Origin of the sequence: Methylobacterium sp. GC_Met_3, from assembly GCF_026540775.1 — a bacterium.
Taxonomy (GTDB): domain Bacteria; phylum Pseudomonadota; class Alphaproteobacteria; order Rhizobiales; family Beijerinckiaceae; genus Methylobacterium.
Map to the genome: position 1 here is coordinate 1 of NZ_JALNUL010000001.1, position 110,859 is coordinate 110,859.

Here is a 110,859-nt window from a genome sequence, read left to right on the forward strand (position 1 = left end):
GCGCGGCAGGTCGGCGGCCGAGGCGGCGGCCGTCAGGGCGGTGAAGGCGGCGAGCGAGGCGAGAAGCTTGGTCATCACGTCAGGTCCAACATTCAATCTGGAGCTATGACTACCGGACGGTGAGCCAAATGGCTGTAGTTTTACGGACACACCGCTGCCTGACGAGTGCTTGTGTCGTCGTAAACCGCCTCTTAACGCGCCTTCGACCGCCGTAATACTTCGCGGTCTACATGCACGAGCGCGACAACATGCCAGAGGCGCTTTGGTTGCGGGCCGTCAGGATGTTGCCATTCAGCTATGGCCGCCATGCAACAGGGTCGAAGACCGCTTCGCTGCAAAACCGGTCGCGTTCCGCTTCCCCGGCATCGGCATGCCGACCCGGCCCGAGCACCGCTTCCTCGACCCGCCCGACTGGGCGCAGCGCTCGGCCGTGATCCGGTTCAAGCGCAGGGTCCAGCCACTCGGCGTCGCCCACCGTGTCAATGGAACATCGGTAGCCCCGCGCCGAGGAGGCCAAGGCCGGATACGATCAAGGAGCCTGCCAAACCTTCGAGGACGCCACGGGCGATCGGCCGCCGCATCGCTTCGATGGCCAACACGATACCGCTGCAGAAGGCGAACAGGCTCAGTCCGAACAGCATCGTGGCTCTCCCAGATATCGCCGGTCAGGCGCCGTTGTCGGTGGTGATGTCGTCCAATCTCATGGCGTCGTCCGGGGCGCCGGCTGGAGAAGCCCCCAGCAGGACGCGTGTGACGATCGCCATGGCGGCGCGCACACGGGGGATTGCAGCGGCGTGGATCACACCACAGCCAAGCGCGGAGGTGCGGACCTGTGCGGCCGGTGCGATCAAGCTGGTGGCCATTCCGAGACCCGCGCCCTCTCGACGATGGCGATTGGAGCCATGACCCGCTTTGATACCGAAGCGGATTCTCACGTGCGTCACCCAAACGAGGGATCGTCCACGCTTTCCGGTGCCGGTCACGCCGCGCGTGGCTTGCCGTTGCGGACTCGCGCGAACTTGGCCAGGGCCGCCTCTGTCGGCATCGTCCCGGTGCCTCAGTTCGAGGGCGAAAGCGGCACGCCGCGGCCGGCGACGCTGACCGTCTTGCAGCAGGCCCTCGAAGCCGCCGGCCCTGAGTTCATCCCTGAGACTGGAGGCGGGGCTGGGATCCGGTTTCGAGATCGGAAGGGATAAAATTCGCGCTTCGTTTGTTAGGACCTCCGCCAATCGCTCCGGTTAAGGACCAAGAATGCGCAGCCTCATCCTCGCCGTCAGCCTCATCGCTGTCGCCGCCCCTGCCTCGGCGCAGTCGCCCAACCGCGGCAATGCTGACCTACAGACCAATTGTGCCGGTGACGCCCTCGCGTTCTGCGCCGGCATCGATCCGAACAGCCGGCAGATGGATACCTGCTTCGAGAAGAATTTGAGCAAGATGTCCCCGAACTGCCGTCGCGCCATCGATGCCTACAAGAGCGCCGGCGGGAAGTAGCAACGCTGCCATTCGGTGACAGCTCCAACGCCGCGGAGGGGTCGAACCTCGTGCCCGCAGGCGGAAGGGATAGATCGCCGAGCCAAGCCGTTAGTGCATCGACGAATCCATCAGCCAGGTATCCCATATGCGCAGCAGCATCCTCGCGCTCGGCCTCATCGCCGTAGCGGCTCCCGCCTTCGCGGCGCCTGAGGCGTCTGCCTCGGAGCGCGGCAACAAAGACCTGAAAACCTATTGCTCCGGCGATGCGGTCACCTTCTGCAGCGGCAATGATCCGGACAGTCCGGAGATGGATGCCTGCTTCAAGAAGAACATGGACAAGATCTCGGAGAACTGCCGGCGCGCGATCACCGCCTACAAGGCCGGTGGGGGCAAGTAAGACCTCCGCCCGACCTAGGGCCGTTCCCGATCGCGTTGGAGTCGTGAACAGCGCTAGGTCTTTGTTATGGGGCGCGCTCTTGCGCCGGACCGGTATCCAAATCGTCGGAGAGCGCTCGAGGGACAACGACAGCGCAGATCGGCCGTGCATTCGTGAACGGGATCGGTCTGTCGCTGCTGCGTGTTCAACCCTTGCCGCATCTGCAGCGGTGCGGAGTATGCCGTGTACAATCCCTTCTTCTCATCGCTGATGCTCGCAATCGAGGCTCAGCGCGTCGTCGAGCTGCGCTTGGTTCGTCTGGCCTGGGGCGGCAGCGAGGGACTGGCCGAGGCGCAGTCCATGGTGATCGAGAAGGTTCACGCGGCCGGCGAGGCTGTGACGACGTTGATGTTCGGCGGCTCACCCGAGACGGTCATCGCCCGCTACCGCGAGCATGTGGCGGCCAACACGAAGCGCCTGTTGGCCGTCTGAGCACAGCCCCCAGAGCGCGCTTCGCAGGGCGCTGGAGACACCCCAGCGAAGCTCGCAACGGCACCCACTGGAGCGCTCGCCGCCGAAGTGGAAACCGGTTCGGCGCAACAGGGCGCGTCACATCAAGGACTGAGAGCCGCGCGCGATCGCAACGCGGTCGGGCACGGCTCTAGAGAGCCTTCGTCGGCGGCAACGAGCTGTTAACCATAAGCGCCCAGGGAACTGTCAGCGATCGGCTGGGGCTGAGCGCCGGACGAGCAGCACCGGACCCGCGGTGCGGCCGCGTCGGCGTCGTCGCAACAAGCCCGCACCTGGAACACCAGGGCGGGCTTTTCTCATCGGATTGCGTGGCGGGGTGCCAGCCAAGGAGAGGCGCATCTTCGCGCGCTATCGCCGCAAGGCTGCGATCCACGCGGCATGGGGCGGACTGCCTGGCGGGGGACGCGCTCCGCATCCTGGGCAGCTCAATTTGACCGCGATCGACCGAAGCGTCCGCTATTCCAAATCAGGTAACCGAGGCCAACCGCTACCCCGGCGAGCGTGGCGACGAGGGTGACCTCGCTCGACATGATCCCGGTCGCGCGGCCCCGCCTGCGGCTCCGAAGGGCGTTCGTCTTCGCGCGCACGAACGCCCGTGTGGCGGCAGCGACCTCCTCGGGGGAGAAGAGTGCCTGAGCTGCTGGGATCAGTTCGTGAACGTGCCGGTGCAGGTGTTGGTCCACGAGGAAGGTCGCATCCTCGAAGGTGTCGAGCCAGCCGGCCGAGCCCTTTGTGCGGTCCTGGGCGAGCCGTTGGAGTTGGCGCCTGAACTCTGCGTGGCCGTGGTGCAGTTCTTCGATCAGCGCCCGTGTCCGGCTCTCGCGGCTGAGGGGAGCATAGAGGCTTGCATCAACGGCGATCGCATGCAGCTTCAATTCGTCCATGAGATCGGCCAGCATCTGCTCCCGGCCGCCGACGGCACGGGGGTCGTTGAGCGCAAGCGGGATATCGCGGATCAGCCCCCCGATGTTTTTGTGATCGCGCTCGATGAGCTGCCAGAGTGTCACGCGCTTCTCCCTTGTCTGTGTCATATCGACGGCTGTAAGAGTCTGAATAGGTTGGAAGGGGCTATGATTTCATTGTGGTCAGTTCCTGCAGGCGAAGATCGATTGCGCGGACGAGCTCTTCGGCAGCTCTAGCAAGGGTAGCATTGCGCGAGATCGCAAGTGCGGCTTGCTGCAGCGTGCGAAACTCCTGAAGGCGCGCGACTGGATCGCCCCCTTTGGCGATCGCCGACTGTACGAGGCCTTGGACCAACTCTTGCGCCAGGTGCGCGTCAGGGCCCGGTGCGACCCAGCCCGACGACGGCGGAAGGGCCGTGTTCATGCCCGGTTCGGATGTCGAGCGGATCAGCCTTCGCCACTTCGGATAATTTCGGCCACCCACGCGCTCGATCAGGCCTTCACCCTCCAGGACGTCGCAGGCCAGTTTGACGACCTCAGCCCGCCGCCGCGCCGTGATGCTGGCCCGCTCGGCAAGCTGCAGAGTGCTGATCGGCTCGTCGGTCAGAGCGATCAGGATGCGGGCGCGAATCGAGAGATGTCGGCTTGCAGTCACACGAACTCAATTTGCCACGAAAGCGACCGTTCACTGTTCAACGTCGCTGGTCCCGCACGGGTTTAGCGGTCCGACTATTGAGGGATCCGTCGAAAGTCCGCGCCAACCCATGTTGGGCAACCGCGCTTCCGGCCGCATCGTCACCGTACCGGCCGTGTCGGAGCGCGGCGGCATGGCCGCCGAATTTGCTCCGACCATGCGCCCCGACGCCGCCGTGTCGCGCAGCGCCCTTGAAGACCCGTCTCCGCACGCCTCGCCCTGCCGGTATCATCCCGACCCGGATCGGTTTTGATCGTGGCCCGGGTCTCGTGGCCAGACGGCCCGCAACACCTGCACCGAAACAGGCATCTCACCGACATCATCCACAAGCCAGCGGACGTGCCCCCATTGGAACCGAAAACGATTCGTTAATTTAACCTACGTGTAAATTGCGGTGGAGCGTCCGGGTGAGCTTTACGGTTGTGGGTCCCAGGGACGATCACGAACTGGAGGACGCTGTACGTCGCGGTGTCGCTGACGGGTTGGCCCGGATGCTCGGCGTGCCGAAGCACCCGGTCGGCGTTCAGGCGTTCCTCGATAAGAATGCCCACGAATCCGATGAAGGTAGCGAGGGTCGGAGCGAACCAACGCGCCACCTCTCAAAGGCCGCAGCCGAAGTCTGAACCGCTCATCCCTGGACCGGGAAGCCCATGATTGTGGCGGTCTTCGCCATCGTGCGGCGCAGGCCCGGACTGATCGCTGCGTCGGCCAAGAGCTTCTTGGCCTGCGGATGCATCTCGATCGCTTTGGCCAGGCATGCTTCCTCTACAGCCTGTGACGCTCGTCCAGGCGCCACACCCGGATCAGGTTTCTCGACGAGCGTTCCAAAACACGAACTGATCCTGGACGATGTCGCGGATCTCGCGCCGGTAGGCGGTCCGGTAGAAATACTGACCGGTCGGCAGGTATGGGACGTGAGTCATCGCCGCTACCTGTAGGTCGCGGGCGATTGCCTGCCGAGCAGTGTTGTCAGGCGCCTCAATCCAGGCCTCGCGCAGGGTCTCGATCTCCGGGATGTCTGGCCAGCCGAAGAAACCCCTCTGGCCGCCGCAACGCAGGACTTGCTCGGCGACCGGGTTGGTCATGTCGAGGCCGGTCCAGGTGGTGTTGAAGATGCTCCAGCCGCCCTGGTCCGGCGCGGCCTTGCTGGCGCGGCGGCTCACCACACTGCCCCAGTCGGTGACGACGTATTGTACGTTCATCCCGAGCCGCCTCAGCAGGTCGTTCATGACTTCACCGAGCGCGCCGAGCACCGGATTGTCGCTCGCCGCCATCAGCACGACGCGCTCGCCCTTGTAGCCGGCGGCGATCAGGTCTCGCTTGGCGCGCTCCAAATCCCGCTTGCGCGTGAGCACGTCGAGGCCAGACTCGTTGGCCATAGGCGTGTCCGGGGTAAAGATCCCGACGCCGGTGCGCCAAAGCTTCCGATCGTCGCCACCCGCCGCGGCCATGAAGTCCTCCTGCGACAGGGCTTCGAGCACGACCCGCCGGACCGCCGGCTTATCGAAGGGCGGGTGAAGGTGGTTCATCACCGCGGTGCCGAGATTGCCCAGGCGGCCAGCGAGCTGCGTGACGATCTGCGGATTGCTCTGGAGGCTCGGCAACAGGTCGTTGATCGGGTTCTCCCACCAGTCGACTTCGCCGTTCTGGAGCGCGGCGGAGGCGGTCCCGGGATCGGGCATGATCTGCCACTCGACCCGCTCGAAATGGACGCGCTTCGGTCCGGCCGCCCACGAGACGTCACCGCTCGCGCGGGGTCGATAGTCAGGATTACGGTCGTAGACGACCCGGGCGCCGACCAGCCGCTCCTTGGTGTTGAAGCGGAACGGGCCGGAGCCGATCACCTCCGGGATTTGCTGCGCCGGGTCGATGCTGGCGAGGCGCTCGGGCATGATCATCAGCGCGGGCGGGCCGAGCTTGGCAAGGGTGTCAAGCATCAGCCCGTAGGGCCGCTTCAGGCGGATCATGAAACTGCGGTCGTCCAGCTCGCGCATGGTGTCCGTTCGAGCCATCAGCGCTTGGCCAAGGCTGTCGCGCTGGGCCCAGCGCCTGATCGACGCGATGCAGTCGCGGCCGCGCACGGCCTCGCCGTCGTGGAACCTCAGCCCCTCCCGGAGGCGGAAGGTCCAGATCAAACCGTCAGCCTCGACGTTATGGCCCTCGACCATCTGAGGCTGCGGCCTCAACTGCGCGTCGAGGCCGTAGAGCTGGTCGAAGACCATGAGCGCGTGATGGCGGGTGATGTAGGCGGTGGTCGTCACCGGATCGACGATGGTCAGGTCGGATTGCGGGACGAAGCGCAGTACGCTGGCGCGGCTACCCTGAGCGATCGCCGGGCGCGCCGGCAGGAAAGGCACGGCGCTGGCCGCCGCCGCACCGCCGAGGAAGGTTCGTCGCAGCATGGTTTCGAACTCCGGACGTCGCGTGCGAGGAGGGCGCCGGATCGAACTGCAAGACACGTTCCCGGTCCGCGCAGACGCAGTCCATGCCCTTCCTCAACCGCGTGGAGCGCAGGCCTCCGCAGGCTGCTGGCCGGGCGGCCGTATCATCGCCGCTCGCCCCGCTTCGTGCGCATCCCGACCGCGTCCGCAACTGGTCGCAAAACGCCGGGCCTCTTTGGCTATCAGAGCGCCGCGTAGCCCGATCGTGACGTGGCGGGGCCGCCCGGCTGACCGATACGGCACGAGGTAGCTGCGCCGCCCGGAGGTGAAGACGCGCAGGCCAAAGCCCGGGATCTCATCGCACCACAGGAAATAGTCGCGACCCTGGGGTTCGGCCGCCTCCACGGTGCGCTTCGTGATATTCGTCCTGGCTGCCATCCGGCATTGCTGAAGCAAGATGACCCGAAACAAAGCTTGGTCTTGAGGGCCTGGTTCGCGCGCTCAGGCGGTTGGCTAAGGCCTTTGGCCGTCGGCTCGATGCCGGGCTGCCAGTTTCTCGAGACGCTCGATGATGACGTCATGCAATCGGCTTGCAAGATCGTTCATCTTATCGATCACAGTATTGAGTTCGTTCAAATTGATTTCACGCTTGCTGAACACGCTGCTCGACGATGGGTTGGGCGATTCAAGGAAGATCCGCCCCGTTTCGTGGGTCCACCAGATCCCCTGCACGTATTCGCTGCGGCTTTCGCTGATGGCCGCGAAATCATCGATGATGAAATCCCAAGTCGCGCCCCGGCCCTGGTTGACCTGCGCCTCTTCCAACAAGGAGCGCATGACATTGATGCGAGCCTGCTGATCGGTGATGCTATAGAAGATCTGCCGCACAGGCGCGTCATAGCCGCCGATAAGCTCGGACATGACCTCGCTCATGCTGCGCTCGAGCAGCGGGAAAAACGTGACGATCCGGCCGATCGCCAGGACGAAATCGTCGTTCGCGAGCCCCGATTCGAAGCGCCCGTCCGGCGTGTGGCCGACCTGCTTCGGCAGCCGGCCGAACCGCGTGGGGAGCTTGCTGCGGGGTGTGTTCATCGGCGGGAGACTAGAGCCGGGCCCGATCGCGTTGCAATCGGTCACGGCTCTAGGGTGTCGATGACCCGCGAAGGATGAAGCCCTTGGCCCGGTCGGTCCGGGGCACGGTGAAGACGTCGTGCGGGGTCGCGACCTCCCGGATGCAGCCCCCCTCCATGAACACGATCGTGTCGGCCACGTCGCGGGCGAAGCTCATCGCGTGGGTCACCATCACCATGGTCAGTCCCTCCCGCGCGAGGCCCCGGATGACGCCGAGCACCTCCCCGACCATCTCGGGCTCGAGGGCGCTGGTTGGTTCGTCGAACAGGATGACGCGCGGCCGCATCGCGAGGGCGCGGCTGATCGCGACGCGCTGCTTCTGGCCGCCGGACAACGTGTGCGGGTACAGGTCGGCCTTCTCGGCCAGGCCCGCCCGCGCCAGGATGCGCCGGCCCTCCGCCTCGGACGTCCCAGGACGTGGACGGGCGCCGCGGTCACGTTGCCGAGCACCGTCAGGTGCGGCCACAGGGCGAAGTGCTGGAATACCATGCGATGCGGGTTCGCGCCGCGGCCAGCGCGCGGCTCAGTCCTTTCGCGGGTTCGATGCGGGAGCCGGTGCGGTGCCACGACGGGCGATCAGGTCGATCTCCACCAGGGCGTCGTAGGCGAGACCTGTCGTGCCCACGCAGGTTCGCGCCGGCAGCCGATCGGGCGGGAAGAAGGACTTGTAGGTCTCGTTGAACGTCGCGTAGTCCCGCTTGAACTCCGTCAGGAAGGCCCGGGCGACGACGACGTCCGCGAGGCCGAGGCCGAGGCCGGCCAGGACCGTCTCGAGATTGGCCATCACGTTGCGGGTCTGCGCGTCGATCCCGTCGGGCAGGATGCCGGGGCTGGCCGGCGTATCGGGCATCTGTCCCGTCACGAACACGAAGCCGTCGGCCTCGACCGCGTGGCTGAAGGGAGCGACCGGCCGTGGCCCGCCCGGGATCATGTGAAACACCGTCGCCGAGGCCGATGGGGGCTGCTGCACCGCGATCTCCGTTCCGCGGGCCTCGCCCGCACCCTGTCGTTGGCCCCGCGCCTAAGCAGGTTTCGCAGAAGTGGCCGCCGGTTTTACGATGAAAACCTGCGACCGGCCAAGGATCTAAGCGGAGGATGCGTCGGCGTGCCGACGCAACTCTGCTCAGGCCACATCGTCATGGTCTTGCTAGGCGGTCTTGTCCCGATCGGCGCGCCGCCGGAGGTCGGCCTGCCGCCGCGTCGCGCGCGCTAACCTCTGGCCGGAGCAGCCTCCTCCCATTCACGATCCTGCTTCGCGAGCAGCGCGGCGCGATGGGCCGCGGTTGCCTCCGGTTCCGTCGGCGGTGCGTCCATGGCCGCCTGTGCGGACCGGGACGCATCCGTCCTGTCCCCGCCCAGGACGCGGGCGAGCGTCGTGACGATGCGATCCACATCGCGGGACGTCACGGCGCCCGTCGCGAGAAGGGCGAGGCGTGAACGGCCGGCCATCTCCGCGCAGGACCCTCCGGCAAAGCCCAGCGCCGCGATGGCGTCGGCATCCAGAGGCAGATGTTCGACCGGCATGTCGGCCAATCGTCCGAGCCTGCGCGCGCCCGTGGCCCCGGGCGCATGCACCGCGCGGGCGCCCGGCAGCCACCGCGCGATCGCGTTGAGGAGGAACGTCCGGACGCGTTCGAGGCGGATCGGGCCGAACTTCCGGATGCTGGCGATCGCATCCGGGGACGTCTGAGCCAGATGGCCGAGATCCCGGTACCCGGCCTTGCGCAGGCGCGCCCGCAGGGAGGCCGTCAGGAAACCACGGCCGAAGCCAGACGCCGTGAGATGCTCAATCACGTCCTTGGGCAGGTCGTCGAACAGCGGGAGCCGACCGCTGATCTCGTCGAACAGGCTGTCGGACGTGACGGTGCGGGGGGATCGGCCGGGCATCGCCGCCGATAGGGCGATTTCCGGATTCCCGCAACGGTCAGCCGGCGCAGGCCTTCGCGCTGTCGGCTCGGCCCGCCATCCGACCCGCGACGAACGCGCGAGGCCGGCCGAAAGCCGCCGGTCCGCTTCGGAGCCGGTGCGCCGAGGGCCATCACCGGGACACCGGATCGGTCTCGCGGCGCGGGACCAGAGGTCATCCGGCCGTCATACCATCCGCCTAGGGCACGCCCCACGCCCCACGCCGGCGCGACCGGCCTGCCGCAGGCTCCGATGTTCACGCATAACTGCCTGGATCCGCACGATCCCTTCGCGGAGCGCGAGGTGCTGGTCGCGTTCACCATCGACGCGTCCGGCATCCGTCTCCTCGCCGCCAAGGATGCGGAGGGCCACGACATCCTGCCCGATCTGGTCGACGCCCAGCGCGACGACCTGCGGTGCGAACTCGCGGCGCAGCATTGGTGCCTGGGTGTGGACGGCGCGACCCCGGGCAGGCCCGAACGTGCGGCCCAGGCGGGTCCTGGCCGATAGGCCGGGATGCGGTCCGGAGGGCGGCGCCGACGCTGAGCTTGTCCCGGCGAGCGGCGATCCCGTCCGGGGACGAGCCGCGCAGCGAGCCTTCAAGCGCGCCCTGGAGCGAGACCCGGGAGGCGTTCGCGACGGCTTTCCGCGCGCCCGGGTTGCACGGCGGGACCGGGCTCGACCGGGACGGGCGGCCCCGCGTCCCGGACCGAAGCAACCCGTTCCCCGCAGCCGTGTTGCGTCAGCCGGAGGGTTTGAGTCCCGCATGGCCCGTCGCATCCTGATCACCGGCGCGAGCATCGCCGGCAACACCGCCGCGTGGTGGCTCGGCCGGCACGGCTTCGACGTCACCGTGGTCGAGCGTGCCCCCGCGTTCCGGGACGGGGGGCAGAACGTCGATGTCCGCGGCGTCGGGCGCGAGGCGCTGCGCCGCATGGGCCTGGAGCGGGCCGCCCTCGAGGCCGGGACCGGCGAGGAGGGCACCGCCTGGGTCGATGGGCGCGGCCGCGCCGTCGCACGGTTCGGCCTCGACCGGGCCACGGGCGACGGCCCGACCGCCGAGATGGAGATCCTGCGTGGCGACCTCGCGCGCCTCCTCTACGCGCCGGCCCGGGAGCGGGCGCAGTATCGCTTCGGCGACCACTTGGTGCGCCTCGACGAGGAGGGCGACGGCGTGCGCGTCGGCTTCGCCAGCGGCGCCGTCGCGCGCTACGACGCGGTGATCGTCGCCGAGGGGGTGGGCTCGGCCACCCGCGAACGGGTCTTCCCGGGGGAGAACGTGCCGCGGTGGATGGGCCTGACCATCGCGTATTTCACGATTCCGAGGACGCCCGACGACGACCGGGACTGGCGCTGGTTCAACGCCACGGGCGGACGCGGCATCTCGCTGAGGCCGGACCGGCACGGCACCACCCGCGCGATGCTGATGCTCCGCCAGCCGCCGGGCGGGGAGCAGGATTGGGACGCCGCCCGGCAGAAGGCCTACCTGCGCGACCGGTTCGCGGATGCCGGATGGCAGGCCAAGCGCGTCCTCGCCGGCCTGGAGACGACGGACGACTTCTACGTCGACGTCCTGCGGCAGGTGCGGATGAAGCGCTGGTCGTCCGGGCGCGTCGTGCTGACCGGCGATGCCGCGTGGTGCGCGACGCCGCTCGCCGGCATCGGCACGACGCTGGCGGTCACCGGCGCCACGGTTCTGGCCGGCGCGCTGGCGCGGACGGACGACGTCGCGGCTGCCTTCGCGGACTACGAGCACGCCCTGCGTCCGTTCGTCGAGAAGGGGCAGGGCGTCCCGAAGATCGCACCGAAGCTGATGAACCCGCGCACCCGGCTCGGCATCGGCCTGCTGCACGGCGCGCTGAGGCTCGCGAGCCAGCCCGCTTTGCGTCGGCTGGGCGCCAAGCTCTCCGGCGGGCGCACCGGGGAGCCCGATCTGGCCCGGTACACGACCGCCGTCACACAGCCCCCGCCGAACCGACCCTGATCGCGTTTCCCCCTCCCCCACGGCCCAACGCTGTTCACATCCGGGTTTTTGCGCGGCGGGTCGATCCCCCTCTCCCCGCCAGCGGAACGAGTGGGGAAACCGCGGCCGGTCTCGGCGCAGCCGGCACGGTGCGTCTCCGGTCGTCTGCCCGGGAGGTGGGCGCGGCGCGCGCGATCATCCGATCCGGAGCGGAGCGGTTGCTGGCGCTGGTCGGCCTGCCGCCGCGGCCGGACGGCGCCCGCCCGGTCATGCCCTGGCCGATCCCGGGGCGCGGGGCGCATAACGGCATCCCGTCCGATCGATGGTCCGACCGAGGCATCCATGACCGACGCATCCCTGCACGAGACCTACGCCACCCTGACGACCGAACGGCCCCACGCCGACGTGCTCCTCGTGACCCTGGCCCGGCCCGGGGCCGCGAACGCCATGAACACCCAGATGGGCCGCGACCTGTTCACGCTGTTCGACGGGCTCATCGCCGAGCCCGGCCGGTGTCGCGCGATCGTGCTGACCGGGGCCGGTGAGACGGCCTTCTGCGCCGGCGGCGACCTCAAGGAGCGCAACGGCATGACCGACGCGGCCTGGCAGGACCAGCACCGCGTGTTCGAGCGCGGCATCCGCGCCCTCGTCGAGTGCCCGATCCCGGTCATCGCGGCGGTGAACGGGGCCGCCTATGGCGGCGGCTGCGAGATCGCGCTCGCCTGCGACTTCATCTACGCGGCCCGGCACGCCCGGTTCGCGCTGCCGGAGGTGACGCTCGGCATCATGCCGGGGGTGGGCGGCACGCAGACCCTGCCGCGCGCGGTGGGGGAGCGGCGGGCCAAGGAACTCCTCCTGTCCGGCCGCCCCTGGTCGGCCGAGGAGGCGGCGGCCTGGGGCATGGTCAACCGGGTCTGCGACGGCGGGCGGCTCCGCGCCGAGGCCCTCGACACGGCCGCCACCATCGCGGCGAACGCGCCGATCGCCATCCGCCAGGCCAAGCATGCCCTGCACCATGGCCTGTCCCTGTCGCTCGCCGACGGCATGCTGTTCGAGATCGAAGCCTACAACCGCATGGTCCCGACCGAAGACCGGCGGGAGGGCATCCGCGCCTTCAACGAGAAGAGAAAGCCGGTCTTCACCGGCCGCTGAGCGCCTGTTCGACCGGGCTCACCACATCGTGTGGTGGTCCGTCCCGACCCCCGCCCGCGCAGTGCGCCGGGAGCCCAATCCTCTCCCCGGCCCGCCGCAGCCGCGCCGGCGGCGGATCGGAACCCTCGATCTGTGTGCGAAATGTCGCATTCATCCGGCAGTCAGGACGATAGTGTTGATATTGGCTGACGCTGCCGGAAACACTTTGTTACGTCAGCGCTGCCTTCGAGTTTGCGCCAATGATCGACAGAGCGTGGCATAGTCCAATATCGAGATTGTTTCGCCGGGTCCGGAACTGGTACGAGAGTTTGCCCGTGCAGGCCGCTTTCTCGTTCCGGACGTGTTTTCTGCTTGTCTGGACCATGATTATCACTGCGGTCACGTACAGCCTGGTTGACCTGATGCCGTCATGATGCTGCGGCGCAATATTGTGAAAGCTTGCTAAGCTTTAACAGATCGGTCTACGTAAGCGCACCGTATCGGCAATCCGGTGGCCGCATGCTCTACATTCTGGTCGCGGCTTTGGGCGTTGCCGTCGCCCGTCAGTTCTCTTGGTTCGGCGTCTTCGCCATCAGCACGATCCTGGCGGTCGCCATGGGCGTCGAAGGCGCGCTCCACGATCGGACCCTGGCGAAGGTGCTGCATCGCGACTGGGAGGTGATCGTCACCTTCCAGGCCGCCTATGTCGCCCACATCGTCTGGGACGTGTACGGCCCGCGCCTGATGGCCCGGCTCGGCCGCTGACGGGCCCCCTCCTCCCGCACGATCCCGCCCCCGTTCAGGCGCGTCCGACCAGCTGCAGGCTGCTCCGCTGGGGCGCGGGGGCCTGCGCGGCGGCGATGCGGGTCTGGTTGCGGCCGCCCTCCTTGGCCGCGTAGAGGGCTTCGTCGGCCCGGCGATACAGGTCCGGCAGGTCCGCGCCGCCCCCCGGCCCCGCCCAGGCGAGCCCGATGCTGACCGTGACGGACCCCGCCCCGATCCCCGCGGACGGAACCGTCAGCGCGGCGACCTCGGCATGGACCTTGTCGGCGATGCGCGCGGCGCCCGCGCCGTCGGTCTCCGGCAGCAGGAAGGCGAATTCCTCGCCGCCGATGCGGCTGACGAGATCCTCCGGCCGGTGCACGCTCGCGGCGAGGCGGCGGGCGAGCGCCTTCAGGATCGCGTCCCCCACCGGGTGCCCGTAGCGGTCGTTGTAGCGCTTGAAGTGATCCGCATCGACGATCAGCAGCGACAGCGGCCGGCCGTCGCGGCGGGCGGTCTCGATCGCCTGGGCGAACCGGTCTTCGAACCAGCGGCGGTTCGGCAGGCCGGTCAGGGCGTCGGTGCGCGACAGGGCGGCCAGTTCCTCCTGCATCGCCTCCCGGCGGCGCAGCTCGCGCCCGAACAGCAGCGAGAGCACGATCGTGAGGCCGCACAGGACCAGCGTGATGCCGCCGATGGTGACGGCCTTCGTGAGCCACGCCGCCTCCACGTCCCGGCTCGACAGGGCGACGTTCAGGATCAGCGGAAGCGTCCCGATCGGCGCGAAGGTGTAGAACCGCTCGACCCCGTCGCGCGCGGAGGTGCCGACGAAGCTGCCCTGGCGCTCGCGCACGAAGCGCCGGAAGGTCGGGGCCTGCGCGATGTTCGCCCCGATGTCGGCCTCCCTGAACGGGTAGCGCATGATGCGGGTGCCGTCCGCGCCGTACAGGTTGATCGCGCCGCCGGGGCCGAGGTCGATCTCGCGGAACAGGTGCTCGAAGTAGGACAGCTTCACGGTGCCCAGGACCACGCCGCCGAAACGCCCGTCGGGCCGGTTGATGCGCCGGCTGAACGGCAGCATCCGCTCGCCGGTCAGGCGCGAGACGATCGGGCGGCCGACCTGGAGGCCCAGCCCGTCATGCGCCTGATGGTTCTTGAAGTATTCGCGGTCCGCGTAGTTGCCCGCCCGCGGCGGCACCGCCCCGATGTCGTCGGTGACGTTGCCCTGCGCGTCGATCACCAGCATCACGCCCAGGTCGCGGGCGGTCGCGGCGCGGTCGAACAGGATGAGCTGGCGCATCTGGGGATCGGCCTGCGCGAGGCCGGGCGCCGCGAGGTTCTCCACGGTCGCCTGGAGCGAGAGGTCGTAGAGCTCGGCGTTGCGCGCGATGTCGCGCTCCAGGACCTGGAGGAGGTTCCGGGAGGTCTGCTCGGTCCGGTCCCAGGCGTCCCGGCGCAGGTCGGCCAGCATCAGCCCGGTGACCGCGACCATGCCGACCGGGGCCAGCACGCCCAGCGTGCTCCACGTCCGGGCCGACCGAAGCCACGCATGGAGGTGGCCCAACCGAACCATCTGTAAATCCACGCCAACGTGTCGATTAAGACCAGTAGATCAGAACATATGACTGAATCGTTACCTGAACCCCGCGGGTTTCGGCAGATCTGACCTGAAACGCGGCACCGCGGCATGGACCCGCGGCGCGTGTTCGGCGGTGCCGGGCGCCCGATCGGCAAGTATCCACAATGAATCCGTGGGGGCGCAATTCTGTACCGATACCCGGATGTTCTGCGAGGGACTATATGGCTCAGGCTTGGAGCGCGAGACCGACATGTCGGACGAGGACGCCTTTGCCCAGGAGATCGCGGCGCTCCTGATCGCCGACATCAAGACGTCGGGCGCGCGCAGCCGGGCCGAGCCGGAGGAGGCCTGCCGGACCTCGCTCCGGAGCCTCCTGGGCGAGGCCGAGGTGCCGCCGCAGATCGCCGTGCTGATGCCGATCGGCCTGGAGCGCTGGCCGCGGGTGGTGGTGAAGGGGCGGCGCCTGCCGGACGTCTGAGCACCCTGTCCTGGTTTCGAAAGGGTCGAGCCCTGTCGCGGGTCCAGGGCGGAGCCCTGGTGCCGGACTGCGTCCGGTGCCGGACCTTGTCCCGCGCTGGGCTCAGCGCCCGATCACGCCCGTCCCGGCGCCGGGGGGAAGCGCGTTCGGGCCGGTGTTCGGGGCCGGCGTCGCGGCCTGGTTCCGCTGGATGTCCATGCGCAGCATGTCGGACTGGGTGGTCTGCTCCTGCCGCAGGCCGCGCAGCTGGCTGCTCGACTCCATGGACTGGTTGGCGGCGTTGGGATTGGTCTGCTGGACCTGGGCCAGGGCGGGGGTGGCGAGGGCGGCCGACAGGCCGAGGCCGGCGAGGATGAGGCTGCGCATGATCGGGCTTCCGTGTGGAGGTCTCTCCCCCGTTTGACCGATCGGGGGCCCGCCAAGTTCCGGGATGCCGCCGTGGGGTGACGCGATAGCCCATGCGCCGGGCGGATGGTTAGCCGATCCCTCCCCGGCCTCCGGCGTCTTTACGCGTTGTTAACGGCTCCCGGAGGAGTCTGCCGACGACGAGGGGGAGTGTCCCGGGATGCGTGTTCTCACGGAGGCGGACGAGCAAGCGGTCGAGCGCCTGACGCTCCAGCTGCTCAACGATGCCTATTGCGACCTCGCGGCCGTGCTCCGCGGCGCGCAGCCCCAGGCCGCCGCCGCGATCCTCGGCGTGATGGAGCAGCGGGTGACCGACGTGCTCAGCCGGATCTGCCAGCAGGGCCTGGAGGGTCCGGCCTCGGTGGCGATCGCGATCGCGGTCGGCGAGCGGATCGGCGCGATCATGGATCAGGCCCACGGCCGCGACACGCAATCCGCCCTGGCGGCCTGACGCTTATACCACGTTGCGATGATCCCGACCCAGGGTCGGGATCATCGCGCCCGGCGGACGACCGCCGCCGCACCGTCGCGCGGGCGAACCGCGATGAGTCGGGCTCATCGCGGTTCGGTCTTAGCCCTGTGCGAAAAAATCCGGATCGGTGCGCGCCAGCATCCGCTTGAACGCGGCCCATTCGTTGTCGGGCGCGCCCTGGACCACGACGCGGTCGTAGCCGGCGGCGTATTGCCCGGCGGTCTTGGCCGCGACGGCGGCGGAGGGCCGGATCACCGGCGCGCCCGCGGCCTGGATCGCGAGCTGTGCCCGGCACGAGCGCTCCATGTTGTGCATCAGCCGGAACGCCTCGCCGACGGTGCGCCCGCAGGTCAGCAGCCCGTGGTTGCGCAACACCATGACGGGCTTGTCGCCGAGATCGGCCACGAGGCGCTGGCGCTCGTCGAGGTCGAGGGCGATGCCCTCATAGGCGTGGTAGGCGACGCGGCCGGCGAACTGCATCGACCACTGATTGAGGGCGAGCAGCCCCTCCTCCTGGCAGGACACCGCGACGCCCGCCACCGTGTGGGTGTGGAGCACGCAGATCGCGTCGTGGCGGGCGGCGTGGATGGCGCTGTGGATCGTGAACCCGGCCGGGTTGATGCCGAGCCCCATCGGATCCTCGATCACCCGCCCGTCGAGATCGACGGTGACGAGGTTTTCGGGCGTCACCTCCTCGAAGCGCATCCCGTAGGGGTTGATGAGGAACCGGTGCCCGCCCCCCGGCAGCCGCGCCGAGATGTGGGTGTAGATGCTGTCGTCGAGCCCCAGCCGGTGGATCAGCCGGTAGGCGGCCGCGAGATCGACCCGCATGGCTCGGATCTCGGCGGCGAGATCGGACTCTTCGTGGTTGTCCGCGACGAGCGAGGGTGAGGCTGCGTTCATGCGACGGCTCCCTGTGGCGCTTGGGATCGCGGGGCGACGCGGGCGGTCCCGGGGTCCCGGGCGGACGGCGCATTGGGCCGAGCCGGGGGACAGCCGTAAGGTGCACTATGGTGGGGCGGTCGGCAATGCGCGGTGTCTCACCCACTCCCTTATCCTGAGGTGCCCGCATCCGCGGGCCTCGAAGGAGCGTTTCAGGGATGGCGCGGCTGGCTGGAGGGCTCCTTCGAAGCCTCCGCTGCGCTCCGGCGCACTCAGGATGAAGGCGCGGGTGCGGCGCAGGACACCCAATCCTTCATCTTGACAAAATTCCTAATTCATGCTCCAAGTCTCTCACCCCGCCGCGACGCGTCGTGAGACGCTTCGGGGCGTCGGTCCGGTCAGCCGCCGGGCCGGCGGCGGTGGGGCGGTGCCCGCGTCTGCCGTCGGCTGCGGCAGCCCCGGGCGCGGGACTCGACAACCCACGGCTCGGGCTGGGCGGCGGCCGGCGGAGGAAATGCCACGGTCGTTCAGGCCAGAGGCCGACCCTGTCCTGGGCGGTGTGGAGGTCTACGGCGCTCTCCACGACGAGAGGGCGTGCGACGAAGGCTCGCTCGGAAGCCACCGGGGTGCCACAGGGCAACCCAGCGGTCTTAGCGTAGGTTCGAGCCCCCCGCGTGACGGACACCGGATGCAGGATCGGACGCAGGGGTCGAAACCGGCCCAGGCGTCCGCGGGACGCCGGGAAGCCGGCTTTGACAACGTTGTGTTCGGGCTTCGCGGCGTCCCGCGTCACCCCGGTGACAACAGGGTTTGGCCATGCCCCCGGCGGCGCAGCGCGCGGGGCCGCGGAGGTGTGCGTGGACGCGCGTCTCGGATCCCTTGCAAGAGGCAGGATCGGTCCAGAGGTGTCGCCGCGCCAGCCCCCTACCCCGCCAGCACCGCCTCGATCCCGGCGCCGAGTGCCAGCAGGCGGCGGTCCTGCCCGTGGCGGGCGAGCAGCATCAGCCCCGCCGGCCGGGCGAGATCCGGCATCGGCAGGGACAGGCCGGTGAGATCGAAGAAATTGCCGAAGGCCGTGTTGCGCAGCATCAGCCGGTTGGCCGCCAGGAAGGCCGCATCGTCGGCCTCCAGCGGGGCAATGAGCGGCGCCGTCGTGGCGGTCGCCGGCAGCGCCAGCAGGTCGAGGGGCGCGAGCCGCCCGTCGAGGGACGCGATCAGCTCGGCGCGGCGGCGCAACGTCCGGATGTAGCGCGTCGCCGGGGCCGCCCGGCCGGCGAGGATCCGGCGGTGGACCCGCGGGTCGTAGCTTTCGGCTTGCGCGTCGAGCCAGTCGGCGTGGATCGCGGCGGCCTCGATCGCCGCCAGCGATCCGTCCGGCAGCGCCCCATCCATGGCGGCCAGCAGATCGTCGATCGGATGGTCGATCACCCGGGCGCCCGCCGCCGAGAGTCGCGCCAGCGCCCGCTCGAACGCCTCGGCCACCAGCGGCTCGGTCTCGGTGAACAGCAGGCCCCGGGGCACGCCGATTCGCAGGCCCGCGACGGGAAAGGCGTCGAGCGGCGCGGGCTCTTCGCCCGCCATCACGGCGTCGGCGGCGGCGCAGTCGGCGACAGTCCGGGCCAGGGGGCCGAGGGAATCGAGGGCGTAGGAGAGCGGGAAGGCGCCGGCCAGGGGCACCCGCCGGGCGGTCGGCTTGAACCCGACCACGCCGTTCAGGGAGGCCGGGATCCGCACCGAGCCGCCGGTGTCGGAGCCGATCGAGACGTCGCTCGTCCCCTGCCCCACCGAGACCCCGGCCCCGGCGGACGAGCCCCCCGGGATGCGGGCCGGATCGGCGGCGTTGCCGGGGGTGCCGTAATGCGGGTTGAGCCCGAGGCCCGAGAAGGCGAATTCCGACATGTTGGTCTTGGCCAGGATCACCGCCCCGGCCCGGCGCAGGCGGGCGACCACCGGGGCGTCCGACGCGGCCGGGGGCGCCCCCGCGAGCAGGACCGAGCCGGCCGTGGTGGTCTCGCCCGCCACGTCGAACAGGTCCTTGATCGAGACGATCGCGCCGTCGAGCGGCCCGAGGGACAGCCCGTCCCGGCGGCGGGCATCGGCCGCGTCCGCCGCCGCCCGGGCGGAATCCGGGTAGAGGCGGGTGAACACCGCCGGGTCCCCGGCTCCGATCCGCGCCAGACGGTCCTCGAGGGTGTCGCGTACGCTCATCATCCTCACCGCATGTTGTGCCGACCAGAGGTCTCAGGGCTCTGCCCTGAGAACCCGCCCAAGGGCTCGCCCTTGGGAAACCCGAACGCCCGGGTCACCTCAGAGCGTGCCCGGATAGGCGCCGCCATCCATCAGCAGGTTCTGGCCGGTGATGAACCCGGCGTGCCGGCTGCACAGGAACGCGCAGGCCGCCCCGAACTCGTCGGGATCGCCGAAGCGGCCGGCGGGATTCTCCCGGGCGCGGGCTTCGAGGAACGCCTCCACGCTGAGGCCGGCCTTGGCGGCGAGCGCCCCGGCGTTGCCGCGGATCCGGTCGGTGTCGAACGGGCCGGGCAGCAGGTTGTTGATCGTCACCCCGTGCCGCACGACCTGCCGGGCGAGGCCCGCCACGAAGCCGGTCAGCCCCCCGCGGGCGCCGTTCGACAGGCCCAGATGCGCGATCGGCGCCTTCACGGACGACGAGGTGATGTTGACGATCCGGCCGAACTTCCGGTCGATCATCCCGTCGACCGTCGCCTTGATGAGCGCGATCGGCGCCAGCATGTTGGCGTCGAGCGCCCGGATCCAGGCATCCCGGTCCCAGTCGCGAAAATCGCCGGGGGGCGGGCCGCCGGCGTTGTTGACCAGGATGTCGGGCTCCGGGCAGGCGGCCAGCGCTGCGGCCCGGCCGGCCTCGGTGGCGATGTCGCCCGCCACGACGGTGACGGTGGCGCCGGTCTCCCGGCGGATCTCGTCGGCGGTCCGCTCCAGCGTTTCCGCGGTCCGGGCCGTGATCGTCACCGCGACGCCCTCCCGGGCGAGCGCCAGGGCGCAGCCCCGGCCCAGCCCCCTGCTCGCCGCGCAGACGAGCGCCCGGCGCCCGCTCAAGCCCAGATCCATCGTGAAGCCTCCCCGAGTCGGCCCCCCGCGCAGGGGCATCCCGCGGGTCATAGCGCGGGGCCGGGTGCCCCCGAAAGCCGCAGACCACCTTTCGGGATGACGCTCGTGCTCAGGCGCAGGCCCGGAAGCCGGATCGCTCGGCCTCCTGGCGGGCGAGGCTGAGGACGCGGCGGCGCGCCTGGCCATCGTCGATCGCCAGCCAGTGGCGCACCAGGGCCAGGAGCTCGCTGGCATCCGCGTCCAGGGATTCCGCGCCCGGGGATTCGGTGTTCGCGACCGCATCGGTGAAGAAGGTCTCGACCGGCCGATCGAGTTCGCGGGCGAGCCGCTCGAGCGTGGCGCTCCGGCGCCCCAAGCGATGGGCCGCGGCGGGTTTCCGCGCGTGTCCGGCGGGCAGCGGCTGAGCCGGAGCCACAAGCGTGAACTGGGTCATGCCTCAAAACCAGTCGCGCCCCCGGAGGGTTTCGCCCCCACGCGGCGGGGTGGCGGCAGGGTAAACATGGCCTTAACGGCGCCGGCTGCCCTCACCAGGTCCGGGGATCGCGGGGGCGGGACAGGTCGGGCAGCGTCTCCCGCTCCGGCGCCACCCATCCGGCCCAGAGCAGGGCCACCACCCCCGTGAGGAGCGGAAGCGCCGTACTGAGGACGATGCTGAGCGTCACGGCGATCCTGCCAGCGGAGTGCGAACCGATCCGGCCACCCTGCCCCGGCGGGCGTATGCGCGGGCTTAAGGCGATCGATCGCATTGCGGAGACCGGGGGCCGCGGGACGCGGGACGACCCCGCCCGGCGGCGGTCCACCCCGCGATCCGGGTGGGCGGCTTCATCAGCATGTTACAGAGTCGTATTACCGGCGACCCTCGCGGCTGGCGCGAGGAGGGCTCGGATGACGGCGCGTTACTGCATCGATCCGCTCGACCCGTATGCCGAGGCGCAGGTGCTCGTCACCTACCGGGAGGGCCGGCCGCTCCCCGCGCTCACGTCGGTCCTCGACGGTCAGGGCCGCAACCTGCTGCCGGACTTGTCCGAGGCCTGCATCCGGATCCTGCAGCTCGAGATCGCGGTGTATTACGGCCCCGGCGATCCCTTCGCCTGGACGCGGCACGCGGTCGACGTCGCGGCCGCTCCGGCGCTCGCCTAGGACCCCGGCCGAATCAGGCCAGGGCCGGTTCCTGGGTCAGGGCGCCGAACTCGCTGACCATGCATTCGTGCATGCGCCGCAGCCACGCCCGCGCCTCGGCGGTCTGGGCCTCCGCCCGCTCGATCCGCTCGGCCGCCGCGCGGACCTGAGCCTCGGCGCGCTCCGCCCGGGCCACAGCCTCGCGCAGCAGGGATTCGGCATGGAGCGCCCGATCCTCGGCGGCACGCGCGGCCGCCTCCGCTTCCCGCACCGAGCGCTGGGCTTCTCGCATCGAATCCCGCGCATTCGTCTGAAGGTTGCGCACCCGGGTCGCGAGGCCGCGCACGGCCGTCATGGAGGCCGACCAGTCGTCGGGCTCCGGGGCCGGTGCCGCGGCTGGGCCGGAGAACAAAGCCACGACCCGGTCGATCGGATCGCTCCGGCCGTCAGCGGCTCCGAAGGCGGCCGGGGCGCGCGCCGCGAACGCCGCGCCGCTCATGCCGCGGCCTGGTCGGTCATGTCGGAGAATTCGGACAGGATCGCTTCCTGGACGCGCCCGAGCCATTCCTCGGCGTGCCGGGCGCGCTCCTCGGCGGCGCGGGCACGGGCCTCGGCCGCCTTGGCGCGCTCCTCGGCGGCGATGACCTGGGCCTCGGCGCGCACCTGGACGTCGCGAGCCTGCATCTCCGCGATGCGGGCCCGCTCGTTGGAGGCGTTGATGTCCTCCCGGACCCGCTCCAGCACGTGCTCGATGCGCTCCTCCCGCTCCCGGGCCTGCGCCTCGACCACGCGCGCCTGTCGGGCTGCGGCCTGGACCCTGTGGATCAGCCCGTCCCATTCCTGCAGCGCCGGATCCGGCGTCGGGAGTTCGACCGGATCCTGCATCGACGAGACGACCCGCAGGACGCTGCCGAGTCCGGCTTCGGCCGCGGCGCCGAGTTCCTGCTTGAGTCTCTCCGCGGGCCGGAAGCGCGGGTCGTTCAGAAGCCTCTGCAGCTCGCTCACGGACCTTCTGCTCCCTATCGGCCGGATCTGATCCAACTAAACTGGTAACAATGGTTAACGAAGGGTTAAAACAGGGGCGATCCGACGCGAATGTTGGCGCGTCCGTGATCCTCGTGAGCCTGTGCAGGGTTTCCGCACGACGCCGCGCGCTCAGCCCTGGCAATGTGCATCAGCGGCAGAACGGGGATCATGATTTCGAGGGCGACCGGCGGGACGACGATCTCCGGGCGCAGGCATCGGTCGGCGTGGGTCGGGCCGGTCAGCGCGGTGACCGCCCCGGAGCCCGTCAGCGCCACCGCTCCTTCATGCAGGCGAGGACATAGACGGTGCGCATGCAGCGCTCCTTGTCGTCCTGCGAATGGGCGTTGCCCATGCAGGCATCCATCCCGGTCGTCAGCAGCAGGCGATCGATGTCGTTCTTGGATTCGCAGGTGAAGATCGGCTGGAAGCCCTCGAACCGGCTGACCTGCCAGAAGATCGCAACGAACAGCAGCAGGCAGAAGGCGCAGACGAGCAATCGGCTGTCGTAGAACCAATGCCTGCGCTCGTCGGTCATGACGGCCCTACGAACCTTCGGCTGCGGCTCGCTGAACCCGTGTCAGGCTCGCCGAGCCTGGGACCAAGGCGCCGCGGCCGGATCGACCGTCTGGCGAATGGTGGAGACGACAGGGATCGAACCTGTGACCTTTCCCATGTCAAGGGAATGCACTACCGCTGTGCTACGTCTCCTGATCGACCGCGATCAGGTTCATCGAACCTGGAAGCCATCGAGAAAGCCCGGACTTCTCGGCTGCTCATGAGGAGTGCCGACACCCCTGTCAAGGGAGTGCCCTCCCGCTGAGCGATGCGCCCGGGCCGGAGCCGTGTGGGCTCCGGTGGGCGGGGCCTATAGCCCCTGCCCGGCCGGGGCGCAAGCGGAACCTGTCTTTTGGAAGACGCCGCGCACGGCCGGTCCGTGCGAGGTGCACGGGTTCGGCAAAATGCGCTATGCCCCTGCCGCCCGGCATCCGGCCGCGCCGCAGGGCGCCGGCCCGCCGCCTCATGCTTCGAGACATGCGCTGCATCTTCGACCACGAACAGGGTGATTCGACCCACGAACTCGGATCCGCGGGGGTCGGGATCGTCGCGGCGGCCGACGAGAGTCAGCGCTGATGGCCTCCGCATCGGGCTCCGAGATGCCCGCCTCCCGTCTGCCGCCCGCGCAGGTCACCGGATTCGGGCGTAAGCCCCGTCCCCTGTCGGCGCGGGTGACGGCGGACGGCTTGCGCGTGGCGCTGCCGGGGCTCGCGGGACGCTGGGTCGAGATCATCCTGGCGAACGATCCGGCCGAGGGCCGCGACACCGTCCCGGATATCAGCTTCGTCGGTGCTGACGGGCGCCCGGGCTCGCTCCTGCCGCAGGAGGCGCGGGGCGGGGGCGCCTTCGCGTGGATTGGCCGGCTGCCCGAGGACGTCGTCGAACTCCGCGTCGCCGACCCGTCCGGACGGGTGCCGGCCCGGCTGCGCCGGATCGCCCTGCGCCGCCTCGTCCGGCCGATCCTGGCCGGGCGCGGCCTCCTGCGCGAGCCGGCCCTGACCGCGCAGGCCCTCTATTGGCGCGTCCTCGGCAAAAAGGTCCGGGCCCGGGGCTTCCTCGGCCGCGCCCTGCGCCACCGGCGGGTGACGGGCTACGAGGCGTGGCTCGGCACCCACACCCTGCGCCGGCCCGAGCGGGACGGGATCGCCGCCGAGATCGCCGCCTGGGCCGATCCGCCGCTGATCTCCGTGCTGATGCCGGTCCACGATCCCGACCCGAAGGTGCTCAGGGCCGCCCTCGCCTCGCTCGACGCGCAGCTCTATCCCCACTGGGAACTCTGCGTCGTCGACGATGCCTCGACGCGCCCCGCGATCCCGAAGATTCTCGCCCAGGCGGCCGAGGCCGATCCGCGCATCCGCGTCCTGACCCGGCTTGAGAACGGCCACATCGCCCGGGCGACCAACGATGCACTGGGCCTCGCCCGGGGCGCGGTCTGCGCCTTCATGGACCACGACGACGTGCTCACCGTGGATGCGTTCTACGAGGTCGCCCGGGCGCTGCGTCAAGACCCGGACCTCGTGCTGATCTACAGCGACGAGGACAAGATCGATGGGCGCGGCCGCCGCTTCGACCCGCATTTCAAGGCGGGCTTCGACCGCGAGCTGCTCTACGCGCAGAACTACATCAACCATCTCACGGTGGTGCGGACCGAAGCCTTGCGCGCCGTCGGCGGCCTGCGCCCCGGCTTCGAGGGCAGCCAGGACCACGACCTGCTGCTCCGGCTGACCGACGGCCTCGACCCCGCCCGCATCCGCCACATCCCACGGGTGCTCTACCATTGGCGCGCCGCGCAAGGCTCCGGCACCTTCTCGGACCGGTCGCTCGCCCGGGCCGAGGCCGCGCGCCTGCGCGCCCTGGAGGAGGTCGTGGCCCCATGGGGCGGGCGGGCGGAGCCCGGCCCCAACGGCTTCAACCGCCTGATCCGGCCCCTGCCGGCGCCGCCGCCCCGGGTCTCGGCGATCATCCCGACCCGCGACCGCGCCGAGATCCTGTCGGTGACCCTCGACGGATTGCTGACCGCGACCGATTACCCCGATATCGAGGTGATCATCCTCGACAACGATAGCCGCGAGCCCGAGACCGCTGCCCTGTTCGCCCGCTACCGCGACGATCCGCGGGTGCGCGTCGTACCGGTGCCGGGGGCGTTCAATTTCTCCGATCTCTCCAACCGGGGTGCGGCGGCCGCCACCGGGCCGGTGCTGCTGTTCCTCAACAACGACATCGAGGTGCTGGAGCCGGACTGGCTCACCGAGATGGTCCGCCACGCGGTCCGGCCGGAGATCGGCGCGGTCGGGGCGAAGCTCCTCTATCCGGACCGGACCATCCAGCACGGCGGCATCGTGCTGGGGATCGGGGGCGTGGCCGGCCACAGCCATCTCGGCGTGCCGGACGCGGATCCGGGCTACTTCTGCCGCATGGTGATCGCCCACGAGGTCTCGGCCGTGACGGGCGCCTGCCTCGCCATGCGGGCCGACGTGTTCAGGCAGGTCGGCGGCTTCGACGCGGTCGCCCTGAAGGTCGCCTTCAACGACGTCGACCTCTGCCTGAAGATCCGCCGGGCCGGCTACCGGATCGTCTGGACGCCCTTCGCCCGTTTGATTCACCACGAGTCGAAGAGCCGCGGGGCCGAGGACACGCCCGAGAAGCAGAAGCGGTTCGAGGGCGAGGTGCTCACCATGCTCGACCGCTGGGGCCCGGAGCTGCGCGCCGACCCGTATTACAACATCAACCTGTCACGGAATTCCGCGCACTACCGCGTCTGAGCGGCCGCCCCGGCTCGGTGGGCGCGGACGGTGCCATGCATGCGTCAGTGGGTGAACTTGCGTCCGAAGCCGGTTGCGATACCTCTGGACATGCCGCAAGAGGCGGTTCCGGCCATGGCGCTCAAACGAGCGCGCGGCGAGGGTGACAATCCGAGATGAGTGCGAATTCCCCGACGGTCACGGGCCTCGAGCGCGACGCCCAGCAGGCAATGGGTGACCACAAGGTCCACCCGAACGAGATCGCCATCGGCGTGGTGATCGGCCGCGCGTCGGAATACTTCGACTTCTTCGTGTTCGGCATCGCCTGCGTGCTGGTCTTCCCGAAGGTGTTCTTCCCCTTCGTCGATCCGCTCAAGGGCACGCTCTACGCCTTCGCGATCTTCGCCCTCGCCTTCATCGCCCGCCCGATCGGCACCGTGCTGTTCATGGCGATCGACCGGCGCCACGGCCGCAGCGTGAAGCTGACCACGGCCCTGTTCCTGCTCGGCGGCTCGACGGCCGCGGTGAGCTTCCTGCCGCGCTACGACAGCATCGGGATCTCGGCGGTCTACATCCTCGCCGGTCTGCGGATCCTGCAGGGTCTCGCGCTGGGCGGCGCCTGGGACGGGCTGGCCTCGCTGCTCGCCATGAACGCGCCGCGCGAGCGCCGCGGCTGGTACGCGATGATCCCGCAGCTCGGCGCGCCGCTCGGCTTCATGGTGGCGAGCGCCCTGTTCGCGTTCTTCCTGGTCAATCTCGACGAGGCCGACTTCATCGACTGGGGCTGGCGCTTCCCGTTCTACTGCGCCTTCACGATCAACGTGGTCGCCCTGTTCGCCCGGCTGCGCCTCGTCGCCACCGACGAATTCGCCCGGATGATGGACCTCGACCGGCTGCGCCCGGTCCCGGCGCTGGAGCTGTTCCGGCACCATGCGGGCGACGTGGTCCGCGGCGCCTTCGTACCGCTGGCCGCCTTCGCGCTGTTCCACCTCGTGACGATCTTCCCGATCGCGTGGCTGGCGCTGATGAACACCAATACCCGCTCGCCGGGCGAGTTTCTGATCGTGCAGTTCTCCGGGGCCATCGTGTGCGCCGGCGCGGTCGCCGCCTCCGGGTTGATCGCGGACCAGATCGGCCGCCGCAACAGCCTGATCATGAGCAGCTCGCTGATCGGCTTCTTCGCCCTCGGCAGCATCATCGCGCCGCTCCTGTTCGGTGAGAGCGCGATCGGTCAGACGATCTACGTCACGATCGGCTTCATGCTGCTCGGCCTGGCCTATGGCCAGACCGCGGGTGCGGTGAGCGCCCGCCTCGGCAACCACTACCGCTACACCGGTGCCGCGCTGACCTCGGACTTCGCGTGGCTGCTCGGGGCGGGCTTCGCCCCGCTCGTGGCGCTGTTCCTGTCGCAGCGCTACGGGCTGGCGATGATCGGGGTCTACCTCCTCTCGGGGGCGGTCTGCAGCCTCGTGGCGCTGTTCTTCGATCGCTCGGAAATGCGCCAGATGTAGCCGGTCCGGCCCCGCGGCTCCGGCCGCGCGGCCCCCGACGGCTGACAGGAATGCCGCTTCGCGCGGTACGGCAGGAGCGCCGCGCGAGCGGCATATCGGACGCGCCGCGTGAGCGGCTTGGCAGAAGCGCCGCGCAAGCGGCATGGGATGACGAGACGCGTGCTGTGACCTCTACGACCCATCGAGCGGACAGGATCGACATCGTGCGAGCCCGGATCGGCCGTGGGCGGCGCCTCCTGCCGCTCCTTGCCCTACCTCTCCTGACCCTTCTGGGCGGCTGCAACATGGTCGTCCTGCATCCGGCCGGCTACGTGGCCGAGCAGCAGCGCAACCTCGTGCTGGCCGCAACCGGGCTGATGCTCTTGATCATCGTACCGGTGATCGCCTTCACGCTGATCTTCGCGTGGCGCTACCGCGCCACCAACGAGGACGCGGTCTACGATCCGGAATGGCACCACTCGACCCAGCTCGAGGTGCTGATCTGGACGGCGCCGCTGATGATCATCATCGCGCTGGGCGCGCTCACCTGGATCGGGACCCACACCCTCGATCCGTTCCGGCCGCTGAGCAAGCTCGACGCCAAGCGCGACGTCCCGGCGGGCACGCAGCCGCTGGAGATCGAGGCGGTGGCGATGGATTGGAAGTGGCTGTTCCTCTACCCGCAATACGGGATCGCCACGGTCAACGAAGTCGCGGCGCCGGTCGATCGGCCGATCCGCTTCAAGATCACCGCCACCGACGTGATGAACACGTTCTACGTGCCGACGCTCGCCGGCATGGTCTACGCGATGCCGGGGATGCAGACCCAGCTCCACGCGGTGATCAACCGCGAGGGCGCCTGGGAGGGCCGCTCGGCCCATTACAGCGGCGCCGGCTTCTCCAACATGTTCTTCAAGTTCCACGGCAAGACCAACGACGGCTTCGACCAGTGGGTCGCGCAGACCAAGGCCAAGGGCGGCGAGCTGACCCAGGAAGCCTACCTGAAGCTGGAGGAGCCGAGCGAGGCCGAGCCGGCGCGCTACTACAAGTCCTACATGAAGGGCCTCTACGACCGGATCATCGGCATGTGCCCCCGGCCCGACCAGATGTGCGTCGGCGAGATGACCAAGATCGACGCCAGGGGTGGCGCGTCCGGCGAGGAGGCCGAGGCCAACTACAAGCGGCTGCAATACGACAACCGCTTGGCCGAGCGCGGTGTCGAGGCGCCGGGTGCGACGGCGCCGGCCTCCGAGACCGGCCCGCACGGCCAGACGCAGCCCCAGGGCATGAAGCCGCGGCCCGACATGGGCAACCCCGATGTCCGGGGTCAGAAGGGGCCCGACAGCCAGGGCAAGGGCTCCGGCGAGGGCCAGAGCGAGGGCGGACAGATCGCCCCCAAGCAGCTCAACCAATGATTCGACTGAACCCGTGATGCAACCCGAACCGAAGATGCCGCTCCCGTCGCGAGCGGACCCCACACACGAGACCGGCGGTCGCCGTCGAACCCACTGAACGGGCCGATCCCATGTTCGCAAACCTCGATCTACAGCAACTGCTCTTCGGACGATTCACGATCGAGCAGATCCCCTATCATGAGCCGATTCTGCAGGCGACGTTCGCGGGCGTCGCCGTGGTCGGCCTCGCCGTGCTCGGCGTCATCACCTACTACCGCTTCTGGGGTCCGATGTGGCGTGACTGGATCACGTCGATCGACCACAAGAAGATCGGCATCATGTACTGCATCTTCGCGGCCGTGATGCTGCTGCGCGGCTTCGCCGACGCGATGCTGATGCGCTCGCAGCAGGCGGTGGCGTTCGGTGACGAGCAGGGGTTCCTGCCGCCGCACCATTACGACCAGATCTTCACCGCCCACGGCATGATCATGATCTTCTTCGTGGCGATGCCGTTCGTCACCGGGATGATGAACTTCGCCGTGCCGCTGCAGATCGGCGCCCGCGACGTCGCCTTTCCGTTCCTCAACAACTTCAGCTTCTGGATGACGGTCGCCGGCGGCATGCTGGTGATGGTGTCGCTGTTCGTGGGCGAGTTCTCCCGCGCCACGTGGCTCGCCTATCCGCCCCTCTCCGGGGCGGCGATGAGCCCCGGCGTCGGCGTCGACTACTACATCTGGGCGCTGCAGATCGCCGGTATCGGGACCTTGCTGTCGGGCATCAACCTGATCGCCACCATCGTGAAGATGCGGGCGCCCGGCATGACCATGATGAAGCTGCCGATCTTCGTCTGGTCGTCGCTGTGCACCAACATCCTGATCGTGGCCGCCTTCCCGATCCTCACGGCCGTTCTCGCGATGCTGTCGCTCGACCGCTACGTCGGCACGCATTTCTTCACGAACGACCTCGGCGGCAACGCCATGCTGTACTTCAACCTGATCTGGATCTGGGGTCACCCGGAGGTCTACATCCTGATCCTGCCGGCCTTCGGGATCTTCTCGGAGATCACCTCGACCTTCTGCGGCAAGCGCCTGTTCGGCTACACCTCGATGGTCTACGCGCTGGTGGTGATCACCATCCTCGCCTACCTCGTGTGGCTGCACCACTTCTTCACGATGGGCTCGGGCGCGGACGTGAACTCGTTCTTCGGGATCACGACCATGATCATCTCGATCCCGACCGGGGCGAAGATCTTCAACTGGATGTTCACGATGTACCGCGGCCGGATCCGGTTCGAGGTGCCGATGCTCTGGGTGGTGGCGTTCATCGTCACCTTCGTGATCGGCGGCATGACCGGCGTGCTGCTGGCGGTGCCCCCGGCCGACTTCGTGCTGCACAACTCGCTGTTCCTGATCGCGCACTTCCACAACGTGATCATCGGCGGCGTGCTGTTCGGGATGTTCGCCGGCGTGACCTTCTGGTTCCCCAAGGCCTTCGGGTTCAAGCTCGACGAGTTCTGGGGCAAGGTCGCCCTCGTGTTCTGGGTGACCGGGTTCTACGTCGCCTTCATGCCGCTCTACGTGCTCGGCCTGATGGGTGTGACCCGGCGCATGCAGCACTTCGACGACCCGTCGCTGCAGATCTGGTTCGTGATCGCCGCCATCGGCGCGGTTCTGATCGCCTGCGGTATCGCCTCGCAGGTCGTGATGTTCGTGGTGTCGATCCGCAACCGCGACAAGCTGCGGGACCTGACGGGCGATCCGTGGGGTGGCCGGACGCTCGAATGGTCCACCTCCTCGCCGCCGCCGGACTACAACTTCGCGTTCACGCCTGTCGTCCACGATTCGGACGCGTGGTGGGACATGAAGAACCGCGGCTTCGCCCGCCCGATGACGGGCTACAAGCCGATCCACATGCCGAAGAACACCGCGGCCGGGGCAATCCTGGCGGGCCTGAACTTCGTCTTCGGCATCGCGATGATCTGGTACGTCTGGTGGCTGGCGGCGCTCAGCTTCGTGGCGATCTTCGTCGTCGCGATCGCCCACACCTTCAATTACAACCGCGACTACTACATCCCCGCCGACACCGTCAGCCGGACGGAAGGTCAGCGGACGCGTGAGCTGGAGATGGCGTGATCCCATGATGCACGCGGAGACTGCACCCCCCGGCGCCGCGGCGCCGGTGTTCTACCAGACCGACGAGGAGGGCCATCATTCCGAGGGCTCGACCATGCTCGGGTTCTGGCTCTACCTGATGAGCGACTGCCTCATCTTCGCGACCCTGTTCGCGACCTACGGGGTGCTCGGGCGCAGCTATGCGGCCGGCCCCACTCCGAAGGAGCTGTTCGACCTGCCGGGCATCGCGGTGAACACCGCCATGCTGCTGTTCTCGTCCATCACCTACGGCTTCGCCATGCTGGAGATGGACCGGGACCGGGTGAAGCAGACGCAGATCTGGCTCGCCGTCACCGGCCTGTTCGGCGCAGCCTTCGTGGCGCTGGAGATCCGGGAATTCGTCCACCTGTTCCACGAGGGCGCACCGCCCTGGCGCAGCGCGTTCCTGTCGTCGTTCTACACCCTGGTGTCGACCCACGGCCTGCACGTCTCCATGGGCATCCTGTGGCTGATCGTGCTGATGGTGCAGGTCGGCAAGCGCGGCCTGATCGTCGAGAACAAGCGCCGGCTGATGTGCCTGTCGATGTTCTGGCACTTCCTTGACCTGATCTGGATCGGCGTCTTCACCGTCGTCTACCTGATGGGAGTGCTCGAATGAGTGCCGACGCACGCCACCTCACCGGTCACGGTCAGGACACGCACGATTCGCACGCCCACAGCTCGGGCGGGCACGGTACCGTCCAAAGCTACATGACCGGTTTCGTCCTGTCGGTGATCCTGACGGTGATCCCGTTCTGGCTGGTGATGGGCAACGTGCTCGACAACAGCCTCGTCACCACCCTGGTGATCCTGGCGCTGGGCGGCGTCCAGATGGTCGTGCACATCGTCTACTTCCTGCACATGAACACGAAGTCGGAGGGCGGCTGGACCTTCCTGGCGCTGATCTTCACCATCATGGTGGTGGTGATCATGCTCGCTGGCTCGGTGTGGGTGATGTACCACCTCAATCACAACATGATGCCGATGGACGCCCACGACGTCATGAACAACGCCCGCTGAGCGGTCGCGCGACAGTGGATCCGTCGGGGTCGGCGGGGGGCTCCGGTGGGGACCCCTCCCCGGCCCCGTTGTCGTTGGGGCGACGCATCGTGTTCGGGGCCGCCGCGGCGTTCGTGTTCGTGGTGCTCGTCGGCCTCGGCACCTGGCAGGTTCAGCGCCGGGCCTGGAAGCTCGACCTGATCGCCCGGGTGGATGCCCGCGTCCACGCGCCGGCCGTACCCGCCCCAGGCCCCGCCGCTTGGCCGCAGATCGGCCCCGACGACGCCTACCGCCACGTCACGGTTTCGGGCACCTTCCTGCACGATCGCGAGACCCTGGTTCAGGCGGTGACCGAGCGTGGCGGCGGCTTCTGGGTGCTGACGCCGCTGCGCCGCTCCGACGGCAGCCTCGTGCTGATCAATCGCGGCTTCGTGCCCGGCGACCGCCGGGATCCGGTGACCCGGGCGGCCGGCCAGGTGGCGGGCGAGACCGCGGTGACCGGTCTTTTGCGGCTGACCGAGCCGAAGGGCGCGTTCCTGCGCTCCAACGATCCGAAGGACGACCGCTGGTATTCCCGCGACGTGGCGATGATCGCGGCGGCCCGGCGGCTCTCCGATGTCGCCCCCTACTTCGTGGATGCCGACGCGACGCCCAATCCCGGCGGCCTGCCGGTGGGCGGGCTGACGGTGATCGCCTTCCCTAACAGCCACTTGGTCTACGCGCTCACGTGGTATGGGATGGCGCTGATGCTGGCGGGGGCGATGGTCTACCTGCTGCGGAGCGGGCGCAGGAACAACCGGGTTTCCAAAGGGCGCGAGTCCTTTGGCGGGTGATCAGGGCGGAGCCCTGATGTCTGTGGCGCTGCGTGCCGCCGCAAAAGGTCGAGACCTTTCGAATCCAGACGAGAGGCAGGGCGCGGGATCGACTTGAGGGGAGTAGCCCACTCCGAGCGCGTCTCTATAATGGCATGACAAACGCCATAACGAGTCAACGCCATGACCTCCCGCATCCCGAACTTCGCCGAGATCCCGCTGGCCGGCGAATCGCTCGCCGTGGTGGCCCCGGCGCTCGGCGAGCCCTGGATGACGCCGGAGGGGATCCCGGTGAAGGGCCGTTACGGGCCGGAGGACCGGGACGGCATCGAGTTCCTCGACACCTATCCGGGGATCGCGCCGTTCCTGCGCGGTCCCTACCCGACCATGTACGTCACCCAGCCCTGGACGATCCGGCAATATGCCGGCTTCTCCACGGCCGAGGATTCGAACGCCTTCTACCGGCGCAACCTCGCGGCTGGGCAGAAGGGCCTGTCGGTGGCCTTCGATCTCGCCACCCACCGGGGCTACGATTCCGACCATCCCCGCGTCTCGGGCGATGTCGGCATGGCGGGCGTGGCGATCGACTCGATCTACGACATGCGCACGCTGTTCTCGGGCATCCCGCTCGACGAGATGACCGTGTCGATGACGATGAACGGCGCGGTGCTGCCGATCCTCGCGCTCTACATCGTGGCGGCCGAGGAGCAGGGCGTGCCGCCGCAGAAGCTCGCCGGCACGATCCAGAACGATATTCTCAAGGAGTTCATGGTCCGCAACACCTACATCTATCCCCCCAAGGGATCGATGCGGATCATCTCGGATATCTTCGCCTATACGTCGAAGAATATGCCGAAGTTCAACTCGATCTCGATCTCCGGCTATCACATGCAGGAAGCCGGGGCGACGAACGACTTGGAACTGGCCTACACGCTGGCCGACGGCGTCGAGTATATCAAGGCGGGTCTGGCGGCCGGGCTGACCATCGATCAGTTCGCCCCGCGCCTGTCGTTCTTCTGGGCGATCTCGACCAACTTCTTCATGGAGATCGCCAAGATGCGGGCCGCGCGCCTGATCTGGGCCAAGCTCGTGAAGGGGTTCGATCCGAAATCCGACAAGTCGCTGGCGCTGCGCACCCACTCGCAGACATCCGGCTGGTCGCTCACCGCGCAGGACGTGTTCAACAACGTCACCCGCACCAACATCGAGGCGATGGCGGCGACGCAAGGCGGCACCCAGTCGCTCCACACCAACGCGCTCGACGAGGCGCTGGCCCTGCCCACCGACTTCTCGGCCCGGATCGCCCGCAACACCCAGCTGTTCCTGCAGCAGGAGAGCGGCACCAGCCGGATCGTCGATCCGTGGGGCGGTTCCTACTACGTCGAGAAGCTCACCGCCGACATGGTCGCCCGGGCCTGGGAGCATATCCGCGAGGTCGACGGGCTCGGCGGCATGGCCAAGGCGATCGAGGCCGGCATCCCCAAGCTGCGGATCGAGGAGGCTGCGGCCCGCGCCCAGGCCCGGATCGATTCCGGTCGCCAGACCATCGTGGGCATCAACAAGTTCCGGGCCGACGACGACATGGCCATCGACCTGCTGCGGGTCGACAACGGCAATGTCCGCCGGCTGCAGATCGACAAGCTCAAGCGCCTGCGTGCCGAGCGCGACGAGGCCGCGGTGTCGGCCCGGCTCGACGCGCTCACCCAGGCCGCGGACGGCGCCGGCAACCTGCTGGAACTCGCCGTCGAGGCCGCCCGCGCCAAGGCGACGGTGGGCGAGATTTCCGAGGCCCTGGAGAAGGCCTGGGGCCGGCACCGCGCCGAGATCCGCTCGATCTCCGGCGTCTACAAGCGCGAGGTGGGGGGCATGTCGCCTGTGATCGAGGAAGTCCGGGCGCTGGTCGAGGCGTTCGAGGAGAACGATGGCCGCCGGCCGCGCATCCTGGTCGCCAAGATGGGCCAGGACGGGCACGATCGCGGCCAGAAGGTGATCGCCTCGGCCTTCGCCGATCTCGGCTTCGACGTCGATATCGGGCCGCTCTTCGCCACCCCGGCCGAGGCCGCCCGGCAGGCGGTTGAGAACGACGTCCACATCGTCGGCGTCTCGTCTCTGGCCGCCGGTCACCTGACCCTGGTGCCGGAACTGAAGGCAGCGCTGACCGAGCAGGGCCGGGACGACGTGATGATCGCCATCGGCGGCGTCATCCCGCCGGGCGATTACGCGGCGCTGACGGCGGCCGGCGCGGCGGCGATCTTCCCGCCGGGCACGGTGATCGCCGAGGCGGCGGTCAAGCTGATCCGGGCGCTGAACGAGCGGCTGGGGTATGAGGCCCGGCAGGCGGCGGAGTGAGAAGCCTCGCGCAGTCCGCGTGAGGCATTCGCGCCCCAAACCGTCCGCCGGATCGATTACTAGACAGGTGGACGGATGGACGCGGAGCTAGCTCCTCAGTTCAGCGCCTGCGGGTCCGCCTCCGTGAGGAAGGCCCCTACCTCGTGGAGGAACTGCATGCGGTTCTTCTCCATCATCACCGTGTGGGTGCCCTCCCCCAGCTCGACGAAGCGCTTGTAGGGGGTGTGCGTGAGCTTGGTGAAGTATTCTTGCGCCTGATAGCTCGGCAGGTCCGCATCCCACTCGGCGTGGATGATCAGCACTGGCACGCGGATCTCGCCGGGGTCGTAGAGCGGCTTGCCCGCCGCCCAGTAGGCGTCTTTGTCGGCGACCGTGCCGTTCGGCGCGCGCAGGACCGGCGGCGATTGTGTCGCGCCGACCGGATCGGTCGCGAAGGTCGCGTCGGCCCATTGGTCGAACCAGCCCGCCGGGATCAGGTCGGCCTTCTTGTCCTCGGGCACCCCGGTCAGCCAGCGCGCCCGGGCGCTGTCCCGGCTGACGGTCCGATAGGCGCCCACCGGACCGCCGCCGCCGACCAGGCCGGGCGTGCGCGCCAGCCATTGCGGCGCGTAGAGGACGAGCCGGTTGACCTTGTCGGTGTGGGTGCTGGTGTAGAGCCCCATGGTGGATGTCCCCCAGGACCAGCCCATCAGGTCGATTTTTTCTACGTTGCGTCGCTTGGTGATGAAGTCCACCACCTGCCCGACCACCTTGGCGGCATCGGGGGTGCGCATGAGCGGCAAGTTATCGGCCGGCGGCGCGTCCATGGCGGCCGGGCGTCCGGACAGGCCATAGCCCGGCAGGTCCACGCAATAGACGTCGAAGCCCAGACCCGCGAGGTAATCCATGGCCGACATCCCGCCGAGCGGCAGGTCGAAGGCCGTGGAGGACGGGTAGGTGGAGCCGTGCACGTAGAGCAGGATCCGGTCGCCCGGGAAGCGGTCGATCCCGGCCGGCCGCTTGTTGCGCACGTAGATGTCGACGCCCGGCTCGCTCCAGGGCAGGCGGAACTCCTCCATGGCCAACCGGCTCGACGGGGCCGCCGCTGGGGCCGGCGTCGCCGCAACTGCCAGACCGGCGGCGAGCGCCCCGACCAGTTGGCGCCGGGCCAAGCCCTGGCCCGGCCACGTCCCGTTCGGATCGGTCTGCGCTGGTCTGTCCGCCATGGTGTCCTCCGGCCCGCCTTGTCTGGCGGCTCGGGAGATTCAACCGGGGGTTCTGGGCCGGCGCAACGCCCCACGGCGCCGGCCGGCCGACAAGCGGCGGATTCCGTCGCCCGATCCGGCGAAACGCCGTGAAAAAAGCCCGCCCCTGTCGCTGGGGCTGGTGACGCCGCGCCTCCGGGCGGGCATTGAGGCGCAAGATTCCGGGAGACGCCCGTCCATGACGACCCCGACCACGATCGCCACCACGCCCTTCCCCGACCAGAAGCCGGGGACCTCCGGCCTGCGCAAGAAGGTGCCGGTGTTCCGGCAGCCGAACTACGTCGAGAACTTCGTCCAGGCGATCTTCGACACCCTGCCCGAGAAGGCGGGCGCGACCCTGGTGCTCGGCGGCGACGGCCGGTTCCTCAACCGCGAGGTGGTGCAGAAGACGCTGCGGCTCGCCGCCGGCAACGGCTTCGGCCGGGTGCTGGTCGGGCGCGGCGGGCTGCTCTCGACGCCAGCCGCCTCCTGCGTGATCCGCAAGGCCAAGGCGCTTGGCGGCATCATCCTGTCGGCCAGCCACAATCCGGGCGGGCCGGAGGGCGATTTCGGCATCAAGTTCAACGCCGCCAATGGCGGTCCGGCGCCCGAATCTGTCACCGACGCGATCTTCGCACGCGCCAAGGCGCTGACCGAATACCACCTCGTCGACGCCCCGGACCTCGACCTCGACACGCTCGGCGAGACCAAGCTCGGCGCCATGACGGTCACGGTCATCGACCCGGTGGCCGATTATGCCGAGCTGATGCGCACGCTGATCGACTTCGACGCGGTGTCGCGCCTGTTCGCCTCGGGCTTCCGCATGCGCTTCGACGCCATGAGCGCGGTGACGGGCCCCTACGCCACCGCGATCCTGGAGGGGATGCTCGGCGCGCCGGCCGGCACCGTGGTCAACGCGGTGCCGAAAGAGGATTTCGGTGGCCACCACCCGGATCCGAACCCGGTCCATTGCCACGACCTGTTCGACCTGATGCAGGGGCCGGACGCGCCGGATTTCGGCGCGGCGTCCGATGGCGACGGCGACCGCAACATGATCGTGGCCCCGGGCCTGTTCGTGACCCCGAGCGACAGCCTCGCGCTTCTGGCCGCCCACGCCCACCGGGCGCCGGGCTACGCGGGGGGATTGTCGGGCGTGGCACGCTCCATGCCCACGAGCCGCGCCGCCGACCGGGTCGCGGCCGCCCTGGGCATCAAGGCCTACGAGACGCCCACCGGCTGGAAGTTCTTCGGCAACCTGCTGGATGCAGGCCTCATCACCTTGTGCGGTGAGGAGAGCGCCGGCACCGGCTCGAACCATGTGCGCGAGAAGGACGGGCTCTGGGCGGTGCTGCTCTGGCTCAACATCCTGGCGGCAACGGGCGAGCGCGCCGACGCGCTGGTACGCGCCCATTGGCAGACCTACGGGCGCGACTACTACGCCCGCCACGACTACGAGGAGGTGGATTCGGACGCCGCCAATGGCCTGATGGACGCGCTCCGCGAAAAGCTCGCCGGGCTGCCGGGGACGCGGATCGGCGATCTCACGGTGTCGACCGCCGACGAGTTCGCCTACCGCGATCCGGTCGACGGCTCGCTGACCGAGCGCCAGGGCATCCGGATCGGCTTTGCCGAGGATGCGCGCGCCGTATTCCGGCTCTCGGGCACCGGCACCGCCGGGGCGACACTGCGGGTCTATCTGGAGCGCTACGAGAACGCGCCGGACCGGCTCGACCTCCCCGTGGCCGAGGTGCTTGCCTCTGTCGCGGCGGCGGCTGGCACGATCGCCGAAATCGCGCCGCGCACCGGCCGGCCCGAGCCGAGCGTGGTGACCTAAAACGGGGTTTCCAAAGGGCGAGCCCTTTGGCGGGGTTCGGGGGCGGAGCCCCCGAGATCGGGCGAAGCCCGGCACCAGGGCTCTGCCCTGGACCCGGAAAAGGTCGAATACCTTTTGAGACCGGGACTTTTTGCCGACGTGCCTAGCCCGCTGACGGGCCGGCGATGGGTGCCGCGGAACGACGGCATCGTCCATCAGGGCGCACTTGCACGATCGCCAGAGGGGGCATCGCCCAGCACCTTCACCATGTGCACGGTGATGTCGTCGTCCCGGGTCCGGCCCGGGCCGGCATAGGGCTCCTCCCGCTCCACCCGGTAGCCGAGCGCGCCGTAGAGGCGCAGGTTCGCAACGTACTTCTTGTTGGTGTAGAGGCGCAGCCGCGCCAGCCCCGTCTCTCCGGCAATCCCCTCGGCGAGACCGAGCAGCTGGGTGCCGAGGCCCCGCCCCTGGAAGGCCGGATGCACCGCCACGTTGACGATCAGCAGGTGGTCGGTCTCGGCTTGGGTCTCGATCAGTGCGGCAAGGTCCGCGCCGGCCCGCAGCAGATCGAACCGGTGGGTCCGCACGGCCTCGGCGTAGTCCGCCTGCATCGGTGTCGGCAGGCGCCCGATCACCGGGATCCACTTGGTGTAGGCTGCCTCGACCAGCGCGCGGATCGCCTCCGCGTCCGCCGGCTCCCCGCGCCGGATCGCAATCGTCTCGTCCACCAAACGACCTCCTGTGGTTGACCGCGGCGCCCCCGTCCCCTAAGACGCAGCCCGTCGATGGGGCTCCGCACGGGGCCCCTTGGCGTTTTCACGCGCACCCGTGGGCGGGATACTCCCGCCCTGTCGTCCCCGACATCCTGTCCGGGAAAAGGAGGGCGCGTTCCTCAATCTCGGTCACGAGAGGACGCGAAGTAGATGTCAAAGCGGATTCAGGCGAAGCACAAGCTCGACCGCCGCATGGGCCAGAACATCTGGGGCCGCCCGAAGAGCCCCGTCAACCGCCGTGAGTACGGCCCCGGCCAGCACGGCCAGCGCCGTAAGGGCAAGATGAGCGACTTCGGCACGCAGCTGCGCGCCAAGCAGAAGCTCAAGGGCTATTACGGCAACATCACCGAGAAGCAGTTCCGTCGCTACTACGCCGAGGCGATCCGCCAGCGTGGCGATTCCGGCGAGAACCTCGTGGGCCTGCTCGAGCGCCGCCTCGATGCCGTGGTCTACCGGTCGAAGTTCGTCGCGACCCCGTTCGCCGCGCGCCAGTTCGTCAACCACGGCCACGTCAAGGTCAACGGCGTGCGCGTCAACATCCCGAGCTACCAGGTGAAGGCCGGTGACCTCATCGAGGTCAAGGAGTCGTCCCGTCAGCTCGAGATCGTCATCGTGGCGACCCAGCTCCCCGAGCGTGACGTGCCGGACTACATCGAGGCCGATCACGCCAAGATGACCGCTCGCGTCACCCGCATCCCCACCCTGTCCGAGGTGCCCTACCCGGTGCAGATGGAGCCGAACCTCGTCATCGAGTTCTACTCCCGCTAAAATTCGACCGGAGACGGTCTCGACGGAGGGGCTGCCCATCGGGCGGCCCCTTCGCGTTTCTGCTGCCGCGTCCCTGAGCGATGGCTTGCGGGACGGGACCCCGGGACCTCAGCACCCGTGGCAGATCGAGCCCATCGTGTTGTGCATCTTGCTGTCCCAGGCCTTCGAGCGGGCCTCCGCAGCCTTCTGGGCCTTGATCATCTCGGCCTCGTTCACAGGGCGCGGTCCTCCGGTGGCCGTCAGGCCGGCGCCAGGGGGCTTGGTCTGGCCCGTGGCGGTGAGCTGCCGGCTGCGCCGGACGCCGGGGGCCGAATCCGGGACCGGTGCGACGCCGGCACCCCGGTCGGAACCCGGGGCCTGGGCCAGCGCTGGACTCGCCCCGAGCAGAACGCCCAGGATCACCGCCTGACGGATCGTTGCCATGAACCAGATCTCCCCGGCGGGGGTTCGTGTCCCTGTCCCGCCTCTTGTGAATGCAATCTTAGCGGATCCGAGCCGTGAAATCACACCGCCGGAGGGGGCCCGGTGAGCAACGCAATGCCCCCCCGTAATCGGCGCGAGGCGGTGGCGGCGGCGCTGGCGCGGCTCGCCCCGCGCCTGCCGGACTTCGAGGCCGATTCCGTCCTGGCCCGGGCGCTGGCGAGTCCGGGCCTGCGCCGGGCCGCGCCCGAGACCGCGGCGCGGCTCGCCCTCGTGACCTATGCCCGTCATGTCTTCACCGATTACGATGACCTCCTGGCCGACGGGTATGACCGGGACAGCGCCCGGCACTTCGTCCTCGACGATCTCAACGCGGCGCTCGTCGGCTGGGGCGCCGCGCCGATTCCCGAGGAGGAGGCCGAGCAAGAGGCCGACGACGAGGGCGATACCGGGGACGAGCCGGAGGGCGATCCGTCCCCGGAGGCGCGCTGAGGCGGTCGCGCGCGGGCCCACCTTGCTGTAGGAGACCGGCCCAGAGCCGCCCGGTGCGGCAGGGGATCCGGACTCATGAAGATCAGCGCGCGCAACGTCATCAAGGGCACGGTCGTCTCGGTCGAAAAGGGTGCGACCACGTCCCACGTGAAGATCGAGATCAGCCCCGGCCAAGTGGTCACGGCCTCGATCACCAACGCGGCGGTCGATTCGCTCAAGCTCGTCGCCGGCGGTTCCGCCTATGCGGTGATCAAGGCCTCCGACGTGATGGTGGCGGTCGACTGAGGCGGCGGAATACGCCAGCTCGATCGGTACGGGTCGGCGATGGCCCCCTAGCCACGACCCTGATCCTGAGGTGCGGCGAAGCCGCCTCGGAAGAGGGTTTCGCTGCGCTTCGGTACCCTAGGACGCGGGTGCGGATGGGGAGGATGGCTTAGACCAGGCCTCGCCTTCGCGCCCAGACTGCCGGCGGCTTCGAGGCCGCCCGAACCAGGAGATCCACGCGTGCAGAAGACGGTGCTCGGTATCGAGACCACCTGCGACGAGACCGCCGCCGCATTGGTTTCGGTCGACGCGGATGGCGTCGGGCAGATCCGCGCCGACGAGGTGCTAAGCCAGATCGCCGAGCACGCGGCCTATGGCGGCGTCGTGCCCGAGATCGCCGCCCGCGCCCATGTGGAGGTGCTCGACCGGCTGATCGCCCGCGCCCTTGAGAGAGCCGGGATCGGCTTGCCCGAGCTCGACGGGATCGCGGTGGCGGCCGGGCCGGGGCTGATCGGCGGCGTGCTGGTCGGACTCGTCACCGCCAAGACCCTGGCGCTCGTGACCCGCAAGCCGCTGCTCGCCGTGAATCACCTGGAGGCCCACGCCCTCACGGCCCGGCTGACCGACGGGATCGCCTTCCCGTACCTGCTGCTGCTGGTCTCGGGCGGCCACACCCAACTCCTGGCGGTGCGCGGCGTCGGCGACTACGTCCGGCTCGGCTCCACCATCGACGACGCCATCGGCGAGGCCTTCGACAAGGCCGCCAAGCTGCTGGGCCTCGGCTATCCCGGCGGCCCCGAAGTCGAGCGCATGGCCGAGGCCGGCGATCCCGAGCGCTTCGCCCTGCCCAGGCCGATGCTCGGCCGGCGCGAGGCCGATTTCTCCCTCTCGGGCCTCAAGACCGCCCTGCGGATCGAGGCGGAAAAGATCGCCCCCCTCGCCGAGCGCGACGTCGCCGATCTCTGCGCCGGCTTCCAGGCCGCGGTGGTCGACGTCGTGGTGGATCGCGCTCGGGTCGCCCTGCGCGCCTTCTCGGGCGTGGCCGGACGGCCCACCGCCCTGGTGGCGGCAGGGGGCGTGGCGGCCAACGGCGCGATCCGGCGGGCGCTCGCCGCGCTGGCCGGCGAGGCGGGCTTGAGCTTCGTCGCCCCGCCCCTGCACCTCTGCGGCGACAACGGCGCGATGATCGCCTGGGCCGGTCTGGAGCGCCTGCGCCTCGGGCTGGTGGACGACCTCACCGCCCCGGCTCGGCCGCGCTGGCCGCTTTCGGCCGATCCGGCCGCCGCTGCGGCGGCCGGATGAGCGCGGCGGCGCGACGCACGCATTGGCGCGAACTCGTCGAACGCCGCCTGCCCGAGGCCGCCCGGCCGGACTGGCCGGTGCGCCTCGACCATTGCTTCGCGCGAATCCTGCTCGACAACACCTGCGGCGGCCCCTGGCGCGACCATGTCCGCCCGCCGGCCTATGCCAACATGCCGCTCGATCAGCTCGAGATGGCGATCGCGCTGGGTGAGGCCGTGCTCGCCGGACACGCGGATCTCGCCCTCCTGAACCGCCGCTCCCTGGCATGGCGCGGAAAGATCGCGTGTGCCGCGGTCCCCGACGCCCTCCGGGACGGAGACCTGATCCTGCGCCGCTGGCGTCCGGACGACACGGCACCCTTCGCGGCGGTCAACGCCGACCCGGCGGTGATGGCCTATTTCCCCCGGCCGCGGACGGAAGCGGAGAGCGCCGTCGAGGCGGGCTTCTGCGACCGGCGCTTCGTGGCCGACGGCTTCGGACCCTGGGTGGTCGAGCAGGGCGGCCGGTTCCTCGGCTTCGTCGGCGCCTTCCGGATCATGCGGGCCATGCCGTTCCCGGGGGGCGAGCGGGTCGGCGCGACGATCGAACTGGGCTGGCGTCTTGCGCAGGATGCCTGGGGCCGCGGCCTCGCCACCCGGGCCGCGCAGCTGACCCTCGCCGACCTCGCCGGGCGCTGCGGCATCCGCACCGTCGTGGCCTACACGGCCGCTGGAAACGACCGCTCCCGGGCCGTGATGGAGCGCCTCGGCATGGTCCCGGCCGGAACCTTCCCGCATCCGGCGGTATCGGACGGGCCTTCGCGCGTCCATCGGCTGTATCGGCTCGAACTCGCGGAGGTCCCGGCATGAGCATGTCGATCAACGTCGTCGGCGGGGGAGCCTGGGGCACGGCGCTCGCTAACGCCGCGGCGGCGGCCGGGCATCCCGTCACGCTCTGGCTGCGCGACCCGGAGGCCGCCACCAGGCTCCAGGCCGAGCGGGAGAATCCGCGCTACCTGCCGGGCGTCCCGCTCCATCCGCGCATCCGCGCGACGGCGCAGTCCGAAAAACTCGCCGGCGCCCAAGCGACCCTGCTGGTGGTGCCGGCCCAGACCGTGCGCGGCGTGCTGGAATCCCTGCGCGCGCCGCTGGCCTCGGCCGGGCCGGTCATCCTCTGCGCCAAGGGGATCGAGCGCGGCAGCGACAGCTTCATGAGCGCCGTGGCCGAGCAGGTCCTGCCGCCGGACACGCCCGTCGCGGTCCTGTCGGGCCCGAGCTTCGCGGCCGATGTCGCCCGCGGCCTGCCTACCGCCGTGACCCTGGCGGCGGCCGATCCCGGCCGTGCCGCGTCCCTGTCGGCGCTGCTCTCGGGACCAAGCCTGCGGCTCTACCACACCGACGACGTGCGCGGCGTCGAGATCGGCGGGGCCGGCAAGAACGTGCTGGCCATCGCGTGCGGGATCGTGGCCGGGCGCGGCCTCGGCGAGAGCGCCCGGGCGGCGCTGATCGCCCGGGCCTTCGCCGAGCTGATGCGCTTCGCCCGGACGTTCGGCGGCCGGCCCGAGACGCTGATGGGCCTCTCGGGTCTCGGCGACCTCGTGCTCACCGCCTCCTCGCCGCAATCGCGCAACTTCGCCTTTGGGCAGCGGCTCGGCGCCGGGGCGGGTCCGGACGAGGCCGCGGGCGGCAAGCTCGCCGAGGGCGCCTTCACGGCCGCGGCCTTGGCGGGCCTCGCAGCCGCCCAGGGCGTCGAGATGCCGGTGGCGCAGGCGGTCGCGGCGATCGTGGCGGGCTCGGCCGGGGTCGACGACGTGGTGGCGGGGCTGCTGGCGCGGCCGCTGCGGGGGGAGATGGATTAGGGGGCTGCCGGACGTTCGAGACGCACGCGGTCTGATCGTTGGAATGGCCGCTTGGAGTAGCGTTTTGCCGGTCAGCTTTCGAGCATCGAATGCAATAAGCGAGCGTCACCAACTTACCCTTGATGCGGCGGGCCGCATCATCGCTGTTCTGAGCCGCAGCGATTGGAACTCCGCTCCGGAGGGCATCGCTTATCCCGAGCCGGCTCCAAATTTCTGTTTTGACGCGCTCTTCTGCACCGAACCAGTGCCCGCGTCGGCGGAGAGCGCTCAAGCCACGCGGGGGAACGCCGCCGGCTCACGGATCGGCTACACGCGGATCAACGACCAAAAAGAAGTACTCGGGCGGCACGACGATCGGCGCGGCCGGGAGCGCCACATCCAGCACGTTACAGCTCGGTGGAGCGACCTCGGCCGGCACGGGGCCGATCACTTTCGCCAGCATGTCGGGCAACGCCACCGCGCGACTCGGGCTCGATGTCGCCGCTCAGCCGGCTAACAACACCACCTTCTCCAACACGATCGCCAACTTCGGCTCCGGCAACGAACTCGCACTGACCGGGCTGAGCAACTCCAGCGTCAGCTACAACAGTGCCAACACCTCGATCACCGTCACCGGCACCCGGGTCGGCGGCGGTCAGGTGAGCGAGAACTTCGTGCTGTCCGCCCCGCGTGCGACCAACTTCTCGGCGACGTCGGATGGCCAAGGCAACACCATCATCCGGGCTGCGGCGCCTAACCCGCCGGCCAGTAACGCGCCGTGCTATTGTACCGGCACGCGGATCCTCACCGATCACGGCGAGGTCGCCGTCGAGAACCTCGCGATCGGCGATCGGGTCGTGACCGCCGCCGGCGCGCTCCACCCCATCCGCTGGATCGGCACCCGCAGCTACATCGGCCGCTTCGCGAACACTAACCCCGCAATCCTGCCGGTATGCGTTAAGGCTGGGGCGCTCGCCGACGGCATCCCCTCCCGTGATCTGTGGGTCTCCCCCGACCACGCGCTCTCCCTCGATGGCGTGCTGATCCCGGCCGAGCACCTCGTCAACGGTTCCACCATCGTCAAGGCGGACACCGTCGAGAGCGTCACCTACTGGCACATCGAACTGGACAGCCACGACGTCCTGCTCGCCGAGGGGGCCCCGGCCGAGAGCTTCGTCGACGATGGCGGTCGGGCGATCTTTCATAACGCCGCCAGCTACCGCACCCTGTATCCGCACCAGCCGACGTGGCCGGTCGCGGCGGTTTACTGTGCCGAGCGCGTGACGAGCGGGTACGCCCTGGAGGCGGTGCGCCGCCGCCTCGCGATCCGCGCTGGCCTCCCGGTCGCGCCCATGCGCGTGTTCGGCGAACTGCTGGGCCACCTCGACCTGTGCGATGGCATGCGTGTCACGGGCTGGGCGCAGGACCTCGCGCATCCGGACGGGCCGGTCTGCCTCGACGTGGTGGTCGATGGCACCGTGGTGGCGCTGGCCTGCGCCGAAGTCTACCGGGCCGATCTGGAGGCCGCCGGCATCGGCAACGGCTGCCACGCCTTCGATCTCGCGCTGCCCCGGCCGCTCACGCCCGAGGCCGCCTACACCGTCGAGGTCCGTCGCTCGGCCGACGGCGCTGTCGTCGGCGCGCTGCGGGTCGAGGCTGCGATCGCCATCGCCGCCTGATTCATGGCGTTGCGCGGGCACGTCGACTGGCTGACCCGCCAACAGATGATCGGCTGGGCGCAGGACACATCTGCGCCCGACACGCCTGTCAGCCTCTTCGTCTCGGTCGATGGCCGGGTGGTGGGCCGCTGCTTGGCCGATCGGCCCCGGGACGATCTCGTGCGCGAGGGCATCGGGCACGGCCGGCACGGCTTCGACTTCGCGTTCCCGGGCGGGTCGTTGCCGGCACTCGATCGCTGCACGGTGACGGTCCGCCGGGAGGGCGATGGTGCCGTGCTGCCGGGCTCGCCCCGGGCTCTCGATCCGATCACCCTGTTTGACGAGGATCTGCAGGAGCGGCTGGCGCGCGCCCTCGTCGAGCCTGTCGATCAGGACGAAGCCGAACGCCGGCTCACCTTCCTCATGGACCAAGTGCAGCGCCTGCGGTTGGCGCACGCTGACCGGCACGCGCTGCCGGCCACGGCACCGAACCGGCGGCGCGCGCTCGTCATCGACACCGTGATGCCGGCCACAGGTCGCGATGCGGGCTCGAATGCGATCCGCTCGCACATGCGCTCGCTGCAGCGGCTCGGCTATGCCGTGACGTTCGTATCGACCGATCTCTGGGCCGATGGTGCGGCTCTGGAGGCGGAGGGAATCACCTGCTGCCTGCACCCCTGGTACGCCACCGTCGAGGAGGTGCTGCGCCGGCACGCCGGAGCCTTCGCGCTCGTGTACCTACATCGCGTCGATACCGCCGGCCGGTACATGCAACTCGTGCGCGACACGCAGCGGAGTGCGCGGCTGGTCTACAGCGTCGCCGATCTGCACCACCTGCGCACGGCCCGGCAGGCTGAAATCGAGGGTCGGACGGATCTCGCCGCCTACGCCGAGCACCTGCGGCTCCTGGAGCTGACCGCGGCGCGGACGGCGGACGCAGTGATCACCCACTCGACCCACGAGGCGGAGATCCTGCGCCGGCACGTTCCGTCCGAGCGCGTGCACGTCGTGCCCTGGGCGGTGTCCCTGCGCCCGACCGGCGTGCCGATCGCCGAGCGGCGGGGCATCGCCTTCATCGGCGGCTACGCGCACCGGCCGAACGTCGACGCAGCGCACTTCCTGATCGAGGTGGTACTGCCGGAACTGCGGGCGCGGGGCTTCGACGCACCGTGCCTGCTGGTCGGCAGCGACATGCCGGAGAGCCTGAAAGAGCTCGCCGCCGCACGATCCAGGGTGGAGGCGATCGGGCCGGTGGCAGACCTCGCAGCGGTGTTCGCCAGGGTCCGGCTCACCGTGGCGCCGCTGGCCTACGGGGCCGGGGTGAAGGGCAAGGTGCTGGACAGCCTGGCGGCGGGGGTGCCGTGCGTGTGCACGTCGGCGGCGGCGGAGGGGATCGCGCTGTCCGAACCGCTCGCCGGGCTGGTGGCGGACACGCCGGCGGGGCTGGCGCGGTCGATCGTGACGCTCCATGAGGATGCGGACCTCCACCGGGCCTGCGTGGAGGCGGGCTTGGCCTACGTGGCCGAGTGGCTGAGCGAGGATCAGGTCGACGGGGCGATGCGGGCGGCCTTGGATCTGCCGACGACGGTTGCGGCTGCCGGTGCCCCATAGACGTGCCTCTGCGTCTGCCGAAGCGCAGAACGGCTCAGGTCCGGTTTTCGGCAACACGCCAACTTACGCGTCCCACCTGGAGCCGAAGGTATCGGATGACCGACGGACGGCTGCTTCTGGGATGCACGGACGGCGGTCCGCACGGCTGCGTTGGATCGAAACGACGTGTCAACGATCGGGCTGATTGAGGTTCACACCCCCGGCAAGTTCGCTTCGACACGGAGGCACACCGCATCGTCCCGAAGCCCGGGACGCCGCGTCAGGGTGCTGCCCTGACGACCCGCCAAAGGGCTCACCCCTTCGCAAACCCGTGACTTGCCCCGCGGAACGCCGCCGTGATCGCCCGCAGCGTGTCCCGGGTCGTCGGGTCGGAGGGGGCGGCGTGCAGCACGATCGCCAGCGCGGACAGCGGCGGCAGGCCGAGCGCCGGGCCGACATCCACGACATCGGCCGGCGCGAGCCGGCGCGGGAAGGCCGCCACCGCCAGCCCCGCCGACAGAGCCGCGGCGATCGCGGCCGTCCCGCCTAAAACGACCTCCGTCCAGGCGATCCCGGCCCGGTCGAGCAGCCGGCCCGCCACGTCGCGGACGGCGCAGCAGGGCGCGGTAGCGGCCAGCCGCAGCGGCTCCCCCGCCCGGTGCGCGAAGCCCGGCGCCGCGAACCAGCCGAACGGCTCCGGCCACAGGATCTCGCCCGCGCGCCGGTCGTCGTCGCTGCGGATGATCGCCGCGTCGAGCCGGCCCGCCTCGAAGCCGTCCAGCAGGGGACGGGCGTTGTCGATCTGCACCTCCACGGTCAGCGCCGGATCGACGGCTTTCATCCGCGCCAGCAGGGCCGGAACCTCCGGCCCCATCACGTGGGCCGCGATCCCGAGCCGGAAACGGCGCGGCGGCGTCGTCAGCCCCGCCAAAGCCCGCTCATGCGCGGCCAAAAAGTCCCGCGCCGCCGCGAGGAAGACCGCCCCCTGCGCCGACAGGCGGACCTGACGGGGCGTCCGCTCGATCAGCCGCTGGCCGAGCCCGTCCTCCAGCCGCTTCAGCTTCACGCTGACGGCGCCCTGCGTCGTCCCCGGCGCCTCGGCCGCCCGTGTGAAGCTCCTGTGATCCGCCACCGTCACGAAGGCGCGCACGGACTCGACGTCGAGAATGGCCATGTGGTCCATCCCAAAGTGTCATCACTGAAATCGATATCCATCCGATTGTGTTGTGATCAAGGGGGCGTCACCTTCGGCCGCATCGTTCGCTCTCCGAAGGTTTTTTCCATGGTCGGCGACCATCATCTGCAATCGAACGCGCCTATTTCCGCCATCGATCCGGGAATAGGCCGGTCTTTGGTGCGGGATCGACATCGCAATACGCTGGCGCTCGCGGCGATCTGCCTGTCGGCCCTGATGCTGGAGCTGGAGATTTCCAGCATCCCATCGATCCTGCCGACCCTGGAGCGGGTCCTGGGCGCCGATTTCCGGCAGCTGCAGTGGATCATGAACGCCTACACGGTGGCCATGACCACCTGCCTGATGGCCATGGGAACCCTGGCCGACCGCTTCGGCCGTCGCCGGGTGTTCCTCGTCGGCGTCGCGGCCTTCGGGGCGGCCTCGCTGCTCTGCGGGCTGGCGCCGAGTGCCCCGGTCCTGATCGCGGCCCGGTTCCTCCAGGGGGCGAGCGGCGCCGCGATGCTGGCCTGCCAGACCGCCGTGCTGTCCCACCAGTTCCGGGACGGCGCCGAGCGCGGGGTGGCGTTCGGCTGGTGGGGGATCGTGTTCGGATTCGGCCTCGGCTTCGGGCCGCTGATCGGCGGCGTCACCGTGGCGGTGCTGGCTTGGGAATGGGTGTTCCTGGTCCATGTCGGGCTGGCGCTCGTCACCCTCGCCCTGGGCCGCGCGGGCGTCGCCGAATCCACCGATCCTCAGGCGCTGCGCATCGACCTGCCGGGGATCGCGACCCTGTCGCTTGCCGTGTTCAGCCTCGTCTATCTGATCACTCGGGGGGAGAAACTGTGGGTCGAGGACCCGGTGAGCTTCCTGGCGCTGGCCGGCGCCGCAAGCGCGATCGCCTTCGTCATCATCGAGTTGCGCGCAGCGCGGCCGATGTTCGACTTCGCGGCCTTCCGCAACCGGCGCTTCTCCGGCGCCCTGCTCGGGTCGGCGGCGATGAATGCCAGCTTCTGGCCGTTCGTGATCTACCTGCCGATCTACGTCCAGGCGGTCCTGGGCTACGACAGTGTCGCGGCGGGCTTCGTGCTCCTCGCCTACACGCTGCCGACCCTGGCGGTGCCGCCCGTGGCGGAGCGGCTGCTGCTGCGCCACGGCCCGGGCGTGGTCATCTCCCTCGGCCTGTTCACCATCGGGGCGGGGTTCCTGCTCATGCGGCTGGCCGCCACCGGAGCCGAGGCGGGCTGGCAGACGTTGCTACCCGGCTGCGTCCTGGCTGGCCTCGGCCTCACCAACACGCCGGTCACCAACACCGCCACCGGTGCGGTGTCTGCGGAACACGCCGGCATGGCCTCCGGCATGGACATGAGCGCGCGCATGATCACGCTGGCGGTCAACATCGCGCTGATGGGCTTCCTGCTGCTCCAGGGCGTCCGGGTGGCCCTCGGCCGGGTTTTGCCCGCGGAGGCGGCCGGTTCGCTCGACGCGCTGGCCGAGGCCGTGGCGGCCGGCACCCTTCCCGCCGACGGGATTGGCCCGGCCCTGGCCCGGCAGGCGCTCGCGTCGGGCTTTGCCGGGGTGATGCTCTACGGGGGGCTCTGCGCCTGGCTGGTCGCGGGCCTGAGCGTGCTCGTTTTCGGCCGGCTCAGGCCGGCGTGACCGTCAAGTCCGGGTTTCCAAAGGGCTGTCGCCCTTTGGTGGGTTGTCCGGGCAAGGCCCTGACGGAACTCAGGGCTCTGCCCTGGACCCGCGACAGGGCTCGCCCTTTCGAAACCAGGACGGGATCGGGCCGCTCACGCCACGGCGGCGACCGGATCCTGCGCGTTGCCGTGGGTGTATTCGGCGAAATGCGCGATCGGCCCGGGCCGGCCGAGCAGGTAGCCCTGCGCGATGGTGCAGTGCTCCGCGGCCAGGAAGGACAGTTCGTCGTCGGTCTCCACGCCCTCCGCCACCACGGCGAGGCCGAGGCCGCGCCCCAGGCCCAGCACGGAACGCACGATCGCGGCGCCCTGCGGGTTGCTGTTCACCGCCTTGATGAACGAGCGATCGATCTTGATCCGGTCGAACGGGAAGGAGCGCAGGTTCGACAGGGAGGAGTAGCCGGTGCCGAAATCGTCCATGGCGATCCGCACGCCGAGCGCCTTGAGCTGGCGCAGGGTGAGCAGCGCCCGCGCCGGATCGCGGATCAGCGCGGTCTCGGTGATCTCGATCTCGAGGCGCTCCGCCTTCAGGTCGCTCTCGAACAGGGCCCCGTGGACGAACTGGACGAAGTGCGGGTTGTGGAGCTGCACCGCCGAGACGTTGACGGCGATCGCCAGGGGCTGCGGCCAGAGGGCCGCCGTCCGGCAGGCCTCGCGCAGCACGAAGGCGCCGATCTCGAGGATCGCCCCGGTCTCCTCGGCGATCGGCACGAACTCGGCCGGGGAGATCGGGCCGCGCTCCGGATGGTGCCAGCGCAGCAGCGCCTCGAAGCCCATCACCGCGCCGGTCTCGATCCGCGTCTGCGGCTGGTAGACGAGGTGCAGCTCGCCCCGGGACACTGCGTGGCGCAGGTCGTGCTCGAGCATGCGCCGGTCGCGGATCTGGGCGCCCATGCTGGCGTCGAAGCGGCGGCAGGTGCCGCGCCCCTCGGCCTTGGCCCGGTACAGGGCGGCGTCGGCGTGGCTCAGGAGCGCGCGCTGGTCCTGCGCGTCGTCGGGATAGACCGCCAGCCCGATGCTGGTGGCGATCACCGGGCCGGAGGCCGCCGGCACCGCCGCGAGCATCGCCAGGATCCGTTCGGCCAGCCGCTCGGCCGATCCCTCGGCGGAGCCGTGTCCCAGGGGCGTCAGGATCGCGAACTCGTCGCCGCCGAGCCGGGCCATCAGCTGCGTGGGATCGAGCAGGCCCCCGACGCGCAGCGCGAGGTCGCGCAGCATCGCGTCGCCGGCGGCGTGGCCGAACAGGTCGTTGACCTCCTTGAACCGGTCGAGGTCGAGGCACAGGACGGCGAGCCGGGTGCCCTGGTCGTCCGCTGCGCGCAGCTCCCGCTCCAGCCGGGCGTGGAAGCTCGTCCGGTTGGCGAGCCCCGTGAGGGCGTCGTGATGGGCGAGGTAGTGGATCTGGCTCTCGGCGCGGCGGCGGGCGCGCAGGTCGCGCACCGCCACGGCATAGTGCGGCTGGCGGCCATACTCCGCCATCGGCCGCATGATCACCTCCACCGGGACGGTCCCGCCACCCGCCGGCACGAGTTCGGCCTCGACGGGCTCTCCGGCCGTGCCGGCCGTCGCCGCAAGGCTGGGCAGGTAGGTGGACAGGCGGGCACCCACCAGGGAAGCGGCCGGCGTGCCGGCGAGCCGGGCGAAGGCCTCGTTGGCACTGACGATCTGGCCGTCGCGGCACACCACGAGGCCCTCGACGGCCGCGTTGGCGAGGCTGCGCAGGCGCTCGCGCTCGGATTCGGCGCGCCGCCGCTCCCGCAGGTCGAGGAGGAGGGCGGCCCCGGCCAGCAGCAGGATCAGCGAGCTCGCCAGGGCGACGGCAGCGGCGAGCCACTCGGTCCGGATCGCGCTCGCGGGGATCGCCACCGTTGGATCGGGCAGGATGGTCACCGCGGCCATCCCGGTGAAGTGATGGCCGCAGATCGCCAGGATCAGCAGCCCGGCGCTGAGGCCCCGGCCCCGGACGGTGACCGCCGACAGGCCCGCCACCAGCGCCAGGGCGCCCAGCACGGCGCCGACCGCCACCGAGACGGCGACCACCGCCGGGTTCCAGATCAGATGCCCCGGCACCTGATAGGCGGCCATGCCGGTGTAGTGCATCGCCGCGATGCCGCCGCCCACGACGGCGCCGCCGATCGCCGCCCGCGCCCGGCCCCCCATGGTCGCCAGGGCGAAGCCGAGCCCGGTGATCGCGACGGCGTCGGCGTAGGACAGGATCGTGAGGCCGATCCCGTAGCCCGAGGGCAGTCCGGGGGCGTAGGCCAGCATGGCCAGGAAATGCGTGGCCCAGATCCCCGAGCCCCCCGCCGCCGCCGCGACCGCGAGCCATGTGTAGCGGCCGCGCCCGCCGGCCCGCCCGGCATGGGCGAGCAGCCCGATCGCCGTCGCGCTCGCCAGCGCGCAGACCAGGGCCGCAAGGGCCACCAGCCACAGGTTGTGTTCCCCGACGAAGCAGCCGATCACGGTCAGCATGTGAACAATCAGCGGTAGTTACATGGCTTTGTAGATAGAATTACTAATGATTAGAGTTTAATATTTGAACAACAGCCACGGTCTGCTCCGCGTTGCGCGAAGCATGGGTCGGCATAGTCTGCTCCCTGACCGAGCCGGCATCCTGCGCGCGCCGCGGACGCGCGGCACGCACAGGATGCCGGAGGGGAGCGTGGCAGCGCGATCGGGGGCCGCTCGCGCGCGCTCCGCCGACGTGGACTCCGGTCCGACGCGGGAGCGCGCGCCACAACAAGGGCTTAGAGCCGCGCGCGATTGCCATGCGATCGGGCCCAGATCTAAGAGCCTCTCACACAACGTCCGATCACCGGGAGCCCTGCCGCCGCAGGCGACGGCGCGGCGGGCGTTGTGTGAGAGGCTCCAAGACGGGTGCGCCGCCGAACCGGGCGGCCGGTGGGGATGCGGCGATGGCGTACTGGCTGTTCAAATCCGAGCCCGCGACCTGGTCGTGGGATCAGCAGGTCGCGGCCGGCGCGGTGGGCACGTTCTGGAACGGGGTGCGCAACCACCTCGCCAAAAAGCACCTGATGGCCATGCAGGTCGGCGAGCAGGGCTTCTTCTACCACTCGAACGAGGGCAAGGCGGTGGTCGGCATCGTGGAGGTGATCCGGCCTTATTACCCGGACCATACCGACGAGACCGGCCGCTTCGGCATGGTCGACGTGCGTGCCCTGGAGGCGCTGCCGCGCCCGGTGACGCTCGACGCCATCAAGGCCGATCCGGCGCTCGCCGACATGGTGCTGGTGAACAATTCCCGCCTGTCGGTGCAGCCGGTAACCGAGACCGAATGGGCCCGGGTGCGTGTCCTGGGTGGACTTGGCTAAGCCGCCCGGTTGAGGGCACCCCGGGCCGGTGGCGCGGGCTCGGCGTCGATCTCGACCGGCGCCAGCGTGTCCATCACCCGGGAGACCGGCAGGGTCACCACCACCTCGGTGCCCTCGCGGGGCTTCGAGCTGAGCTGAAACTGGCCGCCATGCAGCTCCACCAGCCCCTTTACGATCGGCAGGCCGAGCCCCGAGCCCTGCTCGGCGGTCTTGATCGCCAGCGAGCCGCGCCCGAACGAGGACAGGACGGTGCCGAGTTCGTCCTCGGGAATGCCGGGGCCGCTGTCCTTGACCGAGACGTATTGTCCACCCGAGGCGGTCCAGCCGACCTTCAGCCAGATCTCGCCGCCGGGCGGCGTGAACTTCACGGCGTTCGACAGGAGGTTCAGCACGATCTGGCGCAAGGCGCGCTCGTCCGCCCAGAGCCGCGGCAGGGTGCCGTCCACGAGGTCGTGGAAGGTCTGGTTCTTGGCCTTGGCGCGCAGGCCCATCATGTGGCGGCACTCCTCGACCACGTGGGCGAGCTGCACCGGCTCCTCGTTCAGCTCGTAGCGCCCGGCCTCGATCCGCGAGAGATCGAGGATCTCGTTGATCAGGTTGAGCAGGTGCATCCCGCTGTCGTGGATGTCGTTGGAGTATTCCCGGTAGGACGGTGCGGTGTGGGTGCCGAACACCTCGTTCTTCATCACCTCCGAGAAGCCCAGGATGGCGTTGAGCGGCGTGCGCAGCTCGTGGCTCATCGTGGCCAGGAACCGGGACTTGGCGAGGTTCGCCTCCTCGGCCCGGCGGCGGGCCTCGTCGGAATTGGCCTTGGCCTGCTCCAACTCGCCGAACACCGCATCCTTCTCGGCGCGCGAGCGCAGGGCGCCCATCGTGGCGGCGTAGAGGCGACGGGACAGGCCGAGGAAGAACAGCTGCGCGCCGCCCGCCATCGTCACGAGCAGGAGCCCGTCCGCCGAACGGGAGAAGCTGGCCAGCGACGCGGTGGCCAGCGCCAGCGGCACCAGGGCGGCGACGGCCGCGAACGGCACCGTCGCGGCCAGCATGGTGGTGACCGCCGAGGCGATGACGAGGCCGAGCAGCGCGAAAGTCCAGCCGTCCGTGGCGCCGAGCCCGATCATCGCCGCCCACGACAGGCTCTGCAGCACCTCGCCGATCAGGAAGCGGCGGCGCCAGTACCGCAGGGGGATCGTCTCGGGATCGGCGTGCAGGAAGCGCCGGCTCAGCGTCGTGTTGAGCAGGATCATCAGGACAACGCCGAACGCCCAGCCCATGGCCACCGGCGCCGCGATCCAGAACGTCGCCGCCGCGGCGAGCACCGCCGCGAAGCCCGCCAGCGGGATGCCGGCCCCGGCCCGGTACTGCGCGTAGTGGCGCAGCAGCTCGTAGTCGAAGGCCCGTTCCAGGCCGGTCAGCGAGGTCAGCTTCTCGCGCGCCGAGCGGATCTCGCGGGCGACTCCGAGGCGGCGGGCGGCCTCCTCCGTCGAGGGGCCGCGACCGCGCTGGACCATCTCGACAGTGAGATTGGGCATACGCGTCTTGAAACTCGGAGGTGGCGGTGTCGGCCGGGATTCGCTCCTCAAGGATGCGGCGGATATGTTAAGAAGCCGCTGCCGGTATCGCTCGGATCTTAAGCATCCCAGGCTGTGGCGAGGCTGACCGATCTCCGGGCTCCGTGTGCGATCGCGCACATCCCGCCGGCGGCGGCGCTCGTTACGGTTGAGGACTCGACGGTCCGGCCAATCACGCGGTGCGCCGCCATCCGGGGCGCCCGGGCTCACGTGACGATCAGAGGGCGCCGATCATGCCGAAGCTCACCGTCAACGGCGTCGCGCACGAGATCGACGCCGATCCCGATATGCCGCTGCTCTGGGTCCTGCGCGACCGGCTCGATGCCACCGGCACCAAATACGGCTGCGGCATCGCGCAATGCGGCGCCTGCACGGTCCATCTCGACGGCCAGCCGGTCCGCGCCTGCCAGACCAAGCTCGGCGATGTCGGCACCGCGCAGGTGACCACCATCGAGGGCGTCAACGGCCGGGTCGCAGACGCGGTCCAGGCCGCGTGGCGCAAGCTCGACGTGGTCCAGTGCGGCTACTGCCAGTCCGGCCAGATCATGTCGGCCATCGGCCTGCTCGCAGGCAACGCCAAGCCGAGCGACTCCGACATCGACGGCGCCATGGACGGCAACATCTGCCGCTGCGGCACCTATCAGCGCATCCGCGCGGCGATTCACGAAGCCGCGCGCAGCCTCGCCTGATCCGCCCCGGCACCACCTTCCCTCCGCGGTCCTGACCGGAGCCTCGCCATGCTGAATGCCCGTCGACCGAGCCCCCTCCCCGCCCGTCCCAGCCGCCGCGGCCTGCTGGCCGGCGCCGGTGCCCTCGTGGTGGCGTTCCGGCTCGACCCGAAAGCTGCCCGCGCGGCCGCCGGACCGAACCTCGCCGACGTGAAGGCGCAGCCCAACGCCTTCGTGCGCATCGGCGCGGACGACACCGTGACGGTGGTGATCAAGCACCTCGACATGGGCCAGGGGAACACGACCGGGCTCGCCACGATCCTGGCCGACGAGCTGGGCGCCGACTGGGCGAAGGTCCGCACCGAGTTCGCGCCTGCTGACGCGACGCTCTACAACAACAGCCTGATGGGCCCGATCCAGGGCACCGGCGGCTCCACCGCGGTGGCCAATTCCTGGTTCCAGCTGCGCAAGGCCGGCGCCGCCGCCCGCGAGATGCTGATGGCCGAGGCCGCCTTCCGCTGGAAGGTGCCGGTCTCCGAGATCACGGTCGCCGACAACGTCGTGCGCCACGACCCGTCCGGCCGTCAGGCCCGGTTCGGGGAGCTCGCAGCCTCGGCCGCCTCGCTGCCGGTGCCGTCCGAGCCGCGGCTCAAGGACCCGAGCGAGTGGCGGCTGATCGGCCAGACGATCCCGCGCCTCGATTCCGTCGCCAAGACCGACGGCACGGCGGTCTATTCTTTGGATATCCGCCGCCCCAATCAGGTCACCGCCGTGGTGGCCCGGGCGCCGCGCTTCGGCGCCACCGTGAAGAGCTTCGACGCCGCCGCTGCTCGCAAGGTCCCGGGCGTGCTCGACGTGGTGCAGGTGCCGACCGGCGTGGCGGTGATCGCCCGCGACACGTGGTCGGCCATGAAGGGCCGCGAGGCGCTGACCGTCGCCTGGGACGACAGCACCGCCGAGACCCGCTCGTCCGACGCGATCCTCGCCGAGTACCGGGAGCGGGCCAAAGGGCCCGGCCTCACGGCGTCCGAGCGCGGCGATCCGCAGGCGGCGCTCAAGAGCGCGGCCAAGGTCGTCGAGGCCGAGTTCACCTTCCCGTACCTCGCGCACGCCGCGATGGAGCCCCTAAACGCCACGATCGAGAAGGCGGCCGACGGCGGCTACGACGTCTACGCCGGCTTCCAGTTCCAGACCGTCGAGCAGGCCACCATGGCGGCGATCCTCGGCGTGACGGCCGACCGAGTGCGGCTGCACAGCAACTGGGCCGGCGGCTCGTTCGGGCGCCGGGCGACGCCGACGGCCGACTACCTCGCGGAGGCGGCCGCCGTCTTCAAGGCATCGGGCGAGAAGGCCCCGATCCACCTCGTCTGGACCCGCGAGGACGACATGGCCGGCGGCTATTACCGCCCGACCGTGCTGCACAAGGTCCGGGCCGGCATCGACGCCAAGGGCGCGGTGGTCGGCTGGGACCACGTCATGGTCGGCAAGTCGATCATGATCGGCTCGCCCTTCGAGGCGATGATCGTCAAGAACGGCATCGACTCGACCACCGTGGAGGGCGCCTCCGACACGCCCTACGCGCTGCCGGCCTACCGGTTCGGCGTCCATAACGGCCGCGAGGGCGTGCCGGTCCTGTGGTGGCGCTCGGTCGGCCACACCCACACGGCCCACGTGATGGAGGTGATGATCGACGAACTGGCCCATGCCGCCAATGTCGATCCGGTGGCCTACCGGCTCTCCCTCCTGGCCCAGGCGCCGCGCCTGTCCGGCGTGCTGAAGCTCGCCGCCGAGAAGGCCGGCTGGAGCGCCAAGCCGCGGGAGCCGGGCCGCGGCCTCGGGGTGGCGGTCCACGAATCCTTCGGCTCCTACGTCGCCATGGTGGCGGACGTGACCGCGCAGGACGCGGCGATCCGGGTCAACCGGATCGTGGCCGCGGTGGATGTCGGCGTTCCGGTCAACCCGGACGTGATCCGCGCCCAGGTCGAGGGCGCGGTCGGCTTCGCCCTGTCGGCGGTGCTGCGCAACCGCATCACCCTCAAGGACGGCCAAGTGCAGGAGCACAATTTCGACGCCTACGAGCCGACCCGGATGAGCGAGATGCCGAAGGTCGAGGTCCACATCGTGCCGAGCCAGGTGGCGCCGACCGGGATCGGCGAGCCGGGGGTGCCCGTTCTCGGTCCGTCGATCGCCAATGCGGTCTTCGCCGCCACCGGCCGGCGCCTGCGCTCCCTGCCGCTCGACCTCTCCGGCGTGAAGGGCGCGTGAGAAATCGCACGGCCCGCCGCCGCGCATCGGCGTAGGACGGATGGGTCTTCCCCCAAGACAAGAGACCGACTGACAACGGCGCGGCGCGACACCGCGCCGTTTCTTTTTTGTGCGCCGATGCGCCATGTCCGGGTCATGCCCGCCTTCGACGACACCGCCGCGCGCCTGCGCGCCTGCCGCCTCTGCCGGGACAGCCCGCTCTACGGCCCGCCCCTGCCCCAGGAGCCCCGGCCGATCGTCCAGGGCAGCACCGGGGCGCGCCTCTGCATCGCCAGCCAAGCCCCCGGCACCCGCGCCCACCGGACCGGGATGCCGTTCATGGATCCCTCGGGCGTCCGGCTGCGGTCCTGGCTCGGCCTCGACGAGGCGCGGTTCTACGATGCCGCCCGGGTCGCCATCGTGCCGATGGGCGCGTGCTTCCCCGGGCTGGACGCCAAGGGTGGCGACCGGCCGCCCCGCCGGGAATGCGCCGAGCGCTGGCGGGCGGAGCTGTTCTCCGGGCTGCCGGACCTCGAACTGACCCTGGTGATCGGCCAGTACGCGCAAGGATGGCACCTGGGTAAGCTGGAGGATGGGCTCACCGGCACGGTGCGGCGCTGGCGGGAGATCCTGGCCGAGCCCCGGCGCCCGCGGGTGCTCCCCCTGCCCCACCCGTCCTGGCGCAACAACGGTTGGCTCAAGCGCGAGCCCTGGTTCGAGGCGGAGCTGCTGCCGGTGCTGAAGGCGGAGGTGGCGCGGGTGCTGGCGGGGTGAGGGTCTGTCGAGGTCTCGTCCAAGCCGCGACGAGATGTGCATCCCAGATCTCTCGGGCAGCGTGAGCGCGGGGTCAGGGACGGCGCCGTCGGAGCCCCGTCGCATTGACAGGCCTCGCCCGGCCGTGATCCGTGCCGCGACCCGGAAGGACACCCGATGCCCGAGACCGCCGACCCCCGCGACCGCCTGATCGTGGCCCTCGACCTGCCGGGCGTGCCCGAGGCCGAGGCGCTGATCGACCGGATCGGCGATGCCGCGACCTTCTACAAGATCGGCTATCAGCTCGGTTACGCGGGCGGCCTCGCGCTCGCCGAGCGTCTGGCGGCGCGGGGCCTCAAGATCTTCCTCGACCTGAAGCTCCACGACATCGGCAACACCGTCGAGGCGGGAGTGCGCTCGGCTTCCAGCTCGGGCGCCACCTTCCTCACCGTGCACGCCTACCCGCAGACCATGCGGGCGGCGGTTCGTGGCCGGGGGGCGGGGCTGAAGATCCTCGCCGTGACGGTGTTGACCTCCTACGACGATGCCGACGCCGCCGAGGCCGGCTACGGCCTGCCGGTGGCGGAGCTGGTGGCCCAACGCGCCGCCCAGGCCGCCGAGATCGGCATCGACGGCCTCGTCTGCTCGGCGGCGGAAGCCGGCGCGGTCCGGCGGATCGTCGGGCCGGACCGGCTGATCGTCACCCCGGGGATTCGCCCGGCGGGCGCGGAGGCCGGCGACCAGAAGCGGGTGATGACCCCCGGCGAAGCCCGGAAGGCCGGGATCGACCATGTCGTGGTCGGGCGCCCGATCACCGGCGCCGCCGATCCCCGCGCGGTGGCGCAGGCGATCGTGGCGGAGATGGCCTGATCAGGACGGGGATTGCTTTCGTGCGGCCCGGAGCCACTTCGCTCGGCAAGATCCAATGGGCTCGGCAGGGCAGGAGACGCAGCATGACGAAGGGCTACTGGATCGCGCGGATCGATGTCCGAGACGCGGAGGCCTACAAGGACTACGTGGCGGCCAACGGCGCGGCCTTCGCCAAGTTCGGCGGGCGCTTCCTCGTGCGCGGCGGCGCCCACGAGGCGGTGATGGGACCGGCCCGCTCCCGCAACGTGGTGATCGAGTTCCCGAGCTACGCCGACGCCCTCGCCTGCTGGAACTCCGATCTCTACCAGGCCGCCAAGGCCAAGCAGCGCGGCGGCGTCGAGGCCGAGATTTTGGTGATCGAGGGCTATGACGGCCCGCAGCCCAGCGTCTCCGAGCCGGCGCCGGAGGCCGCGGCGGCGTCCGAGTAGGACGCGATCCGTTCCGGTAGTCCTCGGGTGGAGCGAAAGGCCGAGCGTCAGCGCCGCGCCGGCGCCAGGCTCCGCAGCAGGAACGCCGTCATGGCCTCCACCGACGGTGCCGGCTGGAGCGGCGACTTCCCGACCAGCACCGGATGCGTGTAGCGGGCGATCGCGGCGTGGACGCAGGCCGCCGCCTCGGCGGGATCGGCGGCCTCGAAGATGCCGCGGGCCACGCCTTCGACGATGATGCGCTCGATCCCGGCGGTGATCCGGGCGACGTGGTGGCGGCAGACATCCCAGCTCTCCGCCATCGCCGCCTCGATCATCTCGTGCAGCCGGGGAAACGCCTCGCAGCGCCGGGTGCAGTCGCGGTGCAGGGTCTCGATCGCCGCCACGAACCGGGCGGTCGGGTCGAGGCCCGGCCGGTCGGCGATCTCCGAGATCAGCGCCTCGACCTCGCCGATCAGGCGCTCCAGCACCGCCTCGTTGATCGCCTTCTTCGAGTCGAAGAAGCGGTAGACGTTGGCCGGGCTCATCTTGAGCGTACGGGCAATGTCGGCCACCGTCGTCTTCTGGTAGCCGATCTCGCGGAAATACGCGTCCGCCGTCGCGAGGATGCGGCTGCGCGTATCGGGTGCGCTCTCCTCCGCCGGGCAGGGAATCGTGTCAGCCAGGGACATGCGTCCTCACTAGGGCATGCGGGCGCGGAGCGTCAAAGACGCCGGCCCGGCGGAGGTTCCCCTGCGGCCGGTGCGCGCCGCGCGGAACCGGGTCCGGCGGCACCCATTGCCCCCGCATCCGGCCGCGACCGCGGCACCTGCGAGGGATGAGCGATGACGTTGACCGACACCCGTGCCCTGATCACCGGAGCCGATTCCGGCATCGGGCAGGCGACCGCCGAGCTGTTCGCCCGGGAGGGGGCCGACGTGGCGATCACCTACCACACCGACGAGGCCGGCATCCGCGAGACCGCCGCCCGGGTCGAGGCCGCCGGGCGGCGGGCCTTGGTGCTGCAGCTCGATGTCGGCGATCCGGCGGCGGTGAACGCGGCCTTCGACCGGATCGGCAGCGAGTTCGGTACCCTCGACGTCCTGGTGGCGAATGCCGGCCAGGCCATGAGCGGCGTGCCGGTGGCCGAGATGGACGACGCGCTGCTGGAGCGGATCCTGCGGGTGAACCTGATGGGCCCGCTGTTCTGCGCCCGCCCGTTCATCAAGATGCGCAAGGCGCAAGGGGGCAACGGCAAGATCGTGTTCGTCTCGTCCGTGGCCCAGCACCTGCCGACGCCCGAGAGCGCGCCCTACGGCATGTCGAAGGCCGGGCTCGGCTCCCTGTGCCGCTCCCTGTCGCGGGAGCTCGCCGAGGACCGGATCAACGTCAACAGCGTCGCTCCGGGCCTGATCGAGACCCCGATGACCGCCGACCGGTTCGATAATCCGGAGAAACTCGACCAGTCCCTGGAGCGGATCCCGTTCCACCGGGCCGGCCAGCCGGAGGAGATCGCCCGGGCGATCCTCTATCTCGCCTCGGATGCCTCCGCCTACGTGACGGGCCACACCCTGGTGGTCGATGGCGGGCTGACGATGCAGTGGGGCGGCGCCTGAACGCGAAAAGGCGCCGGACCTCGTCCGGCGCCACGTGTGTCCGACGCGTTTGAAGGCAGTTCGCGCTTACGAACCGAACTGCGAGCCCAGGCGCTCGAGGTACTCGGCGAGATCGACGCCGCCGATCCGCTTGCCGTAATCGAACCGCATGCCCTGGCGGATATCGATGCTGGCATCCCGCGTCGTCAGGGTGAAGGGCCGGGTGCAGATCCAGGCGCCGTCGCGGCGGTGCTCGAAGTAGCCGAGGATCTCGTGCTTGGCCATAACCTGTCCTCCGATACGGTGTTTGGAGACATAACGGTCACACCAGCCACAGGTTCGCGCGGTGCGACTGTTTTTCGTGCCCGGTTTCGGAGGTCTCGCGTATTCGGAGGTTGGAGGTCGACGGAACCGACCGGCGCTGACCTCGTTTGAGCTCGGCCGTAACTGGTTCGGAGCCGTGCGCGGCCCGCGCCGCTCACCGCCAGCGGTCGAGGATCTCTGCGGTGGTCAGCGTCTCGACCTGATGGCCGTAGCGCACGCGGTACATCAGCAGCAGCGCGTCGTGCGCCTCGTCGCAGGAACTGCACAGGGCGTCGGTGGCCAGCACGATGCGGTAGCCGAGATCGACGCCGCCGAGCACTGCGGACAGAACGCAGACATCCGTTTCGGCCCCGGTGATGATCAGGGTGTCGGCCCCCCGGGCGCACAGGCGCTCATCGAGATCCGTGTCCAGCCAGGGCGAGTAGACGGCCTTGTCGATGACCTCGGCGGGCGGGACGAGCCGGGCGAGATCCGGGACCAGATCGATCAGGTCCGGGTCGAGGCGCTGGCGGGTCATGTCGGCCCAGCGCTGCGAGTAGGTCGCCCAAGTGCCGCGCCCCTCGCCCGGCCGGGCGGCGGGAATGAAGCGGGTGAAGATGGTCCGCTCCGGATGCGCCGCGGCGAGACGGCATACATGCGGCAGGACCCGCGGCATCCATGGGGTCTGCCAGTCGGTGGATTCGGCGAACATGCGCTGCATGTCCACGCAGAGATGGACGCACCCGTCTCCCAACGGTTTGGCGGAAGACCCGGCTTCCTGAGCGTGGCGGTCAGTCGGTCGTGCGTTTCCAGGTCCCATGACCGCGCAATCAGGCAGCGCGGGGGGAGTTCCTGCGGCAGAATGGGGGCCGGCGCGGCGGCGAAGTCGATGCCGTGCGGAACGCGCTGCCACGTCGCACCGAAGGCACGCGGTGTGCCCTCCAGCTGGATGCGGCTCCATCATGCACAAGGCCGCGCCCGATCGTGTTGCGACCGGGCGCGGCCCTGAATCCTTGCGTCGACGCGCTCTTGTACGCCGAGCTGGCGTCCGCTTCGACGCGGCGAACCCTACCGGTCGGCCTTCTGGCCGGACGTGGTCAGCTGGAGGTAGCGCTCGGTGGTCGGCCCGATCAACTTCCGCACCGCCTCCGCCATGCCCTGCTCTTCCTTGAGCGACTGCTGGAACGCCGTCCGGTGCCCCTGCTGGCCGGCGGCATCGGCGATGACGAGCAGCGACTCGTAGGCCGCGATCTCGAAATTCTCGAAGGCATGGTTGGCGTAGGTGTTCTTCAGGATCTCGTCCTGGGCCGGGGCGTGACCCAAAGCCATCATGTTGCCGACGAAGCCCAAAAACCCTTCCTTGAGGGCCGAGGGGCTGTCGCCCAGGCTCTGGAGCGCCTCCTCCAGGCGGTCGCGCTGGCCGTGCGTTTCGGCGATGTGGCGACGCAGGGCCTGCTCCATCTCCGGATAGCGCTCCAGGCGCTCGACCTGCCGCTCCATGATCTGCAGCGCCTGCATCTCGACGGCATGGGTGTTCTTGAGGGCCGTGACGTAGATCTCGCGTACGTCCGTGGTCATGGTGAAACCTGTGTTGCGGTGCGGGCTCTGGGGTCCCATTCGATCAGGGAACGCAGGCGCCGCACGGCCAAGTTCCTGGCCACGCACCCCGGGCAGGAGGTCGCGGGCGCCGCACGGCGATGGCCCGCCGACCCGACGCCGTGGCGGCGCCGTCCCGAGCCGCGACTTTAACATGTGTTTTGACAACGGGTTATCCGCCGTGGCGGCAGCGCCACAGCGGTTTGGAACCAGCGGGCGGCGGACGGTTTCCCTCCGCCGCCGGGTTACCCTGCGGCGGGTCGTCGTGCGAGCGTCGTATGTGGCATCCCACCACTTTGGGGCGTTCGCCCCGGATCCGACCCCAGGGATCCCCACCTCCTCGGCTGAGTGCCCATGCTGCGCCTGATCCTGCCGAGCACCCGCGCCACAGCGGCCGCGACCGGGCTCGCCCTCGGCCTCGGGGCCCTGCCGGCCCAGGCCCAGAGCGTCGCCGAGATGGCGGCCCGGATGGACGCGATGCAGCGCCAGATGCTCGCCATGCAGCAGGAACTCGCTGCCCTGCGCCGGCAATCCGGCACGCAGCGGGCCGCGATCGCCGGGGAGGCCCGGGAGCGCCGGGTGCTGTCGCGGGAGCAGGCGCGCCTGGCCGCCCGCACCGAGCATCAGCAGCGCGTGGCCCAGGTGGGCGGCCCCGGCGGGGCGCGCCCGGCCGTGAGCGCGCACATGCCGGTCATCCTCGCCAACGACCTCGCCTGCAACGCCGGCAGCTACGCCCTGGGGCCGGCGGTCTGCTTCACCCCGGGCGGCTTCTTCGAACTGGCGGGCATCGTCCGCCATCCCAACCTCGACTCGGATGTCGGCACCGATTTCGGCGGCATCCCGTTCCGCAACGATCCCCGCTCGCGGGAGAACGAGTTCCGCTTCTCCGCCCGGCAAAGCCGCCTGAGCGGTCTGTTCACCGCGAAGGTCGAGCCCACGCTCCAGGTCTCGGGCTATTACGAGATCGATTTCCTGGGGGCGGCCACCAACGCGAACTCGCGCGAGAGCAACAGCTACAACCCGCGCATCCGGCAGCTCTTCGCCACGGTCGAGACCCTCGATTCCGGCTGGCACGTCCTGGCCGGCCAGGCCTGGAGCCTGCTCACCACGGACCTGTCCGGCATCACCCCGCTCAAGGAGCAGATCCCGCTCACCATCGACGTGCAGTACGTGCCGGGCTTCAACTGGACCCGGAACCCGCAGCTGCGCGTGGTCAAGGACATCGCGCCGGGCCTCTGGGCCGGCCTGTCGCTGGAATCGCCCCAGAGCGTGCTGCCGCCGAGCCCCTTCGCGGCGCCCGGCCTCGTCAACGTCAGCAATGCCGGCGATGCGGTCGGCCAGCTCAACACCTCCACCACCTACTCGAACAACAGCGCCCCCGACGTCATCGGCAAGCTCGCCCTCGAACCCGGCTTCGGCCACTTCGAACTCAAAGGTCTGGTGCGGTTCTTCGACGACCGGCTGAGCCCCGCCAACCTGACCGCCGCGACCCGCCTCCCCGGCCGCACCGACACCGCGCTGGGCTACGGCATCGGCGGAGCCGCGACCCTGCCGGTGATCGACAAGCGCCTGGACCTGCAGGTCAGCGGCCTCGTCGGCCAGGGCATCGGCCGCTACGGCTCGGCGCAATTGCCGGACTTCGCCCTGAAGGCCGACGGGTCGGTCGCTCCGATCCCGGCCTTCCAGCTGCTCGCCGGCGGCGTCGCCCACATCCAGCCCGGCACCGACATCTACCTCTATGCCGGCTGGGAGCACGCCGCGCGTGCCGGCGCGCTCAACGCCACCGGCTACGGCTCGCCGACCCTGGTGGTGACCGGTTGCGACGTCGAGGGCGCGGCGAGCGGGACCTGCCAGGCGGAGAGCCGCGACATCCGCCAGATCACCGGCGGCTTCTGGCACGATCTCTACAAGGGCGATTTCGGCCGCCTCGTGGCAGGCGCGCAGGTCTCCTACACCGAGCGCGACGCCTTCCGGGGTGCCTACGGGATCGCCCCCTCCACCCACCTCGTCACCGGCCTGACCTCCCTGCGCTACTACCCGTTCTGATCGGCTGGGCCGGGGGAGTGCTCCAGCCCCTCCTCCCGGAGCGCACGCCGCACGGCCGCACGTCCCCGCATGCGGCCGTACCAGGCCGCCAGATGGCGCAGATCGTCGAAGTGGATGTCGGCCCTGTAGTACGAGGTCAGCCAGGACGCCTGACCCCAGCCGGTGAGCGCGTAGAGATAAGCGTCCGCCACCGTGAAATCCGGACCCATCAGGAAGACGCGGTCGGCCAGCTGCCGGTCGATCCAGGCGTAGCGCGCTTCGAGCTTCGGTTTGGCGGTCTCGACGTAGCGGCCGGCGAGCCGGGCGTAGAGCAGCGGGACGAAGCCCTTGTGGATCTCGGAATTCAGGAAGCCCAGCATCTCCTGGAGCCGGTAGCGCTCCAGGGAGCCGTTCGGCGGCGCGAGGCGGTGCTGGGGCTTCAGATCGGCCAGATATTGCAGGATGGCCGGCCCTTCCCGGAGAAGGCTGCCGTCGTCGAGCGCGAGCACCGGCACGTAGCCGTGCGGGTTGATGGACAGGAAATCGGCCCCCGCCTCCGTCAGGTGCCGGGTGTGGTCGACCCGGCAGAGTTCCAGAGCCAGGCCGAGTTCACGGGCGACGATGTGCGGGGCCAGGGCACAGCTCGCCGGCATGTAGTAGAGTCTCACGATCGATCCCCCGGATGTGGAGCCGCTGGACGAAGCCTGTAAAGCGGAGAAGATCGTGAGTAACCGAGTCGATCGGTTGCGGTAAGAACGCACTCTTTTGAGCGCTGGGTACAGAAATTATACCGTCTCGGAGGTGGATGGCGGCGATGAAGGACACGGTGACCGGCTGCTCGGTGGAGCACGCGATGCATCTGCTCGGCGGGCGCTGGCGTCTGCTTCTGGTATCCTTCCTGATCGACGGGCCGAAGCGCTTCAACGAACTCAAGCGCGTCCTGCCGGGGATCTCGCAGCGGATGCTGACGCTGGATCTCCGCGCCCTCGAAACCGCCGGCCTCGTCAGCCGGACCGTCCACCCGACGACGCCCGTCAGGGTCGAATACGCCCTGACCGAGGACGGGATGCGGCTGAAGACGGTCGTGGCGGCCATGCAGGAATTTGGGCTCTGGCTGAAACAGCACCGCCCGGCCCTCGGATCTTCATCGGGCCTGCGGGATTCCCCCTCGACAAACAGCACCCGGTCCTTCGACCGGCGTAGTGCGGGTTGAGCCGGGGCGACGCTGCTCCGCGCTAGGAGGAACCGATGGATCAGGATCGCGACAGGTCGAAGGAGCCGCCGATCTCGGACGGGCAGAGCGGGCGCCCGCGTGACGAGACCATCGCGCAGACGGGGCCCGGCCTGCCCAACGACACCGGGCGGCCGGTGGAGGTTGATGAGGCCGAGGCCGCGCGCATCGAGCGGAAGATCCGGGAGCTTTAGGGCGCTCTCCGCGGAAGCGGCCCCCGGTTCGGCGCAGAGCGTGTCACGACGAAGGCTCAGGGCCGGTCAATGCAGGGCGTGGCCGCGCGCGATCCGCTGCCGCGCTGCCAAGTGCCGGCCGATCTCGAGCAGCAGGGTCTCGGCCAGCGCCAGCATGGGCGCCTCCCCGAACTGCGAGAGCGCGCTGTGCAGGGACAGGCACAGGTCCGCGGCCCGGTTGAGGGCATCGATCAGGGTTCCGTCGCGTTGCGCGAAGGCCGTGCCGGCGGATTTGCTGTCCGAGATCTCGACGATCACCCCCCGGCCCGTGGTCGGGCGGCCCTGCTCGTCCAGGTGGAAATGCCCGCGGGTGAACAGCCAGCGCAGCCGGCCGGTCGGCGAGCACACGCGGTACTCGGCCGTGTAGGAGCCGCCGGACTGAACACAGTCCAGGATCACCTGCGAGATATGCGCCTGATCGTCCGGATGGACCGCCTTCAGGATCTCCGCGAAGCTGACCCCGGCCCGCGACCGGGCGGGGCTGATGTTGAACAGCAGGGCACTCACCGGATCGGCACGTGCCGTGTCCTCGGGAATGTCCCACATCCAGAAGCCGACGCCGCCGGAGGCTTCAAGGGCTGCGGCGAGCGCGGCCTCGGATACGACGTCGTCCGCCGCTTGATCCATCTGAACCGTCCCCTGCCCGACCAGGCCGTCCCGCTTCCCGTCGCTCGTGCGCCCCCGCGACAATTCAACTGGAAATCGATGATCGGGCGCAGCCTGTCTACAGCAAGTGTATGCCTCGCCTGCATTCAGCCTGCGCGTGCGGCGCCAGGCTCGGCGGGCGGCACGCGGCGGCGGCGCGTTCCGATCCCGGCCCGCACCGCGGCAATCGACGGGCGACCTTTAGACGGCATAGTTTGGTACAGGCTCTGTCCTTCGCGCAGGACAGGACTGCGCGGCTCGGGTTCGCACGGGTCCCAGCCGCTGCCCTGCGCAGTCTGTGCCTGGCTGATCTCCGCAGCCGCTACTGAGACGTGGTCGTATTCTTAGTGTTGGCCGTGAGTTGGCGGAACTGGCGTGTGATTTTGGATATTCCGCAGAAAAATTAGGTGTAGGGAACCTGCAGATTTAACGCTATGTGAAGAGGTCCACGCCGACCGGAGACCAGGATGCGCCGTTTCGCGCTCAAATCCGCAGTGCTGTTCCTGCTGGCGTCGATGGTCGTCCTCCCGGTCCATGCGAAGCCGAAGCAGGTCCGGCTGCCGATGCTGGAGGTGCCCGACGATCTCGGCCTCATCCTCAAGAAGCCGAATTTCGGAAGCCGCGCGACGCTGCTGCGGTCGCCGGTCGAATTGTCGGACGTGAAGGACCGGCATGTCCTGGAACGGGAGCAACGCCTCTGGAGCCGCCTCAACGGGTCCCTCTGCGTGGGCTGCGGCGGGGCGCCGGGCGCGATCTATAGCAGTGCCTCGGCCGTGCGCCGGGTGAACTACGTGGATCCGGTCGCCGTCCTGAACGCGAGGCCCGCTGCCGTGGCGCAGACAGACCTGGCGAGCCGCGTCGCCGCCCCGGCGCGGTCCGCCCGCGTCCACCTCGCTCACCGGCGCCAGCACCGGTCGCGCCTCTACGCCTATTACAGCCGGCTGCGCTATGCCGTGCTGAAGTGGCGCCGGCACCCCCACCACCGCCGCCGGATCCGCGCCGTCCAGCACGTGCCGCTGTCGCCCGCGTAGGCGCCGGTCCGGCCTGCGTCAGGCCGCCCCCGGCCTGCGTCAGGCCGCCCCCGGCCTGCGTCAGGCCGCCCGCAGGGCCTCGATCTCGGCGAGCGTGACCGCCGTGCGGGCCCGGAGCGTGCCGAGCATCGGCGCGACATCCGCCCCCGCCCGGCAGGCGGCCTCGACCGCCCGGCAGGTCTCGGCGAGACCGGCGAAGCCCACCATGCTGGCCGCCGACACCATCGCGTGGGCGTCGAGCATGAGCCGGTCACGGCTCGCCTCGGGCGCGGCGGCCCCGAACCGCTGGGTGAGTTCCTTCGCCAGCATCGCCAGCAGGTCGTTCATCCGCGCGCGGCCGACCATCTCGGTCATCTCGTTGAGGACCGCGTGGTCGATCGTGTCGGCGGGGCGCTCCGGCTCCGCGGGGGCGCCGGTCCAGCGGTCGATCACGGCGAGCAGGGTCTGGACCCGGAACGGCTTGCCGACATGATCGTCGAGGCCGGCGGCGCGCAATTCGGCCACCTGCTCCGGCAGGACGTTCGCGGTCATCGCCACGATCGGCAGCCGGCCCCGCGGGGCGCCCAGCGCCCGGATCCGCCGGGTCGCCGCAATCCCGTCCATCACGGGCATCTGCACGTCCATCAGCACGAGGTCGTAGGTCCGGGCCTGGACGGCGGCGACCGCGTCGACCCCGTCGCCCACCACGTCCACCGCGTACCCGGCCCGTTCGAGGATCGTCCGGGCGAGATCCTGGTTCAGCGGCACGTCCTCGGCCAGCAGCAGGCGCTTGCCGGTCGCGCGGACGGTCGCGGCAGAGGCCGCCGCGACGGGGGACGCCGGCATCGTCGCGGGCAAAGCGGCCTCGAACCAGAAGATCGAGCCACACCCCACCGCACTCGCGACGCCGATCGTTCCGCCCATCAGCTCCACGAGCGACTTCGAGATGGCGAGGCCCAGCCCGGTTCCGCCGTATTCGCGGCTGATCGAGCCGTCGACCTGCGAGAACCGCCGGAACAGGCGGTCGCACTTGTCCGCCGGGATGCCGATCCCGGTATCGTGGATCTCGAAGCGCAGGCTGTGCGGTCCGGTCAGGATCGTCAGGCCGATGCGTCCCGCCGAAGTGAACTTCACCGCGTTGGTGAGCAGGTTGAGCAGAACCTGACGCAGGCGGTCCTCGTCGCCCTCGACCCAGTCCGGCAGGTCCGACCCGCAGGTGACGGCGAGGGTGAGGCCCTTGCGCTCGGCCGAGGGGCGCACGATCGAGACCGCGTTGTCGATGAGCGCTTCGAGGGCGAACGGCCGGGGTACGATCTCGATCTGCCCGGCCTCGACCTTCGAGAAATCGAGCACGTCGTTGACCACCGTCAGCAGCGCCGCCCCCGCGGTGCGGATCCGGTCGGCATGCCGGCGCGCCGCCGGCCCGAGATCGGTCTCGTCGAGGAGCAGGTCGGCATAGCCGATCACCCCGTTCAGCGGCGTGCGGATCTCGTGGCTCATCGCGGCCAGGAACTCGCTCTTGGCCGCGCTCGCGCGCTCGGCCTCCAGCCGCGCCGCGTCCGCCACGGCCTTCGCGGCGAGGAGGTCCGCCTCGGCGACCTTCCGGGCGGTTACGTCGAGGTTGAGGCCGATGACCCGCCGCGTCCGCCCGTCCGGTCCGGGGGCGGCGCGCCCGACGCCGTTGATCCAGCGCACGCCGCCCTTCGGATCCGGGACCCGGAACTCGATCGAGAACGTCTCGCCCGTCTCGGCGGCCGCCGCGGCAGCCTCCAGGGCGCGGGCGCCGTCCTCGCGGTCGATCAGCGTCAGCCAGGTCTGCGCGTCGAGTTCGTACTCCCGATCGGTCTCGATCCCATGCAAGCGCGCGCTCTCGGCAGACCATGTGATCCGGCCGCTGTCGAGGTCGAGGTGCCACGTGCCCGCCTTGGCGGCCTGTTGGGCGAGGCGCAGCAGGCCGCTCGCCTCCTCGACGGCGCACCGGGCCGTCACGATCTCGTCGATGTCGAGGGCGGTGCCGAGCATCCCGACCATCGCCTCGCCCTGCCAGATCGGCAGGACCACGACCTTGTGCCAGCGATAGGCGCCGTCGTGCCGCCGCATCCGCCCCTCGACCTCGTAGCCGGTCCGCTGCGCGCGCGCATTGCGCCACAGCTGCTCCATCCGCTCCGCATCCTCGGGATGGTTGCGGGCGAGGCGCGCGGCCCGGGACGGCCCGATCGGGCCGTAGTAATCCTCGAAGCGCCGGTTGACGTAGGTCGCCTCCCCGGTCTCGGTGCTGGCGATCCAGACGAGCTGCGGCAGCGCGTCCGCGAGCGCCCGGTAGCGCGCCTCGCTCAGGCGGAGCGCATCCTCGGCGGACTTGCGGCCGCTCACGTCCCGCAGGGTCGCGACGTAGCCGTCGGCCGCCCCGGTTGCCCGATCGTGGGTCAGGCTGAAGGAGATCTCCAGCCAGACCCACGTTCCGTTCCTGTGCCGGTAGCGCTGGCAGGTCAGGGCCTGCGCGGTGCGGCCGCCGGTGAGGTCATCGAGGACGGCGCGGTAGGCCGCCACGTCGTCGGGATGGACGAAGTCGAGGGGCTGCGTGCCGACCAGATCCTCAGGATCGTAGCCCAGGACGGCGCGCATGGCGGGCGAGACGTAGCGGCGGCAGGTGCTGAGGTCCGACCAGATCACGATGTCGGTGCTGTTCTCGGTGAGGAGCCGGTAGCGGCGCTCGCTCTCCTCCATCGCCTGCTCGGCGATCCGGTGCTGCGTCACGTCGGTGAAGGTCAGGACCGCGCCGCCATCGGCCAGGGCCGAGCGGCGCACCTCCAGGGTGATCCCGGTGGGCAGGCGCCAGTCGAACAGCGGCGGGAGCGCCCCCAGGTCGCGGCCGGCGAGCCCGAGCCGCAGACCGGATTCCGCCGCCGCGAAATCGCCCCGGGCGCGCTGGTAGGCGTGGATATCCGGGAAGGCGACGCCGACGCGCAGCACGTCGCCCGGCAGGTCGAGCAGGTCCGCGGCGCTGCGGTTGAACACGCGGACCCGCTGCGCGGCGTCAAGCACCACGAGGCCCTGGTCCATGCTGTCCAGCGTCCCGTGCAGGAGCCGGTCGGTCTCGTGGGCGCGCCGCTCGGACCGGACGAGGTCGCTCACGTCGAGGAGCATGCCGTGCAGGGCGACGAGCGCGCCGTCGGGCCCGCATTCCGGCACGCCCTGGATGATCGCGTCGAGGACAGTCCCGTCCGGACGCACGATGCGGGTTCGCACCTGATAGGGAACCGCCGGCCGGTCTCCGGACAGGATTCCCTCGACCCGCGCGATCACGGCAGCGCGGTCATCCGGATGATAGCTGGCGAAATGGTCCTCGAACGCGAGATCGCGGCTCTCTGGCACTCCGAGAAGGCGCGCGAGGCCGGCCGAGCGGGTGACGCGGCGCGTGCGCGGGTCCAGGCGCCACTGGCCGAATCCGGCGGCGGCGTCCCAGGGCTCCGGTCCGCGCGTGGCCTGTGGGCCGGCGGGGTCCGGTGGCGGCGCGTCTGTGTGCATCTGCGCGGGCGGATCCGTTCGACCGGCGCGAACCGCGCCCCGACGCACCGACGGTGCTGTTGGGCCGCAGCTTTCTCACCCGATAGTTGCGGATTCCTTGTCGGCTCCCTGCGGCATGGGCGCCGGACGATCAAGCCGCGGTCGGGCGCCGCCCCGGACCTGCGAACGGCGATCCGGATCCGGCCGTGGAACCATCCTGTCGGCCCGCGGCTTCCTGGGCGGTGCCTCGGGATATTCTGCTCCCGCGCTGGCGCCACAAAGGATGTCCGTCCCCTCCGGGGCGGCGAGAAAGGATGCTTCCGTGCGTCGTTCGATCATTACCGCCGCCCTGTTCGCCGTTCTGGGCAGCGCCGTCGCGGTGCCGGCCTCGGCCGCGCCGATCGCCCCCGGGGCCGTTGCCGCGCCCGCCGACATGGTCAGCACCGTTCAGATGGACCGGATGGAGCGCCATATGATGCGCCGTCGCATGGAGCATCGCATGGAGCACCGGATGATGCGCCATCGGATGGAGCGCCGCATGATGCGTCGCGAGATGCGCCACCGCATGATGCACCGGATGTAAAGTCCGACCCGCCGCGGGCCGGCTCGACGGCCTGTCCGCGGCGGCCACGATGGAGGCGGGACGTCGCTGCCTCCACGGTCAAGCCGGTCGAACCATTCCCGGCGCGGTGCGTTTCAGCCCACCAATTCGAGGATGGGGAGGATTAAAACGATGAAGGCGTTTCTGGCGGCGGCCGCGGTGAGCGTCGGCCTTCTGGGCGTGGTTGGCCCGGTCGCGGCGCAGCCCCGCCCCTACGGTGACGATGACGGCTACCGCGACCGTGGCTATCGCGACCGCGGCGATTATGACGGCCGGGACCGCGGCTACCGCGACCGGGACGATTATCGGGACCGGGACGATTACCGCGGCGGGCGTTCCGCCTACGGGTTCGACGAGCGCGAGTATCTGCGCTGCAACCCGGATGTCCGGCGTGCCATCGCCAACGGTCAAATGGAATCCGGCGCCGCGCATTGGCGCGTGTTCGGGCGCAAGGAAGGCCGGCGGCTGAGCTGCTGATCGAGCGCTGATCGCGCAGGCTCCGGACGGATCGCTCCCTGGACCGCGCGACGAATCCCTAAGGGTCTGGCTGGGAAGCCGCCCCCGATCGCGCAACGATCGGGGGCGGCTTCCGTTTGTCTACCCCTGGAGCGCGCGGATGACGCGCGGGCTTGCCCAGCGCCCGGCCCTGCCACCCTCGCTGGCGGGCGCCATTCCTCGTGGCGTTGGATCGACTGCGGCGATCCTCTCGACCCGGCAAGGACGAGTTCTTGTCGACGCGCGTGCGAGTATAGAAGCACACAACTGGAAGTGTGTTCAAGAATTCTTGACGTTGAATGCTCGGCGCTTCAGGATGACGTGCGCTGTGTGACGGCGTCGGGCCCGGATATCTTTCGCCGATAGGTTCCGCGTCCCGTGTCGTCGTCTCTGCCGGGGGTGATATGAGGCGGTTGCTGCTGTCCGGTCTTGTCGTCCTGTCTGCCGTGACCGGATCCCTGGCTCAAGAGACTGGTGCGCCGGTCAAGATCGGCATCGCCCTGGGACTCACGGGTTCCTACGCGGCCTTCGGTGCGCAGGTCCGGACCGGTGCCGCGCAGGCGATCGAGGACATCAACAAGGCCGGCGGGATCAAGGGGCGCCCGCTGGAGCCGGTGATCGGCGACGACGCGTCCGATCCGAAGCAGGGCGTCTCGGTGGCCAACAAGCTCGCCAGCGCGGGCGTGACGATGGTGGTCGGCTCGTTCAGCTCCGGCGTGTCGATCCCGGCCTCGGACGTCTACCTCGATGCCGGCATCGTCCAGGTCACCCCGGCCTCCACGAACGTGAAGTTCACCGAGCGCGGCCATTGGAACACCTTCCGCACCTGCGGCCGCGACGACCAGCAGGGCAAGGTGGCGGGCGCCTACCTCGCGGAGCGCTTCAAGGACAAGAAAATCGCCCTCGTCCACGACAAGTCGCCCTACGGAAAGGGCTTGGCCGAGGAGACGCAGACCGCCCTGAAGGCCAACGGCGTCAAACCCGTGCTGTACGAGGGCATCAACCCGGGCGAGAAGGACTATTCGGCGCTCGTCTCCAGGCTGAAATCCGCAGGTGTCGATGTCGTCTATTACGGCGGCTACCACATCGAAGCCGGCCTGATCGTGCGGCAGATGCGCGACCAGGCCCTCAACGCATTGCTGGCGGGTGGCGACGGCCTCGCCCCCAAGGAGTTCGTGCAGATCGCCGGCCCTGGCGCGGACGGGGCGCTGATGACCTTCGCGACGGATCCGCGCAAGAACCCCGGTGCCCAGGCCATCGTGGCGGCGTTCAACGCCCGGGGCATCGATCCCGACGCCTATACGCTCTACGGCTACGCGGCCGTGCAGGTTCTGGCGCGGGCCATGGCGGAGACCGGCTCCAGCGACGGCAAGACGCTCGCCGACTGGCTGCACCAGGGCAAGACGATCGATACCGTTGTCGGCCCGATCGCCTACGACAAGAAGGGCGACATCACCCGGCCCGACTATGTCGTGTACGCGTGGAAGAAGGGCCCGGACGGCAAGATCGACTACGCCGGCAACGAGCTGACCCCGTAGAGGCCGGTCCCGCGGCGGCATGACAGGCTGGCGCGGGTCGGCTGAGGACGCGCCCGAACCCGGACGGCTGCCTTCAGCGGCCGGAAAAGTTGATCGGCTTCAGGTGTTTGAGGGCGCGTTCGGGTTTCCGGCGCGATCCCTTATGGTCCCCCAGCGGCACGCCGGGGAGCCCCCATGTTCGACTTCAGCCAGCTCCGGTGCTTCGCGGCGGTCGCGGAGGAGTTGCACTTCGGGCGCGCGGCCGCCCGGCTGAACATGACGCAGCCGCCCCTCTCGCGGCAGATCCAGGTGCTGGAGCGCGTGCTCGACGTGCAGCTCCTGGAGCGCACCAGCCGCTCCGTCCGGCTGACGGCGGCCGGGCGCAGCTTCCTCCCCGAGGCCCAGCGCATCCTGTGGTTGGCCGAGAGCGCGACCCACGTGACCCGGCAGGTCGCGGCGGGGCGCGGCGGCATCCTGAAGCTCGGCTTCACGGCGGCCTCGGCCTACGATTTCCTGCCGCGCCTCGTCATCGCGCTCCGGCGGGCGCTGCCGGACGTCACCCTGTCGCTGCGCGAGATGGTGAGTCAGGATCAGGTCGAGGCCCTGCGCGCCGGCAGCCTCGACGCTGCCCTGGTGCGCCCGCCCGTGACGCATCCGGACCTGCATTCCGTCCAGGCGCTCGCCGAACCCCTCGTGGTCGCGCTGCCCGCGGGCAATCCCCTGGTCCGGCGCGACCGCCTCGTGCCCGGCGACCTCGTCGGCGAGGCGATCATCGGTTACGCGCCCAACGAGGCCCGCTACTTCCACGATCTTACCCTCGGCCTGCTTGCCGGGACGGGGAGCCAGCCCCGAATCGTCCAGCAACTCACGCAGATCCACGCGATCCTGGCCCTGGTCCGGGCCGCTTTGGGGATCGCCCTGGTCCCGGCCGCGGCCGAGCACCTGCGGTTCGAGGGCGTGGTGTTCCGCCCGCTCGCGCTGCCCGCGCCGCGGCCGGTCGAGCTGCACCTGGCATGGCGGCGCGGCGCGGACGATCCGCTGATCGCGCAACTGCGCGCGATCCTATCGGACCTGCCGTCCGGCTGAGGCACGCCGATCGATGCAGGACGCGCATCGGTCGATCCAGCCTTTGGCTTTGACCTCCCGGTCAAAGGCTGCGCGTGATGGCGTGGACGGCGCGCAGACGCCCGGAGCCGCAGGGAAGGACTCGCGATGGACAGCCTCACCAACCGCTTCAAGGCCGCCCTCCGGGAGGACCGCCAGCAGATCGGCCTGTGGTGCAGCCTCGCGAGCCCGATCTCGACCGAGATCGTCGCCGGGGCCGGGTTCGACTGGCTGCTGCTCGATATGGAGCACTCGGCCAACGACCTGCGGGACATCTACGTTCAGCTTCAGGCGATGATGGAGAACGCCACCCACCCGGTGGTGCGGGTGCCGAGCGACGACCCCATTACCATCAAGCGCATCCTGGATGCCGGCGCGCAGTCGCTGATGATCCCCAACATCGACGATGCCGCGCAGGCCGAGCGGGTGGTCGCGGCGACCCGCTATGCGCCCCGGGGTATCCGCGGCTTCTCGCAAGCGCCCCGCGCCGCCCGGTTCGGCCGCATCCCGGACTACCACAAACGCTGCGAGTCCGAGATCTACGTGATCGTGCAGGTGGAATCGCGCCGCGCGTTGGACAATCTGGACGCGATCGCCGCCGTCGAGGGCGTGGACGGCGTGTTCATCGGGCCCGGCGATCTCTCCACCAGCCTCGGCTATCTCGGCCAGCAGGGCCATCCGGAGGTGGTCCGCACCATCGAGGACGCCGTCGCGCGGATCGTGAAGGCCGGCAAGCATGCCGGCATCCTCACGCCGAGCGAGGAACTGGCCAAGCGCTACATCGCGGCCGGCACCCGGTTCACCGCCGTGGGCTCGGATCTGGGCCTGCTCGCCCGCAACGCCGAGGCGCTGGCCGGGCGCTTCCGCTCCGCGACCTGAGGGGACTCCGATGCAGGCCGAGATCGAAGCCCCGACCCGTCCTCAAGGCGCCGGCGACGTGCCGCGCACGATCCGCCTCAGCGCGCACGACAACGTCGCGATCGTGGTCAACGCCTTCGGGCTGCCGGCCGGCACGGTGTTCCCGGACGGGCTGGAACTCGTCGAGTTCGTGCCGCAGGGCCACAAGGTGGCGCTCACCGACATCCCGGAGGGCGGCGAGGTCTGGCGCTACGGCGAGGTGGTGGGTATCGCCACGCAGGCCATCCCCCGGGGCGCCTGGGTCGAGGAATCCCGGGTCGCGACGCCGGTCGCCCCGGCCCTCGACGCCCTGGAGCACGCCACCCGCGTGCCGGCCCCCCTGCCCCCGCTGGAGGGCTACACCTTCGCGGGCTACCGCAACCCGGACGGGTCGGTCGGCACCAAGAACATCCTGGCGATCTCGATCAGCGTGCAATGCGTCGCCGGCACCCTCGACGTGGCGATCCGGCGGATCAAGCAGGAGCTGCTGCCGCGCTTCCCCAACGTCGACGACGTGGTCGGCCTGACCCATGCCTATGGCTGCGGCGTCGCCATCAACGCCCCCGAGGCGGTGGTGCCGATCCGGACGCTGCAGAGCCTCGCGCAGAACCCGAATTTCGGCGGCGAGGTCATGGTGGTCGGCCTCGGCTGCGAGAAGCTCGTCTCGGAGCGCCTGCTGCCGGATGGCGGCGCGGCGGGCGACGGGGTGGTGCGCCTGCAGGACGAGCGCCACCGCGGCTTCTCCGCCATGATCGACAGCATCCTGGCGATGGCCGAGGCCCGCCTGGAGGTGCTGAACCGCAGGACCCGCGAGACCTGCCCGGCCTCGGACCTCGTGGTCGGCCTGCAATGCGGCGGCAGCGACGCCTTCTCGGGGGTGACCGCCAACCCGGCGCTCGGCTTCGCGGCCGATCTGCTGGTCCGCTGCGGCGCCACCGTGATGTTCTCGGAGGTGACCGAGGTACGCGACGCGATCCACCTCCTGACGCCCCGGGCCAAGACCCCCGAGATCGCCGAGGCCCTGATCCGCGAGATGGCGTGGTACGACGCCTATCTCGCCAAGGGCGAGGCCGACCGCCGCGCCAACCCCTCGCCGGGCAACAAGAAGGGCGGCCTCAACAACATCGTCGAGAAGGCCCTGGGCTCGGTCGCCAAATCCGGCACCAGCGCGATCTCCGGCGTGCTCGCACCGGGCGAGCGCGTGCGCGAAAAAGGCCTGATCTTCGCCGCGACCCCGGCGAGCGACTTCGTCTGCGGCACGCTGCAGCTCGCCTCCGGGATCACCCTGCAGGTCTTCTCCACCGGCCGCGGCACGCCCTACGGCCTCGCTCAGGCACCGGTGATCAAGGTCGCCACCCGCAGGGAACTCGCCGAGCGCTGGTCCGATCTGATCGACCTCGATGCCGGCCGGATCGCCACCGGTGAGGCGACGATCGAGGAGGTCGGCTGGGAGCTGTTCCACCTGATCCTCGACGTGGCGAGCGGGCGCAAGCGCCCCTGGTCCGACCAGTGGGGCCTGTTCAACGACCTGACCCTGTTCAATCCCGCGCCGATCACCTGAGGCGCGTGGCCTTGGTCGCCGGGCATGCGCCCCGCGGCGTCGTCAGCTTGGCTGGTTTCTGGTAGGCAGCCGGCATTGCCATGCCGCGCCTGATTCCCTCCCTCCGGACCGTCCTGTTCCGCCTGCACTGGGCGCTCGGCCTCACGGCCGGGCTCGTCCTTGCGCTGATGGGCCTGACCGGGGCTCTGATGAGCTACGAGGAGGCGGTCACCGCCTTCGCCAACCGCGACCGGCTCACGGTGACCGCCGGTGACCGGTCGGCGCTCGCCCCCTCGGCCCTGGTGGCGCGAATCGAGGCCCAGGCCGGCCTGACGGTGAACATCCTCACCCTGGCGGACGACCCGGCGGCGAGCGTCCATGTCCGCTTCGCCCGGGATCCCGCGACCCGCGAGCGGCCGCCTGCGGTCTATGCCGACCCCTACGACGGCGCGGTGCTCGGTCCGGTGCGGCTGGAGGGGGCGTTCACCACGGTGCGGGACCTGCACCGCTGGCTGCTCCTGCCCGGCGGCTCCAAGGGTTGGGGCCGCACCATCACGGGCGCCTGCGTGCTGGCGCTCCTCGTCTTTCTGGGGACCGGCCTCTATCTGCGCTGGCCCCAAATCCATCGCTGGCGGATCTGGCTGAAGCCGAGCCTGTCCCGACCGGGCCGACCGCGCTGGTGGTCGTTGCACGCCGTGGTGGGGACATGGCTGATGCCGGTCTACCTCGTGATGGCGCTGACGGGGCTGACGTGGTCGTACCCATCCTTCAAGGATGCCGCCATGGGGCTTCTGGTGGGTGATCGGGAGACGGCGAAGCCGATGCGCGCCCCCGGCCGCAGGGCCGCCCCCGAGGCGCTGGCCGACGCATCCGGGCCGGCTTCCATCGACCGCGCCTGGGCGGCGTTCCGGGCCGGCGAGGGGCGTGAGGCGGGCACCACTCTGCTGACCCTGCCGAGCCCCGACGCGAAGGCGATCCGGATCCGCTGGCTGCCGAAGGGTGTCGATGACCTGAGCGCCCGCAACGAGGCCCGCTACGATGCCGCCACCGGTCTGCTTCTGGCTACCGAGCGCGCCGCCGACCTGCCGCTGGGCCGGCGCCTCATGGACAACATCCTGGAGGTCCACCGCGGCCGCTTCTTCGGCGACCTGTTCGCCCTGCTGTTCTGCCTCGCGGCGCTGGCCCTGCCGGGCTTCGCGGCGACCGGGCTGACCCTCTACGTCCTGCGCCGCCGCGCGGCGGCGCGGCAGCGGCCGGCGGTACCGCGGGCTGGGGCCCCTGCCCTCCGCGAGGCGCGCCGCTGAGGCATCCGCCGGGCGCGCTCGAACATCCGGGTTTCAAAAGGTCTTCGACCTTTTGCGGGTGCAGGGCAGAGCCCGCTGTCGGGCTTCGCCCGAGACGCCAAGGCTTCGCCCTGGCGACCCACCGAAGGGCTGAAGCCCTTTGGAAACCCCAGATCGAGGGTTATCGGGTGAGCCGATAGCCGCGCCCCTCGAAATGGGCTGCGATCAGCCGGTTGGTCCCCACCCGCGGGTTGTCCGGCTTGACCGCGATCAGCACCGACCAGGGCTGCTCGGCCGCGGACGCGGTGAGCGTCAGCGCCGCGAGGGCGGCCCCGGCGAGCAGGCTGCGGACCCGCCGCGCCCGGCTCACAGCCGAGCCGTGATCGTCGCCAGCACCGTAAAGGGTGCGCCGGGGGCGTTGTTGAATTGGTTGAACGGCTGCTCGATGTAGCGCGTGTTCGTCAGATTCCGAATGTTGACTGAGAAACGGTAATGCGCGTCGATGTCGTAGTACACGGCCGCATCAACGCGATTGTACGCCCCGACTTTATAGCTGTTGTTGAGGTCGCCGAAGCGTTGGCCGACATGGGTGATGCCGATGCCGAGTCCGAGACCGCGCAGGAAGCCGGCCTGGAAGTCGTAGGTGGTCCACACGCTGCCGCTGAAGGCTGGCGCACCCACGAGGCGGTTGCCGATCGCAAAGACCCTGTCCTTGGTGATCCGCGCGTCGAGATAGCCGACGCCGCCGATAACCTTCCAGCCCGGAAGGATCTCGCCGGCCAGGTCCGCCTCGACACCCTCCGAACGTTGCTGGCCGGTGATCACCGAGAAGCCGGTATTGACGGGGTCGCTGCCGGCGACGTTATCCCGGGTGATCCGGAAGGCGGCCGCGCTCAAAGTCAGGTCGGGGCTGATGTCGATGCGGGTTCCGACCTCAACCTGCTCGCCGGTCTCTGGCGTTGGATTGACGACGTTGAGCACGTTCGCGGTCTGCGGCGCGAAGGATGTGGCATAGCTGGCATAGAGGGTCAGCGGCTCGAACGGGCGATAGATCAGGCCGACACGTGGCGAGGCGCCGAACAGGTCCTGCTCGGGGGGCTGGGTCCGCGAAGCAGGCACCCGGGCGAAATAATATTGGCTGCCGAGATCGAACCGGGCGCCGAGCACGAGCTGCAGCTCAGGCGTAAGTGCGATCTGGTCCTGCAGGTAGAACCCGAACAGCTCGAGCCTCTGCTTCAGGTCTTGCTGGAGCGAGAGCGCTCCTGGAGTGCCGCCGAAGACCGGGTTGAAGAAGCTGACTGGAGTGTAGGAGCCTTGCTGGGAATAGGGGTGGCGGAAGCCGTTGGTGTACTCGAACCCCGCCAGGGCGGTGTGGGAGAAGCCAAACGTGTCGAACTTTAGGATCGCTTCGGTCTGCGTATCCAGGGCGGCAAAATGCGAATCGACCGAGGTGTCGCGCCTGGTGACCTGCGTGCCGGCATTATTGACGCCGGTGGCGCGGGCCGCGAACAGATTGAACGCACCCCACTGCCCATTGATCACTTGCCGCAATGTTAAATTTTCATTGACGTCGTGCTCAGCTCGCATCGTGATCCCGTTGAACTCGCCATAATAGCGCGAGGACGGCTCACCATAATATCGGCGGATGTTGTCCAGCGGCACGTGTCCGCGAAAGGCAATGAGCCCCTCGTCGTACTGGGTGCGCTGGCTGGTGGCTTCTGCGTTGATGTAGACCCGGGTGTCGGCGCTCGGCGTCCAGCTTAAGGCCGGCGCAATGAAGACGCGCCGATTGGTGTTGTCGCCGATATTGCGGAAGGTCGGATCCTCCTGCGCGGCGAAGCTGAGGCGTGCGGCTAGCCCATCGATAGACGGGATCGCGCTCGAGACCGAGCCCTGAAACCGCCGGAAGCCGAAGCTGCCACCTTGGACGCTCGCATCCGCGGTCGGCTCCAGGGTTGGCCTGCGGGTCACGATGTTGACGACTCCGCCCGGATCACCCCGGCCGAACAGCACGGAAGCCGGTCCCTTGATCACCTCGACCCGTTCGGCGTTCGCAAGGTCGCGTTCCACCGGATAGAAGTTGATCGCCGGATTGGTCAGGATGCCGTCGACAGCGAAGAGCTGCGTGGCGAAACCGCGAATGACGTAGTTCTGCGAGCGCCCCTGCACGGTGCTGCCGGGCGTGACGTTGCTGACATTGGTGACGGCATCCGTCAGGCGCAGATCCTGCTGATCGGTAATGACCTGCCGGGGGACGATGTTGATCGATTGCGGCGAGTCGCGCACGGGCGTGTCGGTCTTGGTCGCGGTGGCCGAGCGCGTGGCGCGGTAGCCGATCACTGGGCCGTCCGCCCGCTCCACCGCAGGGCCGGTACCGGTGACGCTCAGTTCCGAGAGCGAAACCTCATCGGCTGTACTGGTCACCTCCGCGCGAGCCGAAATCGTCGAGATGACAAGCAGGGATGTCGTCAACGCTGTGTAGAGGGATAAACTGTTGTTACGGGTGTTCGAAATGGTGCGAAGACTGCGCCTGCCGTGCCCGGACATCGTTTATAATCGCTCTCAAGAAGATCCGCGCCGCCAGGGCACAGGGATCCTTGAGAGGAAGGGCTGTGATTTTTCAATGTGTGCGCCGAGGGCGATGCGCGGATTCGGCTGGAACTTCACAAACGTGACGAAGTGGCCACATTATCACATTGGAATAATTTAAATTTTTCTAGATCTGTGCGCCTAAAAAATGGACTGGCGCAGAGGATCTACATCTACAACGTATCGGCCGATGTTGAGCCGTCACGATCTTCCGAGTGGCGACTGGTCGTCTGCATGGGCTGCCTCGCCGGCCGCCCATGCAGTCCGAATCAACCCTGCGTGGCCGGCTTCAGGGCCCCGGTCCGCTCGTGGAAGTCCGGACCGTTGGTGGTCCGGGCCACGTGCCCGGCCCGTATCACGTAGTCGCCGAAATGCTCGCCCGGCTGCCGGCCCTTCGCGTAGTCGGCAAACAGCGGGTCCAGGGTGCCGCGGATCTCGGAGGCCGCAACGTCCTCCTTGTAGAGCTTGCTCAGCCGCGAACCGTCATGGGCGGCGCCGAGATAGAGGTGGTAGCGCTCGGGACCGCGGCCCACGAGGCCGATCTCGGAGATGAACGGCCGGGCGCAGCCGTTCGGGCAACCGGTGGAGCGGATCGTGATCTCCTCCTCGGCCAGCCCGTGGGACGCGAGGCTCTCCTCCAGCTCGGTCATCAGATCCGGCAGGTAGCGCTCGCTCTCGGCGAGCGCCAAGCCGCAGGTCGGCAGAGCCACACAGGCCATCGAGTTGCGCCGGAGCGCGCTCGCGCCCCGCGTCAGCCCGTATTCGTCGACCAGGGCGTCGATCTCGGCCCGCTTCTCGGCCGGGACGTTGGCGATGATCACGTTCTGGTTGCCGGTGAGGCGGAAATCACCCTGATGCACCTCGGCGATGCGCCGCAGCCCTGTGAGGAATTGCGGCCCGTCCTCGATGTCCTTGATCCGGCCCGAGGGCACGTACAGGGTGAGATGGAAGCGCCCGTCATCGCCCGCGACCCAGCCGTAGCGGTCGCCGTTATTGGTGAACGTGTAGGGCTTCGGCGCGCCGAGTTTCTTGCCGATCCGCTTCTCCACCTCGGCCCGGAAGGCGTCGAGGCCGTAGCGCTCGATCGTGTACTTGAGCCGGGCGTTCTTGCGGTTCTTGCGGTTGCCCCAGTCGCGCTGGACGGTCATCACCGCCTCGGCGACCGTGATGGCATCCTCGGGGGCGACGAAGCCCATCACGTCGGCGGTGCGCGGGAAGGTGTCGGGCTCGCCGTGGGTCATGCCCATGCCGCCGCCGACCGTCACGTTCCAGCCGGTGACCGTGTTCTTCTTGTCGAGGATCGCGATGAAGCCGAGGTCGTGGGCGAAGATGTCGACCTCGTTGGAGGGCGGCACCGCGATGACGGTCTTGAACTTCCGCGGCAGGTAGGTCCGGCCGTAGACCGGCTCGACCTCGGCCTCGTCCTCACCGCCGACCACGCGCTCGCCGTCGAGCCAGATCTCGCGCCACGCGCTGGTCTTCGGCAGCAGCGAATCGGAGATGTCCTTGGCGAGCTGGTAGGCGGCCTTGTGGGCCCCGACCTGGGCCGGGTTGGTCGCCGCCATGACGTTGCGGTTGACGTCGCCGCAGGCCGCGATCGTGTCGAGAAGTGCCGCGTCGATGGCCGCCATCGTGCGCTTCAGGTTCGCCTTGATCACGCCGTGATACTGGAAGGTCTGGCGCGTCGTCGCCCGCAGGGCGCTGCCTGCATAGGTCACGGCGATGTGGTCCAGCGCCAGCCACTGCTTCGGGGTGATGACGCCGCCGGCGATGCGCAGACGGATCATGAAGCTGTAGGCCTTGTCGAGCTTCTTCTTGGTCCGCTCGGGGCGCAGGTCGCGGTCGTCCTGCATGTACATCCCGTGGAACTTCACGAGCTGCCCGTCATCCTCCGAGATCGCCCCGGTGGCGTGCTTCAGGAGCCCGTCCGCGAGGGTGCCGCGGAGATAGCCGCTGGCGATCTTGATGTGCTCGTTGGCGGCGAGCTGGGCCGCGCGGGCGGCCTCGGCGTCGGTGATCGGCCGCTCGGTGGGCGGGGTCTCGTAGACGCGCTTGGCCGGGGCGGAGGCCGAGCTGGCGACCGGGGTCTCGGCGGCGTCGCGGGGGCTGTGGTCGTCCATGGGATGAATCCGTCTGTCTAGAACGCGTCTTCCTCCCCGTAAGGAGGGTACCGGGCGAAGCGCTTGGCGGTTCACGGTGCGCGGGATCCGTGACAATCCCCCTCTCCCCTGTGGGAAAGGGATGGGGTGAGGGATGCGCCCTCCCCGGACAGACCTGATCCCTCACCCTGTCCCTCTCCCGCACGGGAGAGGGGACCCGCGCCTCGTCCTGCTCCGCTGCACTCGATCCTGCGGCCTCGGAAGGCCGGTCCGTTAGTAAACGTCCTGCTGGTAGCGGTGGCTGCGCTCCAAAGCCGCGACCTGCGCCTCCGCATCGGCTGCGCTTAGATTCTTGACTGTCTCGTAGGCCTTGACCACCGCGGCGCGCACGTCCTTGGCCATGTTCTTGGCATCGCCGCAGACGTAGAAATGGGCGCCGCCGTCCAGCCAGGAGACCAGGTCCTTGGCGTTCTGGACGATCCGATCCTGCACGTAGATCTTTTCCGGCTGGTCCCGCGAGAAGGCCACGTCGATCTTGGTGAGCGACCGGTCCTCCAGGGCGTCTTGCCATTCGAGCTGGTACAGGAAGTCGTGCAGGAAGTGCCGGTCGCCGAAGAACAGCCAGGACCGTCCCGGCGCCTCGATCGCCCGGCGCTCCTGCACGAAGGCGCGGAACGGCGCGACGCCGGTGCCGGGGCCGACCATGATGATGTCGGTGGCCGGGTCCTGCGGCAGGCGAAAATGCCGGTTCGGCTTCAGCCGCACCCGCAGCTTCGCCCCGTCGCGGATCCGGTCGGCCACGTGGACCGAGGCGACGCCGGAGCGGGCGCGGCCGTGGGTCTCGTAGCGCACCGCCACGATGGCGAGGTGGACCTCGTCGCCCACCTCCTTGCGCGAGGAGGCGATGGAATAGGCCCGCGGCGGCAGCGGCCGGGTGATCGCGTTCACGTGCTCGGGCGTGAGCTTGGCGGGATAGGTCGTCAGCAGGTCGATCAGGTGCCGGCCCTCGATCCAGGCCTTGGCCTCGCCGCTGTCGATCAGCTTCTGCGCGTCCGTATGGCCGGTGGCCTTCACGAAGCGCTCGATCGTGGCAGCCGAGAGCGTGGTGATGTCCCGCTCGGCGAGCAGCGCCTTGCGTAGGGCCTCGTCCCCCGAGAGGCCGGCGGCGTTCAGGATCTCGTCCACGAGCTGCGGATCGTTCTCGGGGAAGAGCTCCAGCGAATCGCCCGGCTCGTAGGCTGGGGCCCCGTCCTCGAAGGCGAGCGCGAGGTGGATCGTCTCCTTGTCGGAGCGCGAGGAGTTGAGGTTCACGTGCTCAACGACCTCGACCACCAGGGGCTCGCGGCTCGGCTCGGCCTCGTCATCCTCGCCCGGCGCGGCGCGGGCGAAATCCACCGCCACGACGTTGTCGGAGGTGTCCGCCGGGGCCAGCGCCTTCAGCGTGCTCTTGATCCAGTCGGCGGCGGGTTTCTCGAAGTCGAGGTCGAGGTCGGCGCGCTCGGCGACGCGCTTGCCGCCCAGAGCCTCGAAGCGCGCGTCGAGCGCCTTCCCGATGGCGCAGAACTCCACGTAGGAGGTGTCGCCGAGCGCCAGAACCGCGAACTCGACGCCGTCGAGGCGCGGGGCACCCTCCCCCATCAGCTCGCCATAGGCCCGCACGGCCCGGGCCGGCGGCTCGCCCTCGCCCCAGGTGGCCGCGATGGCGATGAGCTTGCCGGCCTTGGGCAGGGTCGCGAGGTCGAGGTCGGCGAAATCCACCACCTTCGGCTTGAAGCCCTGCTTGCGCGCGAGCTTGGCGATCGTGCCGGCCAGCGTCTCGGAATTCCCCGATTCGCTGGCGTAGATCACCGTCAGCGGCGCGGCGGCCTTGGGCGGCGCGGCCGGGACGGCGGCGGGATGGCCGCCCGCGGCGTCGAGCCCGGCGAGGAACCCGGCCAGCCACGCGCGCTGCGTGGGGCTCGCGGCGCCGAGCACCGCATCGAGACTGGCGCGCTCGCCATCCCCGAACGGGGCGGTGCGCGGAAGGAGATTCTGGCGGGACATTACCGGACCATGTCGGGGCCAACGCGGCCCGTGTCAATCGAGAGACGTTCTTTTTACAGAACGAACGGAGATTAGGAGATCACGTTCGCTGCGGTGCGGGAGAAGAGAAAATCATTCTCCTACAACAGCGAGCACGGGGCCGGTCCCGGGCAGGTGCCGCCCGTTCTTCGGTGGCGCCGGCAGGGGTAGGGCCGTGGTGGATTTCACCTTCTCCATGGCGAACCGGGAGGTGACGTTCTTGAGTGGCAGCACCGCGATCAGGTGCTTGTAGAAGCTGTCATAGGCCTGCATGTCGGCGACCACGACGCGCAACATGTAATCCACGTCACCGGCCATCCGGTAGAACTCGAGCACCTCCGGCATCGCCGAGACGGTTGCGGCGAAGCGCTGCAGCCAGTCCTGCGAATGGTCCGCGGTCTCGATCGAGACGAAGACCGTCAGGCCGAGGCCGAGCTTCACCGGATCGAGCACCGCCACCCGCCGGTCGATCACCCCGTCGGCCTCCAGCTTCTGGATGCGCTTCCAGCATGGGGTCTGGGACAGGCCAACGCGCTCGCCGATCGCCGCGATGGACAGCGTCGCGTCCGTCTGCAGCAGGGCAAGAATCTTGAGGTCGATCGCGTCCAAGACTGTCTCCGTCGGATCCGTCCACGCGGCGCTGCCCGCGTTGGGTACAAGGTCTCTCAGGGGCCGTTAAGAAGATTTTTTCACCCGAGCGCCTTTGGGACTCAGGAAGGGCTGTGTGCAACCGCACGCCAGAGCCCGCCCTCAGGTCCCGCAAGCACGCCGAAGCGCCTTGACTTCGTTCGGTATAGCGAACATCTCGTCGGTTCGACAACAGGGTGCCGTCACGTGCCCGCCGTTTCCTCCACACGAACCCCGGGACATGCCGCGATGACCCGTCCGGACCGACAGATGGCCGAAGCCCTTGGGGCGCGGCTGTCCGGGCTCGACCTCCCAGGCCGGCTCCACCTGATCGCCGCCGAGATCCCTGGCCGCCTCGTCTTCACCACGAGCCTCGGCGTCGAGGATCAGGCGCTGACCCACGCGCTGGCCATGGCCAAGCTCGCCAACGGGCGCGTCGAGATCGTGACCCTCGATACCGGCCGCCTGTTCGCCGAGACCTACGACACCTGGGCCGAGACCGAATCGGCCTATGGGATCCGCATTGCCGCCTACGCCCCGGAGCGCGCGGCCGCGGAGGATTTCGTGCGGGACGAGGGGATCAACGGCTTCCGGCGTTCGGTCGCCGCCCGGCAGGCCTGCTGCGGCTTCCGCAAGGTCGAGCCGCTGGGCCGGGCGCTTGACGGCGCGAGTGGCTGGCTCACCGGCCTGCGGGCCGGCCAGTCGGCCAACCGCGCCGAGACGCCGCTCGCGGAGTTCGATGCCGCGCGCGGCCTGATCAAGCTGAACCCCCTGGCCGACTGGTCGCGGGCGCAGATCGACAGCTTCGTGCGCGACAACTTCGTGCCCTACAACGTCCTGCACGATCGCGGCTTCCCGTCGATCGGCTGCGCCCCCTGCACCCGCGCCGTGAGGCTCGGCGAGCCGGAGCGGGCCGGCCGCTGGTGGTGGGAACAGGAAGACAAGAAGGAATGCGGCCTGCATATCGGACGCCCCTTGGCGTCGGTGCAGCCGGGCCAGGAGGCCGCCGCGTTCGAGACCATCCAGACCGAGACCCATCGCCAGCCGGAGTTCGCCCGATGAGCGCCGCCCTCGCCGCCGCCGTGCAGCCGAGCGCCCCCACGCCCGCACAGACCGCCGATCGCCTCAGCCACCTCAAGCGGCTGGAGGCCGAGGCCATCCACATCTTCCGGGAGACGGTCGCCGAGACCGAGAACCCGGTGATGCTCTACTCGATCGGCAAGGATTCCTCCGTCCTGCTGCACCTCGCCCTCAAGGCGTTCGCGCCCGGGCGGCTGCCGTTCCCGCTGCTGCACGTCGACACCACGTGGAAGTTCCGCGAGATGATCGCGTTCCGCGATGCCCGCGCGAAGGAACTCGGCCTCGATCTCCTGATCCACACCAACCCGGACGGGCTCGCCCGTGGTGTCGGCCCGGTGAGCCACGGCTCCGAGGTCCACACCGACGTGATGAAGACCCAGGCGCTCCGGCAGGCGCTCGATCAGTACAAGTTCGATGCGGCCTTCGGCGGCGCGCGTCGTGACGAGGAGGCGAGCCGCGCCAAGGAGCGGATCATCTCGTTGCGCACCGCGCAGCACCGCTGGGACCCGAAGCGTCAGCGTGCCGAGCCCTGGCACCTCTACAATCTCAAGAAGAAGCGCGGCGAGTCCCTGCGGGTCTTCCCGCTGTCGAACTGGACCGAGCTCGACATCTGGCTCTACATCGAGCAGGAAAACATTCCGATCGTGCCGCTCTACTTCGCCAAGGAGCGGCCGGTGGTGGAGCGCGACGGCCAGCTCATCATGGTGGACGACGACCGGCTGCCGCTGGAGCCGGGCGAGACCCCGCAGCAGCGCCTTGTCCGCTTCCGCACGCTCGGCTGCTACCCGCTGACCGGTGCGGTCGAGAGCGATGCCGCCTCGCTGCCCGAGATCATCGGCGAGACGCTGGCGGCCCGCACCTCGGAGCGCCAGGGCCGGGTGATCGACAAGGACGGAGCCGGCGCCATGGAGCGCAAGAAGCAGGAGGGGTACTTCTGATGACCGTGCACCAGGCTCCCACGGCGTTTGCCGACCGCGTCGCCGGCTACGCGGCCTTCCTCACCGCCCACCGCAACAAGGCGGTGCTGCGCTTCATCGCCTGCGGCTCGGTGGATGACGGCAAGTCGACCCTGATCGGGCGGCTCCTGCACGACACCAAGCAGATCTTCGACGACCAGATCTCTGCGCTCCAGCGCGATTCGCGCAAGCATGGGACGCAGGGCGCCGAGGTGGATCTGGCGCTGCTGGTGGATGGCCTCCAAGCCGAGCGCGAGCAGGGCATCACCATCGACGTCGCCTACCGGTTCTTCTCCACCGACAAGCGCTCGTTCATCGTGGCCGATACCCCCGGCCACGAGCAGTACACCCGCAACATGGCCACCGGCGCCTCGACGGCCGATGTGGCGGTGATCCTGGTGGATGCCCGCCAGGGCCTGACCCGCCAGACGCGGCGCCACGCGCTGCTGGTGTCGAATCTCGGGATCCGCCGGGTGGTGCTAGCGGTGAACAAGATGGACCTCGCCGGCTGGGCGCAGGGCACGTTCGACGGCCTCGTGGCGGGTTTTTCGGACTTTGCCCGGGGTCTGAACTTCTCCGAGGTCAAGCCGATCCCGCTCTCGGCCAAGAACGGCGACAACGTCGTGGATCCGGGCATTGCGGCGCCCTGGTACACGGGCGGCACGCTGCTGAACTACCTGGAGACCGTGCCGGTCCACGCGGAGGCGCTCAACGCGCCGTTCCGGATGGCGGTGCAGTGGGTCAACCGGCCGAATTCCGAGTTCCGGGGCTATAGCGGCCGGATCGCCAGCGGCCGGGTCCGCCCGGGCGATGCGGTGACGATCCAGCCCTCCGGCCGAACCTCCACGGTGGCGCGGATCTACACCGCCGACGGCGACCTGCCCGAGGCCGGCGAGGACGAATCGGTCACCCTGGTGCTGGCCGATCAGATCGACGTCTCGCGCGGTCAGGTGATCGTGGCCTCCGACGCGCCGATGCGGGTCACCGAGACCTTGGACGCCCGCCTGTTCTGGGCGGCCGAGACCGATCTCAGTCCGGGTGCCAGCCTGTTCGCCAAGATCGGCACCGCCACGGTCACCGCGACGGTGGAGCGGATCGTCTCGCGCATCGATCCGGAGACCGGCAAGCCCGGCCCGGCCGAGCGGCTGTCGGCCAACGACATCGCGGACGTGAGCCTGCGCCTCGACCGGCCAGTGGCGGTGGATGCGTATGCAGAGAACCGCGAGACCGGCAGCCTGATCCTGATCGACCGCGAGACCACCGACACGGCGGCGCTCGGGCTGGTGCTGGCGCCGAAGTCAGAGACGGCCAAACCGGTATCTGCGTCCAAGGAAGCGGAAACCCCCGGTTTCCTGAGCCGCCTCGGCCGCCTGTTCGGACGCTGAAGTCCTGGTTTCAAAAGGTCTGAGACCTTTTGCGGGTGCAGGGCGGAGCCTTGCTGGCGGGCTTCGCCCGATGGTCGGGCTTCGCCCGATCTGTCAGGGCTCTGCCCTGACGACCCGCCAAAGGGCTGAAGCCCTTTGGAAACCTGCTGTCACGCGGCCTGTGAAGCGGTGTTGAGCCCCCAAGCCTGCGCCAGCAACGCGTAGGAATCGTGCCGCGCCGCTTGGTCCGGAATCGCCGAGACGATCATCAGCTCGTCGGCCTGCGTCCGCGCGATCATGTCGGCGAGATGCGCCCGCAGAGTCTCGGGGCCGCCGACGTGCAGACGGTCGCGGCCGCGTTCGATCTGCCTCCGCTCGGCATCGGAATACGGATAGGCCAGCGCCTCGGCGAGGCTCGGCAGCGGCCGGTACTCGCCCCGCTCCCGACGCAGGGTCGCCAGGCGTGCACTGGCGGCCAGCCGCTCGGCCTCAGCGTCCGTGGGCGCGCAGATCGCCGCGACGGCCAGGATCGCGTGGGGCGTCGCGCCGAGCCGCGTCGGGCGGAACCCGCGGCGGTAGTCTAGCATCGGCGCCTCGGCCGGCATCCCGGAGAAGTGCTGCGCGAAGCCGAACCCGCAGCCGATCTCGCCCGCGAGCCGGGCGCTGTAATCGGACGAGCCCAGCAGGAAGATCGGCGGCAGCGGAACACCGGCCGGGCTCGCCGTAATCCGTCCGAACGGATGCCCCTCAGGGAAGCCGCCGTCCCAGAACAGCAATTCCTGCAGGCGGTCGAGGAAATCGTCACCCCCGCCCTCCCCCGGCGCCTCGCGGCGGCGCAAAGCCCGCGCGGTGACGCCGTCCGTGCCGGGCGCGCGCCCCAGGCCGAGATCGATCCGGCCGGGGAACAGCGCTTCCAGCACCCGGAAGCGCTCGGCCACCATCAGCGGCGCGTGGTTCGGCAGCATGATCCCGCCCGAGCCGACCCGGAGGTTGCGGGTCGCGGCGGCGATCTGGCCGATCATGATCTCGGGGGCCGGGCTGGCCACGTTGGGCAGCGCATGATGCTCGGCCAGCCAGTAGCGCCGGTAGCCGAGGCCATCGACGTGGCGGGCCAGCGCCAGGGTGTCATGCAGCGCCTGCGCCGGGGTGGATTCGGCGCTGACGAAGGAGAGATCGAGGACGGAGAGCGGGGTCATACCGGGAGAGATGGGGGCCAGGGCCGGCCGGTGCGAGGGCATGAGGGGCCGCTCGATCACACGGGTCACGGCGCCGGCTCGTCGTCCGCCCGGGCAGCCTGAAACAGCGCCTCGAAGTTGCGGCCGCCATAGAACACGTTGGTGATCGTCACCGACTCGGTTTCGACCCGATATGCGATGCCGGCGGATCTCTCGAACGGCACGGTTCTCAGGCCGGGCTCCAGATCGCCGCGCGGACGCCCGCCATGGGGTGCATCGCCGATCTGATGGCAGCGCGCGATGATTCGCCGGATGAAGCCTTCGGCGACGCTTTGATCCTGGCTTGCGTGGAGCACGACGTGGAAGATGCCAGCGAGGTCCGCCTCTGCCTCGCCCTGGAACACGACGGGCAGCCTACGCACGCCGACGCTCGTCGCGTGTCTGAGCGAACAGGGCTTCCATGCGCGCTTCGACTTCCTCAAGGCTCAGCGGAGGCCGCGGATCGTCGAGGGAGCGCCGGATGCGGGCGCGGATAAGATCGAGCTGCTCGGCATTCTCGCGGCGCTGGCGCTGCAGCGCGTGCACGGCCTCGTCGAGCAGCGCGTCCACCGACGTGTACTCGCCTGCCTCGACGCTCTCGCGCACGGCGCGGAGCGTGTCCGGCGCCAGGGTGACGTTGATGGTCTCGCCCATCGGCAGGGCCTCCCGTTCCGTCCCGACTCGCAGGTTCTTAGCAGACATCGCGGTTCCGCGCGCCACTGCGGCGTCCGCGCTTGCCGGCTCAGCGTCGCGGGCCTACGGTTCGCCGCGCCGCAAAACAGGCGGCGCCTGACCTCGACAATCCGGAGCATCGCACGCCATGGCTCTCCTCGCCGACGTCCTTTCGCGGGTGAAGCCGTCCGCGACCATCGTGATGACCCAGAAGGCCCGGGACCTGAAGGCGTCCGGCGTCGACGTCATCAGCCTGTCGGTGGGCGAGCCGGATTTCGACACGCCCGAGCACATCAAGCAGGCCGCGATCGAGGCCATCCACCGCAACGAGACCCGCTACCCGCCGGTCTCCGGCATCGCGCCCCTGCGCGAGGCGATCGTGCGCAAGTTCAAGCGTGAGAACGGGCTCGACTACAAGGTCTCGCAGACCATCGTGGGCACCGGCGGCAAGCAGGTGCTGTACAACTCCTTCCTGGCCACCCTGAACCCCGGCGACGAGGTGGTGATTCCCCGCCCCTACTGGGTGTCCTACCCGGAGATGGTCGGCCTGTGCGGCGGCACGCCGGTCTTCGCCGACACCGACATGGACCACGGCTTCAAGCTCCAGCCGGAGGAACTCGACCGGGTGCTGACCCCGAAGACCAAGTGGATCGTCCTCAACTCCCCCTCGAACCCGTCCGGGGCCGCCTATTCCCGCGCCGAGATGAAGGCGCTCACCGATGTGCTGCTCCGCTACCCGGACGTGCACATCCTGACCGACGACATCTACGAGCACCTGACCTACGGCGATTTCGAGTTCGTCACCCCGGCCCAGGTCGAGCCGCAGCTGATCGAGCGGACGCTGACCATGAACGGCGTCTCGAAGGGCTACGCCATGACCGGCTGGCGGATCGGCTACGCGGCCGGGCCAGAGAAGCTGATCAAGGCGATGGACTTCGTCCAGGGCCAGCAGACCTCCGGCGCCAGCACGATCGCGCAGTGGGCCGCGGTCGCTGCCCTCGACGGGCCGCAGGATCATCTGGCGAAGTTCCGCGCGGCCTTCCAGGGCCGGCGCGACCTCGTGGTGTCGATGCTCAACCAGACCAACGGGTTGACCTGCCCGACGCCCGAGGGCGCGTTCTACGTCTACCCGTCCTGCGCGGCGCTGATCGGCAAGACGACCGAGTCCGGCAAGACCATCGAGACCGACGAGGATTTCGTCACGGAACTGCTCCAGGCCGAGGGCGTGGCCGCGGTGCACGGCTCGGCCTTCGGTCTCGGGCCGAACCTGCGGATCTCCTACGCCACCTCCAACGCGGTGCTGGAGGAGGCGTGCCGGCGCATCCAGCGGTTCTGTGGGTCGCTGCGGTAGGAGCTTCGGAGCGACCGACCTGAGAGCGACCGGCTGCTTACGGCAGTGGGTCGATCTTGGGATTGAGGAGGGGCACGCGGGCGGCCGTGAAATCCGCGGTGTTTCGCGTGACCAGTGTGAGACCGGAGACCAGGGCCGTCGCAGCGATCAGAAGATCGGGCTGCGGGAAGGTGTGCCCGCTCCGCCGGCCGTCATCGACGAGAAACCGCCAGCGTACCATCAACCTCTTCATCGACGGGCAGGGTGCGGCCGGTGAACATCGGCCGGAGTTGACGCGTCAGCCAATCGATCAACTCCGCCCGACGCGGTCCATCTCCGAGCCGCTCGATGCCGAATCGAAGCTCCGCGAAGGTCACGATGCTGACGTACAGCGCCTCGATCGGTTGAGCGGCGGCGAAGGCGACAACCCTCTGCTCCGGCCGCGGACGGCGAAGCTCGGACAGGACATTGGTGTCGAGCAGCCAGCTTTTCACAAATCAACGTCACGGACGGACATCGTGACCGGTTCGAGGTCGATGTCGCGGTACGGGGAGGCCTGCAGGGCGTCGATCAGCTTCTGTCCCGACGCGGTTCCCGTAAGTCGGCGGAACTCCTCCGCCGAGATCACCACCACGGCTTCCTGATCCCCAACCGTCACATGTTGCGGTCCATCGCTCTGGACACGACGGATAAGCTCGCCGAATCGGGCCTTTGCGTCCTTCTAGGGCCAGGACCCAGGTTGCCCGGCGGCGAGCGTGGCGGGATTGCTCATGCATGGAACGATACCGGCGCTGAACGGGGTCGTAAAGGAGCGTCCCGGCCTTGGCTGAGCTCATGCAGCTCGCCTAGTGTCGGGCAGTTCGTCGGATCGGAATAACCCCCATGCCCACCATCGCGGTGATCGCCCCCGGCGCCATGGGCAGCGCCATCGGGGCTCGGTTGTCCGAGCACGGCGCCCGGGTGCTGACCTCCCTCGACGGGCGCGGGTCTGCGAGCCACGCTCGAGCCGAGGCTGCCGGCATGATCCACGCCGCGGATGCCGATCTCGCCGCCGCGGACCTCCTGCTCTCGATCGTACCGCCCGCCGACGCGGAGGCCATGGCCCGCCGGCTCGCTCCCGCCCTCGCGGCGGCCCCACGCAAGCCGGTCTATATCGACGCCAATGCCGTCAGCCCGGAAACGGTCGGCCGCATTGCGGAGATCATCGCCGGTACGGGCGCGCCGTTCCTCGACGGGGCGATTCTGGGCCTGCCGCCGAAGCCCGGCAGCCAAGGGCCGCGCGTCTACGTCTCGGGCGCGGACACGGGCCCCGCGCAGATCCTGCGCGACCTCGGCCTCGACCTGCGCGTCTGCGCCGGCGGGATCGACGCCGCCTCCAGCCTGAAGATGAGCTATGCCGGCCTCAACAAGGGTCTCACGGCGCTGGCCGCCATCATGATCCTGGCCGCCGAGCGCGCCGGCGCCGGCGAGGCGCTGCTGGCCGAACTCGCCGAGAACGAGCCGGCGCTCCTCGCCCGGTTCGCCAAGGGCCTGCCCGACATGGCGCCGAAGGCGTATCGCTGGGCACCCGAGATGGCGGAAATCGCCGATTTCCTGGGCCCGGACGCGGCCGGCCGGCAGGTCTTCGATGGCTATGCCGCGCTGTACCGGCACCTCGCCGCGGAGGCGGGTGGGTCCGACATCGCCGCGCTGATACGCTTCGCCGCGGCGGCGCAGGCGCGCTGATCGCCGCGGGGGCCGCCGAAACGGTCCCGCCTCTGTTGCCGGCTCGGCTGTCACCCTCTACACGGGCTCTCCCCAGCGGCCGATGCGCCTGAAGGTTTCGCGAGCCCGCTCGGGCCTGCATGGCGGCGGGGTCGGCAGTGACGGAGCGGTCCGGACCAGTTCTCTGGGCCGTTTCTGTGAGGCTCAGTGGGCCGAGTCGCTGCAGGAGTGTCGGGTGCGCGGGGAACAGGAACCGCGGATCCGGCGCAAGGCCCACATAGATTTCTCCCCTCGCCCGGCCCCTTGAGGAAGCGCGCTGCCCCGTTCCGGGACAGGTTTCGGTCCGGCGATTGCAGCTTCGTTCACGCTCCGCGGCGATGATGAATCGGGGCCGGGATCCGGTCCGGCGTAACCGCGTTCTCTCGGGCCTGACGACCATGCGAGCCCTGCTCACCAGCGGCATCAAGGCGATCCTGGCGGTCGCCGCCCTCTCGACGGCGGCGCACTGGACCCTGCGCGTCCAGCGCGAATCCACGGCGGCCCCGGTGCCGGTCGCCAGCCTTGCCGATCCGGTCGCCACGGGCTCCATCGAGCCACGCCCGATCGAGCGTCAAGCTGAGCGCTCTGTCGCGGCGGCCAGCATGCCGGCAGGCGCGACGCAGCCCGCGCCGCGTCCGGCTGTGGCATCGGGGCTCGACCAGTCGCATCTCGCGGCGCTGATCGCGGGGGCCGCGCCGGCCAAGCCGAAGGTCGCGAAGGCGACGACCCGGACCGCCTCCGCCGAGAAGGCCCCGGCGGTCGAGAAGGTCGCGGCCAAGCGGTGAGGCGCCGCCGGCCCGCATGACCGTGCCGGCTGCATGGTCCCCCTGCGCGGCGACGGATACCGAACCAAGGTCGAGGGTGGCACAAATACCGGCCTCCACCGGGATTTGGCAGGCATGAACACGCAGGTCGCGACGTCCGTCACCGATGACATCGCGCCCGCGCAGGCCGCTGCCGAGATGGCCCTGGCCGGCCGCCGACGGCTTGTCGGCATCGCCCTCATGTGCGGGGCCGTCGCGTTCTTCGCGAGCCTCGACGCAAGCGCCAAGACCCTGGCGCGGGCCGGGGTCGACCCGCTGGTCACCACCTTCATGCGCTACGCGGCGAGCGTCGCGATGATCTCGCTGTTCGTCAACCCGGTGCGTACCCCGGGCGTGGTGAAGAGCCGGCGGCTGACGCTCCAGATCGTCCGCTCGCTGCTGCTGTTCGCTTCGACGGCCCTGAACTTCCTGGCGTTGCGCTACCTGCAGATGGCCGAGACGATCTCGATCCAGTTCGCCGCGCCGCTCACTGTGGCGCTGCTCGCCGGACCGCTGCTCGGCGAGTGGTCCTCCCGGGCGCGGATGGCGGCGATCGGCGTCGGCTTCCTGGGCGTGCTGGTGATCGTGCGGCCGGGAATCGGCGGGATGCACCCGGCCGCCCTGCTCTGCCTGGCCAACGTCGTGGTCTACGCCTTCTACGCGATCATCACGCGCAAGCTCGCGGCCTACGATTCCACCGCGACGACCATGTTCTACACCGGGCTCGCGGGCCTCGCGCTGATGGCGCCGCTCCTGCCGTGGATCTGGACGAGCCCGGCGAGCCTGACCCACTGGGCATTGCTGATCGGCGTCGCGCTGTTCGGAACGCTCGGCCATTGGCTCCTGGTGATGGCCCATGCCCGCGCGCCGGCCAACGTGCTGGCGCCGTTCATCTACACCCAGCTGCTCTGGTCGGTGACGCTGGGCTTCCTGCTGTTCGGCGACGTGCCGAGCCGCTGGACCGTGGCGGGCGCCATGATCGTGGTCGGCTCAGGATTATACCTCCTGGCGCAGGAGACGATCCGCCGGGACGGGCGGCCGGCCGCCTGAGGCGACCGGCCGGATCGAATCAGCGGCCGCGGCGCTCCTGACGCTCCATCCGCTCCTCGCGGCGCTCTTCCCGGGCGCGGCGGGCCGGATCAGGATCGGTGCCGAGCACTCCGCCGACCGTGCCGGTGGCCGCGCCGACGGCACCGCCGACAATGCCGCCGACCGGGCCGGCCGCAGCCGAGCCGTCCTCGACGCCGCGCTGGGCGCCGCGGGCCGTGCCCTGGGCCTGTGCGGCCCCCGCGAAGGCGAGGGGTGCGAGGGCGAGGGTCGCGATCAGAAGCTTCTTCATAGGTTCATCTCCCGGATCTGGGTCTGGGTCGGCTCCGCGCCGCCTCGGCGAGCGGAGGGTGTGCCTATCAACGGTTCAGGCGCCGAATGGTCCCATCCTGTTTCACGGGCGCGTGATCGGCGCTGCCGCTGGCCTCGCGCCGGAGCGGCTGATAGAGATCGCCGCATGCACGCTTCGCGCGCCCTGCGCGGCCCCGGCCGCCCGATTCGAATTACCGGCCCGGCCTCCGCCTGAGGGCCCGCTTCGGCGTGGCCGCGGGGAGGTCCGGGGTCCTCCTGCCGCCTGATCCGATTCCGCCGGCCTGCCGCCGGCCCGACCGCCGATGCGAGATCCGATGACCACCCCCGAGACCGCGCCCGCCCGCGACTATTCCAAGACCCTGTTCCTGCCGCAGACCGAATTCCCGATGCGCGCCGGCCTGCCGGTCCGCGAACCGCTCCTCATCGAGCGCTGGAAGCGGATCGACCTCTACGGGACGCTGCGCGCCCGCGGCCAGGGCCGGCCGAAATTCGTGCTCCATGACGGCCCGCCCTACGCCAACGGCAACATCCACATCGGCACGGCCCTCAACAAGATCCTGAAGGACGTGGTGGTCCGCTCCCAGGCCGCCCTCGGCTTCGACGCCAACTACGTCCCCGGCTGGGACTGCCACGGCCTGCCGATCGAGTGGAAGATCGAGGAGCAGTACCGCGCCAAGGGCCGCAACAAGGACGACGTGCCGGTGATCGAGTTCCGGCAGGAATGCCGGACCTTCGCGGCGCACTGGCTCGACGTGCAGCGGGAAGAGTTCAAGCGGCTCGGCGTCACCGGCGACTGGGACCATCCCTATGCCACCATGGCCTACCCGGCCGAGGCCGTGATCGCCGACGAGCTGATGAAGTTCTCGATGAGCGGCCAGCTCTATCGCGGCTCGAAGCCGGTGATGTGGTCGGTGGTCGAGAAGACCGCGCTCGCCGAGGCTGAGGTCGAGTACGAGGAGCACGTCAGCGACACGATTTTCTGTGCGTTTCCGATCCGCTCCGGCGCACAGGGTGACCTCGGCGCGGCGCGCGTCGTGATCTGGACGACCACCCCCTGGACGATCCCCGGGAACCGCGCCGTCGCCTACTCCAAAAAGATCGCCTACGGCCTGTACCGGGTCACGCAGGCGCCGGCCGACAATTGGGCGGTGCCCGGCCAGAGCTACGTGCTGGCCGACAGCCTGGCCGCCACCGTGTTCAAGGCCGCCCGGGTCGAAGCGTTCGAGCGCGTCGGCGACGTGAGCCCGTCGACACTCGCCGGCCTGACCCTGGACCATCCCCTGGCGAAGCTCGGCTACGGCTTCGCCGTGCCGATGCTCGACGGCGACCACGTCACCGACGAATCCGGCACCGGCTTCGTCCATACGGCGCCGAGCCATGGCCGCGAGGATTTCGAACTCTGGATGGCGAGCGGCCGGCTCCTGCACGAGCGCGGCATCGACACGACCATCCCCTACACGGTGGACGCGGACGGCGTGCTCACCGAGGCGGCCCCGGGCTTCACCGGCACCCGCGTGCTCACCGCCAAGGGCGAGAAGGGCGACGCCAACAAGGCGGTCATCGCCGCGCTGACGGAGGCCGGTGCGCTCGTCGCCCGCGGGGTGCTGCGCCACCAGTACCCGCATTCCTGGCGGTCCAAGAAGCCGGTGATCTTCCGCAATACCCCGCAATGGTTCATCGCCATGGACCGGCCGGTGGATTCGCTCGGCAACCGGTCCCTGCGCGAGGTGGCGCTCCAGGGCATCGACGACACCCAGTGGGTGCCGACGCAAGGCAAGAACCGGATCACCGGTATGGTCGGCAACCGGCCCGACTGGGTGGTCTCGCGCCAGCGCGCCTGGGGCGTGCCGATCACCGTGTTCGTGCACCGGGAGACCGCCGAGATCCTGAAGGACGACCGGGTCAATTCCCGCATCCGCGAGGCCTTCGCCAAAGAGGGCGCCGACGCGTGGTTCCGGGACGATGCCGCGCAGCGCTTCCTGGCGCCCGAGCACGACCCGGCCGCCTACGAGAAGGTGACCGACGTCCTCGACGTCTGGTTCGATTCGGGCTCGACCCACGCCTTCGTGCTGGACGATCCGGAGGCTTTTCCGGGGTTCGCCGGGGTCACCCGCATCCGCGACGGTGGGCAGGACCGGGTCATGTACCTGGAGGGTTCCGACCAGCACCGCGGCTGGTTCCAGTCCTCGCTGCTCGAATCCTCGGGCACGCGGGGCCGGGCGCCCTACGACATCGTCCTGACCCACGGCTTCGTGCTCGACGGCAAGGGCCTGAAGATGTCGAAGTCGAAGGGCAACGTCGTCGCGCCGCAGAGCATCATCAAGGATTCGGGCGCCGACATCCTGCGCCTGTGGGTCGCGGCGTCCGACTATACCGACGATCTGCGGATCGGCCCGGAGATCATCAAGACGTTTGCCGAGACCTACCGCAAGCTCAGGAATTCTTTGCGCTGGATGCTCGGTTCGCTCGCCCACCGGGTCGAGGGCGACGACGTCGAGTTCCAAGAAATGCCGGAGCTTGAGCGGTTGATCCTGCACCGGCTGGCCGAGCTCGACGGCGAGATCCGCGAGGCCTACGCGACCTTCGACACCAAGCGGGTGGTGGCGCTGCTCAACGGCTTCATGACCGGCGACCTGTCGTCGTTCTACTTCGACGTGCGCAAGGACGCGCTGTATTGCGATCCGATCTCCTCGGTTCGTCGCCGGGCCGCACTCCAGGTGATCGACGCGGCGTTCCGGCGGGTGACGGTCTGGCTCGCCCCGGTGCTGGCCTTCACGGCCGAGGAGGCTTGGCTCGACCGCTACCCGTCCGAGGACGGCTCGGTGCATCTTCAGACCCTGCCTGAGACTCCGGCGGACTGGCTCGACGCCCCCCTCGCGGAGCGCTGGCACAAGATCCGGCGGGTGCGGCGGGTGGTCACTGGAGCGCTGGAGATCGAGCGCGCGGCCAAGCGGATCGGCGCGAGCCTGGAGGCGGCCCCGACGGTCTACGTGGCGGATCCGGACCTGCTGGCGGCGCTCGAGGGCTGCGACTTCGCCGATACCTGCATCACCTCCGCCATCACCGTGGTGGCGGGCGAGGGCCCGGCCGAGGCCTTCCGGCTCGACGAGGTCCGCGGCGTGGCGGTGGTGCCGAGCCCGGCCGAGGGCCGCAAATGCGCCCGCTCCTGGCGGGTCAGCCCTGAGGTGGGCGGCGATCCGGATTTCCCGGACGTAACCCCCCGCGACGCAAAGGCCCTGCGCGAGTGGGACACGGCGCATCCGGAGGCGAGCGCGGCGTGAGGGCGATTGACGCCTCCTTCGCCGCAGCATCCCCCTCTCCCCGCGCGTGGGGAGAGGGGCTTTCCGCCGTCGGCCGTGCGGTTGCCGCATGACCCCCTTCCGCGCCGGCCTTCTGGCCCTCCTCCTCACCCTGATCCTCGACCAAGCCTCCAAGCTCGGCCTGTATTTCGGCACCGACCTCGTGCTCACGCAGCCCTGGCGGTTCGGGCCCTTCGCCGACTTCGTCGTGGTCTGGAACCGAGGGGTGTCCTATGGCCTGTTCCAGCAGGAGGGCGGCCTCGGCCGCTGGATCCTCGTCATCCTGTCGCTCGCCGCGGCGCTCGGCCTCGGGATCTGGATGCGGCGGGCCACGTCGCGGCTGCTCGGCGTTGCCCTGGGCCTCATCGTCGGCGGTGCGCTGGGCAACGCCATCGATCGCGCCGCCTACGGGGCGGTGTTCGATTTCGTCCACCTGCATGCCGGCGGCTGGTCCTGGTACGTGTTCAACGTCGCCGACGCGGCGATCGTGGCCGGCGTCATTGGGTTGATCCTCGACAGCCTGTTCCCGGCCGGGCGGCACCACCGGGATCCGGCCCCGAGCGATCCGGCCCCACGCCTGTGATGCGCGCAACACATCGGTCCGGTCACATCTCCGCCCTGGCGCGATGTGGCCAAGGCGCCATACGATCGCCGGAAACCGGCCTCAGGCCGGGTCCCGTCGGATCAGGCCGCGTTTCGGCCATCCCCGAGCCGGACTCCCCGGCCGGAACCCGTGAGGCAGCATGACCGGGCATCGCAGGCTTCGACTCCTCCTCCCCGCCGCGTTCGCCCTGACGCCGCTGCTCTCCGTCGGCGCCCAGGCGCAGGAGCGCGGCGAGTTCATGCGCGATGCGCTGTCGGGCATCGGCCTTCTGGAGAAGCGCCAGGATCCGATCGACTACCACGAGCGCCCGCCGCTGGTGATGCCGCCCAAGCTCGACGGCAAGGCCCTGCCCCAGCCCCGGGCTCGCTCCACCAGCACCGCCTGGCCGAAGGATCCCGAGATCGCCGAGCGCGAGCGCGCCGCCAAGGAGCGCCGCAACCCCAAGGGCGTCCAGGCCCAGGGCCGCTACGACGACAACAACGCCACCCTCTCGGTGGACGAGATGCGCAACGGCCGACGGGCCGGCGCGAACCTGACCACCGAGGCCGAGCGCAAGCCCGGCGACAACAACCGCGACGACAGCCTGGTCAGCCCGTTCGACCTGCTCAAGGGCAAGAGCGCCAACGCGGAGCCCTCCGACGCCGAGCCGAACCGGGACGTGCTGACCGATCCGCCCACCGGATATCGGCAATCGCCCAAGAAGCTGGCGCGCCCGCCCTCCAGCGACCCGATCAACAACGCCAGCCGCGAGCGCGAGGAGGCCGACCCCCAGGCCTACCTCCGTCAGCGGGCGCAGCAGTAGCGGAGTCGCTGTGTCGCCGTTGCAACGGCGACTCGACGTGGCAACATGTGATGTTCGTCCCGGTGCGGTTCTTGCCCGCCGGAGACCAGGACGGTTCCGATCCGCACGCGCATCCAGAGATGCGGCGCGCCGGGCGGGGCCGGCAGAAGGAAAGCGGAATGCACCTGTTCAGGACGGCGACGCCCCCCCTCTTCCCACTGCGTCCGGGCTCGGCCTTCGGCGCCAGCGCCGGCCGGGGCGATGCCGCGCCGTTCGGGCGGTCCGAGGCGGGTGGTCCCGAAGTGACGGCGTTCACCCTCGACAACGGCCTCGACGTGGTGGTGGTGCCCGACCATCGCGCCCCCGTCGCCACCCACATGATCTGGTACCGCAACGGTTCGGCGGATGATCCGCTCGGCCAGTCGGGCATCGCCCACTTCCTTGAGCACCTGATGTTCAAGGGCACCGAGAAGCACCCGGTCGGCGCCTTCTCGAAGGCTGTGTCGGGCCTCGGCGGCCAGGAGAACGCCTTCACCAGCTACGATTACACCGCCTATTTCCAGCGGGTCGCCCGGGACCATCTCGGCACCATGATGGCGTTCGAGGCAGATCGCATGAGCGGCCTCGTCCTCGACGATGCCGTCGTGGCTCCCGAGCGCGACGTGGTGCTGGAGGAGCGCCGGATGCGGGTCGAGACCGACCCCTCCGCCCAGCTCTCCGAGGCGATGGCGGCCGGCCTGTTCGTGCACCATCCCTACGGCACCCCGATCATCGGCTGGATGCACGAGATCGAGGGGCTGAACCGCGAGCACGCGCTGGCCTATTACAAGCGCTTCTACACCCCCGAGAACGCCATCCTGGTGGTCGCCGGCGACGTGACCCCGGACGAGGTCCGCCGGCTGGCCGAGACCACCTATGGCCGCGTGACGCCGCAGGGCACCCGGCCCGAGCGTATTCGGGCCCGGGAGCCGGAGCCGAAGGCGCTGCGCCGCGTCGCGGTCGCCGACCCGAAGGTCGAGCAGCCGACCCTGCAGCGGCTCTACCTGACCCCCTCCTGCATCACCGCCCGCGACGGCGGCTGCCATGACCTCGAACTGCTCGCCGAGGTGCTGGGCGGCGGCTCGACCTCCTATCTCTACCGCAAGTTGGTCATGGAGACCGGCCTCGCGGTGAATGCCGGCGCCTGGTACATGGGCTCGGCGATCGACGACACCCGCTTCTCCGTCTACGCGGTGCCCGCCGAGGGCGTGCCCCTGGAGAAGCTGGAGGAGGCCGTCGACAAGGTGCTGCGCCGCGCCCCTGCCGAGGCTCTGGATCCCGAGGCGATCGAGCGGGCCAAGACCCGGCTCGTGGCCGAGACGGTCTACTCCTCCGACAGCCAGTCCTCGCTCGCCCGCATCTACGGCTCGGCTCTGGCGATCGGCGAGACCATCGAGGAGGTCCGCCGCTGGCCGACCGATATCGAGGCGGTGTCGCAGGACCGCCTGAAGAGCGCCGCCGAGCGCTGGCTGACGCCGGCCCGCTCGGTCACCGGCTACCTGACCAAGGCGCAGGATCCCGACGCCCCCGTGGCGATGGCCGCCGAGTAGTGTTTTCGGGACGCGTCCCGGCGGGTGGTTTTCCAAGCCCCGTCGAGACCGCATCAGCCCGGATGCGCTGAGCTGCTCCGCCGCCCGTGAAGCGATAAAAAAGAGGTTCTCATGAGCTTGACCGAGACCCTGGTCGAGACCGTAACCCCGACCAACTCGCCGACCACGGCGCTGCCGGTGGTGACCGCCCCCGGCATCGAGGCGTGGCACGTCGAATCCCCCGTCGTGCCGCTGATCGCCCTGGCCTTCACCTTCGAGGGCGGCGCCGCCCAGGACCCGGCCGGCAAGTCCGGCTGTGCGCAGATGCTGGCGCGGCTCCTCGACGAAGGCGCCGGCGATCTGACCTCCGACCAGTTCCAGGAGCGGCTGGCCGCCCGCGCGATCGAGCTGTCGTTCCATGCCGGGCCGGACGCGGTCGGCGGCTCGCTGAAGATGCTGGTCAAGCACGCCGACGAGGCGATCGGCCTCCTCGCTCTGGCGCTGGCCAAGCCCCGCCTCGACCCCGACGCGATCGAGCGCGTGCGGGCCCAGATCATCGCCGGCCTGCGCTATCAGCAGAACGATCCGGGGGTGCTGGCCTCCCGCCGCTTCTTCAAGGAGGCGTTTGCCGGCCATCCCTATGCCCGCCCCTCCTCCGGGACGGTCGAGAGCGTCACGGCGATCACCCGCGGCGACCTGCTGGCGATGCATGCCCGCATCATCGGGCGCGGCCGGGTGAAGGTCGCGGCGGTCGGCGCGATTGGCGCCCAGCAACTCGCCGACGGTCTGAACCGGTCCTTCGGGGCCCTGCCGGAGGCCGGCGAACTGAAGGCGGTGCCGCGCACCGAAGTGCAGGATCTCGGCCGCCGCATCGTGGTCGATCTCGACGTCCCGCAATCGGTGATCCGGTTCGGCATGGCCGGCGTGCCCTGGCGCGACCCGGACTTCATCCCCGCCTACGTGCTGAACCATATTCTCGGCGGCGGCGCCTTCACGTCGCGCCTGTTCCAAGAGGTGCGCGAGAAGCGCGGGCTGGCCTACTCGGTCGGCACTTCGCTGGTCAGCCACCGCTCGGCCGCGATGACCTGGGGCTACACCGCCACCAAGAACGAGCGCGTCGGCGAAGCACTGTCGGTGATCGGCGACGAGATCGGCCGCCTGATCACGGATGGCCCGGACGACGACGAGTTGCAGAAGGCCAAGGACTACCTCACCGGCTCCTATGCGCTCGGCTTCGACACCTCGACCAAGATCGCGCACCAATTGGTGCAGATCGCCTTCGAGGAACTGGGCATGGATTACATCGCCCGGCGCAACGCCATGGTGTCGGCCGTGACCCAGGCGGATATCCGCCGGGCCGCCGCCCGCACCTTCGCGGATGGCAAGATGCTGGTGGTGGCCGCGGGGCGGCCGGTCGGGCTCTGAGGGCTGGGCCGCTTTTCTCGGGCGGTGATCGGTGCATACTGAAGGCATGACCGACCTCTTGGATCGGGCGATGGAAACCGCCCGCGCGCTGTCGCCCGAGATGCAGGATGAGATTGCTCGCCTTGTGCTGGCCTATGCGGGCCGGGACGAGGCGGTGATCGAACTTACGGCTGATGAAGTCGCCGATCTCGTCGAGGCGCAGGCCGAGAGGATGCGCGGCGACTTCGCGACGGCGGCCGAAGTCGAGGCCGTCCTGTCCAAGTATCGCCTTTGAAGCTGCTTTTTCAGCGGCGCGCCTTGCAGCAGATCGACCGCGCCCTGGGCCACATCGCGACGTAGTCCCCGCAAGGCGCGGCTAACGTTGAAGCCCGGCTGACAGCGCTCATCGCAGTCGTGCGGGATCATCCTTACGTGGGCGCGCGGACGTCGTTGCCCGGCGTGCGGCGTCTCTTCCTCACGCCCTATCCCTACCACATCGACCATTTCGTCCGCGACGATGAGATCGTGGTGCAGCGGTTTCGCCACGCGGCCCGCAAACCATTGTCGAGCGGATAGGCCATGATGACGGGCGGACAACTCCATTACGCCTTGAGACGCGCTCAGTGAGCGCAGCTTGATACCTGCCGAACAACTCCCTGGATGGCCAGCCCTCGCAACCCGGGCCCCAATCCCCACCTGAGCCGGATCGGCCCCAGACCCCCGGATCCCCATGCAGCTCACCGGCATCCACCACCTCACCGCGGTGACCGCCCGCGCGGCGGACAACGTCGCGTTCTACACGGGCACGCTGGGCCTGCACCTCGTCAAGAAGACCGTGAACCAGGACGACGTCTCGGCCTACCACCTGTTCTACGCGGACGGGCTGGCGAGCCCCGGGACCGACATCACCTTCTTCGACTGGCCGGCGCCCCGGGAGCGGCGGGGCTCGAACAGCATCTCCCGGACGCATCTGCGCGTGCCCGGCGAAGGCGCGGTGGCGTGGTGGCACGCACGCCTGCGCGAGGCTGGGATCGTGGAGGCCGAGCCTGTCGTGCGCGACGGGCGGCTCACCCTGGATTTCGAGGATCCGGAGGGCCAGCGCCTCGCCCTCGTCGATGACGGCGGGACCGGACCGGAGCATCCCTGGACCGGTTCGCCGGTGCCGGCCGCCTATCAGATCCGCGGCCTCGGCCCGATCCGCCTCGCGGTGCCGGATCTCGGGCGCACCGCCGCCGTGCTCACCGAGGTGCTGGGCATGCGCCGGGATCGGGCGTTCCAGACCGAGGACGGACCGGTCGAGGTCTACGCCATGGGCCCCGGCGGCCCGGCCGCCGAGATCCAGCTCCTGGCCGATCCGTCCGCGCCGGCGCGGCAGGGCGCGGGGGCGGTGCATCACGTCGCCTTCCGCATCCCGGATGCGGAATACGACGCCTGGGCCGACCGGCTTCGGGCTGCCCGGGTGCCAACCAGCGGGCCGGTCGATCGCTACTATTTCCGCAGCCTCTACTTCCGCGAGCCCAACGGCATCCTCTTCGAGATCGCCACCGACGGGCCGGGCTTCACCGCCGACGAGCCGCTGGAGACTCTGGGCGAACGTCTCGCCCTGCCGCCGTTTCTGGAGCCGCGCCGGGCCGAGATCGAGGCGGGCCTGAAGCCGCTGCGCCCCGGCACCGTCTCCTGAGCGCCACCCGCCCCGGCAACCCTCCCATGTCCGGGGCGCGGCTGCAGCCGTGCGGCGAAGAGGCTAAATATTCGAACGATTCCAGGCCGTTCACTTCTTTGGCGGGTGTGATCCTGGCGCGCCTTGACGGGCGTGCTGCAACTGCGAAAGAAGCAGCACGCGTATGTTTGACATCCGGATCCCGGCGGACCGCCGCATGGATCCGCCCCCGTCCCGTGGGAGGGCGGGGATCTGCCGAACCGGGCATCAGAGGATTCGAGGACTGATCCGTCGATGAGCAAGTTCTACGAGGAGCGCGTCCTGTCGGTCCACCACTGGACCGACAACCTGTTCTCGTTCCGCACGACCCGCGATCCGGCGTTCCGCTTCCGCAACGGCGAGTTCACGATGATCGGCCTTGAGGTCGAGGGGCGCCCGCTCCTGCGCGCCTATTCGGTCGTCTCGGCCAATTACGAGGAGGAACTGGAGTTCTTCTCGATCAAGGTTCAGGACGGGCCGCTGACCTCGAAGCTCCAGCATCTCAAGGTCGGCGATCCGATCATCGTCGGCAAGAAGCCCACCGGCACGCTGGTGCTCGACAACCTGCTGCTCGGCCGGCACCTCTACCTGCTCGGCACCGGCACGGGTTTGGCGCCGTTCCTGTCGATCATCAAGGATCCGGAGACCTACGACCGGTTCGAGAAGGTCGTGCTGGTCCATGGCTGTCGTCAGGTGCAGGAACTCGCCTACGGCGAGACCATCACGGAGACGCTGCCGAAGCACGAATTCCTGGGCGAGATGATCTCGAACCAGCTGGTCTACTACCCGACCGTGACCCGCGAGCCGTTCCGCAACCGCGGCCGGATCACCGACCTGATGGTCTCGGGCAAGCTCTTCTCCGACATTGGCCTGCCGGAGATGGCGATCGAGAACGACCGCTTCATGCTCTGCGGCAGCCCCGACATGATCCGCGACACCCGGGAGCTTCTGACCTCCCGCGGTTACGAGGAGGGCAACCACGGCGAGGCGGCCCACTACGTGATCGAGAAGGCCTTCGTCGAGAAGTAGTTCTTTCCGGATTTGGCTTCGGCCCGGGGCGGTTCACCGCGCCGGGCTTTTTTGTGGGGCGCAGCGAACCCGGCGGCGGGGCGCGCGAGCCCGCATCGTCTTATTGCGGCGCCGGCATCCCGTCGGCGAACGGCCCGCCTCCGGCGCTGAACAGCTTCCTCAGGAAGCCCGGCGCGATGGCCGAGAGCGGGTTCACGCTCACATCCGGCGAGGCCAGCTTGCCCGAGACGCGGAAATTGACCGCGAACAGCCCCTCGTTGTGGCCGCCGCCCAGCAGCGGCCCGAGCAGGGGCAGTTGCGAGGCGACGTTGTTCAGCCCGTAGAGCGGCACGAAGGTGCCGTCGATCAGGGTGCGCTCGCGGCCCGTGTCGAGCCAGCCCGACAGGGTGAAGCCCATGGCGGCGTTCGAGATCGCCGCGTCGCTGAAATCGACCCGGGTGCCCGTGCGGACGAAATTGGCGCGCATCCGGTCGAAGGTGACGTCCCCGGCTCCCCGGCCCGGGGCGACCCGGCGGCCGCGCGCGGAATCGGTGTCGGCCGTCTCCGGCCCCTGCGCGATGATGCTCGACAAAGCGGGCTCGTTGCGCAGGACGAAGTCGCGGATCTGCACGACCCCCGCCTGCGGGCCGTCATTGAGGCCGATCCCGGCATTGAGCCGCCCGCCATGCATCCGCCGGTAGACATCGACGAAGCGCAGGGTCGCGCCGGCATCGGCGGTATCCACCGCCAGCGTCGGCACGCCGCGCTCGCCGCGGGTGACGGAGGCGGCGAAGGGCGCCGCGCGGAAGCGCCCGGAAATCGTGGCCGCGCGCAGGGTCTTGCCGTGCAGCGACAGCCGCAGGTTGGCGCCGGTCAGCGCCTCGTCGTTGAAGCCCGTGACGATCGGCACCTGGATGTCGGCGTCGATATCCTTCGGGTTCGTGTCCTTGCCGCCCTTGCCGTCCGGCCCGCCCAAAGACTTCAGGAACGGCCGCGCATCCACCACCGCGCCCCGGACCACGACCTTGTAGCCGTTGCCGGACCGGTCGAGCCCGACCCGCAGATCGTCCCCGGGCGAGAGCTTGACGTTCGTCAGCTCCGCCCGCTCCAGGCCGCCCTCGGGGGTAATCGTGACGGTGCCGCGGGCGGAGGCCGGGGCGGCGTCGAAGGCGAAGTCGCGCAGTTCGAGGCCCTGACTGCCATCCACCAGGGTGAAGGTCAGCCGTCCCGGCTTGCCGACGGACTTCGTGAATCCCGGGAGCAGCCCGTCGATCCCGACCTTGGCGAGATCGGCCTCGACCTTGATCGGCGGCTTGCCGGTTCCGGGCCGGCCGATCGGCACCACCGCACGGACCGGGATCGTGCCGGTGAGTTGCGGCGCGGTCGGCAGGCCCTTCCGACCCCGCACCGCGTCGTCGAGGGCGAGGTTGATGACCGCCTCGCCCGGCTGTCCCACCTTCGGCTGGCGCATGTCCACCGAGATCGGGGCGCCCGCGACCCGGCCGTCGCCCTTCAGCGCGAAGGCGCCGCGGTCGTACGACAGGGAGAACTTGCCCGCCTCCAGCCGGTCCTTGCCCATCACCTTGTCGACCGAGAGGTCGGCCAGCGTGCCGGTCAGGGTCACCGGCAGGTCGGGCAGATCGGGGATGTGCTTGAGATTGAGGGGGAAATCGACCCGCAGATCGGCGCTGCCCTTGATCGTGGCGGGGTCGAGATCAACGCTCATCAGGCTCTTGAACAGCTTGGCCTGCAGCACGGAGGCCATGCCATCCGCCCCGCCGGAGAGCCGCATGCCGATCTGCGCCACCACCCGGTCCGGGGTGAGCTGGGGGATGACGAAGCTGCCGTCCGAGACCGCGAGGCCGCGGCCGTCCGGTCCGCGGATTTCGGCAGTCACGTTACGCACCGTGGTCGAGCGCCCGGTGATGGTCCCGAAGGCGTTGCCCCTGGTCACGGGGGGCGCGTCGGCGGTGACGTCGAGGGCCGCGTCAGAGACGTGGAAGTCGATATGGACGGAGTCGTCCGGGGCCGGATCGCCCCGGGTCGCGGCGGCCAGCACGGTCCCGGACATCGTCACCCGGATGTCGACCGCCTCGACGCGGCCGCGCCGCAGCTGGTCCACGAGATAGGTCCGGGCCGGGGGCGCGATGTGCTCCGGCCAGAGGCGCAGGCCCGTGCGGACGTCGCCGTCATGGGCGGTGATGTGGAGGTTGAGGCCGCCATCGTCGGCCGTGGTGCCGATCGTCCCGGTGATCGTCCCGCTCATCCCCGGGGCGGACAGGTTCAGCCCGTCGATGGCGATGCCGCCGTCCCGGCCGGAGAGCTTCACGTCCAGTGCGTCGATCTTCACCGGCGCGTCCTGCGGCGTCGCCCCGCGCAAGATGGCGTCCCGCCCTGCGAGCGTCGCCGTCCAGTCCGTCGCCGCATCCGCCGGGCTGCCCTTCCAGGCGCCGGTCAGGTGTACGGCGTTGCCGGCCCCGCGATAGTCCAGGCCGCTCAGCGCCATGACGCGGCCGGCCTCGTCCCAGTCTAGATTCGCGTCGAGGCTCTCGACCGTGACGGGGTTGAAGTCCTTCTCCTCGATCAGGAAGGTGCCGTCGCCGGTATGGACCCGGGCGGTCATCGCCTGGATGCGCCCGGCCGCCAGTTTCACGTCGGCCCGGGCCGAGACCTTGAGATCGGTGGTCAGCGGCAGGCCCGACTGGCCCGAGAGCAGCAGCAGATCGGTCACCGGCAGATCGTCGAGGGTGATGATGCCCGAGCGCTCCTGCCCCTCCCCGCCGTCGCGCAGGGAACCGCCGAACCGCCACTCGCCGTGCGGCCCGTCGAGCCGCAATTCGAAAGTGCGCGATCCGTTCGCCGGATCGCGCCCGAACAACCCGTTGACCCGGGCGAAGACCGCACGCTCGCGGCCGTCCTCGTCGATCAGGCGCAGGCGTGCGTCGGTGATCCGGGCCCGGTCGAGGGCGCCCACCACGCCGCTCGGATCGAGCACGATGCCGAAGATCGACGCGATGCCCGCCGAAAGCGGCGAGACGCTGCCGCGCACCGCATCCACGCTCGGCGGCGTGTGCGGCTGGATGTCGACCGGGTGGTTGGCCTCCGAGGCGGCGAACGCGATGGAGCCGTCGCGATGCAGCAGCGCGGTGGTCTGCGTCTCGCGGAACTCGATGGAGCGCGGCTGGAGGTTGAGTCGCAGCAGCCCCCAGAGGTCGAGGCTGACGAGCGCCAGGGGCGCGCGGACCACGAGGTCGCCTTGCGGATTGCGGATGTCGAGCCCGGAGAAGCGCAGGCTCAGCGCATTCTCGCGGTCGAGTTCGAGGCTGCTGCCGCGGATGCCGATGCTCCAGCCGGGGCCGATCCGCTCGGCCACGGCGGCGGCGACGCGACGCGAC

Annotated in this window: 107 protein-coding genes, 1 tRNA gene and 2 pseudogenes (1 of these 110 only partly in view); 61 read left to right on the forward strand and 49 right to left on the reverse strand. The window is 69.8% G+C overall.

The annotated features are described in order from the left end of the window. Positions 1-479: 479 nt before the first annotated feature. On the reverse strand, positions 480-641 hold the full coding sequence (locus OXS27_RS00005; protein ID WP_243922328.1) for a hypothetical protein: 162 nt from the start codon (positions 639-641) through the stop codon (positions 480-482). Between the two features lie 24 nt (positions 642-665). Beyond that, positions 666-863 carry a hypothetical protein gene (locus OXS27_RS00010; protein ID WP_267353370.1) on the reverse strand — a complete coding sequence of 66 codons (198 nt, stop codon included), beginning with the start codon at positions 861-863 and terminating at the stop codon, positions 666-668. 388 nt (positions 864-1,251) lie between these two features. Here OXS27_RS00010 and OXS27_RS00015 point away from each other — a divergent pair, with 388 nt between their 5' ends. The 3 genes from OXS27_RS00015 to OXS27_RS00025 all read left to right on the forward strand — a co-directional run bounded on the left by OXS27_RS00015 (position 1,252) and on the right by OXS27_RS00025 (position 2,341). After that, the gene (locus OXS27_RS00015; RefSeq protein ID WP_267353371.1) at positions 1,252-1,491 is read left to right on the forward strand and encodes a 3',5'-cyclic-nucleotide phosphodiesterase; all 240 of its coding nucleotides are present in this window, start codon (positions 1,252-1,254) and stop codon (positions 1,489-1,491) included. 127 nt (positions 1,492-1,618) lie between these two features. Next, a complete protein-coding gene (locus OXS27_RS00020) occupies positions 1,619-1,870 on the forward strand; it encodes a 3',5'-cyclic-nucleotide phosphodiesterase (protein ID WP_243922322.1) in 252 nt (83 codons plus the stop codon). A gap of 222 nt (positions 1,871-2,092) precedes the next feature. Next, positions 2,093-2,341, forward strand: coding sequence for a hypothetical protein (locus OXS27_RS00025; RefSeq protein WP_243922319.1), 249 nt, complete (start codon positions 2,093-2,095; stop codon positions 2,339-2,341). A 464-nt stretch (positions 2,342-2,805) separates the two neighbouring features. On the opposite strand, the gene OXS27_RS00030 is transcribed toward OXS27_RS00025, so the two are convergent. The 8 genes and pseudogenes from OXS27_RS00030 to OXS27_RS00065 form a co-directional block, all read right to left on the reverse strand. Beyond that, positions 2,806-3,387 (reverse strand): hemerythrin domain-containing protein, encoded by a 582-nt coding sequence (locus OXS27_RS00030; protein WP_267353373.1) that lies wholly within the window; start codon positions 3,385-3,387, stop codon positions 2,806-2,808. Positions 3,388-3,448: 61 nt separating this feature from the next. Then, the gene (locus tag OXS27_RS00035; protein ID WP_243922314.1) at positions 3,449-3,937 is read right to left on the reverse strand and encodes a hypothetical protein; all 489 of its coding nucleotides are present in this window, start codon (positions 3,935-3,937) and stop codon (positions 3,449-3,451) included. Between the two features lie 842 nt (positions 3,938-4,779). After that, entirely contained in the window at positions 4,780-6,378 is a 1,599-nt protein-coding gene (locus OXS27_RS00040) for an ABC transporter substrate-binding protein (protein ID WP_243922309.1), read from the reverse strand. Between the two features lie 93 nt (positions 6,379-6,471). Further along, complete coding sequence (locus OXS27_RS00045) at positions 6,472-6,795, reverse strand: Arm DNA-binding domain-containing protein (protein ID WP_346733030.1); 324 nt, start codon at positions 6,793-6,795, stop codon at positions 6,472-6,474. Between the two features lie 75 nt (positions 6,796-6,870). Next, positions 6,871-7,494 (reverse strand): hypothetical protein, encoded by a 624-nt coding sequence (locus OXS27_RS00050; protein WP_267353377.1) that lies wholly within the window; start codon positions 7,492-7,494, stop codon positions 6,871-6,873. Between the two features lie 4 nt (positions 7,495-7,498). Next, a pseudogene (locus tag OXS27_RS00055) lies at positions 7,499-7,977 on the reverse strand (ATP-binding cassette domain-containing protein); the annotation flags it as partial. A 34-nt stretch (positions 7,978-8,011) separates the two neighbouring features. Continuing rightward, on the reverse strand, positions 8,012-8,419 hold the full coding sequence (locus OXS27_RS00060; RefSeq protein WP_243922333.1) for a RidA family protein: 408 nt from the start codon (positions 8,417-8,419) through the stop codon (positions 8,012-8,014). Between the two features lie 278 nt (positions 8,420-8,697). Next, complete coding sequence (locus OXS27_RS00065) at positions 8,698-9,375, reverse strand: hypothetical protein (RefSeq protein ID WP_267353379.1); 678 nt, start codon at positions 9,373-9,375, stop codon at positions 8,698-8,700. A gap of 270 nt (positions 9,376-9,645) precedes the next feature. On the opposite strand from OXS27_RS00065, the gene OXS27_RS00070 reads away from it, so the two are divergent. The 4 genes from OXS27_RS00070 to OXS27_RS00085 all read left to right on the forward strand — a co-directional run bounded on the left by OXS27_RS00070 (position 9,646) and on the right by OXS27_RS00085 (position 13,252). Next, positions 9,646-9,903 (forward strand): hypothetical protein, encoded by a 258-nt coding sequence (locus tag OXS27_RS00070; protein WP_267353381.1) that lies wholly within the window; start codon positions 9,646-9,648, stop codon positions 9,901-9,903. 256 nt (positions 9,904-10,159) lie between these two features. Then, positions 10,160-11,377, forward strand: a complete 1,218-nt coding sequence (locus OXS27_RS00075) for an FAD-dependent monooxygenase (RefSeq protein ID WP_267353383.1) — start codon at positions 10,160-10,162, stop codon at positions 11,375-11,377. A gap of 321 nt (positions 11,378-11,698) precedes the next feature. Then, positions 11,699-12,508: an enoyl-CoA hydratase-related protein gene (locus OXS27_RS00080; RefSeq protein ID WP_267353385.1), complete on the forward strand. Its 810-nt coding sequence runs from the start codon at positions 11,699-11,701 to the stop codon at positions 12,506-12,508. 498 nt (positions 12,509-13,006) lie between these two features. Then, entirely contained in the window at positions 13,007-13,252 is a 246-nt protein-coding gene (locus OXS27_RS00085; protein WP_267353387.1) for a hypothetical protein, read from the forward strand. Positions 13,253-13,286: 34 nt separating this feature from the next. On the opposite strand, the gene OXS27_RS00090 is transcribed toward OXS27_RS00085, so the two are convergent. Beyond that, positions 13,287-14,822: a sensor domain-containing diguanylate cyclase gene (locus tag OXS27_RS00090; RefSeq protein WP_267353389.1), complete on the reverse strand. Its 1,536-nt coding sequence runs from the start codon at positions 14,820-14,822 to the stop codon at positions 13,287-13,289. Between the two features lie 256 nt (positions 14,823-15,078). Here OXS27_RS00090 and OXS27_RS00095 point away from each other — a divergent pair, with 256 nt between their 5' ends. Further along, positions 15,079-15,306 carry a hypothetical protein gene (locus OXS27_RS00095; protein ID WP_267353391.1) on the forward strand — a complete coding sequence of 76 codons (228 nt, stop codon included), beginning with the start codon at positions 15,079-15,081 and terminating at the stop codon, positions 15,304-15,306. A gap of 102 nt (positions 15,307-15,408) precedes the next feature. Here OXS27_RS00095 and OXS27_RS00100 read toward each other — a convergent pair whose 3' ends face one another. Further along, entirely contained in the window at positions 15,409-15,672 is a 264-nt protein-coding gene (locus tag OXS27_RS00100) for a hypothetical protein (RefSeq protein ID WP_243922291.1), read from the reverse strand. 199 nt (positions 15,673-15,871) lie between these two features. Between OXS27_RS00100 and OXS27_RS00105 the strand changes: the two genes are divergently transcribed. Next, positions 15,872-16,162, forward strand: coding sequence for a hypothetical protein (locus tag OXS27_RS00105; protein WP_243922289.1), 291 nt, complete (start codon positions 15,872-15,874; stop codon positions 16,160-16,162). A 120-nt stretch (positions 16,163-16,282) separates the two neighbouring features. On the opposite strand, the gene OXS27_RS00110 is transcribed toward OXS27_RS00105, so the two are convergent. The 5 genes from OXS27_RS00110 to OXS27_RS00130 form a co-directional block, all read right to left on the reverse strand. Continuing rightward, complete coding sequence (locus tag OXS27_RS00110; protein ID WP_243922287.1) at positions 16,283-17,086, reverse strand: class II aldolase/adducin family protein; 804 nt, start codon at positions 17,084-17,086, stop codon at positions 16,283-16,285. Positions 17,087-17,989: 903 nt separating this feature from the next. Next, the gene (locus OXS27_RS00115) at positions 17,990-19,276 is read right to left on the reverse strand and encodes an amidase (protein ID WP_267353394.1); all 1,287 of its coding nucleotides are present in this window, start codon (positions 19,274-19,276) and stop codon (positions 17,990-17,992) included. Between the two features lie 96 nt (positions 19,277-19,372). Next, positions 19,373-20,152, reverse strand: coding sequence for an SDR family oxidoreductase (locus OXS27_RS00120; RefSeq protein ID WP_243922283.1), 780 nt, complete (start codon positions 20,150-20,152; stop codon positions 19,373-19,375). Positions 20,153-20,261: 109 nt separating this feature from the next. Beyond that, on the reverse strand, positions 20,262-20,585 hold the full coding sequence (locus OXS27_RS00125) for a hypothetical protein (RefSeq protein WP_267353396.1): 324 nt from the start codon (positions 20,583-20,585) through the stop codon (positions 20,262-20,264). Between the two features lie 91 nt (positions 20,586-20,676). Then, a complete protein-coding gene (locus OXS27_RS00130; protein ID WP_243922279.1) occupies positions 20,677-20,814 on the reverse strand; it encodes a hypothetical protein in 138 nt (45 codons plus the stop codon). Between the two features lie 223 nt (positions 20,815-21,037). Here OXS27_RS00130 and OXS27_RS00135 point away from each other — a divergent pair, with 223 nt between their 5' ends. Beyond that, the gene (locus OXS27_RS00135) at positions 21,038-21,292 is read left to right on the forward strand and encodes a hypothetical protein (RefSeq protein ID WP_243922277.1); all 255 of its coding nucleotides are present in this window, start codon (positions 21,038-21,040) and stop codon (positions 21,290-21,292) included. Positions 21,293-21,305: 13 nt separating this feature from the next. On the opposite strand, the gene OXS27_RS00140 is transcribed toward OXS27_RS00135, so the two are convergent. The 5 genes from OXS27_RS00140 to OXS27_RS00160 all read right to left on the reverse strand — a co-directional run bounded on the left by OXS27_RS00140 (position 21,306) and on the right by OXS27_RS00160 (position 23,005). Beyond that, complete coding sequence (locus tag OXS27_RS00140; protein WP_267353399.1) at positions 21,306-21,770, reverse strand: hypothetical protein; 465 nt, start codon at positions 21,768-21,770, stop codon at positions 21,306-21,308. Continuing rightward, complete coding sequence (locus OXS27_RS00145; RefSeq protein ID WP_243922273.1) at positions 21,767-22,276, reverse strand: hypothetical protein; 510 nt, start codon at positions 22,274-22,276, stop codon at positions 21,767-21,769. The genes OXS27_RS00140 and OXS27_RS00145 overlap by 4 nt, the downstream gene beginning before the upstream one ends. A 65-nt stretch (positions 22,277-22,341) precedes the next feature. Further along, positions 22,342-22,572 carry a hypothetical protein gene (locus tag OXS27_RS00150; protein ID WP_267353401.1) on the reverse strand — a complete coding sequence of 77 codons (231 nt, stop codon included), beginning with the start codon at positions 22,570-22,572 and terminating at the stop codon, positions 22,342-22,344. Next, positions 22,563-22,832 carry a hypothetical protein gene (locus tag OXS27_RS00155; RefSeq protein WP_243922269.1) on the reverse strand — a complete coding sequence of 90 codons (270 nt, stop codon included), beginning with the start codon at positions 22,830-22,832 and terminating at the stop codon, positions 22,563-22,565. The genes OXS27_RS00150 and OXS27_RS00155 overlap by 10 nt, the downstream gene beginning before the upstream one ends. Before the next feature lie 98 nt (positions 22,833-22,930). Next, positions 22,931-23,005, reverse strand: a tRNA-Val gene (locus OXS27_RS00160). A gap of 422 nt (positions 23,006-23,427) precedes the next feature. On the opposite strand from OXS27_RS00160, the gene OXS27_RS00165 reads away from it, so the two are divergent. The 8 genes from OXS27_RS00165 to scpA all read left to right on the forward strand — a co-directional run bounded on the left by OXS27_RS00165 (position 23,428) and on the right by scpA (position 34,787). Next, the gene (locus OXS27_RS00165; protein ID WP_267353403.1) at positions 23,428-25,614 is read left to right on the forward strand and encodes a glycosyltransferase family 2 protein; all 2,187 of its coding nucleotides are present in this window, start codon (positions 23,428-23,430) and stop codon (positions 25,612-25,614) included. 155 nt (positions 25,615-25,769) lie between these two features. After that, on the forward strand, positions 25,770-27,104 hold the full coding sequence (locus tag OXS27_RS00170) for an MFS transporter (RefSeq protein WP_243922265.1): 1,335 nt from the start codon (positions 25,770-25,772) through the stop codon (positions 27,102-27,104). Between the two features lie 203 nt (positions 27,105-27,307). Then, positions 27,308-28,498, forward strand: coding sequence for a ubiquinol oxidase subunit II (gene cyoA / locus OXS27_RS00175; protein ID WP_243922263.1), 1,191 nt, complete (start codon positions 27,308-27,310; stop codon positions 28,496-28,498). 110 nt (positions 28,499-28,608) lie between these two features. Beyond that, entirely contained in the window at positions 28,609-30,609 is a 2,001-nt protein-coding gene (gene cyoB / locus OXS27_RS00180) for a cytochrome o ubiquinol oxidase subunit I (RefSeq protein ID WP_244003906.1), read from the forward strand. Positions 30,610-30,613: 4 nt separating this feature from the next. Continuing rightward, a complete protein-coding gene (cyoC, locus tag OXS27_RS00185; protein ID WP_243922258.1) occupies positions 30,614-31,246 on the forward strand; it encodes a cytochrome o ubiquinol oxidase subunit III in 633 nt (210 codons plus the stop codon). After that, positions 31,243-31,647 (forward strand): cytochrome o ubiquinol oxidase subunit IV, encoded by a 405-nt coding sequence (cyoD, locus tag OXS27_RS00190; protein WP_243922256.1) that lies wholly within the window; start codon positions 31,243-31,245, stop codon positions 31,645-31,647. The genes cyoC and cyoD overlap by 4 nt, the downstream gene beginning before the upstream one ends. Before the next feature lie 74 nt (positions 31,648-31,721). Continuing rightward, positions 31,722-32,459 carry an SURF1 family protein gene (locus OXS27_RS00195; protein WP_267353409.1) on the forward strand — a complete coding sequence of 246 codons (738 nt, stop codon included), beginning with the start codon at positions 31,722-31,724 and terminating at the stop codon, positions 32,457-32,459. A 162-nt stretch (positions 32,460-32,621) separates the two neighbouring features. Continuing rightward, positions 32,622-34,787, forward strand: a complete 2,166-nt coding sequence (gene scpA / locus OXS27_RS00200; RefSeq protein WP_267353411.1) for a methylmalonyl-CoA mutase — start codon at positions 32,622-32,624, stop codon at positions 34,785-34,787. A gap of 95 nt (positions 34,788-34,882) precedes the next feature. Here the strand turns inward: scpA and OXS27_RS00205 are convergent, their stop codons facing one another. Next, complete coding sequence (locus tag OXS27_RS00205; RefSeq protein WP_267353413.1) at positions 34,883-35,992, reverse strand: alpha/beta hydrolase; 1,110 nt, start codon at positions 35,990-35,992, stop codon at positions 34,883-34,885. A 217-nt stretch (positions 35,993-36,209) separates the two neighbouring features. Between OXS27_RS00205 and OXS27_RS00210 the strand changes: the two genes are divergently transcribed. Further along, on the forward strand, positions 36,210-37,844 hold the full coding sequence (locus OXS27_RS00210) for an alpha-D-glucose phosphate-specific phosphoglucomutase (RefSeq protein ID WP_267353415.1): 1,635 nt from the start codon (positions 36,210-36,212) through the stop codon (positions 37,842-37,844). Positions 37,845-38,038: 194 nt separating this feature from the next. Here OXS27_RS00210 and OXS27_RS00215 read toward each other — a convergent pair whose 3' ends face one another. Then, positions 38,039-38,551: a GNAT family N-acetyltransferase gene (locus OXS27_RS00215; RefSeq protein ID WP_243922246.1), complete on the reverse strand. Its 513-nt coding sequence runs from the start codon at positions 38,549-38,551 to the stop codon at positions 38,039-38,041. Between the two features lie 195 nt (positions 38,552-38,746). Between OXS27_RS00215 and rpsD the strand changes: the two genes are divergently transcribed. After that, on the forward strand, positions 38,747-39,364 hold the full coding sequence (gene rpsD / locus OXS27_RS00220; RefSeq protein ID WP_243922244.1) for a 30S ribosomal protein S4: 618 nt from the start codon (positions 38,747-38,749) through the stop codon (positions 39,362-39,364). Between the two features lie 108 nt (positions 39,365-39,472). On the opposite strand, the gene OXS27_RS00225 is transcribed toward rpsD, so the two are convergent. Then, a complete protein-coding gene (locus tag OXS27_RS00225) occupies positions 39,473-39,787 on the reverse strand; it encodes a hypothetical protein (protein ID WP_243922242.1) in 315 nt (104 codons plus the stop codon). 114 nt (positions 39,788-39,901) lie between these two features. Here OXS27_RS00225 and OXS27_RS00230 point away from each other — a divergent pair, with 114 nt between their 5' ends. The 5 genes from OXS27_RS00230 to OXS27_RS00250 all read left to right on the forward strand — a co-directional run bounded on the left by OXS27_RS00230 (position 39,902) and on the right by OXS27_RS00250 (position 43,679). After that, positions 39,902-40,276 carry a DUF2293 domain-containing protein gene (locus tag OXS27_RS00230; RefSeq protein ID WP_243922240.1) on the forward strand — a complete coding sequence of 125 codons (375 nt, stop codon included), beginning with the start codon at positions 39,902-39,904 and terminating at the stop codon, positions 40,274-40,276. A gap of 75 nt (positions 40,277-40,351) precedes the next feature. Further along, positions 40,352-40,561 (forward strand): TOBE domain-containing protein, encoded by a 210-nt coding sequence (locus tag OXS27_RS00235; RefSeq protein ID WP_243922238.1) that lies wholly within the window; start codon positions 40,352-40,354, stop codon positions 40,559-40,561. A gap of 219 nt (positions 40,562-40,780) precedes the next feature. Beyond that, complete coding sequence (gene tsaD / locus OXS27_RS00240) at positions 40,781-41,842, forward strand: tRNA (adenosine(37)-N6)-threonylcarbamoyltransferase complex transferase subunit TsaD (protein ID WP_243922236.1); 1,062 nt, start codon at positions 40,781-40,783, stop codon at positions 41,840-41,842. Then, positions 41,839-42,690, forward strand: a complete 852-nt coding sequence (locus OXS27_RS00245; RefSeq protein ID WP_267353421.1) for a GNAT family N-acetyltransferase — start codon at positions 41,839-41,841, stop codon at positions 42,688-42,690. Before tsaD ends, OXS27_RS00245 begins: the two co-directional genes overlap by 4 nt. Beyond that, positions 42,687-43,679 (forward strand): NAD(P)H-dependent glycerol-3-phosphate dehydrogenase, encoded by a 993-nt coding sequence (locus OXS27_RS00250; protein WP_267353423.1) that lies wholly within the window; start codon positions 42,687-42,689, stop codon positions 43,677-43,679. Before OXS27_RS00245 ends, OXS27_RS00250 begins: the two co-directional genes overlap by 4 nt. A gap of 295 nt (positions 43,680-43,974) precedes the next feature. Here the strand turns inward: OXS27_RS00250 and OXS27_RS00255 are convergent, their stop codons facing one another. Continuing rightward, positions 43,975-44,136, reverse strand: coding sequence for a hypothetical protein (locus OXS27_RS00255; protein ID WP_267353425.1), 162 nt, complete (start codon positions 44,134-44,136; stop codon positions 43,975-43,977). On the opposite strand from OXS27_RS00255, the gene OXS27_RS00260 reads away from it, so the two are divergent. Together OXS27_RS00260 and OXS27_RS00265 are read left to right on the forward strand one after the other, a co-directional pair. Further along, entirely contained in the window at positions 44,120-45,337 is a 1,218-nt protein-coding gene (locus tag OXS27_RS00260; RefSeq protein ID WP_267353427.1) for a Hint domain-containing protein, read from the forward strand. The genes OXS27_RS00255 and OXS27_RS00260 overlap by 17 nt on opposite strands. Before the next feature lie 3 nt (positions 45,338-45,340). Continuing rightward, positions 45,341-46,927, forward strand: coding sequence for a glycosyltransferase (locus tag OXS27_RS00265; RefSeq protein ID WP_267353429.1), 1,587 nt, complete (start codon positions 45,341-45,343; stop codon positions 46,925-46,927). Between the two features lie 292 nt (positions 46,928-47,219). Here OXS27_RS00265 and OXS27_RS00270 read toward each other — a convergent pair whose 3' ends face one another. Beyond that, a complete protein-coding gene (locus tag OXS27_RS00270; RefSeq protein ID WP_267353431.1) occupies positions 47,220-48,080 on the reverse strand; it encodes a LysR family transcriptional regulator in 861 nt (286 codons plus the stop codon). Between the two features lie 180 nt (positions 48,081-48,260). Here OXS27_RS00270 and OXS27_RS00275 point away from each other — a divergent pair, with 180 nt between their 5' ends. Further along, positions 48,261-49,736 carry an MFS transporter gene (locus OXS27_RS00275; RefSeq protein ID WP_267353433.1) on the forward strand — a complete coding sequence of 492 codons (1,476 nt, stop codon included), beginning with the start codon at positions 48,261-48,263 and terminating at the stop codon, positions 49,734-49,736. A 134-nt stretch (positions 49,737-49,870) separates the two neighbouring features. Here OXS27_RS00275 and OXS27_RS00280 read toward each other — a convergent pair whose 3' ends face one another. Further along, positions 49,871-52,249 carry an EAL domain-containing protein gene (locus OXS27_RS00280; RefSeq protein ID WP_267353435.1) on the reverse strand — a complete coding sequence of 793 codons (2,379 nt, stop codon included), beginning with the start codon at positions 52,247-52,249 and terminating at the stop codon, positions 49,871-49,873. A gap of 443 nt (positions 52,250-52,692) precedes the next feature. Between OXS27_RS00280 and OXS27_RS00285 the strand changes: the two genes are divergently transcribed. Beyond that, positions 52,693-53,109 carry an EVE domain-containing protein gene (locus OXS27_RS00285; protein ID WP_243916480.1) on the forward strand — a complete coding sequence of 139 codons (417 nt, stop codon included), beginning with the start codon at positions 52,693-52,695 and terminating at the stop codon, positions 53,107-53,109. Here the strand turns inward: OXS27_RS00285 and OXS27_RS00290 are convergent. Continuing rightward, complete coding sequence (locus tag OXS27_RS00290) at positions 53,106-54,641, reverse strand: HAMP domain-containing sensor histidine kinase (protein WP_267353439.1); 1,536 nt, start codon at positions 54,639-54,641, stop codon at positions 53,106-53,108. The two genes, OXS27_RS00285 and OXS27_RS00290, sit on opposite strands and share 4 nt — an antisense overlap. Positions 54,642-54,913: 272 nt before the next feature. On the opposite strand from OXS27_RS00290, the gene OXS27_RS00295 reads away from it, so the two are divergent. From OXS27_RS00295 to OXS27_RS00315, 5 genes are all read left to right on the forward strand, one after another. Further along, positions 54,914-55,369: a (2Fe-2S)-binding protein gene (locus tag OXS27_RS00295; RefSeq protein ID WP_243916478.1), complete on the forward strand. Its 456-nt coding sequence runs from the start codon at positions 54,914-54,916 to the stop codon at positions 55,367-55,369. A 48-nt stretch (positions 55,370-55,417) separates the two neighbouring features. Next, on the forward strand, positions 55,418-57,613 hold the full coding sequence (locus tag OXS27_RS00300; RefSeq protein WP_267353441.1) for a xanthine dehydrogenase family protein molybdopterin-binding subunit: 2,196 nt from the start codon (positions 55,418-55,420) through the stop codon (positions 57,611-57,613). A gap of 135 nt (positions 57,614-57,748) precedes the next feature. Beyond that, positions 57,749-58,366, forward strand: coding sequence for a uracil-DNA glycosylase family protein (locus OXS27_RS00305; RefSeq protein ID WP_243916476.1), 618 nt, complete (start codon positions 57,749-57,751; stop codon positions 58,364-58,366). 156 nt (positions 58,367-58,522) lie between these two features. Next, complete coding sequence (pyrF, locus tag OXS27_RS00310) at positions 58,523-59,215, forward strand: orotidine-5'-phosphate decarboxylase (protein ID WP_243916475.1); 693 nt, start codon at positions 58,523-58,525, stop codon at positions 59,213-59,215. Between the two features lie 83 nt (positions 59,216-59,298). Continuing rightward, positions 59,299-59,643 (forward strand): DUF1330 domain-containing protein, encoded by a 345-nt coding sequence (locus OXS27_RS00315; protein WP_267353445.1) that lies wholly within the window; start codon positions 59,299-59,301, stop codon positions 59,641-59,643. Between the two features lie 47 nt (positions 59,644-59,690). Here the strand turns inward: OXS27_RS00315 and OXS27_RS00320 are convergent, their stop codons facing one another. Next, positions 59,691-60,314, reverse strand: coding sequence for a TetR/AcrR family transcriptional regulator (locus OXS27_RS00320; protein WP_243916473.1), 624 nt, complete (start codon positions 60,312-60,314; stop codon positions 59,691-59,693). Positions 60,315-60,467: 153 nt separating this feature from the next. On the opposite strand from OXS27_RS00320, the gene OXS27_RS00325 reads away from it, so the two are divergent. Continuing rightward, positions 60,468-61,238, forward strand: coding sequence for a glucose 1-dehydrogenase (locus OXS27_RS00325; protein WP_267353447.1), 771 nt, complete (start codon positions 60,468-60,470; stop codon positions 61,236-61,238). 66 nt (positions 61,239-61,304) lie between these two features. Here the strand turns inward: OXS27_RS00325 and OXS27_RS00330 are convergent, their stop codons facing one another. The 3 genes from OXS27_RS00330 to OXS27_RS00340 all read right to left on the reverse strand — a co-directional run bounded on the left by OXS27_RS00330 (position 61,305) and on the right by OXS27_RS00340 (position 63,098). Beyond that, complete coding sequence (locus OXS27_RS00330; protein WP_243916471.1) at positions 61,305-61,502, reverse strand: hypothetical protein; 198 nt, start codon at positions 61,500-61,502, stop codon at positions 61,305-61,307. A 193-nt stretch (positions 61,503-61,695) separates the two neighbouring features. Continuing rightward, positions 61,696-62,340, reverse strand: coding sequence for an isochorismatase family cysteine hydrolase (locus OXS27_RS00335; RefSeq protein ID WP_267353449.1), 645 nt, complete (start codon positions 62,338-62,340; stop codon positions 61,696-61,698). Between the two features lie 248 nt (positions 62,341-62,588). Further along, complete coding sequence (locus tag OXS27_RS00340) at positions 62,589-63,098, reverse strand: ferritin-like domain-containing protein (protein ID WP_267353451.1); 510 nt, start codon at positions 63,096-63,098, stop codon at positions 62,589-62,591. A gap of 372 nt (positions 63,099-63,470) precedes the next feature. Between OXS27_RS00340 and OXS27_RS00345 the strand changes: the two genes are divergently transcribed. Beyond that, complete coding sequence (locus OXS27_RS00345) at positions 63,471-65,162, forward strand: hypothetical protein (protein WP_267353453.1); 1,692 nt, start codon at positions 63,471-63,473, stop codon at positions 65,160-65,162. On the opposite strand, the gene OXS27_RS00350 is transcribed toward OXS27_RS00345, so the two are convergent. Next, entirely contained in the window at positions 65,150-65,809 is a 660-nt protein-coding gene (locus tag OXS27_RS00350; RefSeq protein ID WP_243922404.1) for a glutathione S-transferase N-terminal domain-containing protein, read from the reverse strand. The two genes, OXS27_RS00345 and OXS27_RS00350, sit on opposite strands and share 13 nt — an antisense overlap. A 137-nt stretch (positions 65,810-65,946) precedes the next feature. On the opposite strand from OXS27_RS00350, the gene OXS27_RS00355 reads away from it, so the two are divergent. Both OXS27_RS00355 and OXS27_RS00360 read left to right on the forward strand, forming a co-directional pair. Then, positions 65,947-66,354: a helix-turn-helix domain-containing protein gene (locus OXS27_RS00355; protein ID WP_313899351.1), complete on the forward strand. Its 408-nt coding sequence runs from the start codon at positions 65,947-65,949 to the stop codon at positions 66,352-66,354. Positions 66,355-66,389: 35 nt separating this feature from the next. Further along, the gene (locus OXS27_RS00360; protein ID WP_243922403.1) at positions 66,390-66,566 is read left to right on the forward strand and encodes a hypothetical protein; all 177 of its coding nucleotides are present in this window, start codon (positions 66,390-66,392) and stop codon (positions 66,564-66,566) included. Positions 66,567-66,632: 66 nt separating this feature from the next. On the opposite strand, the gene OXS27_RS00365 is transcribed toward OXS27_RS00360, so the two are convergent. Then, positions 66,633-67,232, reverse strand: a complete 600-nt coding sequence (locus tag OXS27_RS00365) for a PAS domain-containing protein (protein WP_243919975.1) — start codon at positions 67,230-67,232, stop codon at positions 66,633-66,635. 485 nt (positions 67,233-67,717) lie between these two features. On the opposite strand from OXS27_RS00365, the gene OXS27_RS00370 reads away from it, so the two are divergent. Then, a complete protein-coding gene (locus tag OXS27_RS00370; RefSeq protein ID WP_267353458.1) occupies positions 67,718-68,281 on the forward strand; it encodes a hypothetical protein in 564 nt (187 codons plus the stop codon). Positions 68,282-68,341: 60 nt separating this feature from the next. Here the strand turns inward: OXS27_RS00370 and OXS27_RS00375 are convergent, their stop codons facing one another. Continuing rightward, entirely contained in the window at positions 68,342-71,788 is a 3,447-nt protein-coding gene (locus tag OXS27_RS00375; RefSeq protein ID WP_267353460.1) for a PAS domain S-box protein, read from the reverse strand. Between the two features lie 301 nt (positions 71,789-72,089). Here OXS27_RS00375 and OXS27_RS00380 point away from each other — a divergent pair, with 301 nt between their 5' ends. From OXS27_RS00380 to OXS27_RS00410, 7 genes are all read left to right on the forward strand, one after another. Continuing rightward, positions 72,090-72,350 carry a hypothetical protein gene (locus OXS27_RS00380; protein WP_243919972.1) on the forward strand — a complete coding sequence of 87 codons (261 nt, stop codon included), beginning with the start codon at positions 72,090-72,092 and terminating at the stop codon, positions 72,348-72,350. A gap of 150 nt (positions 72,351-72,500) precedes the next feature. Then, on the forward strand, positions 72,501-72,845 hold the full coding sequence (locus tag OXS27_RS00385; RefSeq protein WP_243919971.1) for a hypothetical protein: 345 nt from the start codon (positions 72,501-72,503) through the stop codon (positions 72,843-72,845). 422 nt (positions 72,846-73,267) lie between these two features. Beyond that, entirely contained in the window at positions 73,268-74,401 is a 1,134-nt protein-coding gene (locus OXS27_RS00390) for a branched-chain amino acid ABC transporter substrate-binding protein (RefSeq protein WP_267353463.1), read from the forward strand. Between the two features lie 174 nt (positions 74,402-74,575). Continuing rightward, positions 74,576-75,466, forward strand: a complete 891-nt coding sequence (locus tag OXS27_RS00395) for a LysR family transcriptional regulator (protein WP_267353465.1) — start codon at positions 74,576-74,578, stop codon at positions 75,464-75,466. 126 nt (positions 75,467-75,592) lie between these two features. Then, on the forward strand, positions 75,593-76,363 hold the full coding sequence (locus OXS27_RS00400) for an HpcH/HpaI aldolase/citrate lyase family protein (RefSeq protein WP_267353467.1): 771 nt from the start codon (positions 75,593-75,595) through the stop codon (positions 76,361-76,363). A 10-nt stretch (positions 76,364-76,373) separates the two neighbouring features. Continuing rightward, positions 76,374-77,942, forward strand: coding sequence for a galactarate dehydratase (gene garD, locus OXS27_RS00405; protein WP_267353469.1), 1,569 nt, complete (start codon positions 76,374-76,376; stop codon positions 77,940-77,942). 80 nt (positions 77,943-78,022) lie between these two features. Continuing rightward, the gene (locus OXS27_RS00410) at positions 78,023-79,225 is read left to right on the forward strand and encodes a PepSY-associated TM helix domain-containing protein (RefSeq protein ID WP_267353471.1); all 1,203 of its coding nucleotides are present in this window, start codon (positions 78,023-78,025) and stop codon (positions 79,223-79,225) included. 160 nt (positions 79,226-79,385) lie between these two features. Here the strand turns inward: OXS27_RS00410 and OXS27_RS00415 are convergent, their stop codons facing one another. The 5 genes from OXS27_RS00415 to OXS27_RS00435 all read right to left on the reverse strand — a co-directional run bounded on the left by OXS27_RS00415 (position 79,386) and on the right by OXS27_RS00435 (position 86,562). Next, positions 79,386-79,574, reverse strand: coding sequence for a hypothetical protein (locus OXS27_RS00415; protein WP_267353473.1), 189 nt, complete (start codon positions 79,572-79,574; stop codon positions 79,386-79,388). Further along, positions 79,571-81,751 (reverse strand): TonB-dependent siderophore receptor, encoded by a 2,181-nt coding sequence (locus OXS27_RS00420; protein ID WP_267353475.1) that lies wholly within the window; start codon positions 81,749-81,751, stop codon positions 79,571-79,573. Before OXS27_RS00420 ends, OXS27_RS00415 begins: the two co-directional genes overlap by 4 nt. A gap of 311 nt (positions 81,752-82,062) precedes the next feature. Continuing rightward, positions 82,063-83,913, reverse strand: coding sequence for an NADPH-dependent assimilatory sulfite reductase hemoprotein subunit (locus OXS27_RS00425; RefSeq protein WP_267353477.1), 1,851 nt, complete (start codon positions 83,911-83,913; stop codon positions 82,063-82,065). Positions 83,914-84,165: 252 nt separating this feature from the next. Beyond that, the gene (locus tag OXS27_RS00430) at positions 84,166-85,935 is read right to left on the reverse strand and encodes a flavodoxin domain-containing protein (RefSeq protein WP_267353479.1); all 1,770 of its coding nucleotides are present in this window, start codon (positions 85,933-85,935) and stop codon (positions 84,166-84,168) included. 111 nt (positions 85,936-86,046) lie between these two features. Then, complete coding sequence (locus OXS27_RS00435; RefSeq protein ID WP_161393443.1) at positions 86,047-86,562, reverse strand: Lrp/AsnC family transcriptional regulator; 516 nt, start codon at positions 86,560-86,562, stop codon at positions 86,047-86,049. Between the two features lie 267 nt (positions 86,563-86,829). On the opposite strand from OXS27_RS00435, the gene OXS27_RS00440 reads away from it, so the two are divergent. Genes OXS27_RS00440 through cysN form a run of 3 tightly spaced genes read left to right on the forward strand, consistent with a single transcriptional unit; the run spans position 86,830 to position 90,001 of the window. Continuing rightward, positions 86,830-87,642 (forward strand): phosphoadenylyl-sulfate reductase, encoded by an 813-nt coding sequence (locus OXS27_RS00440; protein ID WP_267353484.1) that lies wholly within the window; start codon positions 86,830-86,832, stop codon positions 87,640-87,642. After that, on the forward strand, positions 87,639-88,598 hold the full coding sequence (gene cysD, locus OXS27_RS00445) for a sulfate adenylyltransferase subunit CysD (RefSeq protein WP_243919946.1): 960 nt from the start codon (positions 87,639-87,641) through the stop codon (positions 88,596-88,598). The genes OXS27_RS00440 and cysD overlap by 4 nt, the downstream gene beginning before the upstream one ends. Beyond that, positions 88,598-90,001, forward strand: a complete 1,404-nt coding sequence (cysN, locus tag OXS27_RS00450; RefSeq protein WP_267353487.1) for a sulfate adenylyltransferase subunit CysN — start codon at positions 88,598-88,600, stop codon at positions 89,999-90,001. The genes cysD and cysN overlap by 1 nt, the downstream gene beginning before the upstream one ends. Before the next feature lie 149 nt (positions 90,002-90,150). On the opposite strand, the gene OXS27_RS00455 is transcribed toward cysN, so the two are convergent. From OXS27_RS00455 to OXS27_RS00465, 3 genes are all read right to left on the reverse strand, one after another. Next, the gene (locus tag OXS27_RS00455; protein WP_243919991.1) at positions 90,151-91,176 is read right to left on the reverse strand and encodes an LLM class flavin-dependent oxidoreductase; all 1,026 of its coding nucleotides are present in this window, start codon (positions 91,174-91,176) and stop codon (positions 90,151-90,153) included. Positions 91,177-91,241: 65 nt separating this feature from the next. Beyond that, the gene (locus OXS27_RS00460; protein WP_267353489.1) at positions 91,242-91,577 is read right to left on the reverse strand and encodes a type II toxin-antitoxin system RelE/ParE family toxin; all 336 of its coding nucleotides are present in this window, start codon (positions 91,575-91,577) and stop codon (positions 91,242-91,244) included. Continuing rightward, positions 91,570-91,896, reverse strand: coding sequence for a type II toxin-antitoxin system ParD family antitoxin (locus OXS27_RS00465; RefSeq protein ID WP_267353491.1), 327 nt, complete (start codon positions 91,894-91,896; stop codon positions 91,570-91,572). The genes OXS27_RS00460 and OXS27_RS00465 overlap by 8 nt, the downstream gene beginning before the upstream one ends. A gap of 118 nt (positions 91,897-92,014) precedes the next feature. On the opposite strand from OXS27_RS00465, the gene OXS27_RS00470 reads away from it, so the two are divergent. Further along, positions 92,015-93,217 carry a pyridoxal phosphate-dependent aminotransferase gene (locus tag OXS27_RS00470; RefSeq protein WP_267353493.1) on the forward strand — a complete coding sequence of 401 codons (1,203 nt, stop codon included), beginning with the start codon at positions 92,015-92,017 and terminating at the stop codon, positions 93,215-93,217. Between the two features lie 37 nt (positions 93,218-93,254). Here OXS27_RS00470 and OXS27_RS00475 read toward each other — a convergent pair whose 3' ends face one another. The 3 genes and pseudogenes from OXS27_RS00475 to OXS27_RS00485 all read right to left on the reverse strand — a co-directional run. Continuing rightward, a complete protein-coding gene (locus tag OXS27_RS00475) occupies positions 93,255-93,437 on the reverse strand; it encodes a hypothetical protein (protein WP_267354289.1) in 183 nt (60 codons plus the stop codon). Beyond that, the gene (locus OXS27_RS00480; protein WP_267353496.1) at positions 93,409-93,690 is read right to left on the reverse strand and encodes a PIN domain-containing protein; all 282 of its coding nucleotides are present in this window, start codon (positions 93,688-93,690) and stop codon (positions 93,409-93,411) included. Before OXS27_RS00480 ends, OXS27_RS00475 begins: the two co-directional genes overlap by 29 nt. Further along, positions 93,687-93,902 (reverse strand): annotated as a pseudogene (locus OXS27_RS00485) (type II toxin-antitoxin system prevent-host-death family antitoxin); the annotation flags it as partial. The pseudogene OXS27_RS00485 and the gene OXS27_RS00480, both read right to left, overlap by 4 nt. A gap of 176 nt (positions 93,903-94,078) precedes the next feature. Between OXS27_RS00485 and OXS27_RS00490 the strand changes: the two are divergent. The 3 genes from OXS27_RS00490 (at position 94,079) to OXS27_RS00500 (ending at position 96,792) form a co-directional block, all read left to right on the forward strand. Beyond that, positions 94,079-94,921, forward strand: coding sequence for an NAD(P)-dependent oxidoreductase (locus OXS27_RS00490; protein ID WP_267353498.1), 843 nt, complete (start codon positions 94,079-94,081; stop codon positions 94,919-94,921). A 416-nt stretch (positions 94,922-95,337) separates the two neighbouring features. Next, complete coding sequence (locus tag OXS27_RS00495; RefSeq protein ID WP_243919932.1) at positions 95,338-95,724, forward strand: hypothetical protein; 387 nt, start codon at positions 95,338-95,340, stop codon at positions 95,722-95,724. A 114-nt stretch (positions 95,725-95,838) separates the two neighbouring features. Beyond that, positions 95,839-96,792, forward strand: a complete 954-nt coding sequence (locus OXS27_RS00500; protein ID WP_243919929.1) for a DMT family transporter — start codon at positions 95,839-95,841, stop codon at positions 96,790-96,792. A gap of 19 nt (positions 96,793-96,811) precedes the next feature. Here the strand turns inward: OXS27_RS00500 and OXS27_RS00505 are convergent, their stop codons facing one another. Continuing rightward, positions 96,812-97,081: a hypothetical protein gene (locus OXS27_RS00505; RefSeq protein ID WP_243919928.1), complete on the reverse strand. Its 270-nt coding sequence runs from the start codon at positions 97,079-97,081 to the stop codon at positions 96,812-96,814. 334 nt (positions 97,082-97,415) lie between these two features. Between OXS27_RS00505 and ileS the strand changes: the two genes are divergently transcribed. The 8 genes from ileS to OXS27_RS00545 all read left to right on the forward strand — a co-directional run bounded on the left by ileS (position 97,416) and on the right by OXS27_RS00545 (position 107,485). Beyond that, positions 97,416-100,382, forward strand: a complete 2,967-nt coding sequence (gene ileS / locus OXS27_RS00510; RefSeq protein WP_267353501.1) for an isoleucine--tRNA ligase — start codon at positions 97,416-97,418, stop codon at positions 100,380-100,382. An 88-nt stretch (positions 100,383-100,470) separates the two neighbouring features. After that, positions 100,471-100,983 carry a signal peptidase II gene (lspA, locus tag OXS27_RS00515; RefSeq protein ID WP_267353503.1) on the forward strand — a complete coding sequence of 171 codons (513 nt, stop codon included), beginning with the start codon at positions 100,471-100,473 and terminating at the stop codon, positions 100,981-100,983. Positions 100,984-101,143: 160 nt separating this feature from the next. After that, a complete protein-coding gene (locus OXS27_RS00520; protein ID WP_267353505.1) occupies positions 101,144-101,806 on the forward strand; it encodes a hypothetical protein in 663 nt (220 codons plus the stop codon). Positions 101,807-101,964: 158 nt separating this feature from the next. After that, positions 101,965-103,374, forward strand: coding sequence for a pitrilysin family protein (locus OXS27_RS00525; protein WP_243919920.1), 1,410 nt, complete (start codon positions 101,965-101,967; stop codon positions 103,372-103,374). Positions 103,375-103,485: 111 nt separating this feature from the next. Further along, positions 103,486-104,778, forward strand: coding sequence for a pitrilysin family protein (locus OXS27_RS00530; RefSeq protein ID WP_267353507.1), 1,293 nt, complete (start codon positions 103,486-103,488; stop codon positions 104,776-104,778). A 46-nt stretch (positions 104,779-104,824) separates the two neighbouring features. Further along, a complete protein-coding gene (locus tag OXS27_RS00535) occupies positions 104,825-105,052 on the forward strand; it encodes a hypothetical protein (RefSeq protein WP_243919918.1) in 228 nt (75 codons plus the stop codon). A gap of 435 nt (positions 105,053-105,487) precedes the next feature. Then, a complete protein-coding gene (locus OXS27_RS00540; RefSeq protein ID WP_267353510.1) occupies positions 105,488-106,438 on the forward strand; it encodes a ring-cleaving dioxygenase in 951 nt (316 codons plus the stop codon). A gap of 273 nt (positions 106,439-106,711) precedes the next feature. Then, entirely contained in the window at positions 106,712-107,485 is a 774-nt protein-coding gene (locus tag OXS27_RS00545) for a ferredoxin--NADP reductase (RefSeq protein WP_267353512.1), read from the forward strand. A 100-nt stretch (positions 107,486-107,585) separates the two neighbouring features. On the opposite strand, the gene OXS27_RS00550 is transcribed toward OXS27_RS00545, so the two are convergent. Beyond that, positions 107,586-110,859: the 3' portion of a DUF3971 domain-containing protein gene (locus OXS27_RS00550; RefSeq protein ID WP_267353514.1), read on the reverse strand. It continues 92 nt past the right edge of the window; 3,274 of the gene's 3,366 nt are visible here — the last part of the coding sequence; its start codon lies off the right edge, out of view; it ends in the stop codon at positions 107,586-107,588.

What these genes read in the sequence shown, in the direction of transcription:
- OXS27_RS00270 (WP_267353431.1), bottom strand. Translation starts at nt 48,080, where the DNA reads ATGGCCATTCTCGACGTCGAGTCCGTGCGCGCCTTCGTGACGGTGGCG.
- OXS27_RS00470 (WP_267353493.1), top strand. Translation starts at nt 92,015, where the DNA reads ATGGCTCTCCTCGCCGACGTCCTTTCGCGGGTGAAGCCGTCCGCGACC.
- OXS27_RS00165 (WP_267353403.1), top strand. Translation starts at nt 23,428, where the DNA reads ATGGCCTCCGCATCGGGCTCCGAGATGCCCGCCTCCCGTCTGCCGCCC.
- OXS27_RS00170 (WP_243922265.1), top strand. Translation starts at nt 25,770, where the DNA reads ATGAGTGCGAATTCCCCGACGGTCACGGGCCTCGAGCGCGACGCCCAG.
- cysD (WP_243919946.1), top strand. Translation starts at nt 87,639, where the DNA reads ATGAGCGCCGCCCTCGCCGCCGCCGTGCAGCCGAGCGCCCCCACGCCC.
- OXS27_RS00095 (WP_267353391.1), top strand. Translation starts at nt 15,079, where the DNA reads ATGTCGGACGAGGACGCCTTTGCCCAGGAGATCGCGGCGCTCCTGATC.
- OXS27_RS00355 (WP_313899351.1), top strand. Translation starts at nt 65,947, where the DNA reads ATGGCGGCGATGAAGGACACGGTGACCGGCTGCTCGGTGGAGCACGCG.
- OXS27_RS00360 (WP_243922403.1), top strand. Translation starts at nt 66,390, where the DNA reads ATGGATCAGGATCGCGACAGGTCGAAGGAGCCGCCGATCTCGGACGGG.
- OXS27_RS00530 (WP_267353507.1), top strand. Translation starts at nt 103,486, where the DNA reads ATGAGCTTGACCGAGACCCTGGTCGAGACCGTAACCCCGACCAACTCG.
- OXS27_RS00425 (WP_267353477.1), bottom strand. Translation starts at nt 83,913, where the DNA reads ATGGACGACCACAGCCCCCGCGACGCCGCCGAGACCCCGGTCGCCAGC.
- OXS27_RS00340 (WP_267353451.1), bottom strand. Translation starts at nt 63,098, where the DNA reads ATGACCACGGACGTACGCGAGATCTACGTCACGGCCCTCAAGAACACC.
- OXS27_RS00205 (WP_267353413.1), bottom strand. Translation starts at nt 35,992, where the DNA reads ATGGCGGACAGACCAGCGCAGACCGATCCGAACGGGACGTGGCCGGGC.
- OXS27_RS00020 (WP_243922322.1), top strand. Translation starts at nt 1,619, where the DNA reads ATGCGCAGCAGCATCCTCGCGCTCGGCCTCATCGCCGTAGCGGCTCCC.
- OXS27_RS00490 (WP_267353498.1), top strand. Translation starts at nt 94,079, where the DNA reads ATGCCCACCATCGCGGTGATCGCCCCCGGCGCCATGGGCAGCGCCATC.
- OXS27_RS00105 (WP_243922289.1), top strand. Translation starts at nt 15,872, where the DNA reads ATGCGTGTTCTCACGGAGGCGGACGAGCAAGCGGTCGAGCGCCTGACG.
- OXS27_RS00135 (WP_243922277.1), top strand. Translation starts at nt 21,038, where the DNA reads ATGACGGCGCGTTACTGCATCGATCCGCTCGACCCGTATGCCGAGGCG.
- OXS27_RS00315 (WP_267353445.1), top strand. Translation starts at nt 59,299, where the DNA reads ATGACGAAGGGCTACTGGATCGCGCGGATCGATGTCCGAGACGCGGAG.
- OXS27_RS00455 (WP_243919991.1), bottom strand. Translation starts at nt 91,176, where the DNA reads ATGACCCCGCTCTCCGTCCTCGATCTCTCCTTCGTCAGCGCCGAATCC.
- OXS27_RS00430 (WP_267353479.1), bottom strand. Translation starts at nt 85,935, where the DNA reads ATGTCCCGCCAGAATCTCCTTCCGCGCACCGCCCCGTTCGGGGATGGC.
- pyrF (WP_243916475.1), top strand. Translation starts at nt 58,523, where the DNA reads ATGCCCGAGACCGCCGACCCCCGCGACCGCCTGATCGTGGCCCTCGAC.
- OXS27_RS00230 (WP_243922240.1), top strand. Translation starts at nt 39,902, where the DNA reads ATGCCCCCCCGTAATCGGCGCGAGGCGGTGGCGGCGGCGCTGGCGCGG.
- OXS27_RS00280 (WP_267353435.1), bottom strand. Translation starts at nt 52,249, where the DNA reads ATGCTGACCGTGATCGGCTGCTTCGTCGGGGAACACAACCTGTGGCTG.
- OXS27_RS00225 (WP_243922242.1), bottom strand. Translation starts at nt 39,787, where the DNA reads ATGGCAACGATCCGTCAGGCGGTGATCCTGGGCGTTCTGCTCGGGGCG.
- OXS27_RS00300 (WP_267353441.1), top strand. Translation starts at nt 55,418, where the DNA reads ATGCTGAATGCCCGTCGACCGAGCCCCCTCCCCGCCCGTCCCAGCCGC.
- OXS27_RS00505 (WP_243919928.1), bottom strand. Translation starts at nt 97,081, where the DNA reads ATGAAGAAGCTTCTGATCGCGACCCTCGCCCTCGCACCCCTCGCCTTC.
- OXS27_RS00010 (WP_267353370.1), bottom strand. Translation starts at nt 863, where the DNA reads ATGGCCACCAGCTTGATCGCACCGGCCGCACAGGTCCGCACCTCCGCG.
- ileS (WP_267353501.1), top strand. Translation starts at nt 97,416, where the DNA reads ATGACCACCCCCGAGACCGCGCCCGCCCGCGACTATTCCAAGACCCTG.
- cysN (WP_267353487.1), top strand. Translation starts at nt 88,598, where the DNA reads ATGACCGTGCACCAGGCTCCCACGGCGTTTGCCGACCGCGTCGCCGGC.
- OXS27_RS00400 (WP_267353467.1), top strand. Translation starts at nt 75,593, where the DNA reads ATGGACAGCCTCACCAACCGCTTCAAGGCCGCCCTCCGGGAGGACCGC.
- OXS27_RS00385 (WP_243919971.1), top strand. Translation starts at nt 72,501, where the DNA reads ATGAAGGCGTTTCTGGCGGCGGCCGCGGTGAGCGTCGGCCTTCTGGGC.
- OXS27_RS00085 (WP_267353387.1), top strand. Translation starts at nt 13,007, where the DNA reads ATGCTCTACATTCTGGTCGCGGCTTTGGGCGTTGCCGTCGCCCGTCAG.
- OXS27_RS00040 (WP_243922309.1), bottom strand. Translation starts at nt 6,378, where the DNA reads ATGCTGCGACGAACCTTCCTCGGCGGTGCGGCGGCGGCCAGCGCCGTG.
- OXS27_RS00005 (WP_243922328.1), bottom strand. Translation starts at nt 641, where the DNA reads ATGCTGTTCGGACTGAGCCTGTTCGCCTTCTGCAGCGGTATCGTGTTG.
- OXS27_RS00070 (WP_267353381.1), top strand. Translation starts at nt 9,646, where the DNA reads ATGTTCACGCATAACTGCCTGGATCCGCACGATCCCTTCGCGGAGCGC.
- OXS27_RS00155 (WP_243922269.1), bottom strand. Translation starts at nt 22,832, where the DNA reads ATGACCGACGAGCGCAGGCATTGGTTCTACGACAGCCGATTGCTCGTC.
- OXS27_RS00285 (WP_243916480.1), top strand. Translation starts at nt 52,693, where the DNA reads ATGGCGTACTGGCTGTTCAAATCCGAGCCCGCGACCTGGTCGTGGGAT.
- cyoB (WP_244003906.1), top strand. Translation starts at nt 28,609, where the DNA reads ATGTTCGCAAACCTCGATCTACAGCAACTGCTCTTCGGACGATTCACG.
- OXS27_RS00475 (WP_267354289.1), bottom strand. Translation starts at nt 93,437, where the DNA reads ATGGTACGCTGGCGGTTTCTCGTCGATGACGGCCGGCGGAGCGGGCAC.
- rpsD (WP_243922244.1), top strand. Translation starts at nt 38,747, where the DNA reads ATGTCAAAGCGGATTCAGGCGAAGCACAAGCTCGACCGCCGCATGGGC.
- OXS27_RS00100 (WP_243922291.1), bottom strand. Translation starts at nt 15,672, where the DNA reads ATGCGCAGCCTCATCCTCGCCGGCCTCGGCCTGTCGGCCGCCCTCGCC.
- OXS27_RS00250 (WP_267353423.1), top strand. Translation starts at nt 42,687, where the DNA reads ATGAGCATGTCGATCAACGTCGTCGGCGGGGGAGCCTGGGGCACGGCG.
- OXS27_RS00115 (WP_267353394.1), bottom strand. Translation starts at nt 19,276, where the DNA reads ATGATGAGCGTACGCGACACCCTCGAGGACCGTCTGGCGCGGATCGGA.
- OXS27_RS00390 (WP_267353463.1), top strand. Translation starts at nt 73,268, where the DNA reads ATGAGGCGGTTGCTGCTGTCCGGTCTTGTCGTCCTGTCTGCCGTGACC.
- OXS27_RS00465 (WP_267353491.1), bottom strand. Translation starts at nt 91,896, where the DNA reads ATGTCTGCTAAGAACCTGCGAGTCGGGACGGAACGGGAGGCCCTGCCG.
- OXS27_RS00290 (WP_267353439.1), bottom strand. Translation starts at nt 54,641, where the DNA reads ATGCCCAATCTCACTGTCGAGATGGTCCAGCGCGGTCGCGGCCCCTCG.
- OXS27_RS00495 (WP_243919932.1), top strand. Translation starts at nt 95,338, where the DNA reads ATGCGAGCCCTGCTCACCAGCGGCATCAAGGCGATCCTGGCGGTCGCC.
- OXS27_RS00120 (WP_243922283.1), bottom strand. Translation starts at nt 20,152, where the DNA reads ATGGATCTGGGCTTGAGCGGGCGCCGGGCGCTCGTCTGCGCGGCGAGC.
- OXS27_RS00065 (WP_267353379.1), bottom strand. Translation starts at nt 9,375, where the DNA reads ATGCCCGGCCGATCCCCCCGCACCGTCACGTCCGACAGCCTGTTCGAC.
- OXS27_RS00335 (WP_267353449.1), bottom strand. Translation starts at nt 62,340, where the DNA reads ATGGGACCTGGAAACGCACGACCGACTGACCGCCACGCTCAGGAAGCC.
- OXS27_RS00125 (WP_267353396.1), bottom strand. Translation starts at nt 20,585, where the DNA reads ATGACCCAGTTCACGCTTGTGGCTCCGGCTCAGCCGCTGCCCGCCGGA.
- OXS27_RS00320 (WP_243916473.1), bottom strand. Translation starts at nt 60,314, where the DNA reads ATGTCCCTGGCTGACACGATTCCCTGCCCGGCGGAGGAGAGCGCACCC.
- OXS27_RS00090 (WP_267353389.1), bottom strand. Translation starts at nt 14,822, where the DNA reads ATGGTTCGGTTGGGCCACCTCCATGCGTGGCTTCGGTCGGCCCGGACG.
- OXS27_RS00235 (WP_243922238.1), top strand. Translation starts at nt 40,352, where the DNA reads ATGAAGATCAGCGCGCGCAACGTCATCAAGGGCACGGTCGTCTCGGTC.
- OXS27_RS00395 (WP_267353465.1), top strand. Translation starts at nt 74,576, where the DNA reads ATGTTCGACTTCAGCCAGCTCCGGTGCTTCGCGGCGGTCGCGGAGGAG.
- OXS27_RS00045 (WP_346733030.1), bottom strand. Translation starts at nt 6,795, where the DNA reads ATGGCAGCCAGGACGAATATCACGAAGCGCACCGTGGAGGCGGCCGAA.
- OXS27_RS00265 (WP_267353429.1), top strand. Translation starts at nt 45,341, where the DNA reads ATGGCGTTGCGCGGGCACGTCGACTGGCTGACCCGCCAACAGATGATC.
- OXS27_RS00060 (WP_243922333.1), bottom strand. Translation starts at nt 8,419, where the DNA reads ATGATCCCGGGCGGGCCACGGCCGGTCGCTCCCTTCAGCCACGCGGTC.
- OXS27_RS00375 (WP_267353460.1), bottom strand. Translation starts at nt 71,788, where the DNA reads ATGCACACAGACGCGCCGCCACCGGACCCCGCCGGCCCACAGGCCACG.
- OXS27_RS00260 (WP_267353427.1), top strand. Translation starts at nt 44,120, where the DNA reads ATGTCGGGCAACGCCACCGCGCGACTCGGGCTCGATGTCGCCGCTCAG.
- OXS27_RS00245 (WP_267353421.1), top strand. Translation starts at nt 41,839, where the DNA reads ATGAGCGCGGCGGCGCGACGCACGCATTGGCGCGAACTCGTCGAACGC.
- OXS27_RS00365 (WP_243919975.1), bottom strand. Translation starts at nt 67,232, where the DNA reads ATGGATCAAGCGGCGGACGACGTCGTATCCGAGGCCGCGCTCGCCGCA.
- OXS27_RS00140 (WP_267353399.1), bottom strand. Translation starts at nt 21,770, where the DNA reads ATGAGCGGCGCGGCGTTCGCGGCGCGCGCCCCGGCCGCCTTCGGAGCC.
- OXS27_RS00330 (WP_243916471.1), bottom strand. Translation starts at nt 61,502, where the DNA reads ATGGCCAAGCACGAGATCCTCGGCTACTTCGAGCACCGCCGCGACGGC.
- OXS27_RS00075 (WP_267353383.1), top strand. Translation starts at nt 10,160, where the DNA reads ATGGCCCGTCGCATCCTGATCACCGGCGCGAGCATCGCCGGCAACACC.
- OXS27_RS00080 (WP_267353385.1), top strand. Translation starts at nt 11,699, where the DNA reads ATGACCGACGCATCCCTGCACGAGACCTACGCCACCCTGACGACCGAA.
- OXS27_RS00535 (WP_243919918.1), top strand. Translation starts at nt 104,825, where the DNA reads ATGACCGACCTCTTGGATCGGGCGATGGAAACCGCCCGCGCGCTGTCG.
- OXS27_RS00525 (WP_243919920.1), top strand. Translation starts at nt 101,965, where the DNA reads ATGCACCTGTTCAGGACGGCGACGCCCCCCCTCTTCCCACTGCGTCCG.
- OXS27_RS00420 (WP_267353475.1), bottom strand. Translation starts at nt 81,751, where the DNA reads ATGTCCGGGCACGGCAGGCGCAGTCTTCGCACCATTTCGAACACCCGT.
- OXS27_RS00325 (WP_267353447.1), top strand. Translation starts at nt 60,468, where the DNA reads ATGACGTTGACCGACACCCGTGCCCTGATCACCGGAGCCGATTCCGGC.
- OXS27_RS00440 (WP_267353484.1), top strand. Translation starts at nt 86,830, where the DNA reads ATGACCCGTCCGGACCGACAGATGGCCGAAGCCCTTGGGGCGCGGCTG.
- cyoC (WP_243922258.1), top strand. Translation starts at nt 30,614, where the DNA reads ATGATGCACGCGGAGACTGCACCCCCCGGCGCCGCGGCGCCGGTGTTC.
- OXS27_RS00540 (WP_267353510.1), top strand. Translation starts at nt 105,488, where the DNA reads ATGCAGCTCACCGGCATCCACCACCTCACCGCGGTGACCGCCCGCGCG.
- OXS27_RS00520 (WP_267353505.1), top strand. Translation starts at nt 101,144, where the DNA reads ATGACCGGGCATCGCAGGCTTCGACTCCTCCTCCCCGCCGCGTTCGCC.
- OXS27_RS00500 (WP_243919929.1), top strand. Translation starts at nt 95,839, where the DNA reads ATGAACACGCAGGTCGCGACGTCCGTCACCGATGACATCGCGCCCGCG.
- lspA (WP_267353503.1), top strand. Translation starts at nt 100,471, where the DNA reads ATGACCCCCTTCCGCGCCGGCCTTCTGGCCCTCCTCCTCACCCTGATC.
- OXS27_RS00345 (WP_267353453.1), top strand. Translation starts at nt 63,471, where the DNA reads ATGCTGCGCCTGATCCTGCCGAGCACCCGCGCCACAGCGGCCGCGACC.
- OXS27_RS00305 (WP_243916476.1), top strand. Translation starts at nt 57,749, where the DNA reads ATGCCCGCCTTCGACGACACCGCCGCGCGCCTGCGCGCCTGCCGCCTC.
- garD (WP_267353469.1), top strand. Translation starts at nt 76,374, where the DNA reads ATGCAGGCCGAGATCGAAGCCCCGACCCGTCCTCAAGGCGCCGGCGAC.
- OXS27_RS00110 (WP_243922287.1), bottom strand. Translation starts at nt 17,086, where the DNA reads ATGAACGCAGCCTCACCCTCGCTCGTCGCGGACAACCACGAAGAGTCC.
- OXS27_RS00295 (WP_243916478.1), top strand. Translation starts at nt 54,914, where the DNA reads ATGCCGAAGCTCACCGTCAACGGCGTCGCGCACGAGATCGACGCCGAT.
- OXS27_RS00410 (WP_267353471.1), top strand. Translation starts at nt 78,023, where the DNA reads ATGCCGCGCCTGATTCCCTCCCTCCGGACCGTCCTGTTCCGCCTGCAC.
- OXS27_RS00015 (WP_267353371.1), top strand. Translation starts at nt 1,252, where the DNA reads ATGCGCAGCCTCATCCTCGCCGTCAGCCTCATCGCTGTCGCCGCCCCT.
- OXS27_RS00370 (WP_267353458.1), top strand. Translation starts at nt 67,718, where the DNA reads ATGCGCCGTTTCGCGCTCAAATCCGCAGTGCTGTTCCTGCTGGCGTCG.
- cyoD (WP_243922256.1), top strand. Translation starts at nt 31,243, where the DNA reads ATGAGTGCCGACGCACGCCACCTCACCGGTCACGGTCAGGACACGCAC.
- scpA (WP_267353411.1), top strand. Translation starts at nt 32,622, where the DNA reads ATGACCTCCCGCATCCCGAACTTCGCCGAGATCCCGCTGGCCGGCGAA.
- OXS27_RS00210 (WP_267353415.1), top strand. Translation starts at nt 36,210, where the DNA reads ATGACGACCCCGACCACGATCGCCACCACGCCCTTCCCCGACCAGAAG.
- OXS27_RS00545 (WP_267353512.1), top strand. Translation starts at nt 106,712, where the DNA reads ATGAGCAAGTTCTACGAGGAGCGCGTCCTGTCGGTCCACCACTGGACC.